The 115,343-nt window shown below is 35.8% G+C and carries 76 protein-coding genes and 2 tRNA genes (1 of these 78 running past the window's edge); 43 read left to right on the forward strand and 35 right to left on the reverse strand.

Annotation, left to right across the window (positions count from 1 at the left end):
* The coding region (locus BW936_RS13355; RefSeq protein WP_208611124.1) for an alpha-hydroxy-acid oxidizing protein at positions 1 to 390 on the forward strand (390 nt) is incomplete at its 5' end.
* 793 nt (positions 391 to 1,183) lie between these two features.
* On the opposite strand, the gene BW936_RS13360 is transcribed toward BW936_RS13355, so the two are convergent.
* Complete coding sequence (locus BW936_RS13360) at positions 1,184 to 2,194, reverse strand: LacI family DNA-binding transcriptional regulator (protein WP_076548911.1); 1,011 nt, start codon at positions 2,192 to 2,194, stop codon at positions 1,184 to 1,186.
* A gap of 220 nt (positions 2,195 to 2,414) precedes the next feature.
* Between BW936_RS13360 and BW936_RS13365 the strand changes: the two genes are divergently transcribed.
* The 12 genes from BW936_RS13365 (at position 2,415) to BW936_RS13420 (ending at position 27,837) form a co-directional block, all read left to right on the forward strand.
* On the forward strand, positions 2,415 to 5,477 hold the full coding sequence (locus tag BW936_RS13365) for a SusC/RagA family TonB-linked outer membrane protein (protein ID WP_084182084.1): 3,063 nt from the start codon (positions 2,415 to 2,417) through the stop codon (positions 5,475 to 5,477).
* A gap of 13 nt (positions 5,478 to 5,490) precedes the next feature.
* Positions 5,491 to 7,248: a RagB/SusD family nutrient uptake outer membrane protein gene (locus BW936_RS13370; RefSeq protein WP_076549336.1), complete on the forward strand. Its 1,758-nt coding sequence runs from the start codon at positions 5,491 to 5,493 to the stop codon at positions 7,246 to 7,248.
* 277 nt (positions 7,249 to 7,525) lie between these two features.
* Positions 7,526 to 10,357, forward strand: coding sequence for a glycoside hydrolase family 2 (locus BW936_RS13375; RefSeq protein WP_076548913.1), 2,832 nt, complete (start codon positions 7,526 to 7,528; stop codon positions 10,355 to 10,357).
* Positions 10,323 to 12,674, forward strand: coding sequence for a glycoside hydrolase family 95 protein (locus BW936_RS13380; RefSeq protein WP_143744155.1), 2,352 nt, complete (start codon positions 10,323 to 10,325; stop codon positions 12,672 to 12,674). The genes BW936_RS13375 and BW936_RS13380 overlap by 35 nt, the downstream gene beginning before the upstream one ends.
* A 12-nt stretch (positions 12,675 to 12,686) precedes the next feature.
* Positions 12,687 to 13,790, forward strand: a complete 1,104-nt coding sequence (locus BW936_RS13385; protein ID WP_076548914.1) for a glycoside hydrolase family protein — start codon at positions 12,687 to 12,689, stop codon at positions 13,788 to 13,790.
* A gap of 246 nt (positions 13,791 to 14,036) precedes the next feature.
* Entirely contained in the window at positions 14,037 to 15,407 is a 1,371-nt protein-coding gene (locus BW936_RS13390; protein ID WP_076548915.1) for a glycosyl hydrolase family 28 protein, read from the forward strand.
* Between the two features lie 9 nt (positions 15,408 to 15,416).
* Positions 15,417 to 17,657 carry a TIM-barrel domain-containing protein gene (locus tag BW936_RS13395; protein ID WP_076548916.1) on the forward strand — a complete coding sequence of 747 codons (2,241 nt, stop codon included), beginning with the start codon at positions 15,417 to 15,419 and terminating at the stop codon, positions 17,655 to 17,657.
* 158 nt (positions 17,658 to 17,815) lie between these two features.
* Positions 17,816 to 19,324, forward strand: coding sequence for a sulfatase family protein (locus BW936_RS13400; protein ID WP_084182087.1), 1,509 nt, complete (start codon positions 17,816 to 17,818; stop codon positions 19,322 to 19,324).
* Positions 19,325 to 19,365: 41 nt separating this feature from the next.
* Positions 19,366 to 20,838 carry a Gfo/Idh/MocA family oxidoreductase gene (locus BW936_RS13405; protein WP_076548918.1) on the forward strand — a complete coding sequence of 491 codons (1,473 nt, stop codon included), beginning with the start codon at positions 19,366 to 19,368 and terminating at the stop codon, positions 20,836 to 20,838.
* Between the two features lie 233 nt (positions 20,839 to 21,071).
* Positions 21,072 to 23,285: a discoidin domain-containing protein gene (locus BW936_RS13410; protein ID WP_159439026.1), complete on the forward strand. Its 2,214-nt coding sequence runs from the start codon at positions 21,072 to 21,074 to the stop codon at positions 23,283 to 23,285.
* 1,655 nt (positions 23,286 to 24,940) lie between these two features.
* Positions 24,941 to 26,719, forward strand: coding sequence for an FAD-dependent oxidoreductase (locus BW936_RS13415; RefSeq protein WP_084182095.1), 1,779 nt, complete (start codon positions 24,941 to 24,943; stop codon positions 26,717 to 26,719).
* Positions 26,719 to 27,837 carry a hypothetical protein gene (locus BW936_RS13420; RefSeq protein ID WP_143744157.1) on the forward strand — a complete coding sequence of 373 codons (1,119 nt, stop codon included), beginning with the start codon at positions 26,719 to 26,721 and terminating at the stop codon, positions 27,835 to 27,837. Before BW936_RS13415 ends, BW936_RS13420 begins: the two co-directional genes overlap by 1 nt.
* Before the next feature lie 122 nt (positions 27,838 to 27,959).
* On the opposite strand, the gene BW936_RS13425 is transcribed toward BW936_RS13420, so the two are convergent.
* From BW936_RS13425 to BW936_RS13460, 8 genes are all read right to left on the reverse strand, one after another.
* The gene (locus BW936_RS13425; RefSeq protein ID WP_076548921.1) at positions 27,960 to 28,187 is read right to left on the reverse strand and encodes a hypothetical protein; all 228 of its coding nucleotides are present in this window, start codon (positions 28,185 to 28,187) and stop codon (positions 27,960 to 27,962) included.
* A gap of 1,188 nt (positions 28,188 to 29,375) precedes the next feature.
* The gene (locus BW936_RS13430; RefSeq protein ID WP_076548922.1) at positions 29,376 to 29,867 is read right to left on the reverse strand and encodes a DUF2961 domain-containing protein; all 492 of its coding nucleotides are present in this window, start codon (positions 29,865 to 29,867) and stop codon (positions 29,376 to 29,378) included.
* Between the two features lie 332 nt (positions 29,868 to 30,199).
* Positions 30,200 to 32,698, reverse strand: coding sequence for a beta-galactosidase GalA (gene galA / locus BW936_RS13435; protein WP_076548923.1), 2,499 nt, complete (start codon positions 32,696 to 32,698; stop codon positions 30,200 to 30,202).
* A gap of 93 nt (positions 32,699 to 32,791) precedes the next feature.
* Positions 32,792 to 33,019, reverse strand: coding sequence for a hypothetical protein (locus BW936_RS13440; RefSeq protein ID WP_076548924.1), 228 nt, complete (start codon positions 33,017 to 33,019; stop codon positions 32,792 to 32,794).
* An 856-nt stretch (positions 33,020 to 33,875) separates the two neighbouring features.
* Positions 33,876 to 36,110, reverse strand: a complete 2,235-nt coding sequence (locus tag BW936_RS13445) for an alpha-L-fucosidase (protein WP_244156232.1) — start codon at positions 36,108 to 36,110, stop codon at positions 33,876 to 33,878.
* Between the two features lie 212 nt (positions 36,111 to 36,322).
* The gene (locus BW936_RS13450; protein WP_076548925.1) at positions 36,323 to 38,008 is read right to left on the reverse strand and encodes a RagB/SusD family nutrient uptake outer membrane protein; all 1,686 of its coding nucleotides are present in this window, start codon (positions 38,006 to 38,008) and stop codon (positions 36,323 to 36,325) included.
* A gap of 12 nt (positions 38,009 to 38,020) precedes the next feature.
* Positions 38,021 to 41,371 (reverse strand): SusC/RagA family TonB-linked outer membrane protein, encoded by a 3,351-nt coding sequence (locus BW936_RS13455; protein WP_076548926.1) that lies wholly within the window; start codon positions 41,369 to 41,371, stop codon positions 38,021 to 38,023.
* A 264-nt stretch (positions 41,372 to 41,635) separates the two neighbouring features.
* A complete protein-coding gene (locus tag BW936_RS13460; RefSeq protein ID WP_076548927.1) occupies positions 41,636 to 42,799 on the reverse strand; it encodes a FecR family protein in 1,164 nt (387 codons plus the stop codon).
* Between the two features lie 175 nt (positions 42,800 to 42,974).
* On the opposite strand from BW936_RS13460, the gene BW936_RS13465 reads away from it, so the two are divergent.
* Positions 42,975 to 43,559, forward strand: a complete 585-nt coding sequence (locus BW936_RS13465; RefSeq protein WP_159439027.1) for an RNA polymerase sigma factor — start codon at positions 42,975 to 42,977, stop codon at positions 43,557 to 43,559.
* 443 nt (positions 43,560 to 44,002) lie between these two features.
* On the opposite strand, the gene BW936_RS13470 is transcribed toward BW936_RS13465, so the two are convergent.
* The 10 genes from BW936_RS13470 to BW936_RS13530 form a co-directional block, all read right to left on the reverse strand.
* A complete protein-coding gene (locus tag BW936_RS13470) occupies positions 44,003 to 45,040 on the reverse strand; it encodes a hypothetical protein (RefSeq protein WP_076548929.1) in 1,038 nt (345 codons plus the stop codon).
* Complete coding sequence (locus tag BW936_RS13475; RefSeq protein ID WP_076548930.1) at positions 45,037 to 45,765, reverse strand: NRDE family protein; 729 nt, start codon at positions 45,763 to 45,765, stop codon at positions 45,037 to 45,039. Before BW936_RS13475 ends, BW936_RS13470 begins: the two co-directional genes overlap by 4 nt.
* Positions 45,753 to 46,244 carry a hypothetical protein gene (locus BW936_RS13480; protein ID WP_076548931.1) on the reverse strand — a complete coding sequence of 164 codons (492 nt, stop codon included), beginning with the start codon at positions 46,242 to 46,244 and terminating at the stop codon, positions 45,753 to 45,755. Before BW936_RS13480 ends, BW936_RS13475 begins: the two co-directional genes overlap by 13 nt.
* Positions 46,245 to 46,250: 6 nt before the next feature.
* Positions 46,251 to 46,673: a DoxX family protein gene (locus BW936_RS13485; protein WP_076548932.1), complete on the reverse strand. Its 423-nt coding sequence runs from the start codon at positions 46,671 to 46,673 to the stop codon at positions 46,251 to 46,253.
* Between the two features lie 326 nt (positions 46,674 to 46,999).
* Positions 47,000 to 47,479 carry a YHS domain-containing (seleno)protein gene (locus tag BW936_RS13490; RefSeq protein ID WP_076548935.1) on the reverse strand — a complete coding sequence of 160 codons (480 nt, stop codon included), beginning with the start codon at positions 47,477 to 47,479 and terminating at the stop codon, positions 47,000 to 47,002.
* A gap of 2,218 nt (positions 47,480 to 49,697) precedes the next feature.
* Positions 49,698 to 50,489 carry an alpha/beta hydrolase gene (locus tag BW936_RS13510; protein WP_076548945.1) on the reverse strand — a complete coding sequence of 264 codons (792 nt, stop codon included), beginning with the start codon at positions 50,487 to 50,489 and terminating at the stop codon, positions 49,698 to 49,700.
* 15 nt (positions 50,490 to 50,504) lie between these two features.
* Positions 50,505 to 51,620: an alcohol dehydrogenase catalytic domain-containing protein gene (locus tag BW936_RS13515; protein WP_244156233.1), complete on the reverse strand. Its 1,116-nt coding sequence runs from the start codon at positions 51,618 to 51,620 to the stop codon at positions 50,505 to 50,507.
* On the reverse strand, positions 51,601 to 52,773 hold the full coding sequence (locus BW936_RS13520; protein WP_076548952.1) for an AGE family epimerase/isomerase: 1,173 nt from the start codon (positions 52,771 to 52,773) through the stop codon (positions 51,601 to 51,603). The genes BW936_RS13515 and BW936_RS13520 overlap by 20 nt, the downstream gene beginning before the upstream one ends.
* A 10-nt stretch (positions 52,774 to 52,783) precedes the next feature.
* On the reverse strand, positions 52,784 to 53,839 hold the full coding sequence (locus tag BW936_RS13525; protein ID WP_076548955.1) for a 2Fe-2S iron-sulfur cluster-binding protein: 1,056 nt from the start codon (positions 53,837 to 53,839) through the stop codon (positions 52,784 to 52,786).
* Positions 53,840 to 53,844: 5 nt separating this feature from the next.
* Positions 53,845 to 55,290 carry a hypothetical protein gene (locus BW936_RS13530; protein WP_076548957.1) on the reverse strand — a complete coding sequence of 482 codons (1,446 nt, stop codon included), beginning with the start codon at positions 55,288 to 55,290 and terminating at the stop codon, positions 53,845 to 53,847.
* A 206-nt stretch (positions 55,291 to 55,496) separates the two neighbouring features.
* On the opposite strand from BW936_RS13530, the gene BW936_RS13535 reads away from it, so the two are divergent.
* The 8 genes from BW936_RS13535 to BW936_RS13570 all read left to right on the forward strand — a co-directional run bounded on the left by BW936_RS13535 (position 55,497) and on the right by BW936_RS13570 (position 65,534).
* Positions 55,497 to 56,387, forward strand: coding sequence for an AraC family transcriptional regulator (locus tag BW936_RS13535; RefSeq protein ID WP_076548959.1), 891 nt, complete (start codon positions 55,497 to 55,499; stop codon positions 56,385 to 56,387).
* A 292-nt stretch (positions 56,388 to 56,679) separates the two neighbouring features.
* A complete protein-coding gene (locus tag BW936_RS13540) occupies positions 56,680 to 57,582 on the forward strand; it encodes a dihydrodipicolinate synthase family protein (RefSeq protein WP_076548961.1) in 903 nt (300 codons plus the stop codon).
* Positions 57,583 to 57,694: 112 nt separating this feature from the next.
* Positions 57,695 to 59,728 carry a GDSL-type esterase/lipase family protein gene (locus BW936_RS13545; RefSeq protein WP_159439028.1) on the forward strand — a complete coding sequence of 678 codons (2,034 nt, stop codon included), beginning with the start codon at positions 57,695 to 57,697 and terminating at the stop codon, positions 59,726 to 59,728.
* An 89-nt stretch (positions 59,729 to 59,817) separates the two neighbouring features.
* Positions 59,818 to 60,474, forward strand: a complete 657-nt coding sequence (locus tag BW936_RS13550; RefSeq protein WP_084182090.1) for a GDSL-type esterase/lipase family protein — start codon at positions 59,818 to 59,820, stop codon at positions 60,472 to 60,474.
* A gap of 41 nt (positions 60,475 to 60,515) precedes the next feature.
* Positions 60,516 to 62,090, forward strand: coding sequence for a sialidase family protein (locus tag BW936_RS13555; RefSeq protein ID WP_076549351.1), 1,575 nt, complete (start codon positions 60,516 to 60,518; stop codon positions 62,088 to 62,090).
* Between the two features lies 1 nt (position 62,091).
* Positions 62,092 to 63,591, forward strand: coding sequence for a sulfatase-like hydrolase/transferase (locus BW936_RS13560; protein ID WP_076548965.1), 1,500 nt, complete (start codon positions 62,092 to 62,094; stop codon positions 63,589 to 63,591).
* On the forward strand, positions 63,581 to 64,354 hold the full coding sequence (locus BW936_RS13565) for a creatininase family protein (RefSeq protein WP_244156234.1): 774 nt from the start codon (positions 63,581 to 63,583) through the stop codon (positions 64,352 to 64,354). The genes BW936_RS13560 and BW936_RS13565 overlap by 11 nt, the downstream gene beginning before the upstream one ends.
* Positions 64,355 to 64,391: 37 nt before the next feature.
* A complete protein-coding gene (locus tag BW936_RS13570) occupies positions 64,392 to 65,534 on the forward strand; it encodes a sialidase family protein (RefSeq protein WP_076548967.1) in 1,143 nt (380 codons plus the stop codon).
* Positions 65,535 to 65,614: 80 nt separating this feature from the next.
* Here the strand turns inward: BW936_RS13570 and BW936_RS13575 are convergent, their stop codons facing one another.
* Positions 65,615 to 66,466 (reverse strand): AraC family transcriptional regulator, encoded by an 852-nt coding sequence (locus BW936_RS13575; RefSeq protein WP_076548969.1) that lies wholly within the window; start codon positions 66,464 to 66,466, stop codon positions 65,615 to 65,617.
* 136 nt (positions 66,467 to 66,602) lie between these two features.
* Here BW936_RS13575 and BW936_RS13580 point away from each other — a divergent pair, with 136 nt between their 5' ends.
* From BW936_RS13580 to BW936_RS13590, 3 genes are read left to right on the forward strand one after another with little or no spacing between them, the layout of a single operon-like run.
* On the forward strand, positions 66,603 to 67,385 hold the full coding sequence (locus BW936_RS13580) for a phytanoyl-CoA dioxygenase family protein (protein WP_208611125.1): 783 nt from the start codon (positions 66,603 to 66,605) through the stop codon (positions 67,383 to 67,385).
* 30 nt (positions 67,386 to 67,415) lie between these two features.
* Positions 67,416 to 68,399: an aldo/keto reductase gene (locus BW936_RS13585; protein WP_076548971.1), complete on the forward strand. Its 984-nt coding sequence runs from the start codon at positions 67,416 to 67,418 to the stop codon at positions 68,397 to 68,399.
* Between the two features lie 7 nt (positions 68,400 to 68,406).
* Positions 68,407 to 69,132: a creatininase family protein gene (locus BW936_RS13590; RefSeq protein WP_076548973.1), complete on the forward strand. Its 726-nt coding sequence runs from the start codon at positions 68,407 to 68,409 to the stop codon at positions 69,130 to 69,132.
* Positions 69,133 to 69,141: 9 nt separating this feature from the next.
* Here BW936_RS13590 and BW936_RS13595 read toward each other — a convergent pair whose 3' ends face one another.
* Positions 69,142 to 69,858, reverse strand: a complete 717-nt coding sequence (locus tag BW936_RS13595; protein WP_208611126.1) for a FadR/GntR family transcriptional regulator — start codon at positions 69,856 to 69,858, stop codon at positions 69,142 to 69,144.
* 174 nt (positions 69,859 to 70,032) lie between these two features.
* On the opposite strand from BW936_RS13595, the gene BW936_RS13600 reads away from it, so the two are divergent.
* The 3 genes from BW936_RS13600 to BW936_RS13610 all read left to right on the forward strand — a co-directional run bounded on the left by BW936_RS13600 (position 70,033) and on the right by BW936_RS13610 (position 75,170).
* On the forward strand, positions 70,033 to 71,202 hold the full coding sequence (locus tag BW936_RS13600) for a n-acyl-d-glucosamine 2-epimerase (RefSeq protein ID WP_076548975.1): 1,170 nt from the start codon (positions 70,033 to 70,035) through the stop codon (positions 71,200 to 71,202).
* Positions 71,203 to 71,321: 119 nt separating this feature from the next.
* The gene (locus BW936_RS13605; RefSeq protein WP_076548977.1) at positions 71,322 to 73,928 is read left to right on the forward strand and encodes a sodium:solute symporter family protein; all 2,607 of its coding nucleotides are present in this window, start codon (positions 71,322 to 71,324) and stop codon (positions 73,926 to 73,928) included.
* Between the two features lie 72 nt (positions 73,929 to 74,000).
* Positions 74,001 to 75,170 carry a hypothetical protein gene (locus tag BW936_RS13610; RefSeq protein WP_076548979.1) on the forward strand — a complete coding sequence of 390 codons (1,170 nt, stop codon included), beginning with the start codon at positions 74,001 to 74,003 and terminating at the stop codon, positions 75,168 to 75,170.
* 144 nt (positions 75,171 to 75,314) lie between these two features.
* Here the strand turns inward: BW936_RS13610 and BW936_RS13615 are convergent, their stop codons facing one another.
* From BW936_RS13615 to BW936_RS13630, 4 genes are all read right to left on the reverse strand, one after another.
* Positions 75,315 to 76,826, reverse strand: coding sequence for a sulfatase family protein (locus BW936_RS13615; RefSeq protein ID WP_076548981.1), 1,512 nt, complete (start codon positions 76,824 to 76,826; stop codon positions 75,315 to 75,317).
* Between the two features lie 10 nt (positions 76,827 to 76,836).
* Positions 76,837 to 78,237, reverse strand: a complete 1,401-nt coding sequence (locus tag BW936_RS13620; protein ID WP_076548983.1) for a sulfatase-like hydrolase/transferase — start codon at positions 78,235 to 78,237, stop codon at positions 76,837 to 76,839.
* Between the two features lie 95 nt (positions 78,238 to 78,332).
* A complete protein-coding gene (locus BW936_RS13625) occupies positions 78,333 to 79,814 on the reverse strand; it encodes a RagB/SusD family nutrient uptake outer membrane protein (protein WP_076549359.1) in 1,482 nt (493 codons plus the stop codon).
* A 32-nt stretch (positions 79,815 to 79,846) separates the two neighbouring features.
* The gene (locus BW936_RS13630) at positions 79,847 to 83,050 is read right to left on the reverse strand and encodes a SusC/RagA family TonB-linked outer membrane protein (RefSeq protein WP_076548985.1); all 3,204 of its coding nucleotides are present in this window, start codon (positions 83,048 to 83,050) and stop codon (positions 79,847 to 79,849) included.
* Positions 83,051 to 83,596: 546 nt separating this feature from the next.
* Here BW936_RS13630 and BW936_RS13635 point away from each other — a divergent pair.
* From BW936_RS13635 to BW936_RS13645, 3 genes are read left to right on the forward strand one after another with little or no spacing between them, the layout of a single operon-like run.
* Entirely contained in the window at positions 83,597 to 83,935 is a 339-nt protein-coding gene (locus BW936_RS13635) for a CidA/LrgA family protein (protein ID WP_076548987.1), read from the forward strand.
* Positions 83,928 to 84,620 carry an LrgB family protein gene (locus BW936_RS13640; protein WP_076548989.1) on the forward strand — a complete coding sequence of 231 codons (693 nt, stop codon included), beginning with the start codon at positions 83,928 to 83,930 and terminating at the stop codon, positions 84,618 to 84,620. Before BW936_RS13635 ends, BW936_RS13640 begins: the two co-directional genes overlap by 8 nt.
* A 25-nt stretch (positions 84,621 to 84,645) precedes the next feature.
* A complete protein-coding gene (locus BW936_RS13645; RefSeq protein WP_076548991.1) occupies positions 84,646 to 87,456 on the forward strand; it encodes a sialidase family protein in 2,811 nt (936 codons plus the stop codon).
* Positions 87,457 to 87,593: 137 nt separating this feature from the next.
* Here BW936_RS13645 and istB read toward each other — a convergent pair whose 3' ends face one another.
* The 6 genes from istB to BW936_RS13675 all read right to left on the reverse strand — a co-directional run bounded on the left by istB (position 87,594) and on the right by BW936_RS13675 (position 93,075).
* Entirely contained in the window at positions 87,594 to 88,325 is a 732-nt protein-coding gene (istB, locus tag BW936_RS13650; RefSeq protein ID WP_076548993.1) for an IS21-like element helper ATPase IstB, read from the reverse strand.
* Between the two features lie 25 nt (positions 88,326 to 88,350).
* On the reverse strand, positions 88,351 to 89,904 hold the full coding sequence (gene istA / locus BW936_RS13655; protein ID WP_076548995.1) for an IS21 family transposase: 1,554 nt from the start codon (positions 89,902 to 89,904) through the stop codon (positions 88,351 to 88,353).
* Between the two features lie 136 nt (positions 89,905 to 90,040).
* Positions 90,041 to 90,472, reverse strand: a complete 432-nt coding sequence (locus BW936_RS13660; RefSeq protein ID WP_076548997.1) for an Arm DNA-binding domain-containing protein — start codon at positions 90,470 to 90,472, stop codon at positions 90,041 to 90,043.
* Between the two features lie 251 nt (positions 90,473 to 90,723).
* Positions 90,724 to 90,798, reverse strand: a tRNA-Pro gene (locus BW936_RS13665).
* A gap of 39 nt (positions 90,799 to 90,837) precedes the next feature.
* Positions 90,838 to 90,926 (reverse strand) — tRNA-Ser (locus BW936_RS13670).
* A gap of 112 nt (positions 90,927 to 91,038) precedes the next feature.
* Positions 91,039 to 93,075, reverse strand: coding sequence for an HD family phosphohydrolase (locus BW936_RS13675; RefSeq protein ID WP_076548999.1), 2,037 nt, complete (start codon positions 93,073 to 93,075; stop codon positions 91,039 to 91,041).
* A gap of 121 nt (positions 93,076 to 93,196) precedes the next feature.
* On the opposite strand from BW936_RS13675, the gene BW936_RS13680 reads away from it, so the two are divergent.
* Both BW936_RS13680 and BW936_RS13685 read left to right on the forward strand, forming a co-directional pair.
* Positions 93,197 to 94,372: an acetyl-CoA C-acyltransferase gene (locus tag BW936_RS13680; RefSeq protein WP_076549002.1), complete on the forward strand. Its 1,176-nt coding sequence runs from the start codon at positions 93,197 to 93,199 to the stop codon at positions 94,370 to 94,372.
* Between the two features lie 17 nt (positions 94,373 to 94,389).
* Positions 94,390 to 95,142 carry a C40 family peptidase gene (locus tag BW936_RS13685; RefSeq protein WP_076549005.1) on the forward strand — a complete coding sequence of 251 codons (753 nt, stop codon included), beginning with the start codon at positions 94,390 to 94,392 and terminating at the stop codon, positions 95,140 to 95,142.
* A gap of 45 nt (positions 95,143 to 95,187) precedes the next feature.
* Here BW936_RS13685 and BW936_RS13690 read toward each other — a convergent pair whose 3' ends face one another.
* On the reverse strand, positions 95,188 to 96,450 hold the full coding sequence (locus BW936_RS13690; RefSeq protein ID WP_076549008.1) for a tetratricopeptide repeat protein: 1,263 nt from the start codon (positions 96,448 to 96,450) through the stop codon (positions 95,188 to 95,190).
* A gap of 40 nt (positions 96,451 to 96,490) precedes the next feature.
* The gene (gyrA, locus tag BW936_RS13695) at positions 96,491 to 99,049 is read right to left on the reverse strand and encodes a DNA gyrase subunit A (RefSeq protein WP_076549011.1); all 2,559 of its coding nucleotides are present in this window, start codon (positions 99,047 to 99,049) and stop codon (positions 96,491 to 96,493) included.
* A 260-nt stretch (positions 99,050 to 99,309) separates the two neighbouring features.
* Here gyrA and BW936_RS13700 point away from each other — a divergent pair, with 260 nt between their 5' ends.
* Both BW936_RS13700 and BW936_RS13705 read left to right on the forward strand, forming a co-directional pair.
* Positions 99,310 to 101,862, forward strand: a complete 2,553-nt coding sequence (locus tag BW936_RS13700; protein WP_076549014.1) for an ATP-dependent Clp protease ATP-binding subunit — start codon at positions 99,310 to 99,312, stop codon at positions 101,860 to 101,862.
* Between the two features lie 206 nt (positions 101,863 to 102,068).
* Positions 102,069 to 102,467 (forward strand): STAS/SEC14 domain-containing protein, encoded by a 399-nt coding sequence (locus tag BW936_RS13705; protein WP_076549017.1) that lies wholly within the window; start codon positions 102,069 to 102,071, stop codon positions 102,465 to 102,467.
* 6 nt (positions 102,468 to 102,473) lie between these two features.
* On the opposite strand, the gene BW936_RS13710 is transcribed toward BW936_RS13705, so the two are convergent.
* Positions 102,474 to 104,021, reverse strand: coding sequence for a bifunctional ADP-dependent NAD(P)H-hydrate dehydratase/NAD(P)H-hydrate epimerase (locus tag BW936_RS13710; RefSeq protein WP_076549019.1), 1,548 nt, complete (start codon positions 104,019 to 104,021; stop codon positions 102,474 to 102,476).
* Between the two features lie 268 nt (positions 104,022 to 104,289).
* On the opposite strand from BW936_RS13710, the gene thrA reads away from it, so the two are divergent.
* From thrA to BW936_RS13750, 8 genes are all read left to right on the forward strand, one after another.
* On the forward strand, positions 104,290 to 106,731 hold the full coding sequence (gene thrA, locus BW936_RS13715) for a bifunctional aspartate kinase/homoserine dehydrogenase I (protein ID WP_076549022.1): 2,442 nt from the start codon (positions 104,290 to 104,292) through the stop codon (positions 106,729 to 106,731).
* A gap of 23 nt (positions 106,732 to 106,754) precedes the next feature.
* On the forward strand, positions 106,755 to 107,681 hold the full coding sequence (locus BW936_RS13720; protein WP_076549025.1) for a homoserine kinase: 927 nt from the start codon (positions 106,755 to 106,757) through the stop codon (positions 107,679 to 107,681).
* A 39-nt stretch (positions 107,682 to 107,720) separates the two neighbouring features.
* Positions 107,721 to 109,016, forward strand: a complete 1,296-nt coding sequence (gene thrC, locus BW936_RS13725; protein WP_076549028.1) for a threonine synthase — start codon at positions 107,721 to 107,723, stop codon at positions 109,014 to 109,016.
* A gap of 99 nt (positions 109,017 to 109,115) precedes the next feature.
* Positions 109,116 to 110,201: a glycine cleavage system aminomethyltransferase GcvT gene (gene gcvT / locus BW936_RS13730; RefSeq protein WP_076549031.1), complete on the forward strand. Its 1,086-nt coding sequence runs from the start codon at positions 109,116 to 109,118 to the stop codon at positions 110,199 to 110,201.
* On the forward strand, positions 110,202 to 111,116 hold the full coding sequence (locus tag BW936_RS13735) for a glutaminase (RefSeq protein WP_076549033.1): 915 nt from the start codon (positions 110,202 to 110,204) through the stop codon (positions 111,114 to 111,116).
* Positions 111,113 to 111,940, forward strand: coding sequence for a sugar nucleotide-binding protein (locus BW936_RS13740; RefSeq protein WP_076549036.1), 828 nt, complete (start codon positions 111,113 to 111,115; stop codon positions 111,938 to 111,940). The genes BW936_RS13735 and BW936_RS13740 overlap by 4 nt, the downstream gene beginning before the upstream one ends.
* Before the next feature lie 17 nt (positions 111,941 to 111,957).
* Positions 111,958 to 112,248, forward strand: a complete 291-nt coding sequence (locus tag BW936_RS13745) for a 4a-hydroxytetrahydrobiopterin dehydratase (protein ID WP_076549362.1) — start codon at positions 111,958 to 111,960, stop codon at positions 112,246 to 112,248.
* 96 nt (positions 112,249 to 112,344) lie between these two features.
* A complete protein-coding gene (locus BW936_RS13750) occupies positions 112,345 to 113,055 on the forward strand; it encodes a YebC/PmpR family DNA-binding transcriptional regulator (protein ID WP_076549039.1) in 711 nt (236 codons plus the stop codon).
* 403 nt (positions 113,056 to 113,458) lie between these two features.
* Here BW936_RS13750 and BW936_RS13755 read toward each other — a convergent pair whose 3' ends face one another.
* On the reverse strand, positions 113,459 to 115,343 hold the end of the coding sequence (locus BW936_RS13755; RefSeq protein WP_076549042.1) for an Ig-like domain-containing protein. Its footprint extends 4,151 nt past the window's final position; the window shows 1,885 of its 6,036 coding nt (coding positions 4,152-6,036); its start codon lies beyond the right edge, outside the window — the gene reads right to left on this strand; its stop codon occupies positions 113,459 to 113,461.

Genomic DNA, 115,343 nt, shown 5'->3' on the forward strand with positions numbered 1-115,343 from the left:
AAGGGCGTAGCATCAGAAATGGACGCGGAGAAAGCCATCCGCTTAGGCTTGGACGGCATTATCGTATCCAACCATGGTGGCAGGCAGCTAGATGCGGGAGAATCTACCATTAGACCCTTGACCAGAATAGCAGAAAAGTATGGAGATCAAATTAAGGTTATGATGGACAGTGGCCTACGTTCCGGTCCGGATATTGCCAGAACAATGGCTTCTGGCGCAGAGTTCACCTTTTTAGGGCGTTCGTTTATGTACGGGGTGGCGGCATTGGGAAGTAAAGGAGGAAACCACACCATTTCACTCTTAAAGACAGAACTACAACAGGTAATGGAGCAAGTATGCTGTGAGCATACTATGGATTTCCCTAACCACTTAATCAAAAAAATCAAATAGAAAAAAACGGATGATTATTGAAATCTGAACATTTAGAAACAATTTATTCTATCAAATAATCATCCGTAAATAGCACTCTTTATAATATATTAGGTATACATAACTTTTCAATAAATTGCCTAAATCTTCTATATGGTTCGTATTTATCCTACTCCTGTAAAGCATTTAACACAGCTACGAAAACGGTAACTTATTCAGTACCAAAATAAGATTTCTAAAACTAGTGCCAAGCAACACCACTTTAATAGTTATATATTCGATAAAACTTCTATTAAATTGATTCAAAAATTCGCTTTAACCGCAATACCAACTACTTTTCTAAGTGTAGATCAAAAAACATCCTAAACCTGCACAATCACTTTTATAGTAAATAACCTATGTACTCAATTTAATAGGATATTTCTCTTCAAAAAACTGCCATATAAAAATATAATTACGCAATTTAAATCATAAACCTATTTGACCAGTAATCAGAAAAAATTGAAATAAAAAAGTTAAAACAACTCATACAATTCTAACTTCTTCTTAAAAGGTTAATGAACGATTAAAATTTAGGTGACCAGTTAGCTTTTGGTATATGAATAATAAAAATGAGGTGAATCCAAAAAGGACCGCAAAGAAATCTCTATTATATAGAAAATTTAACGCTTAACTACCGGATTTCCTGTTATTTTTAAATCATAGCTTTACCAAGATTTAATGACTGAATGTATGTAACCTTAAACCTAGAATTGTAAAGTACTTGATTATTAAATATCACGCTTAGGTTTTTTCATGTAACTATATGTTATTACTAACTTCGAGAAGAGGATTTCCTAATATTCAAATCGCCGTTCATAATTACGGTTTCGCGCTCTATTACTATATTATTTATTGATTTACAAAGCATTTCTGCAGCAGTTTTTCCCATTTCATAAGTAGGCTGCTTAACGCTACTTAGCTTGGGCGACATTAAGCTTGCCATTTTTGTTTCTGTAAATCCTATTACTCCTATATCCTCAGGTACAGCTATGGAATGTTCTGATAAAATACTTATGACCGATAAGGCTACCAAATCGTTAATACACATAAATGCATCGGGTAAATCATCATCCAATATTAATTCTTCAACAATCACAGTTGCATCCTCAGCTAATAGTCCGGTTTCTATAATTTTAAAACTTGAAGTTGGAAATTTATATTTTTCCATAGCTTTTTTAAATCCGGATATTCTATCATGCGAAATAGACAGATTTTTGTTTCCTGCTAGATGGTATATTTTTTTATATCCCTTTTGTATAAGATGCTCGGTTGCAAGGTAGCTCCATTTAATATTATTGAACAGCACTTTCTTGGCAGGAAATGACTCCTTTACTCTATTCACGAAAACAATATGTTGCCCTTTGCTTATCTTTTCTAGATAAAAATTCATATTCTCGCTATCACAACTAGGGCAAATAATCAAACCATCTACTCTATTGTTCAAAAGAGTTTCAACATTTTTAAATTCTAAAGAGGGACAGTTGTTCGATTGCATTGTTAATACTTGATAACCATTGACATTTAAAACCTCTTGAATGCCTGAAATTACCTCTGAATAATATTCATTGATAAATTCAGGTACAATGACACCAATATTGAAACTTTTATTCTGTTTTAGTTTTTGGGCTATTGGATTAGGGTGATAACCCATTTCTTTTGCCACTCTTAAAATTCGCTCCCTAGTTTCTTTTTTAATATCATATTTATCATTGAAAGCACGCGATACAGAAGATATCGATACGTTAAGTCTTTTTGCGACATCTTTGATGGTAGTTTTGTTCATAGCAATTATAAATTACGAAATATATATTTATTAATAGAAATTAAAAAATATATCCTATAAAAAACAGAAATAATATACGATATAATTAAAAAAGGGAAACGTTTCCGGAAAATAAAAACCTTTCCGGAAACGCTTTCAATCGATTATTTCTACCTGATTCTATTTTTAAAAAATCATTCATAGTAGTTTGGCGATATTAAATTAACCTAAACCAAACGAAATGAAAAAGAATTTTTTAATGCTAATGTGTTTTGTCCTTAGCTCCATGTTATGGTCTCAAGACAAAAAAATTAGTGGTACGGTAACTGATCAAGAAGGTGTACCATTACCCGGTGTCAACATTACTATTGAAGGAACTAATCAAGGTACTCAAACTGATTTTGATGGTGAATTCTCTATAAACGTAACTGAAGGCGATATGTTGAAATTATCTTACCTAGGTTTTAAAACGCAAACCCAAACCGTTACCCAACAGAACTATATTAATGTCATGCTCATGGAAGATAGTTCCCAACTAGATGAAGTTGTCGTTGTGGGGTATGGAACCACTGGAAAAAAAGATATAACAGGGTCTATTGTTACTATAGACAGTAAAGCTATTACAGAAAGAAGTGTAACAAATATATCTAACGCATTGCAAGGTGCAGCTGCAGGTGTAAGTGTTACTAGATCTTCTTCTGAACCAGGAGCAGGAAATACTATTAGAATTAGAGGAAACACCACGCTACAAGGTGACAATAGTCCTTTAATTCTTGTAGATGATATTCCTGTAGGTAGTCTTAACGACGTACCACCGGATCAAGTAGAAAGTATATCTATTCTTAAAGACGGAGCCGCATCAGCCATTTATGGTTCTAGAGCTGCCGCCGGAGTTATAATAATAACGACTAAAAGAGCTAAAACAGGCGTTACAAGAGTAACATATAATGCAGAGTATTTTATTAATAAACCTACCAAAGAACGAGAGTATGTTGATGCCCTTGGTTATATGCAATTAGATAATGAAAAGGTCTGGAATGATGCCGGTAATAATGAAAACTTATATCCACAATGGTCAGAAGAGACTATTAATGAATATACTTCTGGAACAGCCGAATTAAACCGTGATCTATACCCAGATACAGATTGGGCCGGGCTTATCCTTAAAAAACAGACTACCGGTACAAGACATAACATTAATGTTTCATCTGGTAGTGAAAAACTAAAAACCAATCTTTCGTTAGGGTATGAAAATCAAGATGCTTTTTATGCTAATAGAGATTGGACCCGCTTTACAACTAGAATAAATAACGATATAAAAGTTACTGATAAAATAGGCGTTATTGCTGACATCAACTTTAGATTAGTAGAAGATAGAAGACCAATTTTAGATCCAACTGGTGATGCCTTACAGGCCGCACCAATATATGCAGCATTATGGGAAGACGGTAGAATAGCTGAAGGTAAGTCTGGAAATAACGTATATGCCAGATTAAATGAAGGTGGTTCTTACAGTGGGGATTCTTATCAGTTTGGAGGTAAACTAGGTATCTTCTTCAAACCAATCGAAGCATTAAAGATTTCTTTAAACTTAGCACCAAGGTTTGACTTTTTTAAATCTAAATCTTTTTCTAAAACCGTTAGATATTGGGCATTTGACGATCCTGAAATGTTAGGATCAAGTGCTTTTATTCAGGATCATGGAAGCACAAACTTAAACGAAAAAAGAACCAATAATAATTCTATAACCACCCAAGCTATTGTTAATTACAATAAGAAATTTAACAAACATTCTGTTGAATTATTAGGCGGTTATGAAGAATACTCCAACGAATCTGAAGGTTTGGAAGTATTGGGCAGGGAATTTTTAAGTAATGACTTTCCTTATCTAAGTCAAGCACCAACAGATAAAGTTTTTGATGACGGATCATATATATCAGAAACAGCCTATGCATCTGTTTTTGGTAGATTCAATTATAATTTTGATAACAAATATTATTTAGGAGCCACCGTAAGACGTGATGGTTCATCTAGGTTTAGTAGTGATTACAGGTGGGGTAATTTTCCTTCCATTTCGGCGGCCTGGACAATTTCTAACGAAAACTTCATGGAATCTTTTGAGCCAATTTCATTCCTAAAGTTAAAAGCATCTAATGGTAGTTTGGGTAATGATAGGTTAGGTAATTACCTCTATTTATCCGTGTTGCAAATAAGTGATGTTTTAATTGCAAATGGAGCTAACGCAGAATTAGTTAGAGGATTGGCACAACGCTATTTAACCACACCAGATATTTCATGGGAAACAACCAACTCTACTAATTTTGGTGTTGAATTGGGCTTATTTGATGATAGACTTTCTTTAGAAGGTGAATACTTTATCAAAAAAACAGAGGATATGCTGTTAAGTTTAAGTGTGCCAGATTTGGTTGGATTTGACGACCCAACGGTAAATGTAGGAAGTATGGAAACCAAAGGATGGGAAGTTCAAGCGTCATGGAACGATAGAATAGGTGATGATTTTAATTTTTCTATATCTGCCAATGTTTCAGATTCTGAATCTATCATTGGAGACATCAATGATAAGCGTCTTTTTTCTGGCAATACTCTATCAGAAGAAGGTAGCCAATTTAGAGAACTATATGGTTTACAATCTGATGGGTTATTTCAGACTCAAGATGAAGTAGACAATTCACCTCTTACCAGTGATGCCGTAAAGCCCGGTGACGTAAAATATAAAGATCTTAGTGGACCTGATGGTACTCCAGATGGTGTAATCAACGATTTTGACAAAACATTCTTAGGCAGTTCAGGACCTAGGTATTATTATGGAGGTAGAATTAATTTAGATTACAAAGGCTTCGATTTTGGACTTGTTTTTCAAGGCGTAGGTAAGTACAATTTTAACTTAGGAGCAGATTATATACAACCTTTAGTAGGTGGTTGGTTGACTCCTTCAAAAGAATATGCAAGTAGCTATTGGAGTGTTAATAAAACTCCAGAAGAAAATCTATCTGTAAAATACCCAAGAATATCTTCTACATCTAATAGCAATAATTACCGCTTTTCAGATTATTGGTTAATGGATGGATCTTATTTAAAAATTAAAACCTTGTCCTTAGGGTATACCATACCTTCCAAAGCGCTAGAAAAAACAGGTGTATTCAACAGCATTAGATTGTTTGCTTCTGCCAATGACTTTTTTACGTTTGATAAGTTACCTGATGGGGTAGATCCAGAACAGGCATCAGGAAGAGGTTATTTTTTAACTAAATCTTTTGTTTTTGGAATTAAAGCTAATTTTTAAAAAAATGAAAAAAATGAAAAAAAATAAATATATAGTAGCAATATCAGTAGTTCTGTTTTCAATTGTATCATGTACAGAACTAGATCTAGTACCATTAGATACTCCCACAACATCTCCTTTTGTAAGTACACAGCAATTTCGAGAGGGTTTAAATGAAGGTTATAGACATGTATTTTGGATAGAAGATGATTCTGACAACGGAATAGATGATGACAAACAGGTCAGAACTTCCTTAGATAGAATAAAAGCCGGAACCTTAACCGCTGAAGACGGTACGGTTGCTAATAATTGGTCTGTAGCCTATAAAGCCATTTCAAGAATACTATCCGTAAAAAAACAAATAGAAAATCAAAATGGAGTTCTTTCTGATAACGAAATAAATACATTCCTAGGAGAAGCAAATTTCCTGATAGCTTCTAATTGGGCTTACCTAATTACACATTTTGGAGATGTTCCATTTTACGAAAGTCAACTTAGTGTTGAAGAGACGTTTGAAATGAGCAGAACAGATAAAGCTACTATCCTACAAAAGGTTTATGCATACTATGATATTGCCATATCAAATTTACCGGTTTCTTATAGTGGATATCAATATGCAACTAAAGGTGCTGCCTTGGCCATGAAAGCAAGGACTGCATTATATATGGGAGATTTTGAAACAGCGGCCCAAGCTGCTAAAGATTGTATGGATTTAGGAGTGTATGAGTTACACCCGGATTTTTCAGAGCTATTTTCAGCTACCACCCGGAATTCTAAAGAACATGTTTTTACTTTACCTAGAAATGAAGAATTAAATATTGTAAGAGGAGACCGTATTAGATGGTATATGCCCAGAAATCATGGAGGATGGGGAGGCCAAGGGCCTACTTGGGCCTTGTTGGCATCATTTGAATGTATAGATGGTTTACCCATTGACGAATCTCCACTGTTCGACCCTCAAAATCCTTTTAAAAATAGAGACCCTAGGTGTGCAAAAACTATTATTCCCTTTGGATCTTTGGAAGAAGGTGATGGATTACTTCCCAGAGATGGATCAAACTTCTTAGGAATAGAATTTAATCCGCATCCAGAGAAAAAAGAAGTAATGAATTTTAATACAGGTGAATTAACTAGAAATAATGATAGCCGTTCTATAGGTGCATTTGCTCCTTTTAATGGATTATTATGGAATAAAGGCGTTGAAGAAACTTGGAAAAATCCTTTTAGACCGGATCCAAATAGAATGATTATGAGATATGCAGATGTATTATTAATGTATGCTGAGGCTAAGATTGAACTAAATCAAATAGATGCCAGTGTGTTAAATGCCATGAATCAAGTAAGGGATAGGGCATATGCAAATTCAGGACATTCTAACCCAACCATTACGACCACTAACCAAGCTGAATTAAGATATAAAATAAGAAACGAAAGAAGAGCAGAATTTGCTTTTGAAAAATTACGATATATGGATTTAATTAGATGGCGTATTGCCGAAAAAGCCATTACAGGTTTTCATTACGGGCTAGCGGATGTAGCTGCAAATGCAGATGTAAATATAGCGCCAACCGGTCCATTAATGGACAATGTAGTAACACCAGGTTTATGGTTTTGGGGCTTAACGCCTGAATTGGATGAAGACGGCATTGCAGACTTTAATCCTCTAGTGGCAGCTGGAATGGCAAAAGTACTAGCGGAGACTAATTTCCCTGAAAGGCAATATTTATATCCTATACCAATTGAAGAAACCTTGTTGTCTCCTAACCTGCTACCAAACAACCCCGGATATTAATAAAATTCATATTCATAATTAGCGCAGTTTAGTTTTTTTTAGTTAATAATAGAAATCCCTTAAAAATACTTAAGGGATTTCTTATCTAACTCTCCCTTGTTTTCCAATCCAACAATTAAAATATAACCTTATAACTATCAGTTAAATAATTAAAAAAATAATACTATTTAAGTTGTTTTTCCAATCAGAATTCAAAAGATAAAAGGTAGAATGAAATAAGCATAATGGATAAGTAATGTTTGTCATACTAATGCCTAATAAATCTAGTATACTTAAAATGAAAATTCCAATATTTATATTAATTATATATCTAGTATTAACCACGCTTGTAACCGCTCAAGAAATAAATTCTATTTCTTTAAATGGCGATTGGCAATTTAAAACAGATATATACAACCAAGGAGTAGATGATCATTGGTACAAACAACTACATGACTCCAGTTCTTGGGAAAATATAAAAGTTCCAGGAAATTGGGATTTAAAAAATGAACATGCAGATTATGCCGGTAAAGCTTGGTATAAAAAACGTTTTAATATTCCAGCAAATGTAAATGGAAAGGTACTAAGACTACAGTTTGAAAGTGTTTATAACGATGCAATAGTATGGATAAATGGAAAATTAGTTGGGGAAAATCACTTAGGTTTTCTTTCATTTGAATTTGATGTAAGTCAACATGTGCGTTACGGAGAAGAAAATGAAATAACGGTATTGGTAGACAATACCTTTAAGCGTGGAGCTATTTGGAACTGGGGCGGTATTCGTAGACCTGTCTCAATAAAAGTTTCTAATAAAATTTATATAGACTACCAACATGTAACTGCTTTACCTGACCTTGAGAGAGGTGTTGCCGAAATTAAAATTAAAGTGGCTGTTGTAAATAAAGACGTTAAAAAGAGAGTTGCCGTTCTAAATTCTTCTATTTATTTTAATGATAAAATCATTGCAAAATCAGCCGTTAATCAACATAAACTCATAATCGAAGCAGGAAAAACCGTTTATAAAACGATATCCTATAAAATTCCTAAAAAGTTGGTTAAGCTATGGCATTTTAACCAACCTAATTTATATACGCATAAAAGTATAATTACGGACATTGAAACACCATCTAATTTGGATCAAAGGATAGACCAATTTGGTATACGGGATATTACTGTAGAGGGGTTGCAATTTAAACTTAATGGAGAGGCAATTCGTCCGGTTGGCTTTAATTTGGTAGCAGAAGATAGAACAACCGGTAATACACTTCCGCTTTGGCGTATTAAAGAAGATATTGATTTAATGAAATCTTTAGGTGCTAATATGGCAAGACTTAGCCATGCTCCTTTACCCAAACAACTGTTAGATTATTTGGACGAAAAAGGCATTATGACTTTTGAGGAAGTATCGCTTTGGGGTAAAGACCCTATGGTAGACCCAGATCACAGCGTTCCCAAAGAATGGTTGTCAAAAATGATTCAAGAAAAATTTAATCATCCTTCAATAATTGGATGGAGTGTTGGTAATGAAATAGGAGGTGGTAGAAACCCTAAAATTAGAGATTATGTAAAAACAGCCATTCTACAAGCTAAGAAAGCAGACCCCAATAGGTTGGCTTTGTATGTTTCAGATTCTGCCCCAGATGATGAAAATGATGCGGTTGAGTTTTCAGATATGATCATGCTTAACTCCTACTCTAACTGGGGAAACCGAGTAGACAAAACCAATAAATTACACCCTAACAAACCCATTTTCATGTCAGAATTGGGTAAAGAACTTACAAGTGAAGACTTAAATGAAGGTGTAATTGATATTACTACCATACTAGATGAATTAAGAAATAAACCACATACAATTGGTGTTTCATTATGGACGTTCAATGATTATAGAAGCTTTTGGCAAGCTAGCCCAACATGGTCTACACCACCAAGTCAAAATAGATCTTGGGGCATAGTAGATGTTTTTAGACAAAAGAAAAAAGCTTTTGGTTTATTTCAAAAAGAATACGCCCCGTTTACAATAGCTCCATTACAGCATTCTAAAAGTACACTCACTCCTGGAGAAGATATTGTAACAACATTTAAATTAAGACCCAGAGGTATAAATGATTTTCCATCGTACCAAATGCAAGGCTATAAATTAGTTTGGTATGTAATTGATAACAAAGGAAAAATAGTATCAGGTAATTTTCTTACACTACCTAAAATGAATCCGGGCGATACAGAATTTATAAAAGACCTAAAGTGGAAAATACCGAAAAATGATGGTCAGTATTTAAAAATAAAAGTAATTGACCCACAAAACTATACCCTTTTTAGTTCTACTGTTTTTACAGCAAAGCCGCCTATTCCAAATATCAAAGAAATTCATACAGGTGACGGAAAAACACGAATAATATTTGAAAAATCACCATTCATCACAAGCGTAAAAGCAAACTATGGTACCAAAACTTTAACTAAAGAAACAATACCTACTATAAATGATTATATTGATATTCCACGTGTAGGTTGGGGTGTTAGCTATAAAGTACAATTAACAGCTATAAATAATTTTGGCGAATCATCTACCGACATCATTACTTTACAACCAGATAAGGATGAACTACCGCCAATAATTCGAAATACCGCCCCCTCTAATAATAGTTTTTTCGTAGGGTATTCTGTAGATAAATCAGACTATTTGTTCGATGTAAAATACGGTACCAAACCCAACCAGTATGATAAGATGATTACCTTCAAAAATGTTGGGGTAAGTCAAATACCTCATTTAGAAAATGGTAAAATTTATTACTATAGAATGAGAAGAAGAGTACAATGGGGATTTACAAGTGAGTGGAGCCATGAGATAAAAGTAATTCCTGATGGTGGTTTACTTCCTAAACCGCCAATAGTAAAAGGAATATTACGAGAAGGGGACAAAGCCCTAATTACCATAGAGCCCGTTTATAAAGCTATAGGTTACCATCTAAGTGTTAGAGAAGTAAATAGTAATATAAATAGGGACATTTATTTTAGTTCAGCGCAAACAGAGACACTATTGGTAGAAAATTTAAATCGCAAAAAAAAGTATCATTATTCTATAACCTCAATAAATTCTAATGGAAACTCCCAAGCAGTACAAATCAATGAATAACCAGCCCAATATACTACTAGTCCTATTTTTAGTAATTTTTAATTTATTGGGTATCCAAGCCCAATCAGACGACAATCTTAAACTTTGGTTTCAGCGACCCGCAAATACTTGGAACGAAGCTTTACCGGTTGGAAATGGTCGTATTGGCACCATGGTATTCGGAGGCGTAAGCACAGAACGCTTACAATTAAATGAAGAAACTATTTTTAAAAAAGATGGTGAGCAGTTAGAAGATGTAAAAGACGGCCATAAATATATAGATCAAGTACGGAATTTACTTTTTAAAGGAAAATACAAGGAAGCGGAAAAATTGCATTTGTCCAAAATCATGGGCAAAAGGTTAGATGGAGGCACCAATACCTACCAGACCTTAGGAGATCTTGATATCATTTTTAATGGCATAAATACTTATTCTGATTATTATAGAGAACTAGATTTAAATAATGCTACGGTAAACACAAAATTTAAAACAGGTAGTGTTTGGCACAATAGAACGGTCTTCGCTTCTACTGTGGACCAAGCCATTGTTATGAAAGCCGATGCTAGTAAACCTGGTAATATTGATTGTACATTGAACCTGTCTAGACCCGGTGAAGGTGAATTGGTTAAGGTTACAAAAAATATGCTGGTTATGACCCAGCATTTGAGCAATGGCAACGGTACTAAGTATGAAGCTAGGGTTTTGGTAACAACTGATGGAGGTTCCATAACTTCAGAAAATAACCGTCTTGTTATTAAAAAGGCCAATAGTCTAGAAATTAGAATAGTTGTGGCTACCGATTACTTTGGTGACGAACCCTCTAAAATATGTGATAGCTATCAAAGCAATATAGAAGACAAAACTTATTCAGCCATATTTAAAGACCATGTGGAAGATTATCAAAGGTTATTTCATAGAATGACTTTTGAGGTACCCGCATCAGAAGCTGCAAAATTTCCTACAGATGAACGCGTTGATGCACAAAAACGGGGAGTTTATGATCCATCATTAGCTACTTTATATTTTCATTTTGGTCGCTACTTATTGATAAGCTCTTCAAGAGAAAATAGCTTACCTGCAAATCTTCAGGGCATTTGGGCCGATGGCTTAGCACCTGCCTGGAATGCAGATTACCATATGAATATCAATGCTCAAATGAATTATTGGCCATCAGAAATTACAAATTTGTCTGAATGCCATTTACCCTTTTTAAAATTTATTGCCAGCCTTAGGGAGAACGGAAGAAAAACCGCTAAAGAACTTTATGGAGCTCGTGGTTTTGCGGCGCATCATACAACAGACCTATCACGTTTTACAACGGCATATGGTAGTACCCAATATGGATCTTGGCCTATGGGTGCAGCTTGGGCTACTACACATTTTTGGGAACATTATTTATTTACGGAAGACAAAGAATTTTTAGCATCTTTAGGTTATCCTGTTATGAAGGAAGCTTCATTATTTTTATCAGATTTCTTGGTTAAAAACCCTAAAACCGGAATGCTAGTTACAGGTCCATCAATGTCACCAGAAAATGTATTTCTAGCTCCTAATGGAGATAAAGCATCACTTACCATGGGTCCTGCAATGGATTTACAAATAGTACGTCACTTATTTAACGGCACAATAATAGCTTCAGAAGAATTAGGAATAGATGTTACCTTCAGAAAAAAGTTGAAATCGCAATTAAGAAACCTTACCCCTTCTATAATTGGTGTAGACGGAAGAATCTTAGAGTGGTCAGATGAAAACTTAAAAGAAGCGTTGCCCGGACATAGACATATTTCACATTTGTACGGTTTATATCCCTCCAATGAGTTTAATTGGAAAGATACCCCAGAATTTATGAAATCTTCAGAAAAAGTAATTGAATCTAGATTGTCTAAAGGTGGTGGACATACCGGTTGGAGCCGCGGGTGGATTATGAATTTCTATGCACGTCTTTTAGACGGTGATAAAATCTGGGAAAATTTAGTTGAACTATGGGCACACAAAACGTTACCTAATTTGTTTGATGACCATCCACCATTTCAAATTGATGGTAATTTTGGAGCAACCGCTGCCTTGGCAGAAATGCTTTTACAATCACATAATGATGAAATAAATATATTACCGGCACTACCAAAAGCATTGCCAAAAGGGAAAATAACTGGGTTAATGGCCCGTGGTGGTTTTGAAGTTGATATTGAATGGGAAAACGGTGACTTACAGAAAGTAAAAATAACCTCTAGACTTGGCAACCCGGCAAAAATAAGATACGGCGCTAAAATAATAGCATATACTATGGATAAAGGTGATTCTATAATACTAGACCAAAACCTTAGCGTAATTGAATAAAGACGACTAAATATGAAAATACCTACAACGTTCATTCTATTAATTTCCATTTACACGGTCATTAATGCACAAGTAAAAGAGTTGAATATTGGTGCCATGGTACAACCCGTGCCAGAATCTTATGTGTTTCAAGACCCTTCGTATTTCATTTGGGGAGGGTCTGTTGTTGAGGGTAAAGATGGAAAATATCATATGTTATATGCGAGATGGCCTAAAACGCTGGGGTTCTCTGCTTGGGTCACCGATTCTGAAATTGCCCATGCAGTAGCAGATAAAGTAGAAGGACCTTATGAAACTTCAGGTACGGTGTTAAAAAGAAGAAACCATTTATTTTGGGATGGTATGGCAACCCATAACCCAACAGTAATTGAAAAGGACGGAAAGTATTACTTGTACTATATGGGGACAACAGGACCTGAAAATATAAAGCGACCTACATCTACCCAACATAAAAGTTGGTGGACCTATAGAAATAACCAACGTATAGGCGTGGCCGTTGCCGACAATCCTCAAGGGCCATGGGAACGTTTTAACAAACCGGTGCTTGATGTTAGTAATACGCCAGGTGCTTATGATGAATTAATGACTTCAAACCCTTCGGTTACGTATAACAATGAAGGTGAGTTTATTATGACGTATAAGGCCGTAGATAAAAACAAGGAAAAACCTAATGGTACTAGAGTCCGTTTTTTAGTTGCATTCGCAGAGCACCCTACAGGGCCTTTTGTTAAGGAAGAAAGACCAATTTTTGAAACTCCAGATAGTAAAGAGTTACACATGGTGGCAGAAGATCCATATATATGGTTTCATGATAGAAAATATAATGCAGTGGTACGAGATGTTGTTGGAAAATTTACCGGTGATACCGGCGCATTGGCACTTTTGGAATCTAAAGATGGTAAAGATTGGAAACCTTCTAAATATGCTAAAGTATTAGGGAGCAAATTTAAATGGGCAAATGGTGAATTAAGCGGAGCAAAATTAGAACGCCCACAATTATTCATAAAAGATGGTATTCCTAAGTTTCTTTTTGGAGCTACAAGTTTAGGGATTAATGGGGCTAGAACAGCTTCAGGCAATGTACGTTTACAATTATTAGATCCAAGCAAAAATTAAAATAATGAAAACTTATCATTTCATGTAAACAGCCAGATGAATAACCGTAATCAATAGAAATCTTACTAAAACAAATAGATATTAAACCATAAACCAAGTGTAAAAAAGTTCTATTTAAGCCCAACAACAACATAAAACAATTGGTTAAAATTAAACGCTAAACACCTGTATGGTTGCTATTTAAACACACATAATTCTTAGATGAACTCAAATAAAATGAAATTTTCAAATAATAAATAAAGTAAAATGAGGACAAAAAGTCATGTTTATTTAAAAGGTATTGTAGTAATGTTAGTATTTTCCATTGCTACGTGTTTAAATTATTCTTGTAAAAGTCAAGTAGAAAATAGGTATATCACATACGACGGACAGGCAAAAAGCGACACCTATCAAGTTACTGTAAATAATGATTCCGTTTTTGTAGCCAAAGAATCCTTTTATGGCAATAAAACTTTTCATACCACACAATTCGCTGCAGATACAGAGACGGTAGTCAGGATAACATCTAAAGACCCGATCAATTCATTTAAAATTAAACCAGCCTATTTAAACATTAAGGCTGTTGTAAAAGAAAATGAGTTGGTATTTACACTCAACAAACCTGAAAAATTATTCATAGAAATTAATGACTATAAACCATTGTGTCTTTTTAGTACACCAACAGAACAGGGTATTCCAGACCCTAATGATTTAGATGTTTTATACTTTAAAAAAGGAGTACATAACGTAGGTGTTCTTAGACCAAAGAACAATCAAACTATCTATTTAGAGCAAGGTGCTATTGTTAAAGGAAGGGTGTATGGCGAGAATGTTAAAAATATAACCATTAAAGGCCGGGGAATTATAGATGCACGAGGTTTTACAAGTAAGAAAGATAAAATCTGCGGATTGGAATTCAAAAATTCCGATCATATAAAAATTGAAGGTATAGGGTTACGAACAGGTATTTGGTGGCAGTCTTTGTTCCTGTTATGTAACGATGTCGATATTTCTCATATGAACCTTATGAGCTTTGGCGAAAACAATGATGGGATAGATATTGATGGTGTTACCAACTTTAAGGTCACCAATAGTTTCATTGGTTGTGGTGACGATGGCTTTGGCTGGCATGCACTAGATGCCGAGGCAAATGGCGAACCAGATACAGCGAACTGTATCGCAGAAAACTGTGTAATTTATAATGCTTATGCCGGAAATGGAATTAGGTTAGGCGCATCTATGGAAACAAAACTATTTAAAAATATCACTTTTAAGAACATTGCCGTTCTAGATCATGTTAATGCTGCAATTAGAAGTGATCATTCTGATTGGGCTGTATTTAAAAATGTAAAGTTCGAAAACTTTTATATCGAAAAACCCAGTCGTCCTATTGAGATTAGAATTGAAAAAACAGGATATAGTAACAATACAGGTTTTAAAAATGAACGTGGGCATTTTGATGGCCTACATTTTGAAAATATTCATGCAAATGGAGGCAAAATTATTTTAGAAGGGTACGATGAAACACATCTTATAGAAAATGTAAGTTTTACCAACTGCTATAATAAGGACGTGAAATTAAAATCAACAAATGATATAACCATAAATGATTTTGTAAGAAACATATCGTTTAAATAAAATATTTCAATGAAACTACACTTTTCTTACTTGATCCTACTACTACATTTAGTTCTTTTAAATGCATGCAAGTCATCAACTTCTACTACTAATGAATTATTAGATCATAAATCCTATACTATTCGTGTAAATACATCTACTAAACTCTTAATAGGCAGAGATAATTTTACTGTATCATTCATAGATAATAAAAATAACATCCTAGTCCCGGAGCATTCCAATACTGGGTTAACATTATCTGGAAAAAACGTTGTAGCAGTAAAAAGGCTTTCAATTAAAAAAGAAAGTCAAAAGGGAAAAACGTATCAATATGAAGTTACAAATAGTGATGCCCAAAAAGCTAACGTTGAAGTTTCTATTTTGAATGATATAGTGGCGTTTAAAGTGATGCCAACTCATGATACCAATACAGAAGTCAGCATTCAATTTGGAGGTATGGACCTTGCTCACGGTTTAGGTGATTCTGGAGCATATAGAGAATCGTTTAATTTGGTTGAAAATAAAAATACCGCATACAGTATATCTAATAATGGTGGCGGACAACGCTGGGCCAGCACCTTTACCATATTCCCAAAACATAATTTTGGAGCAGTTTATTTTAAAAAAGGTAAAAAGCAAGTCATTGTAAACAAGCAAGAATATGTAATGCATTTTAAAAATAAAGGGGATGTGACCTTTTATTGTTTTCTAGGTTCGCCAAAAACCATTTATAAAAACTATAAATCTATTAGAAACCAAGAAGGTTATACCGATGTAAAACCCAAATTTAGATTGTTTGAACTAGGTTGGGAATCGTGGGATGCCTTAGGTTGGAATACGAAGCAAGAAACGGTTAAAAATATTCTAGAAAAATTTCATATAAACAAGTATCCAATTCGTTGGGCCGTTACTGGATCAGGGTTTTGGGACGAAGGAGGAACAACTACAAGTTTTGGAAGATGGGGTGAAAAGTTTTCAGATGCGAAGTCAATGAAAGATTGGATGCACGGAAACGATATTAAATGGATGATTGGCTTACGAACAAATTTAATTCCTGAAGGTGGTCCTTATTATCCTAAAACTAAAAAAAGGGATAAAAATCTTAAAGTGAAATCTTTTTATGGTAATAAATTAACTTCTGAAGCTTATAACAAGGGGTATTTAGTCAAAGACAATAATAATGAGGTTTTATCTATTACGTCTGGCGTTTTTCCTATAGTGCCAAGTTACTTAGTAGATGGTAATATTCCAGGAGCTGCACAGTGGTATCAAAAACAATATGCAAAATGGGACGTAGATGGTATTAAAGAAGATACCATGATGAAATTAGATTCCCTTACAAGTATATATAATACACCTGTTGCTGAAATTTCTCATAAAGGAGGCCTAGTTATGGCCAGAAATGGTGAATTTACATCGCTAGGAACCCTTTTAAGAATCAATGACACCGGAGTAAGAGAACTGGACAGAAGGATTCCTATCAATTATTTCCAATATGCCGCAAGTGGGTTCCCTAACGTATATTCTGATGTTGCCGGAGTGCATAATATGCATAATATAAAAGATATGGATAGAAATATTAGGCATACTTGGTTGTTAGCTCTTACTTCTGGGCTTGCTGTTGGTGCTTATCCAGAAAAATGGAGTATTGATAAGCAAGCTATATTTAAAAAAGCCATTAATTTTCATTACACCATAGCACTGTATATGTTTAGTGAGGCAGTTAAAGGATTCCAATCCGGTTATCCTACCACTTTAACTCCGCTCTCAATTGCCTTTCCAAATGACGATTTAGCTACCAGCCATCAAAATTTTCAATGGATGATAGGTGAATCTGTATTGGCTACTCCATTATTAAAAAATCACACTTCGGGAAAAATGGATGTGTATCTGCCAAAAGGTATTTGGTTCGATTTTGAAACCGGTGAAAAATATTCAGGACCACAGTTATTAAAAGATTATGCTATTCCTCTTGAAAAAACGCCCGTTTTTATTGGTGGTAAGGGGGCTATTGTTATGAGAGACTTGGAAACAGATGCATTGAGCGCTACTATTTACCCGGTTGTTGAAAACAAGACGGTCTATACTTTTAACTATCCACATAGTGAAGACGAAAGTAAAATAACATATGGGGCCTGGGATACCACAGATGTCTTAAAAGTAGTTGACATGACCGTAAACAAGAATATTAATTTTCATTTAGATCAACATACGGGTAGTATTAATTTTCCAATTGAACCAAGTCATGATTATAAAGTCATAAGAAACTAATGCTTTTTGGTTCCTATACTTCAATACAAGAGCGGGTGAGCATTAAATTTCTCATCAGCACATAATATGATGAAAATTTAGTGTCCCTGATCTTAAATAAAAAATGCAAAACATAGAATGAAAACAGTGCTTAATGATCCATATCAACAAAAAAAAATATGAAATTTAAAAAACCAACAAGTCAATTCTCCATGTATTTTAAGTTTATTACATGTTTTCTAGCTTTGGTAATTATATTATCGGGTTGTAATGAAGTGAAGAATGCTGTACCTGAACCTAAACAACCTAATATAGTATGGATTATTGCGGAAGATATGTCACAAGACCTAGCCTGTTATGGTAATGATCTTGTTAAAACACCTATTTTAGATGAATTGGCAAGTAGAGGTGTTCGGTACCAGAATGCATTCGCAAACGGACCGGCCTGTTCTCCTAGTAGAACATCTTTAATTACGGGATATTACCAAAATAGTATAGGCGCGCATCATATGAGGTATCCAGATAGTTTGCGACCTGATCTTCCAAAAGGAGTTGAGCCTATACATATATTGCTTAAAAAGAAAGGATATCAAGTGGCGAATATTACTTCTGGAGCTGGGACAGGAAAAACAGATTGGTTGTTTGATTATGACCCAAAAACATACGATAAGTCTACCTGGAAAGAACTTAATAAAGACGCTCCATTTTTTGCCCGCATTAGCCTTGGACTTACCCATAGAAAGTTTGCAAGAGACAAGAAAAATCCTGTAGATCCAAATAAGATTACCATACCGCCATACTATCCAGACCATGCTGTAACTAGAAATGATTGGGCAGGTTATTATGAATCCATTCAATTACTGGATCGTCAAGTAGGTAGTATTATAGACGAATTAAAAACCAATGATTTGTTAGACAATACCCTTATCTTTTTTTTCTCGGATCACGGGCGACCAATGATTAGAGCTAAGAATTTTCTTTATGATTCTGGTTTAAAAATACCTTTAATAGTCGCTTCTTATGATCAGCAGATTAAAGAAGACCTACTACCCTCACAAAGTGTAGATGAAAGTATGTTGAGTTTAATAGATCTGTCAGCTACCACACTTAATTTAGCAGGAGAAACGGATTATAAAACCCAAGGAAAACCTTTTTTAGGACATCAAAACGTAGCTGATAAAAAATACGTTTACGGCGCAGTTGATAGAATAGGAAATATTTTTTTAAAATCTAGAACTGTAAGAAGTAAAAGATTCAGGTATATTAGAAATTATAATAATGACCTATCCATAAATGCTGCTACTACGGCTTATCGTAGAGCCAATCATCCTATTTATCATTTACTAAATATTCTAAACGATAGAGGAGAATTAGACGCCCATCAGTCCAAGTTGGTTCATAAAATGGAATACGAAGAATTATATGATGTTATTTACGACCCCTACGAACTTGATAATTTAGCTTTAAAACCTGAATGGCAAAATAAGCTAAAAGATTTAAGCAACAACCTTGATGATTGGCTAAAGAGAATTGACGACAAAGGACTGTATGAAGACTCAGAAGACATTAAACGGGCATTTGAATCTTACGGTAAAAAAACGATGGCTAAACAAGAAAAAAGTATAGAAAAATTACATTTAGAAGTTAAAAAACAATCAGATTTAATAGTAAAAACTAATAAGAACTAAGAATCTAATAATAGGTATATTTGAATTTAAACATACTATTCATGAAAGAAAAAAATCAATTAAACCAAAACAACAACCGTCGTAAATTTTTAAAAAAAGGAGCTCTAAGTGCGGGATCATTAATGATTATACCAAGTCATGTCCTTTTTGCCAAACCTGAAATAAGAAATAGTGAAGGCCAGCTTATAAGAAAAGCATCTGTAGCGGCCAGCGATAGAGTTAATTTGGCTTGTTGCGGTATTGGAAACAGAGGTGGAGATATTATGGGTGCGTTTGCAAACACAGGATTGGCAAACATTGTTGCCTTATGCGATGTAGATATGGGGGCTCCCCATACACAAAGAAGAATTGATAGTAATCCTAAAGCTCGTAAATTTCAGGATTTTCGAGAAATGTTAGACAAAATGGATACGGAAATAGACGCCGTAAGTGTAGGTACGCCAGATTTTTCCCATTTCCCTATTACTATGTTGGCCATGTCTAAAGGAAAACATGTATATGTAGAAAAACCTTTGGCTAGAACATTCAACGAAATTGAATTATTGATGGCTGCTGCCAAAAAATATGGCGTAGCAACACAAATGGGTAATCAAGGACATTCAGAAGCTAACTATTTTCAATTTAAAACTTGGGTAGATGCAGGGATTATAAAAGATGTTAAAAATATAACCGTTCACATGAACGGTCAAAGACGTTGGCATGGATGGGATACCAATATGAAAACCTTTCCCAAAGGGCAACCCAAACCGGGAACGCTGGATTGGGATACTTGGTTAATGACGGCTCAACACCATGATTATCATAAAGACTTTGTAAATGGTCAATGGAGATGCTGGTATGATTTTGGAATGGGCGCGCTAGGTGATTGGGGAGCACATACTATGGATACGTTTCATGAATTTCTACATCTAGGCCTCCCCTATGAAATAGACCCCGTGAAAATTGATGGTCATAATCCTTTGTTTTTTCCTCAAGCATCTACGCTTGCATTTAAATTCCCTAAAAGAGGTAAGAATATGCCTAAAGTTAAAGTTACCTGGTATGATGGTGTATACAATCAACCAGAATTACCTGAGGGATACGGAAAGTTAGAAGTAAACCCAGACATTCCCCCGGTTGCAGGTGGTAAATTAGTGACCAAATTAAGTCCAGGTAAAATCATCTATGGTAAAGATTTAACCTTTAAAGGCGGATCTCATGGTAGTACATTATCTATTATTCCAGAACAAAAAGCAAAAGACATGTTATCTAGCTTACCAGAGGTACCTAAAAGTCCATCTAATCATTTTGCAAACTTTTTAAAAGCTTGTAAGGGAGAAGAGCAATGTCGCTCGTCATTTGATGTTGCAGGTCCGTTAAGTCAGGTGTTTACTTTAGGTACTTTGGCGCAACGCCTAAATACCAAATTAAAATTTGACCGTACCACAAAACGCATTACCAACAATGATTTGGCAAATCAATTACTTGTAGGGGCACCTCCAAGAAAGGGTTGGGAAGAGTACTATACTCTATAAGGCCTAATGTATACAGTTGCCTAAAGAACAATTAATCTTTGAACGGTACATTCAATGTAACATTCTAAATCGACCAAGTTCAATTTTTGAACTTGGTCGATTATTAAAATAATACTGATAAAAAGGAATTAATGAATTATTGTAATAAAAAAGTGCATTTCATTTCTATAATATGGGTTGTCATAATAACTTTATTTAGTAACGAAACCAAAGGACAGAACAATTTGTCTTTAATGGCTAGCACTGAAACTAATAATGGAAAAAACGAACAGTTTTCAAAAAATGCCATTGATGGTAAACAAGAAACTTCATGGACCTCTTCAGTTTCAAATGAGGCAGCATGGTTGACTGTTATACTACCTGGAGCTACTGAGGTTACCCAAATAAAATTATTAATGGGAACAAGTTTAGACGAACCTATAAAGGAATTTGCTATCCAGACCTTTCTAAACGGAAATTGGCATAACAAAGAAAAATTTTCTGATAACGAAGAGACCAAAGTGACCATCAACTTCAAACAACCCATACTTACAGATAGATTGCGACTTGCGGTTTCTGGAAAGATCAAAGCTAATGTTCACGAGTTTGAAATATACGGTATAGAATATGTTTCTAAAGATGCCACGCCTGTCAATAAGATTGTTATTAACCAAAGTGGTTACAACTTAGGAAAACCTAAAAGATTTACTGCTCCTGAAGTTTTGGACAATACCGTATTCCATATTATAAATACAAGAACATTAAAAAAAGAATTTCAAGGTAAAGTAAATGATCATATCGGTGATTTTTCAGATTTTAACCCCTTAACCTCTGATAGCTACAAAATCGTTATAGATTCTTTTTCGTCATACCCTTTTAAATTTGGTCCCTATTGGTTAGAACGTGTAACCTACCAAAATATGGTTGATTTTATGCGTGGTGCAAGGCACTATACAGGTACTACCCATGAAATTAGACGTTTGTCTTGGGCATGGCGTGATGGCGATTTCTTTAATTGGTCCTTACAAAGCCTAGTTGCCCAATATCTTTCAAACCCAAAAGCTTATGAGCGCTTAAGAAAAGAAATAAACTATATACCCAACTCTGCGTATGCTAACGCATATGAAGGTAAATGGGGGGCGTTAGAACCGTATCATAAAGATGCGCCAGATATTGTAAAATTAATTCATTGGGATGCCGATGTAAAAATATCGCAACAATTAGATCATGAACATCAAAAGGCAGAATTGGCTCACTTTCTTTATGCCTACCCGTATTTAAAAGAATGGCTTCCCAAACAAAATTTTGATCTTGTCTATGCCTATCTTAAAAATGTTTGGACCAAGCCATCTGTCAAAGAAAACTCGACGACCCCATACGATAACAGCCCTGAACATAATTTATTGGCTTTAAAAACCAAGTTAGGTACCACCAAAGGGGAGTTGCCTCCTGGGCATTCTATAATTCCAAATTTAATGATGTATGAGGTAACAAAAAAACAAGGAGAAGTTGAAGCCGAAAAGTATTTCAAAGCAGCTTATAACCAAATAGAATGGCTCATACAACATATAGACTGGAAAGATCCAATGAGTACAAAAGGGCAACGTATGTCTGAACATATGACCATGAGAGCATTTGCGTATTTCTATAATCAATATCCTAATAGAGCTCCAAAAGGACTGGTACAAAAAGTGGAAGATTGGGCAAAACTTATGATAAACCGATCTAACAATATGTGGGATTTTAGAACCTATACCGATACTGGGGATTGGGTACCTGTAGGGTGGAATGAAACCGGTAATATCCTAGGGTTTCCAGCGTGTGCTTTAGCTGCAAAAAGTATTGTCAAAAATGTTTCACTTCAAAATGAATTAGATCGATTGGTGTGGTCACATTTTGATAATGCTTTTGGTAGAAACCCAACTGGCAGGCATTTTTCATATGATGCGCCTACGGAAATTGAAGGAGTTGATTTAGGATGGTACAATGCCCACCATGGTGGCGTTGGTCTATTAGAACCTGTACGTTTTGTTTTTGATGGATCTCCTAAAACAAACCACTACCCTAACCATCCAGAAATAGGTAATTACGGGTGGACAGAAGGTTGGGTACAGCACAATACCGCCTTTAATCTAAGTATGGCTTATTTAGCATATGATGATACGGATATACAACTTATAAAATCAAAGAAAAAGACAATTTCTATACGCCTTAAGGCTCCACTTAACTTTAATGAGCATATTATTGATAAGGTAGATGTAATTGTTAAATCTTCTAGTGGAGATTCTGTGATAGTTTCCCTAAAGGAAGAAAATCCTTATTCAAAATACTTGGTGGGAAGCGTTAAATACAATAAAGAAAAGATAGATGCTACAGATACAACGTTACAAATCAAAAGTAAAGATACCATCAGTGTCGGTTATGGTCTTGGATATTTTGAAAAACAATCTCATTTAACGTTAGATTAGTATGCTTTTCTCTTCTGTACTATTGGCAAAATTAAATCAGGTTAAAACATTAAATTTCTGACCTATTTAGACTAAAAATTAGTAATAGTTTTCTTTATTAATAGTTACTGCCGGGTTAGGATTCAAAAAATGAGAACAATTTTAAGTCACGTTTTCATCATGGGGTACTCTTCTCAGATCTTTGAGTAGGTGATCACTATTTTTGAGTTTCTTCTCGGCAGCTATCTTTGTAAAATAAGGTCCTAGATTGGTCTTATAAAAAAATAATAAACCCGTTACCCCTAAGATTATATGGTAATTGGTAGCACCAAATAGCAATAGAACCTACTAAAGAATAAATAAAATTCGTTTTGATCTCTTACCATCCTATTCTACGCAAATAAATATAAACTATATCAATTCTTTGTTATTAGGAGCTAGACATCCTCTAGATATTGATAAAGAATATGCTAATCTATCAGGTATTCTTGGAAATCTAGTAATCTTCTAAAGGAGGTGACACCACTTAACTTTAGCCTTGTATTTTATTAGAATTTAAAATAATAATGTATTGAATATAGTAAATGTATATGCAATGTAAAATAACGAGACTATTTCCATAACCCTTTTTTACGATCATATTAAACTCTTATTCTAATTGGCCAAAACCAATTAACGTACCAAATTCATTTAAGTATAAGGTACTACTACAAGATCATCACTTTATACTTATTTATAACTTATACCTTATAAATGGTACTAAGCAGATTAGTAAAAGTACTATGCCTTTCGGAATCGATTTCAGTAAAAAAAATCGATTCCGGTATCGATTCCGTAAAATAATATCCTTAATTGATTGTAAATGATACCAGAACATTGTTAATTCATTAAATAGTTAACGAATTAGTTATGGATTAGAACTCAGCATAAAGCAATAGTGCACCAGTAGTGTACTGTTTCTTCATATCTTTTATGTGTGTACAAGTATGTGATGAACACCCATTTAAAAACCCAATACAATGATCAAATAGTTTAAATAGCTTTTGTTTCATCTGTTGATACATATCCATAGCCCTGGGATAAACTAGCGAGTCTATGAGACAACAAAATTAATATTTCTGCGCTAGCGTAGTATTATATAAATCTCAATTATCAAGTAAAGCTAAAAAACTATTAATTATTATGTTACCAACATATTGATAAATGTCACCACTAAACCGTAGTAAGCGTTTGGTGAATTACAAGGTATAAAATAGACTACAACCAAAAATTATATGCAATTAACTATTCCAACAAAAAATCCGGCTATCGTTACTGTCAATAACAGTAATGTTTCCATTATACAGTTACTGAAAATAAGACAAGATCAAATGAAAAGATTATGGAAGTTTAGCTTGGCTAAACAACAGAAATAGCATTTACCTTATTAAGGTAGGTGGTTTTATCTTGTATGATGATGGTGAAATTTTTGATTTCCAGCCTGGGTTATATTTTTAAAGTAATTACTAAAGTATCAAATTTCAAAAATGGATAAGTTAGAGGATGTAACACAAAACTAGCCAAAGGCAAACCCTAAATTTATAATAAGACGGTAAGTTGAAAGTTTATGAAGACCTTTTAAAATTGAAAAAATCAAAATGGTAGTTGTATATAATAAATGTAAAAATAAAAGTATCATGAAAATGACATTAAGTAACCTTTTGTTAACGGTTTGTACATTAATGCTTTTTAACAAAAGTATAGCTCAAAAAGAAGTTTTAATAGAAGCAGAACGTTTTATAGATAAAGGAGGCTGGGTTATAGATCCTCAATTTGTAGAACAAATGGGTTCACCATACCTAATGGCCCATGGTATGGGTGTTCCTGTTGCCAATGCTTCAACTTCCATACAATTTAATGAAGAAGGCACTTACCATGTTTGGGCAAGAACTAAAAATTGGGCTCCTGGAAATTGGGATGCTCCCGGGCAATTTAAAATAATTGTAAATGGTAAAGCACTAAAGAACACCTTAGGATCTACCCCGGGCTGGTCCTGGGAGTATGCAGGTAAAACTAGGGTAACATCTACGGATGTTGAAATTCAATTATCAGATCTCACTGGTTTCAACGGCAGGTGTGACGCCATTTATTTTAGCCAGTCAAAAAAGATGCCCCAAGATTCAGATTCAAAATTGGATACTTGGAGAAAATCACTGCTTAGTGAAACGTCCATACCTGAAAAAGAACAAGCCTATGATCTAGTAGTAACGGGCGGCGGCATTGCCGGATGTGCCGCTGCAATCGCTGCGGCAGAACAAGGGCTACGTGTAGCTTTAATACATGATAGGCCGGTACTTGGTGGTAATGCTAGTGAAGAAATACGAGTGCATACCTTAGGTATCTACGGTAAATTTGAACGTATATTAAAAATGATCGATACCAAGCATTATCCCAATGGTTCGTTTGAAGCAAAATATGACCAGAAAAAACGAGATAAGAATGTTAAAAAATTCAAGAATATTGATCTATTTCTAAATTGGAGAGCATATGATGCAACCGCTAAAAATAATGTAATTACCCATGTAGATGCCAAACATACGGCCAGCGGAGAACGAATTCGTTTTACCGCACCGCGCTTTGTAGATTCTACAGGTGATGGTTGGATTGGATTTTGGGCCGGGGCCGATTTCTCTTATGGCAGAGAAAGTGCCACAACTTATGGCGAAGAATGGGATGAATGGGGAGAACTATGGAGTCCAGAAGAAGCCGATAACTTTGTAATGGGATCCTCATTAATTTTTCAAAGCACAGAAACGAATGAAACACAAACATTTCCTCATTTACTTTGGGCTGCAGATATAGCTGAAGATCACCAATCGGTTAATGGAGAGTGGTATTGGGAGTTTTCAAGAAACGACCTCCACCAAATTCATGATGCGGAAGAAATACGAGATCATATGTTAAGAGCCATTTATGGGTCGTTTTCCAATGCTAAAAAATTAGATAAGAATAAGAATTACAAATTAGAGTGGGTATCCTATCTGGTAGGGAAAAGAGAGTCTAGAAGGTTAATAGGAGATCATATATTTACTTTCAATGATGTAAAAAATTTGACGAAATTTAAAGATGCCGTCGTTGAAGAATCTAGAGAAGTAGATGTTCATTTTCAAAGCAATTTAAAAGATAGTAGCGTTCCTGACTTTCTTTCTACAGCTATTTTTTATGAAACCGAAAAATACTATATCCCCTATAGGAGTTTGTATTCAAAAAATATAGAGAACTTATTTATGGCCGGACGAAACTTTAGCTGTTCTCATATTGGTTTAGGAGGACCAAGAGTAATGCTTACCACCGGTCAAATGGGTGCAGCTGTAGGTATTGCATCTGCCATATGCAAAAAGTATAATGTAAATCCAAGAGAGGTTTATACACATCATCTTCAAGAATATTTAGATTTAATAGAAAAGCAACGGTAATGCTTAAATTCTTAACATTTATAAGCGTCATATTGAGTATCATGGAATTAAACGGTCAAATGAAATCTGACTATAATCCTATGTTTTTTAGCATGAACAATGAATGGAAAGAAATTACCAAAGATGAATCTATTTTTGAGTTTACAGTAAAGTCGCTAGACACAATTTATAATACTGAAATAGCACATACGGTTAAATTGTTATCTAACAATGCCGGCGAACCTAAATTGTTTTTTTCAGACATAGAAACTACCGTATGTGCAGATGGCGAATGTAAAATTGCCAACATTAAAGTGTATTGGAATTTACTTGGCAACTATGTAGGTTATGGTATATATCCAGAATATCCCCTGACTAAATTTGAACATGACGAGTTTGAAAAAGAAGACTATGCAAAGCTGCACAAATTACTCTCAGATGACAATTCTATCCTCAAGAGACGCAAAATGAGCGACCTAATTGATAAAGTTCCGGTCGCTCCTTCTAACACTAATCTCTCTAAAGATATGGATGGAGTTTCTGGAGCAACTAAGAGAGAAGTAAAAGAATCTGTAGTAAAAGGTGGTTTATACTCATGCTATACCCTTTGGCATATTGTACATGGTCCTGTTAAAGATAAAATGAAGGACTACATGTTATCGCTAAATACAAGTGAACTAAATCGGTATTTTTTATATACACCTTACAAAGATTACCAGTTATATGCCTTAAAACAATTAGACAAAACAAAGTTTAAAACTCATTCAGAACAAATTATAAAGATATTTAAAACAACAGATGCTTTAACCAAGTCTTATATTTTGAAAAAGATACCTAGTAATGTTTTATCTGAAGAAAAAATAACAGTTGAATATTATAGTACATTTCCTGATATTGATATTAACTCCAGAACATTGCTATTAAAAAAAATAAAGTTTGCCAACCCTATTTCGGTTAATATATTGTCGAGATATTTAGACTACCTGACAAAAAATCAAATGGAGCTTTATTTAAAATATTTAGAAAGTGTACCAAATCATTTGTATAAAAAAATTAAAGGAGAATTGGTTAAAATGAGTAAAAATAAGAATTATCCCTATTCTTATTTAGTAATAGAATTTTTAAAAAACAGAAAATAAACTCGTATTCCAAAAGCATTTTCAGATTATTAATATCTTACTGAACTTACTATATTTAATTTGTCGTGAAGATAAAAGTTGTTAGTTGTAAAATTAGTTTTTGACCTCCTCTATTGTCTTTATCAGAAGTTTGCATGAACTATCTTGATAAATGTATTGGCTTCAACGTATCGGTTTTTGAATAATGGAAGATCACAGTCATTAATTCTACCTGATACTAAGGCATTGAGTATGTTTTGAGAAAAAAGATGCTTTACAGAATCTTGCGAGTTCTCTCCCTCAACCGAAATTTTAAAATAAGGAAACACGTAGTTCAATAGCAAAGCGTACCACTTTGAATAACTTGCCATATTTATTTCCTTTTTAGAAATAAAGAAGATAACATTGCCTTTGATTATTCTATAGATTCTGTATGATAGAAAAGATGTCCTAACCGAAATAAGTTATGGGCTATTTTAGCATTCAGGGAAGTTAACACTCCGTCATCAATATTGATGATTTGAGAAATTAGCTCCTCACTATTGCTATACTAATATGGAATAGCATCCTTTTCTCTATATTTAGATTCAGCACTCGCATTTGTTCGAACGGCAAAATTGAGATATTCTTCTTTTAGGGGTTACTTCATATCGCTGAAGTCAGGCATCAATTAAAAAAGCATAATCCTCAATAAACCCAATACCAAGATTTCTGCCTTTTTTATATGAATGAATCAGCTGCTCCCCTTTGAAGTTATTCATTTTAAGGAACTCAAAAATATGTTCAGATTTGTTTAAATTTTATTTTTGATTGAAAGTTTTATAGGCATCTACAAATCCAATTATTATCAAAGCGTTCCAAGACGTAATAATTTTATCGTCGATTTTGGATTTGATTCTTTTTTTTCGTTTGTTCAACAATATTCCATTCCAATGCTATTTTTTCTCTTTGAAATCGGGTATTTTCATATGACTCTCTTCTATGAATAAATCATCACTATTAACATTATATAATATAGTTTCTAATTTCCCGTACCGATAGGAGGTTTACATTATAACACTGTGAAAATATATGGAAATCTTCATTTATGAAGGAGGTTAACTCATTTTTCGTCCAAACATAAATCCTTCCTCTTCTCCTTCACTATCCGCATCCATAACAGTCTAATATCCGTCTTCCCCATTATACATCTCTCTATTTAAAAAACTCCCCATACATGGTCACGTAAACTTGTGTTTGTAATTATATTTTATGTGTTTTTAATGTGCTCTTTTACCTTTTCGTTATTTGAAACATATACATAATCCAATAAGAATTTCAAATTAACAACCATAGTATTCTTTTACATTTGAGATCATTTTCTCTAGGAATAGAAGGAGAAGAGCTTTTTCTTTTATTTCTAATAACTTTTGTTTTGGTGCATTGCCTATTTGTTGCAAGATTACCTTACAATTCTCATTGAAGTAAACAGGATTCAAAGCATGATAACGATAAAAGGAATAAATATCCTTTTCTCTATCTGAAACGAGAGAGTCTTGTATTTGGTTTGTGAATTCTTCTTACTCCCATCCTGAACCAATGTAGTCTTCTGTTCCGGTACTAACCAAGGTTGGGAATTCATCATCTCCATTAATATTCACTTTAATTTCACCTTCTCCAAACCAAATTTTTTCATACAACTTATTACCTATAACACCAATATGTGTTCCTATATAACGACTACTTCCTTCCACATAAGGTAATATTTCAAAATCTTTTTCCAGCTCGGTATTCAATTCCCTACGCCAGTGACTATGAAAATAAAGCATATCGTCATCTTGTTTTGGCACTTTCAGAAAGTTAACTTTATAGTGGAACATCAATATTTCACTTGATTGGTTTACAATCTCAATACGCCCAGACGATTTATATGGCATGGGAATAAATCTATTATAAGAGCGAGCTTTAGCAAACAATTGGGTTTCGAAAAGCTTAAAAATCCCTAAAGAATTCCCGAAAAATTCTGCAAATGGTCCTGACACTGCTAGCTTTTTGGCATTATCCCAGTACATCTTTTTTCATATCATTACTTCACATTATATTGTTGGCCCCTCATATTTTAGTAATAATTCCAGAACCCTTTAGATCAAATATTATTTGGCGAGAGTAAGGAGGGATAAGAATGTAAGCATCTTTACCTGCCTTGTTGCTTATACCTCCTTTGCCTTTCTCCGCATTAAGGTTTTGGCACTTACCCATCGCGTTTCAACGCCTTTAGAAGCTTTTTTGTACAGTTCACTTATATTGTTAAGATTGTAACTTTTGTTTTCTTCTTGTTTAGCACACGAAATCATTAACAAAGTTAAATATGCATTTTTTCTTCTAAAATAAATTCATTCTAACGCTATTCTAAACTAAGAACCAGAGTTTCTCTCTGCATGTTGGTGGCAATAGCTTTTATTTTAATATTTCCTTTACTGTTTCCGGCCTTTAGTACTACCAAACATTTGCCATTGAACGCTTTTCGACTGGAGCTATTACCTAGTTCATAAGAAGACGGGTTGCCATTATGAGCCCCTAATATTTTGGCATCTCCCTCCACTTCAAAACTGATCTCATTATCCGCCAAAGACACCGGGATCCCTTTCTTGTCAACTATTTCAGCACGGACGAATACCATATCTTTGCCATTAGCCTTGAGAGTTGTCTTATTTGGCATAAGGCGGATAGCATGTGGGGCAGAGGAAGTTCTTATTTTATCTTCAGATACTTTTTTTCCGTTTTTATAACCTACCGCTTTAAGGGTACCTTTCTTGAATTTTACTTTGAACAATAGGTAGTCGTAGGGCTTCATTTCTTTCGTTTCCAATTTTTTGCCATTCAAAAAAAGTGTGACTTTATCGGCATTGCTGTGAATGAGTATAGGGACTTCTACACCTTCGCGGCCTTCCCAGTTCCAGTGATTAGCAATATGCATTACTTCTTTATCCGTCCACCATGACTGATAATAGTAATAGATATCTTTTGGAAATCCAGCTATATCCATTGCACCAAACTGAGAGCTGTTGTTTGGATAGCTACTGGGCCACGTTTCACCATGGTAATCAAAACCTGTCCACAAAAAACTGCCCGCCAAATACTCCCTGGACGCATAAAACTTAACAGCATTATAAGCACTGGAATTGGTTTTTACATTATTGGCAGCAATATGTTGGTCAAACTTTTTGTTTTCCTCGAAATCACCCTCGGGTGTGTAGTAACCGCCAATACCGTCTTCAACTTTTATTCCTTCACTATTTAGGGCATAGACCCCTCTAGTCACGGTAGCGTTGCCCACCTCTGTACCAATAATAGGCTGATTGGGGTGGTCTTTGTGGTATTGGTCAATAAACTCAAGACTATAGTTGAAGCCCATCACATCTATTTCCTCAGCAAAGCCATAATCAGCTTTGCTTCCCCATGCATTCACTCCAGCTGTCACTCGCCTCGATGGATCAAGTTTATGGGTATGGGCAACCATTGTACGCATGTACCGTTTTCCTATGCTATTGCGTTGTGTACCACCTTCCTCATTGGCCATTGACCACATGAATATCGAGGGATGGTTTCTGTCTCTTAAAATCATAGATTCAAGTTGTTCTAAACTTTCTTTGGTACTTCCAGTAGCCCTGGTTTCATCCATCACCAAAATGCCCAAGCTATCGCAAGCCTCCAACATTTTGGGAGAAAATGGATAATGGGAACGAACGGCATTGACTCCCATTTCCTTAAGCAAGTTTAATCGATAGTAGTGCATGGCCTCTGGAATACCTGAACCGACCCCAGCAAAGTTTTGGTGAACGCATGCACCATTTATCTGGACGCGTTTTCCATTGAGATGAAAGCCTTTGTCGGCATCAAAGTGGATGGAACGAATTCCGAACTTAGTCCTTATTTGATCAACTATATACTCTCCCCTTTTGAGTGTACTGACCAAAGTATAGCGATTGGTCTCTGAGAGCGTCCACAGTTTTGGATTTTGAACAATTACTTTTTGATTGACCTTCAAAGTTTCTTTCAAAGGTATTTGAACCAACTTGGAAACATCGGACACTACTTCCTTGCCCCACGGGTCTAACACCTGTATCATAAGTGAAACTTTACAATCCTCAAAATCTTCATTGATCACATTGGTCTCAATAGCCACTTTTACATCTCCGTTGGGTAAAGTTGTAGTTGTGATGTACGGTTCATAATTATCTATATGTACCTTATTGGATTTAATAAGGTACACTTCTTTTTGAATCCCCGCTCCTTCATAAAACCAACCTTCATGCAAGGTGGCATCTACACGTAAACTGACGATATTTTCCTTACCAAACAACAGATAATCAGAAATATCCATTTCGAACCCGTTATAGCCACCCCAATTTCTTCCAATGAAAAAACCATTGACCCAGACCATGCTATTTCTAAAAACACCATCAAATCTAAGATTTATTATCTTTTTTTTGTCCTGTTCGCTAACATTGAACTTTTTACGATACCATCCGATTGAGGTTTCCGGATATTCTCTACCTACAGGTTTGTAACCGTATCGGTTTCCCATTTCAGGGTTTTGCAAACTATCATAAGGCAAGCCAATGGACCAGTCGTGAGGAACTTCAACAGTTTCCCATTTAGAATCATCAAAAGTTAAAGAAGTGGAAGGAATGCCATGGGAACCATGGCCAAAGGGTTCCAACTTTGCAAATTGTAATTTCGTACCTGTACCAAATCCAAAATCCTTTTGAATGTCATTGCTATGGCCCAAATGAAATTTCCATCCATCTAATAAAGGAATGGTTTCTCTCTGCGCATGTCCACCTAGAGAGGTCAATAGTAGTATAAATGTAAAAAATCCTTTGACGTAACTTTTCTGCATAATTAATCTTTTTTTAAATATATTATTTAATGGTTATATGTTGTTAACTATATTTTTTTTGATTTTTGGTGTAACAAATGATTTTGAAATACGCTATCTAATACCTCTTACTTCCACCTTATCAAATTTCTGTATGCGTTTATGTTCTACACTTTCTCCTTCGGTCAATATTCTCCATTCTCCGTTTACTTTTCCTTCTACCTTATATTTACGTATGAGCTCCCCATATTGAATGTCTTCCATAATCATGATATGGTTGATTGTAGTTGGCATATCAAACTTCCATATCAACTCGTATCCTAGCCCTTTCGTTTCAGCCAAACTCGTTTTAAATCTCTTATTTATATTGTCGCCAAATGTCTTTAAAGCTTTTACATATGCCTAAGGCACAATCGCTCTTGTGTCAACGACCATTCCTATCAAAAGATTTGTGTTCTGTCCAATGCTGTGATAATATTTGTGAATCATTTCTGAAATGTATATTTGTTTGGGATGAATTTGTTAAAGTAAACAAGGGGTTCTAAAAATTCTCATTTGCTATTTAGGGTACGAGTGCAAACTGACCATCGAACTAAGTACAAGAGCACACCATCTGATAACATTTTTCATTGCTATACTTTTTCCGTTCCAGAATAAATATCCGGAACAACATATTTTTTAAAAAAAATCCACCTATACCCTGTAAAATAACATCGATTGACCAGTTTTTATCTTTGGCTCCCATACTTGTTGATTCAGGTTTTATAATCTGCTATTTTTGTTGTTAAATTTCTTAAAAGTGAGCCCCTCTTCTGTATTTCTAAACATGAAAATTTATTTTTTACAAACTTTAATTTATAATGATAAACTTCTGCAAACAACCTCAGCAAAATACTGTGAAAAATTAAATTTAGATTTTCACGAAAGCCTACCTGACCAGCAGGTAGGTGTAAGAGCGTTTAATTCTCGTTTATCATAAATTATAGATAACACTATTTTTAAAATAATTCTCCCTAATATCTGAATATTATTCGTATAGATAATAGCTTAAAATCATTGGTTATTCCTTACTTCCGTTACCCTTCAATCTTCTCTATTAGAATATGATATCAATTGGAACAAAAAACAGACCAATAATTTTATACCTATGAACATAAACTATACTAAAGTTTAACTTGTATACATCCAAGATAGATTTTTATTGTTCTAAAATATCAATCTCTGCAATTGAGGCAGATGTACTGCCACCTGCACCATTAATCAACATTATTTTTATATAGCGTGCTTTTACAAACTTGTTAAACTTTACGGTCCTTGGCATTGGATCATTGATTAAGTTCCCTAAGTTAAACTCCTGAACATTTTTCCAATGCTTACCATTAAGACTTACTTGTACCAACCCTTTTTCTATTAATCCTTCTTTGTAGTTTATAGGTGGTGTATAAATAAATCCTGTAATGCTTTTCTTAGTTTTTAGATCAATTGTCAGGTTAGGCTTTCCAGTACCAGAATTCCAAAACGTATTTGAATCAGCATCCACAGCTTTTATTGCATTCTTTTTCTTATCGGTTGCATCACCTTTGACGATCCAATCTTTCTTTACTATACCAAATTCCTTTTCTGTAATAGGTCCTTCTTGATTGTTATTAAAGGCCCGTGCTTTAACCACACCCGATTTTAAATAAAAAGGAGTAGAGAAAATTTTTGAACTTGAGTTTGGTTCGCTTAGATCAAGGGTATAACGGATAATAGTATTTTCTACTTTTACTTGTTCTACGTCTTTTTCAACTTTCCAATCAAAATCAGTTTTGAGCGGAGCTATATTTACCTCTCCCTGCAAATTACGGCTCAATTTCAATTGTGGAGGTCTTGGAGCATAATAATGAGCTGATACCGCTGATACGGATGGCGTTGAACGACCTTTTAAAATCCGTAATCGCATTTTATCAGTAAGCACCTTAGAAAAACGAAGAATTCTTTTATAGCCAACAGTAGTACCTTTAGCTATTTCTTGCCATTTACCATCTAACCAAGCATCAACTGCATGTTCTTCTATACGTTGACCTTTTAATTGTATAGCTTCTTGAATAACAAACCTGTTGATCAGTTTTGTCGCCGGAAGTTTAAATTCATAGGTTCCTTTTCCATTCTCAGCTAGTACATAGGTGTTTTCATTTCCATCAAGCAGTGCTTTTTCACCTTTAGCGTTAGCTATCTCATTTATATCGTAAGTCTCTTGTATACGCCTACCCGCTTCCAATATGGATCTTACATCTCGCTCCGGAAACAATCCGTCTCTGTTAGGAGGAATATTTAGAAGTAAATTGGTGTTGCTACCAATACATCTTTCATACATATCAAACACATCATCTGCACTTCTAACCCCTTGCTCTCCATCATTTCTATAAAACCAACCTTCACGAATAGAGGTATCTGCTTCGCCCGGCAAGAAGTGAAGATACTTACCTTTATAAAGCTGCTCTCTGCTACCTAGATCACCATGCATATCTGGAAACATATTCATTTGAGAGGGATTTTGTTCAAAAGTGACGACATCCCACTCTGTACCTCTACTTGTACCGGATTCATTTCCTATCCAACGTACATCTTCTTTTCCAAAAACTACAGCTTCAGGGGCCAATGTTTTTATCAACTCTTTCCACGCCAAATAATTATATTTCTGACCACCTTTGCGCTTAGGGTGAGCACCATCGAACCATACCTCGTGGACTGGTCCGTATTCGGTCAAAAGTTCAAAAAGCTGATTCAAGAAATATTCGTTGTAATCGTCTACAACAAATTTGAACGTACGCTTATCTTTGAATGGGCGTCCTTTTACAGGTCTAGGAATAATACGCTCAGAGTACTCGCTTAGGTTACCGTACAGCCCTGCTTTATTTTCAATTTGATACAGATCGGCGGGCGATAGGTATACCCCCATTTTTAGTCCGTATTTTTTACATGATTTTGAAAGTTCGCGCAACACATCTCCCTTACCATCCTGAAAAGGTGAAGACATAATACCATGTTGTGTATAACGTGATTGCCATAATACGAAACCATCATGATGTTTTACGGTAATCATAACCATCTTCATACCTGCTTCTTTTGCAACGCGGCACCATTGATCCGTATCTAAGCCAGAAGGATTGAATATTTTGGGATCCTCAAAACCATCTCCCCATTCTTTAGCAGTAAAGGTATTGAGACCAAAGTGAACAAAGCAGCTGTATTCTAGCTTTTTGTAATTATACTGGTTAAGTGTAGGAACTAAATTTGACGCCTTTTCAATTATAGCCTGCTTAGAGTCACCTGATGCTATCTTCACCGTATGTAATTGTTGCCCAAAAGTGACAGCCCCTACAAAAAGGCTTATTACCAATAGGGTTTTTACTTTATTCTCCATTATGGTTTTATATTTTTTCTTTTCCATTATAACCCTCTTTGAAGGCATTATTATGGTATGCTCTTATTGTTTTTATCCTGGCTTTTTCATAAGCCATTACGGTATTACTTTAATAATCGTATTTATTCTATTATTCATAAGAATAAAAAATAGCGTTAATTAAAAAGTTGAGTCTTTCATAAACATATGAAAGACTCAACAGAATAAAATATACTATTTAACTAAGACGTGTGAGTTTATTACCAACCTGGGTTTTGCTCAAGAGTTCCATTGCTCAATTGAATTTGTTGGGTTGGAATTGGAAAAAGGTAATTTTTTTCACCAAATTGTCTAGTAGCTGCATCTTCTACTATTCTAAATCCATTAACATCAGTTGGAAACATAGTGCTTACACCTGGATATTCCACATCCCATGATCCGTTTCCAATATTCACTCCTTTAATATCTTTATTCAATTCAATCTCAGCCGTTCCCCATCTTCTAAGATCTAAAAGTCTATAACCGTCTGAAGCGAGTTCTATGGTTCTTTCATTTCTTAATTGCTCTAACATATTTAAATCATTGGTTGTAACCAATTCATTCGTTAATGCCGCTACGCCACCACGAGCTCTTAGCAAGTTCACAGTAGCATTTAAATCTGTATCAGAAATAGCCCCATCTCTCTCGTATAGTGCTTCTGCAAGAATTAACAATACCTCAGAGTATTTTATGACATGTTTAAACTCCCAAGCTCTATTTGAAATTCCATCTTCATCAATGGCTACAAGCTTTCGTGATTTATAGCCAGTTTCTTCATCTGTAGTAAGGCTTGGATAAACAGCATCCAAGCCTTCCCTGTTTTCTCTAGATATGTGAAATCCTCCTGGTATTGCTATAGTATTGGTCATTCTTAGATCACGGTTCTCATATTCGGACAATATGGTTCCGTAACCTTTAAATAAAGGAGAAATACTTATGGGCAAACCATCTGTAGCCGTATACATATCAACCAATTTTTTAGTGTAATCATTTGTACCATTACAGCATACCCAGTTTCCTAATGTATGTGTTCTTACATCTGGAAAATATCTTCTGGCCAATATCTGTTCCTTAGAGTCGTTCCCTGTAATTAAATAAGAATTCAAATAACTATCTTCTGGCGCAGGTGCGTAGGTAAACAATTCATATTCCCCGCTTTCTATAACTGCTTGTGCAGCCGTTATAGATTGATTTAAAAGATCATTTACATTACTTTCTGTTTCATGATATTTAGACCACGTAGCTTCAAATAAAGTGACTCTGGCTTTCAATGCCCATGCGGCACCTTTGGTAATACGACCAACATCCGTTCCCTCCAACTCACTTTGTAAAGGCAAATCTTTAACTGCTTCATCTAAATCTGTGATTATATTATTTATTACCGTTTCTCTAGAGGTTCTTGGGGTAAACAAATTTTCATCTTTTTCACCCTTTAGGGGTTTGTCAAAATATGGAACATCTCCAAAACGTGTAACTAAATTATAATAAGTATACGCTCTAAAAAACTTACCCTCTGCTACCGAAACTGCAATTTCAGTATGATCTCCTGAATATTCCGTAGCCTTTTGCAACATGGTGTTGATTTGCCTTAACTCTTGATAGCTGTTATCCCAATTACCATCATTTGCAGATGTCAACAGATTACCAGCGCTAACATCATTTTGTCCATTTCCGTATGTGATATCAGAATTATTATCTTCACCTCCTGATCCATGTTGTGGTAATAGGGTGTTATAATAACGGTTTGTAGCTAATTTAAAATCATTTGGAGTATTCCAAAAACTAACCTCTGATAAACTTGTTCTTGGTGCCAGGTCTAATTCTTGAGTACAAGAAGAAAAAACTAAGGTTACTATAAAGATTACAGCCCAATAAAAATTCTTTGAGTATTTTATATTTCTTTTCATTATATATTTTATTTAAAAAGTTATACTTACCCCGAATGAATAAAGTCTTGAAAATGGATAAGCTTGCGGAACGGTTTGGGTTGCTGTAAGTGATTCTGGGTCAAACCCACCTCCCAAATTATGTTTTTCCCATAAATCTAAACCGGTAGCATAAAGTTTTAGTTTAGCTAAACCTAACTTGTCGATAACGGATTTTGGAAGATTGTATCCTACGGTTAAATTTTTTAAACGGATATAACTAGCATCAAGCAAAGTGTTGGTGCTTTTATTATAGTTCCACCCGCGAATACTTGAATGGCTTAAACGTGGGTATTTTGCATTAGTTCTATCAGGACTCCAAGTGGTGTTCCAAAATCTTGAATCTGGTTTATGCCAAGGGTGAAACCATGGTGCAGACCAATCTCCATCTAAAAAAATATCTTTTTTTCCAACACCTTGTAAAAAAGCTGAAAATTCAACATTCTTATAATTAAAACCTAGGTTTATTCCATAATTGTATCTAGGTGTAGGATTTCCTAGCGGTACCACATCACCATTTTCTCCATCTTCACCAAAAACACTAATTACACCATCATTGTTTACATCTTTGTACCGAGCATCACCTATTCCTATATTTGAAGGAACACCCTCCAAACCACTATAAGCATCTAGTTCTTCTTGATTTTGTATAATACCATCAAACACCCAGCCATGATAAGTATCTATAGCATAACCTTCACGAACACCAACTCTTCCAACGTTATAAGTATCTTGTCCTCCAAAATTCGTTACAACATTTTTAGCGTCTCCTACATTTACGTTTACAAAATAAGAAAAATGTTCCCCTATATCTTCTTGCCAATTAAGACTAAGTTCCCACCCTTTGGTCTCTAAAGAACCGTTGTTACCGCTGGGAGCAGGAGAACCCAATAACGATGGTACGTTAACCGGCACCAACATATCTTCGTTCTTTTTAATAAAATAATCGAAACTAGCGGACAGATTATTGTTTAAAATACTAAAATCAAGCCCTACGTTTTCAGTCTTAAGAGTTTCCCATGTTCTTGTAGGATCAACCAGGTTACCCACATTGGCACCGGCTATTCTTGCACCATTACCAAACGGATATTCTCCATTAATAGTAACTGTGCCTATATAATCATATAAACCAATACCATCTTGGTTTCCAGTTTCAGCATATGAAAATCTTAATTTAAGAGCATCGAAAATATTTAAATCTTCAATAAACTTCTCTCTACCTAATTGCCAAGCTCCAGATACTCCCCAGAAAAGTCCCCATCTCGTATCCTTAGAAAAACGAGAACTACCATCATATCGCATATTAAAATCGAATATATACTTATCGTTTAGCACATAAGAAGACCTACCAAACAAGGAACGAATGGTCCAAGTAGCATCATTTAGAACACCATTTGTTTGCGCTTCACTATCACCTAAGTTTAGCGAGAAAAAATCGTTGCTGGGAAAGCCCCTACGTTGAGCCCAAAACCCACTTTCTTCAAATTGCTCATGAGATGCACCTGCAGTTACACTTAAATTATGAGCCCCCGCGAATGTATTATTGTAATTTAAATATCCTATTAGTGTTGCATAAACCTCTTTGCCAAAACCTTCAAAACCAGTGTTTGGGTCATTAGAGGTTCCTGCAGATTCCCCGGTTAATTCATCCCAAGTAGTAATTGTCCTTGTAAAATTATTAAATTCTCTAAATCTAAGATTAGAACCTACTTGGCCCGTAGCAGTAAAATTATCCAATAATTCATAATCTACCTTTGCATTAGCCTCAATACGGGTATCTAACGAAGTGTTTGTTCCTCCTTGCTCATGTCTTTGCATAGGACTTCTAAATCCTTGCGTAATAGCATATTTAGTAGGGTCTGCCGCAGTATAAGGAGTCATGAATGGAAATATTCTCAAAATTTGCCCTAATCCACTTTGATTAGGACTTCTGGTACGCTGCCTAGAAATAGCCAATCTAGTATCTATATTTAATCTGTCTAACGGTTTATAACTAATGTTGACCCGTGAGTTTAATCTTTGATTATCATCTGAACCTTGCTTTAGTAAACCGTCCTCTTTTATGAAGCCAAAAGATGTTCTATACGATAGTTTATCTGTAGAACCTGAAATATTAGCATCTATGTTTTGCTGTGAACCATCTTGAAATGCCAGATCACTATAATCCCAAGTTTTGGCATAAACGGTTCCATAACCAATCTCAATTGGTTCACCGGTCTCATTGCGCATAGCCTCAATTTGAGCATCCGTTAAAGAAAACTCACCACCGCCACCTGCATTATCACGAGCTTCCCTATTCATGGTCGCTATTTGATAAGAGCTTAATTGCTCAAAAAAATCTGCTCGTCTCTTTACAGAATAAGAAGAATTGATATTAATTTTTGGTTTTCCCGATTTACCCTTTTTAGTTGTAACCAAAATAACACCATTAGAAGCTCGCGCACCATAAATTGCCGCTGATGCATCTTTAAGCACTGTTGTTGTTTCAATATCGTTGGGGTTTAGATCAGATAATGACCCAGGTATACCATCTACGATAATCAAGGGAGCGTTATTCCCATTAACTGTAGATGCGCCTCTAACTCTAATATTAAGTCCTTCTTCTCCTGGTCGTCCATTAGTTCTGGTTATTACGGTTCCAGCCAATCTACCTTGTAGGCCCGAAATAGAATTTGTTAGAGGCAAGTCTTCAAGAACTTCATTGTTCAAAACCCCTACTGCACCTGAGAGAGCTTCTCTTCTAACTTTTCCGTAACCTATTACAACTACCTCATCAAGCCCAGCAGCATCTTCCTTTAAGACCACTGTTATTTCAATTTGATTTTTAACAGATACTTCTTGCGCGGCAAAACCTATATAAGAAATAACCAATACAGCGTTATCATCTGCTGTGTTCAATGTGAAATTTCCGTCAAAATCTGTTTGTGTCCCATTTGTGGTACCCTTCTCTACAACACTACTCCCCGGTAGTGGTTGACCTTCTACATCTGTTACTTTTCCACTAACAATATATTGCACCCGCTTTATTGGATTTTTGGGTTTTTCCTTGATCAAAACAACATTACCTTCTGCTATAGTGATGTCTAGATTGCCAGTAGATATGCTTCTACTTAATAGTTTATTTGCTTTAACAACTCCTTTTTTCAACTGTACTTTTGGAAAGTCCTTAAACATACCCTCTTCATAAAAGAACTTGTAGTCTGTCTGGTTCATAATAAGGTCAAACACCTCATCGACGGTTATTGACTTATTCTCTTCTATATGTATTTTAGCGTTTTGGGATAATAAACTGTTTGGAACAGAAGCGAATATTACTGTACAAAACAAGAAGGTAAATACTCTCATAATGTTTTTTAAAAACCTATCTCTAAACAGCGAGCAGGGCTTAGTTTGTTTAATTTTCATAAATTTGATTAGTTATTGGTTGTTTATACTTTATTCATAAATCAATAATAGAATTTAGGGGATAAGGTTTATTACTTTGACCGGTAAAACCTTGTCCTTCTTTTTTTTTATAGTCTATATTTTTATTTCATTGGCAATTCTTATTTTAAGTGATTACTATTTTATAAAGTTTTAAAGATAATTAGCTATAGGACCATTTATAATTCATCTTAAAATGATGGTTTTTCCTTTTATCTCATAATCCTTAATAACCGTTGATTTTATAATTGACATAATCTGCTCAATCTCCTGATCTTTACTTACAACACCCCTAAACTTTAAGGTTTCTAATTTTTTATCCTCAAAAACAACATCCACATCATACCATCTAGATAAAACCCTCATTATATCTTTTAAAGGTTTTTCCTTAAAAACAAAAAGCCCTTGCCGCCAGGAAGTCACACTTTCTACATCAACGTTTGCTATGGAAATGGAATTATTCTCTATATTGAAATTAGATTGTTGTCCAGGAATTAAGCTCTTCTTTGATGAATGGTTCATAACATCTATTTTACCTTCAACCAAGGTAGAATAGATACTTTTCTCATCTCTATATGCTTTAATATTAAATTCAGTTCCAATAACTTCAACTTTATGGGTGTGATTGATCACTTGAAATTTTGCTCCATTATTCTCTGAACTTGGCGTAACTTCAAAATATGCTTCGCCATATATTAATTCTACCGTCCTTGGTCTTCCTTGAACAAAACTCACCGGATATTTCAGTTGAGTTTCTGAGTTTAGCCACACCTTAGTACCATCTGTCAGTTTTAACAAAAATTGACCTCCCCTAGGTATAGTCAGATAGTTATATTTAATTTCTTTTGTACTAACATCTTTGGTATATACTAATTCCTTACCGCTACTCTTTATCTTTTTCGTTTGATACGTTTGCCCTTTTTCCAGTTCAACCTTTGAACCATCTTCAAGAAGCAAAGTAGCTTTATCTGTTCCTGGTCTAATTTCAATTTCTGTTTTGGTTACCGTGCCATCTACAGATTCATTAACTATATTATCTGAACCTTGATAGAAATAGTTAAATGCAACAATTCCAAATAAAATAGCCGCAGCATATTTGACAACGCGTATATTACCGCTACCGTACCAAGTGAATTTTTCTTTTCTAATTTGTTTTAAAATAGTTGCTTTCGCTTTTTTCTTATCATACCTACCAACGCTTATATTTAAAGTTGCATTAGTCTTAATATACTCGTTAAACAAAGCCTCATTTTCAGAATTACTTAGCCATAGCTCTAACTTTTGAAGTTCGTCTATATTTGCTTCCTTGGTTAAAAATTTTATAATTATATCTTCAATTCCCTCATTCATACTATTAATTGCGCTTTATGTTTATTGAATTTGACAAAGATACTTTCTGTTTAAAAGGCTTTTGGTTCATAATGTCTTATCGCTTGCGCTTGATACCGTTACTATAACGAAGTGAAACTGCAACACCACCCCTCATTGTGAAAAAAAAAAATTACATTTGAAAAGATTAAAAATTTTGAAAAAAAAAATTAATAAGAAAAAGCTGATCAGTAATCTCATTAAGGGAGACGAAAAAGCTTATGCATATATAGTTGAGATACATTACAATGACCTTTGTTGTTATGCTAGTAATCTTGCCAGAGATAATTTTAAATCTGAAGATATTGTGCAAAATGTTATTATCAATTTGTGGCAAAAACGCAAAAAACTTAACACGGAAATTTCGATCAAAAACTATTTGTACCGATCTGTTTACAATGAATTTATTGATCAGTATAGAAAACAGATGTCCATATCTGCTTTAGAAAAAAAATATATTGAAGGTTTGGATTCGTTTTATGAAACCCATGATGACAATCAAATAGACCTTCTTATAAATGTGGTAAAAAATGGAATAGAACAACTGCCCCCTAAATGTAAAGAGACCTTTTTATTAAGCAAAAATGAAGGGTTAACCTATGTTGAAATTGCAGAACATTTAAATGTTTCTGTAAATACAGTAGAGAAGCATATGGTAAGGGCATTTTCAATTTTAAGAAAAAAAATGAAGAAAAAAATATGTCATATTCTTTTCTTACTTTCAGGTTATAGCCCTGTTTAAGATGTCTAAACAACCCTATACTGCCAGGTCATATAACGCTTTCTTTAAAAACAACTACCCTACTAGTACTTTTTATAATATGGGGTATTAATTAAAGAAACGTCTCTTTATACATCTTTTTTTAAACTTTTAAAGAGGTTACCTACATTTTAGTTGAGACCATTTACTATAACATATAATCACGGTCATAACTTATACTACAATTAAGATTTTTATCTCTTTAAGATTCCTAAACTTATAACAAAAATACATGGCAACATCCTAACCTTATGAAAACCGCTATATTCATCTAACACCAGAAATATAAGTTAAGATGATTTCGCTTTATTAAATTTCCACAATAAGATTTAAAGTTATAAACTTAGACACTACTCTATTTACCTACCAATTACCCTAAATAATCCAACTATTTATGAAACATTAGATTGCCACACATTTTACAATTAAGAAATTGATTTAATATAACTAAAATGGTTTCGTATCATTTCAAATCCTTGTTTAGATGATAAATGTGACATTTGCTCTCGCTGGGCATTAAGGACACTTATTTGGTATAAAATACGCCAATGGCGAATTATTTCGCTCCAAGCATATAGAATAGAATGTTTAGGGTCATAAATGTGTGTAGGCTCGCTTTTAGCCCCATTCAATTCAATAATAGAGAAATTTTGCCCGCGGCAAAGATCACTCCACGAGTGATATTTAATATCCAATCTACCAAAATAAAACCCTGGTATTTGTTTACAAACAAAGTCGATGGATCTTTCGATCTCAGGATCAATTAAATGACTAAGATCTACAAACTTTGAGCCTAAACTATGATTACCAAAAGGAACTACGGTATACCTTTCTCCTTTTTTCAAAATCTTATCTAATTGCATAGGTTGATCCCTTTGCAAAACTTTTAACTGCAAACAATAACGTGGTTCTTTTTCTATTAATTCTTGAATGGTAGAAACCCCATCTCCTATGACTTCTAGAAAATGCTTTCCCACTATACCCGATACATACCCTTTAGACTGGTTTGGTTGCCGACAGTAGAAAACACCTACTTCATTAGGGTAATCGATAAATTCTTGTAATAAAAAATTCACCTTAAATTTTCTCTTGTATGCAATAACCTCTTCTAAATTATTAAGAAGTTTTACTAATACCCCCCTTTGCCCAATATCTGGTTTTGCTATAATTGGAAATGTAATTTTTTTGTTCTCTATTAATGTTTTTATTAGAGCGCCTGTGGTTGTACTAGTGACCAATATAGTTTTTGGATAGTAATTTGCAGGAATTAGATCATAAATACCCTTTTTTGATTCCATCGCAAATCCCCCATTATAAATGGAAGGGTTTGCTGTATTAAAAAAGAAAAAAGATTTAGCTTTAAATGCCAGGTAAAACCAATAAAACATCATGGGCGCATAAATGATCTGTATTGGCCAAAATTCCCAGTTGCGCAGTTTATAAAACAAATTCCTGAAATTCATAATAATTGGGTTTTAGTATCAAAAGAAATAGAACTTGTTTTTCGTTTTTTGACATCCGGCAACATATCCTTATATGTCATTTCTGCCCCCCGTGTACCAATAGTTATGCTAGTAACACTTACAGTTTTTAGCAAACCTTGATCAAGACAAATATCATCAATATTGCTATTATCATCTCTAAATTCATGAAAAGCCAAAATACTCTCTATATCTATAGTTGTATGACTCCTCCAGTTTTTAAAACGGTCTGAACGTTTGCCACTGATCTCTTTACTATATAATGTGGCCGATGACCAAATATATTCTTTGTTTTGATTTAATCTTAGCACATGTCTATTAGTACCATCCCATCTACATTCAAACAAATTTTTGTTTTCAAAAAGTATTAAAGTAAAAGGCTCAATATCAATTAAATCTATATTTTTAAATTTTTCTATAGGACTATATTCATGTAAAATCGATAAAAAAATAAGCCCCCTGCTTTTTCTATATGGAGGTGTTGGTGTATGACTTACATACCCACCGTTTAACAATACTCCTGTATCCCCATTGTTTTTCAAAGCAATCCAACTTCCACCTGCTTGCCCATCTTGAGGAAAAAGCAAAACCGATTCTCCTAATTTTTCTGTTACAGGAAAGCTTGCCGGTTTTCTATTTATTTTTTCATCTCTATTAGATGTAATAAAAATTCCATTTTCAGTAGGAATATATGTTACCGTGCACATTTTCGTCTGAATTTTTGTGTAGAGTAAGCTACTCCAAAAGTTTCTGGAATATTCACATGTTTAAAATTAGACAAGCCAATTCTAATTAAAGCTTCATGGTGTACCATATGCTCTACATTGTATATGAACTCCCTTTTATAATTTGTCTTCATTATAATCAATCCGCTTCCACAATCATAAACCAAACTCAAATCTTTGTCGCATTTTCCTAAGCCAACCTTAACTTCTTGTATCTTGTTTAAGCAATAATCAATGTTTGATTCAAGTTCTAAATCACGTTGCCTTAAATCATAATTTACTTGGCCCTTTAAATATCCTTTTTCCAACTCCAAAAATAATTCAATGATGTGCCTTGTATGCTGACCAATACTGGCATTGGATAAAATGTTCAACGGATGCTGATACTCATGCTTCTTTAATTGTAACAAGACCTCTTCTAAACTATTGAAGATTGTTTTTAAACCTGTTTGTAACTCCATAAATAATTAAGCCTTAAAAAATTTAAATCTTTCCAAGTACGGTATATATTCAGGTAAAACCTTTCGTTCCAAAAGAACTAATATTATACAACTTAGAAAAACAGCCAAAGCCAATGTAAATAAGACTCCCCCGTCATTATTTACGTTAATCCCTAGAATAAATAAGTGAGAAAATATGGCACCGACCATAACTCCTACTCCAGTAATTGCACCCCAAAAAGCATATCTTGGCCAAAGTAATAATATGGCGGCTACAAGTTCTAAAATGCCTGTGCCTACCCTACCCCATGGTTCTATATTTAATGTACTAAATATATAGACCGAATCTGGATGCGCCGTAAACTTAAAAAACAATGTCTGTAAAAGTATAATAGCTGCTGTAATTCTAAGCACCCAAACTACTATACGTGTAATTTTATTTCTTGTCATAATTTATAATTTAATTGGTTTATTTATTCACTAACTTTATTCTTTTCAACTTTAAATTGTAGTGACACTTTTTGTCCGCGGATTTTATCGATTTCTATATTATTCTAAAATTCTAGGCGAACAAGATTCTCTTCAAATTAAATACTTCTAGAATACCCTTGTAAATCTTAAGCGTATTTTAGATTGTTAACTTATATACAGACAATAATTTCATAAATTCAACGTCTCTCATTTAATTAAAATACGATTGATGCTACCAAAAAGTAATACGGCTTAACCGTAGCATTAAACTGAGTTCATACAACCACTATATTTTTTGTTTGAACCTATAATTTTAGAGTGTTCATCCAATTAACATCTGCCTGTTTTTTTAAAGTTGCTTCATTCTTATTCCAACTTTTTAGCGTATTGGTCAAAAACTGGTTATAAAACAGATATAATTTACCGTCTATAATTTTAAAGGTTTTGGGGTTAACAGTAACCTTATCTCCACTTTCACCCATGGCATACGCACACCATCCCCCATATTGCGGTTCATATTTTTCTGGATTATTTAAAAATATTTTTTTATTGGTCTCTGAGGAAAAACGGTAGAATACACCATTCTCTTCTAATTGATAATCCAAAGAACCTTCTATAGCCCGGTTTTCCGTAAAATAAGCTACAGGATCGTAACCTTCTATCGCTAAACTATTGTTTTTCAGATTATAATGCAATTCTTTATTATAAATCTCATTGGCTTCCTGTGCAATTAAACCATTAGACAATAACATTCCCATTAGCACAAGCATTGTTTGTATTTTCATATTTCTTTAGTTTAGTTATTTAAAATAAGACACTATTTAATCGCTATCATTAGTACGGCTTTTGATAAAAAATTTAAACTTGTGGCATCCATTTTCGTACAAACTCTCAATTACCACGTAATTTGCAAATCCACAATTTTCATCAGTACTTACCTCCTATGATTTAAAGAGTCAACGATAAATTATAACTAAAATCTGCTTTACGTATCTGTCTATACAATTATAAGAACCTTACATTTAGAGAATTACTGTATAGATATTTTATAACCATAAACCACCAAATGGTTAGATTAAACTTTACATGTGAGCATGTAAAAATTTTTTCAGTGTAGCGCATTACCTAGAGTTAGGTATGGTTAAGACCTAGGCTCACATTTAGATACCGATGGTAAAAGAGAATCCGTACTATTTTCATTCACTTCTATATCCCCGTTAAGAAACAAATTCGATAATTTACTTTGTTGACTAGAGTTTATATTTTCTACACCCTACACATCTAATTTTACTTGTTCTTATTCCTAAGAAAAGAACCAATTGATATGCAAACGTTTTTCTCTGAACAAATAATTGAAACTTTTGATCAACGTGTTATTGGTAAGTTTTCTAGAACTCTAGAAGTCAAGCTTGACAGTGTTCTCATAGATACATTTATAATATTTAACTGGATGCGAAGCTAATAGTGTGATTCAGGTTAAATTAAACTTTGAAAATGTCAAGAAAAAAATTACACTGTAGAGTTTAAAGAAAAGGTTGTAGATATTAATTATGCATGTAGAAGCGCTATGTTAATATGCAGAGGATTGGATAAACTTACATCCGTATTGCACTATTAGCTGAGAGTATTGAACGCTAAGGGAAAGAACAGTTACCGCTTAAGAAAAACGCGAAACTGACAGACGAGCAACGTTAGATCGCCAAGTTGAAGAAAAGATTAATAATACTCTAAAATATAAACAGAAAAGGTAATTATTGAGATAGTGTGGTGGCAGAATCCTTTAATGCCAAAGTAAAGGCTTTTAGATTACAATTCAGAGGCGTTAGAATCGTAGAATTCTTCCTTTATAGATTAACCACAATAGTTGCATAAACACAATAGTTGGTCAAAATTCCACCACATTTAGAAATGATTCGAATGATTCTTTTATAATTGACATCAAACAAAACCCATAAAAACAAAAAAAACACTGATAATCATACGATTAACAGTGTTTTAGTTTAACCTACTGCTAGGTTTGTCGGGGTGGCAGGATTACAACCTACCCCTATAATTATTTATATATCAATCAGTTACATCTTTTAAAAATAAACTGTTGACCGATTTGTTGACGGTGTTTTAAATGAACTTAAAGTAAATTGACTTACTTTCTGATGATGTAAAGGTAAAATTTACAGCATTTCACAACAAATAAATACCTGCTAACTTTATGTTATTTTATTTACCATGAATAATTTTGATAGGCTTCGCCATCGAGTTTTATAAATTTCATTTTTTTAACGCAAGAATTACTTCAGTAGGTGTTTGAATTTTATATTCTATTGTATCAATAGTGTGCGACCCCGTTCCTTTGGTAAGGAAAATAATTTCGAAATAACCATTGTGTTTGTGGGGAGATGTTTTCTTGATGTGTTGTTTAAACCTAGATATTTTTAACCCTTTGCTCTGTTTAACCTTATCTTTTATGGTAAGTTCAGCTTTCATTTTCCTTATTAAGTTATTGATTCAACCCTTACTTTATTTTTTAAAATTTAAATCCAAAACTAATTTGCATTATGTTATCGGCAATGATTAAAGATTAAATATTTTGTCCGCCATAGTAATTAGCTATACTTTAATCCTAGGTAAACCCATAACTAAACTACTGAATTTTTTTCACGATAGTTTCTGTCAGCAAACTTGACTTCCAAGTATACATGTACTTTAATAATACAATAAACTTCAAATAACTTTTAAATAATTAACATTCAGATCTCCTGTCCTCTTGCATTCGCACTTAACTTTAAAGAGCCCATAAGACTTTTTAGCATTTTTGTTGAGACTCCTCTGCTTTTGCCTAAATACCAATTATACCAAATCAGCAAATGCAAATATTGTACATCAAGAAGTACTATGATTTTGATATTTATAATGAATGTGATATCTTCAATTGGAAAGTGGTAAAAACCCATTAACTAGCAAACATCCCTATCTATTCCACTTCCAATCTATAAACTATAATTCTCATAACCAAGAATTGAAATATTGTAAAGACCTAACAATATGTTCTTTCCAATAGTTCACTGTGTGCCCTCCATTAAACTCTTCATAAATATGAGCTATTCCGTACTTTTCCAAATTAATATGCAATTTTCTATTATGTTCTATTAACGGATCATCAACCCCACAGTCAAAACGAAAAGAAGGCAGTTTATCCTTATTTTTTAATAGGCAGGCTAATACAGACCCATCCCCATTATTCTTACGATAAGGATTCACATCGTCTACAAACAATTCAAATCCTTCAATATTTGTAATTGAAGAATGGCCAGAAAAGGCAGTAAAAACATTAGGATACTTTGCTCCAATACACAAGGCTCCATAGCCTCCCATCGACAGTCCAGAGATAAACCATTTAGATTTATCGCCCACCTGCCGTATTACTCGTCTTACAGCTTCTTTGACGTCCTTGCCTATCCATTTTTCAAAATCAAAACCAGAATGAGCAAGATAAGCGCTCCCTTCCCCCCATAATCCATCAGAGGGCATTACAAGCACCATAGGTGGCAATACTTCTTTCTCGATAAGATCAAGGGCGACATTATGGACATTCATATATCTAGTCCATGCCCAATGGCTAGCATATACACCATGTAGTAATATTGCTACAGGCAAATCCGAAATCTGCTCATTTCCTGGAGGAACAAAGACAGTGATATCTGCTCTCCCTTTAAGATAAGAACTTTGAACTGTTAAATACCTTAGGTTCTCAACCTCGTGTTTAGGATCGGAAACACTAATTTCCCTAATAATCATATGGTATATTTTTCACTAAAATAAAATTACTCCTTTGGCATTTTTACCTGAAAGCATATCGCCAAAAGCATTTTCTAAATTATTAGGAGTATAAGTTTGTGTTATCATTTTATCCAACAACAAGGATCCCTTTTCATAATACTCCAAAAGCATAGGGAAATCTCTATTGGGCCTACATTTACCATAAAGTGGATTAATATAGATTTTATCCCACTCAAATAAATTCATATCAAATTTAATTTCCTCTTCGATCCCACTTACTTGTACAGCCATACCTCCATTTCGAATCATAGCTAATGGCGCAGCACCCAAAGACGGCACACCTGTACATTCAAAGGAATAGTCCGCTCCCCTATTATCAGTTAGCTTCTTCACTTTAATGGCCGAATTCAACAAACCAACATCCATTTTTTCGGCTATAATAGTATGAGTGGAGCCGTAAGCTTTACTCATTTTCAACCGCTCCTCATTTATATCAATTGCAATAATCTTCGTCGCTCCAGATATTCGTGCACCTTGTATTACATTTAAGCCTACACCTCCAGTTCCCAAGACCACAACAGTTGAACCCTTTGTGACCTTGGCAACATTTATGACAGAACCAACCCCGGTCATCACCCCACAGCCCATTATACAAGCGACCTCAAAAGGAATTAAATTAGGTGTTGGAAACACAGCTGTCTCTTTAACAATAGTATGGGTGGACATGGTACCTAAGTTGAATGACCGTTGAACTCCTTTGCTCTTAAAAAGGGTTCTTTTTAAAGGCACGTGCCCCAAATTAGGTTTACCTTGCCCTGTAACTGGAGACTGTACCTCGCAAATACTTTCACCTCCATTCTGACATTGAAAACAACTTCCACAAGGAATCGCCCAGTTTAAAATAACTTGATCTCCAGGTTTGGTGGTTTTTACTTTATTTCCAACAGCCAAAACAACTCCAGCACCTTCGTGTCCCATGATCATTTGTTGTCTCCATTTGGTATAAGAATCATAATCAGTATGGCACACCCCTGCAGCTTTAATCTCCACAAGGACTTCATCATTTTGTGGTTGTCCAATTTCGATATCCTCCAAGGAAAATGTTCCTTGGCCGTTAGCAATTATGGCTTTAGCTTTTATCATTGTCATGTGCTATTTTTTCTAAGGTTTTCCAGCATTCATATAGAGATCTGGGCAAGTGGTAGCAACCTTTAAAACTCCCTTTTAAATCCAATAACACCTCACCTCTCCTATTTAAATAGCCATACCACTCCCCAAATTCCGGATCCGGAAAATATTTCCAGGTGTAAGTATGTACTTTTTTAAACCAGGACCACACATCGGCTCTTCTTGTGTGGTGAAAGGCTTTCAATAAAGCAATAAGGGCTTCGTTATGTACCCACCACAATTTTTGGTCCCAATCCAATTTCCATTGCATAGGCTTATTTTTCCAGTCCATAAAATAGTAAATACCTCCAAACTGATCATCCCAGCTGTAGGATAGCATTTTAATGGTAATATCTGTAGCTTTTTGAATAGTTTTAATATCATTTGTCTGAGCTGCCAAATCCATGATCATCCACATGGATTCGACAGCATGACCTGGTACTATCAACCTTCCATCTACGGTATCTGGATGACTACCATCTGGAGCCACATTTTCAAAAAATAATTCCACTTTTTCATCATAATGATGTGTTAGCAACTTACGGATACTGTTACTTTTTAAACTGATGATTGTATCATTATCCAAAACACCTTCCATTTCCAAAGCCATATTAGCATCAAGCATAAGTTTACCCATACCCATCATTGGACGGATACCTGTTTCTTTATTAAAAATATGTTTAGGGTTACTCCATCTTTTTTCAATTCGGTCATATACCTCTCTGGCCAAAGTCCTATACTTGGCATTTCTAGATGCTTTGTAATATTGAGAAAAACCCAAAGCAGCAAAGCAATCCGAATATATATTAGATGGTTTTTTCAAGGAATTCCCCTGTTGATCAAAGGAAAAATAAAATTTCCCATCCTCGTCCATGCCATTTTCTACTAAAAACTCAGCTCCTGACTGGGCAATTGCCAACCATTCAGGTTTTTTTTCAACTTCGTTGTAGAGTTTGCTGTAAGTCCAGATTTGCCTTCCAATGGGCCAGGCATATTTATCAGTATCAAATACATTTCCTTTACGATCCAATGATGTTAAATAGCCTCCATGAACTTTGTCTAACGAATATCTGGACCAGAACGGAATAACATCCTCGAGCAATCCATTTTTATACTGGTTTATTAACTCTTTCATATGCGGTTATTTAAATTTTCAATTCCAAAGCCCCTTTGGGTTTACAACTACAGGGCAAGCATGTTCCAGGGTCTGGCTGAATCATGGTTGCATGATTATAACTTACCTCCCCTGCAACAATTTCGGTTAAACATGTACCACAATCCCCGAAGAGACAACCAACATCGATATCAATATTATGGGCCTCGGCCAACTCTACAAGCGAATTATATTCAGGGCTCCAATCAACAGTTCTCCCAGAGACTTTAAATGTTACGACTATTGACTTCTCTTTAAAGCCCTCATCCGATAAAGCCGAATAGGAAACACTGGCGGGACCAAATGATTCTGTTTTAATACTTTCATCGGATATTCCTTCTGATCGCAATGATGCGGTAATATAATCCATCATCATAGCCGGCCCACATACGTAAAAATCAAAGAAAGTATGACTAAGTTTGCTTTTTATAAAATCTATATCGACAAAACCAAAATAATCATAATCCAGACCCAATTGATCCGAGGGCAAGGGATTGGAATAACAAATAAAAATCTGAATATTACTGTTTTCTTTATTTAGGCTTTCTAAGTGGGACTTAAAGATATGATCACTACTATTAGTGACGCCCAAAAAAAATATGACATTCTGATTACTTTTAGATCCCACTATGGCATTGACCATACTGAGCAATGGGGTAATCCCAATACCACCTGCAATAAGCACAATTGGCTTTTGCTCCTTGGAGTTTAAGAAAAAATCGCCCATAGGACCTTTTGCTTCCAAAACATCCCCTACCCGAATGACCTCATGAAGCAAGGTTGAAGCCTTACCTGAAGGTATCTTTTCCGTATTATCGAGAGCCAATTCCTTTTTAACGGATATTCTATAGTAATCCTTTCCAGGCCCTTCAGAAAAGCTATAAAACCGTTGAATATAGTGTCCTTGTCCCTCTGGTTTAATTTTAAACAAGAGATGTTGCCCAGGCTTAAAAGGGGCAAGAGCTTCATTATTTTCCAAACGTAAGTACAACGAGGAGACAAGTTCGCTCTCACGCACCTTTTTAAATACTTTATATCTTTTTTGCATTGAACCTAATTGTTTTTAACCTTTTTTTGATCTGCACGGGCATCTTTATAACTTACATTGTATGCTAAAACTTTTGGGTCGGGTACAACCCCCATTCTCTCACAGGTATCCGAGTATACTTTTGGCCACCAATTTTGGTGATTCGTCAGTCCCTCCTCTTTCCATTTCCCCCAATCTTCATAAGCCTTGTCCCAAGCTTGACTTCCAAATTCCATAGTCTGATTTTGCCCCCCTATTTCGGGAACTATCCAATCACGGCCTATTTTAGCGTGCAGCACTTCATCAGCCCAGTCATAATCCTGAATCAATTTTGCTAGATTACTTTCCGTTGACAAAGCCACTTCCCACTCATACTGTTTACCGGTCTTGGCAGGCATTAATCCCTGTTCTATAAAGAATAATATAGCATGTCGTTCTATGGGGCTGCACTTTGTATTTAGTTGATATGACCAATTCCAAGTGATAGGAATTTTAGTCCAATCGATTCCCATGGATATAAAACCAAGTTCTCCCATCATGGCATGTCTAGTCTCATCCCACAATTGACGAATCATATCTTTGTAATAATCCCATGGTTTATCCTTTGTTTCTTCTATAATACTCGCCATCATTTCCGGAACGTCTATTTCCCTCAATCTCTTGAAATATAACATTATCAGTTTAGGAAAGGGTGGCTGTTCCTTATCCAACAAGAACGCTTCTGCATTGACCCCCATATTGTATCTGTCCAAAAACCGCTCATCACGTTGAGGAATTGGGTCGTATTTATATGGTATTTTCGAATAATGAGGTATTAATTCTTGATTCGATCGAGTTTTTGTCCCATCTAGGTCGCCACAGTTTTCCAAACATCGGTCTAAGAGTTTCACCCATGTTGATAATTCATTTCGGTGAATTTCGTTGACCAAACAGCCTATTGCTTTTCTTCCGTATTGTTGAATATCCTTCATTTCTAAAAGAGCAAACCTTAGAACCCGGTAAGTTGGATGTTCAAAAAGAGTGTTGATTTGCTCAAGACTGTTTTCGAGGCCTCTAACCAAGGCTGGTATTGCCTTCTCATATAATCCTAAAATTAAAGCTTCGGTTGATGGGGCGCATTGTATTTCATCCAGAAATAAATCAAGATTTTCATCTGGAGCTGTATCCAGTCCAAAAGGTGGCTCTCTCATTTCACGAACCCTCTCATGAATTGAATTCACATGTTCAGCACATAAATGAGCGTGAAGACCAAAAGCCATTTTTAGCTCATAAATCGGCATTGCCGTAATTCTTTTGGTAAAAATTAGAGACAATCTTTTGAAGGCCCAGTGGTATCTTTTTAATTGATTTACACTTTTTTCAGCGGTTTGCCCTTTCTCCAAAGCCTCGTTAACACTTAGCAAATTAACAAAAGGGGGCAGACCCAGATATCCCATATAGGAACTATCGTCAGAATTATTATTTACTTTCATTTATCATGATTTTACCTGCAAAGTTTATTAAAAGGTCTCTATTTATAGACTCCTATATTGATCAACTGTTCCACTATATTACTATTATATCCATTAAAAGAGTTTTTTTATCGTAAATTTGAAGAATGTTATACTGAAGAGTGACTAAAAAAATTATTTATTCGAAGGATTTACAGTTAATCCAACATTAATTTCCTTTACATGCCATGAAACCAATATTTCAGAAATTGGTGCCATCGAACGAGATTCCATTTTTGTTGAATAAAATAGAGTTGAACCGTTTTGAAGTGCCCTATCATTTTCATCCCGAGATAGAGCTTACCTATATTTTGGAAAGCGATGGAAGACGGGTTATTGGTAATAATATTAGCACCTATAAGGCTGGGGATCTAGTCTTGTTAGGAAAAAATATACCTCATTCTTGGTATAATGTCGCAAACAATAATGGGAGAAGTCGCGCCATAGTCGTTCAATTTGATGAAGGATTCCTTGGTCAAACCTTTTTTAGGAAAACGGGATTGAATCACCTGGGCGAATTATTGTACGAAGCCCAACGAGGAATATTTATAGGGGGAAGGTCAAAAAAACTAATAGCCCAAAAGTTAGAAGGGCTTTTTTCATTGAATACTTTTGATAGGGTTTTAACACTATTGGCAGTTTTAGATATCATAGAGAAATCCGATGATAGACAATTCCTGAATATTGAAGGATATGCCGCCAACTTTAGCAAAAAAGACTGCGATAGAATAAATGCTATCTGTTTATATGTAACCGAGCATTTTGCTGAGGATATTAGATTAGACTATGTTGCTAGGGAAATTGGCAAATTAACGGTTTCGGCATTTTGCAATTATTTTAGGAATAAAATGGATCGAACTTTTACCCAGTTTGTAAATGAGATTAGAATAGAAGAAGCTAAGAAAATAATTCTTACCACTAATAAAGATATTTCAGAAATAGCTTATGAATGTGGTTTTCAAAGTAAGTCCAATTTTTACAAGCAATTTCAGAGAATCAATGGTAAATCCCCAACTCAATACCGAAAAACTTTCAAGCAAGATTACTCTACCTGTTCAGTTCATTCCATGCAAAATTAATTCTAATTTAGGAATACCAACATTGGGAGTTAACAACCAGGATTTTTTTTTGGCTGCATGTTTAATATAAAACTCACCCTCGAACATCTTATCTATTAGTAAATAATCTAACTCAAATCTCTACACCACAAATCACCTTGGAAAAACGTTAAGACCTGTAGTTATATTAACAAGTTTTAATCTCAATTTCCGTCATATCCCACTCTGCTAAAATAGTTTTTTACAAAAAAAAAATTGTTCATTGAAAATTAATATATATATTCGCTTTATGTAATACATAATGCTAATAAATATGAAAGGACTTATAGCAGCTACTTATGCACCCATGCATCAGGACACTTCGCTAAATTTAGGGGTAATTCCAAAGTATGCGGAATTCTTAAAAGGAAATGGGGTTAAAGGCGCATTTATAAACGGATCCACAGGTGATTTTGCTTCTTTGTCAATAGCCGAAAGGAAACAGATTACAAGTGCTTGGGGTGAGAATAAAACTTCCGATCTATTTGTAATCGACCATGTAGGTCATACGAGCCTAAACGAGGCCAAGGATTTGGCCAGGCATGCTGCAGATAAGGTAGACGGTATTGCCGCTCTAGCTCCTTATTACTTTAGACTGTCCAATATCCATAAATTGGTGGAGTATTGTAAGGAAATTGCCGCATGTGCCCCTAATATCCCATTTTACTATTATCATATTCCTGTACTGACAGGGGCAAATTTCAATATGGTCGAATTTTTAGAACTGGCCACCCCTCAGATTCCAAATTTGGCAGGTATTAAGTTTACAAATAATAATCTCATAGACTATAAGTACTCCAAGGAATTTAACAATGGTTCCGCCAATATCCTATTTGGATTTGATGAAGTTTTTCTTTCCAGCCTCCCTTTTGGTGCAGATGGTTGGGTAGGGAGTACCTATAATCATTTAGCCCCGTTGTACTTAGCGATAGTAGAGGCTTTTAATAACAATGATCATAAGTTAGCAGCGGACCTTCAGCAGAAATCCATGAAATTTGTGGATGTGTTAAATGCCAAAGGCGGATTCAACGGTGCGGCAAAATCGTTTATGAAAGCATTGGGCGTAGATCTTGGGCCAAGTAGGTTTCCACATACTACACTTACGGATGCTCAAATAGAGGAGGGCAAAACTGAATTGGACGCGTTAGGGGTTACGCGTTACTTAGGAAAAGTATAACAACTTTAAATTTCCTGATTGGTTTAGAGTTCGCCCCCTATTGAAGATGAATTATTTTAACGGTATTATGTTGAGAATTGTTTATTTGCTTATTCTTCTAGTTACTTTTTCTATGCAGAGTCAGAAGTTAAAGGTCGCCTGCGTGGGAAATAGTGTTACCTATGGTACACGGGTAGAGGAAAGGGAGCGAAATGCTTATCCTGAGCAATTACAGGAATTATTGGGCAATGATTATGAAGTTGCCAATTTTGGTTATCCAGGGGCAACGGCACTAAAACAGGGTCATAAGCCCTATTGGGATAATCCTATATTTGAGGAGTCCAAGTCTTTTCAACCCAATCTAGTAGTTATTCATCTTGGTCTTAATGATCAAGGGAATAATAATTGGCCAGCGCATAAGGAAGAGTTTATCTCTGATTATTTAGACTTAATTCAAGAGTATAGAAATCTTCCTTCTTCACCTGAAGTTATAATCTGTAAAATGTCTCCTTCTTTTTCTGGTCATCACTGGTTTGAAGAAGGGATGCGGGAAAATTATCAGGAAATTCAAGCGAAAATCGACACTATAGGGAAGCAGGCGGGAGCAGCAGTCATCGACCTACAAGATCCTTTATACCGCTTCCCGGAATACTATGCAGACGACCTTCATCCTGCAAAGGAAGGCGCTACCATTATCGCCAATAAAATATATCATTTTATTAGCGAAAATTACGATGGATTGAAACTACCCTTGTTGTATGGGGAGAATATGGTATTCCAAAGAAATGTTCCCTTGGTAATTAATGGTACAGCTAATGCTCTAGACGATATAACGGTACGATTTAATGGAGAAGCAAAACGAACAAAAGTATCGCAGCACGGTCAATGGAAGGTAACATATCCTGCAAAAGAGGCTGGCGGACCTTATAAACTGAACATAAAGTCAAAGGAATCGGGAGATGCCAGTATCTCTAAAGTCTATATTGGGGAAGTCTGGCTGGCATCCGGACAGTCTAACATGGATTTTATGCTAAGTAAGGAGCTACACGGATCTACCATTTTAAAGGACTCTACAAATTCCAATATCTTTCTATTTTCAATGGATGGGAAAGCTCACCCATCAAACCATACTTTTTCAAAAGAAGAGTTGTTAAATTGTAATGCCAAAGATTATTTTAGGTCATCCGGTTGGAGTAATAACCCTGATTCAATAATGGAAAATTTTTCCGCTATTGCATATTCCTTTGCCTATAACCTTCAAAAAGAATTGAAAGTGCCAATAGGAATTGTGTGCAATGCGGTGGGTGGGGCTACGACCCAAAGCTGGATAAGTAGGGAAGCTATGGAGACAACCCATGAAACCATTAGTTTATTAAATGATACCAACCTAAATCCGTTGGTACAACCATGGGTATCCGAGCGAAAAGTAAAAAACTTAAGCAACATGAAGGACTTTGGAGTTAAAGCCAGACATCCCTTTGATCCAACTATGTTGTTTGACGCGGGTATTTATCCTATAAAAGATTTTCCAATAAAGGGAGTGCTTTGGTATCAAGGAGAATCAAACGCGGAGCGGGAGGAATTACATTCCAAATTGTTCAAAATGCTAGTAGCCGATTGGCGCAATCATTGGAACAACCCCGATCTGGCTTTTAACTTTGTTCAATTGAGTAGCATTGAAAGACCTAATTGGGGCGTCTTTAGAGATTCTCAACGGAGATTGTTGTCCATTCCCAATACAGGGATGGCGGTGTCCTCGGATGTGGGCCATCCTACAAATGTACATCCCAAAGCGAAGTGGATCTTAGGCAAGCGTTTGTCCAACATCGCCTTGGCAAAAAACTATGGAATTAACGTCCCGTACTCAGGACCTTTATTGGATTTCGTCAATGTTAAGAGTAAGGTTCTTGAAGTACATTTTTCACATGCGGAGGGCTTACGGACCAGTGACGGGAAGGCTGTCCTGGATATTGAAATTGCCGGTACGGATAAAGTGTTTGTAAAAGCCGAAGCCCAAATTGATAACAATGTATTAAGGATTTGGAGCGAACAGATTAAGAATCCCAGATATGTTAGGTACGGATATAGCTCCTATACAAATGGAAACTTAATTAATAAGCATGGGTTCCCTGCATCAACATTTTCAAACTTAGGGATGGTAGATTAATTCTGCTGGCAATTAATGGCGATATCTTCACTCTCCTTGATCTAGAACAAGATAACCCAATAATTATATAAAGGATAAAAAAAATAAAATTGACACATAAACTAATAATATTTTTTGGATTTTTCGCAATCGCATTTTCGGCTAATTGTCAAAAGTATTCTGATCATTACTATCAACGTAAGAAGCAATTTGAAGCGACACCCGACACCGAAGATGAAATAATCTTTTTAGGGAACAGTATTACCGAAGGTGGGGATTGGGGAGCGATGTTTCCTAATAAAAATGTACTGAATAGAGGTATAAGTGGAGATGTAACGGCGGGAATCCTTAATCGATTATCGGAAATTACCTCCTCCCAACCGACAAAAATATTCCTGCTTATCGGGACCAACGATCTTGCTAGGGGGAAGACCGAAACGTATGTGATCGACCATGTGACATCAATTTTGCTTGAAATAAAAAATGAATCGGAGACCACGAAAGTATTTTTGCAAAGTATCCTTCCGGTAAATCCGGCAGTAGGCGATAAATTTTCAGGACATAAGAAAAATCAAGAATTGATCGTCTCTGTGAATTGGGAATTAAAAGCGCTTTCTAAAAAAATGAACGTAGCTTTTATAGATCTTCATAAAAAATTCAGGAATTCCAAGGGAGCATTAAAACCAAAATATACAGCCGACGGATTGCACTTGAACATTAAGGGATACCAGAAATGGAAAAAAATAGTAGCCCCTTACATCAAATAGGAGTAATTATCAAATCATTGAACAGTAGTAAATTTATAATCATGAAAAACAAAGTTAATTTATTTGCGGTATATTCCATTATGGCAATAGTTCTTTTGTCTTGTGGAGAAAAAAAGATTTTGGAGGTTTCGGATTTTTCCTATGAAGCTAGTCAACCGGTACTTCCTGTACTTACCTTAAAAGATAAGAATAAGGTTGTCCAAATGAAATTGACCATCCCAAAAGATACGTCCGACATTATTGTTTCTTCTATGGATTTTAATTTGGAAGGAACAACTGATCTGAAAAATATCACCAATATAGACATATATTCATCATTTAAAGAACCTCGATTTGAAACGGGAACCAAGTTTGGAAGTAGCGACGAAATCAATTTCAAAGTTCAAATTGATGGCCATCAACCTTTGCAAGCAGGGGACAATTATTTTTGGTTGTCAATGGCATTAAAGGATAGTGTTAATTTGACCAATAAAATTAGCGCAAACAGTGTTTCTATCACCTTGTCCAATGGGCAAGTCCTTAAACCATCTGTTACAGACATCCAAACCGCACAAAGAATAGGTGTTGCTTTAAGACAGCACAATCAGGACAATGTTGATACGTATCGAATTCCGGGCATGGTAACTACCAATAACGGAACTTTAATTGCAGTTTACGATAATCGTTACGAAGGCAGTGTCGATCTTCAGGCGGACGCAGATGTTGGTATGAGCCGCAGTACGGACGGCGGGACTACTTGGGAACCAATGAAAGTAATCATGGATATGGGTGAATATGGAGGTAAACCACAAAACGAAAATGGTATTGGCGACCCTTCAATTCTTGTAGATAGAAATACTGGAACAATATGGGTTGCAGCCGTATGGGCTCACGGACATCCAGGAGAGCGTAATTGGCACGCCTCCAAACCAGGGATTTCCCCTGAAGAAACAAGTCAGTTCGTTTTAGTAAAAAGCGAAGACGACGGGCTTACATGGTCCGACCCTATAAATATCACCTCACAAATAAAAAAGCCAGAATGGCAATTATTATTGCAAGGACCTGGAAAAGGAATTACCCTTAAAGACGGAACATTAGTATTTCCCGCCCAATTTAAAGATAAGGATAGGATGCCACACTCCACCATTATCTATAGTAAAGATTCAGGACTTACGTGGAAAATTGGTACAGGCGCGAGATCAAATACTACGGAAGCACAGGTGGTGCAATTGGACGATGAAAGCTTAATGCTAAATATGCGTGATAATCGTGGAGGCTCCAGGGCAGTTGCCATTACAAAGGATTTAGGACAAACTTGGGAGGATCATGATTCTTCACGAAAGGCTCTTATAGAACCAGTGTGTATGGCCAGTTTGATCAGTTTTGATCATTCAAAAAAGGGGAAGCTACTTTTCTTTTTCAACCCTAATAATGACAAACGTAGGGCAAACATGACCATAAAAACAAGTTTTGATCAAGGACTTACGTGGCCAACAGAAAATCAATTGGAACTTTACGAAGATTCCTGCTACGGCTATTCCTGTATGACCGTAATAGATGAAAATCATATCGGAATTCTGTACGAAGGGAATAAAGAACTATACTTTGAAAAGGTAAACATAAACGAGTTGTTTTAAGATGAAAAGTTTACGAATCGCATCCGTCATGTTTATATTGGTTTTTGGGTTCAATTCCTGTAAAACTATTACTGAAAATGAACCTAAACAACCAGAGGAGTTACCAAATATTATATTGGTAATGGCCGATGATTTGGGTTGGGGCGATGTCGCTTACAACGGTAATAAAACGGTAAAAACACCTCATTTAGATCAAATGGCTGCTGAGGGTCTAAAATTGAACAGGTTTTATGCTGCTGCTCCAGTATGTTCCCCTACAAGGGCCAGTGCTCTTACGGGTAGACATCCTTATAGGGTAAAGATACCTTGGGCCGGAGACGGCTTTATTCATCCAAATGAAGTGACCATCGCTGAAATGCTAAAAATTAAGGGATATGCTACTGGCCATTTTGGCAAATGGCATGTGGGCGGATTGAGCAAGAGTTTTAAACAGAGTTATTTTCCTGGCCCCATAACTACATACTCTCCACCTTGGGAAAACGGTTTTGATGTCTCATTTTCTACAGAATCCATGATGCCCACTTACAATCCATATTATCATGTTGGAGGAAACTATGGCGAAGAAGATTATAAAATGATTCAAACTGAGGCTGTAGGCCAAGGACAAGAAACTGGAGGACATAAGTGGAGGGACGTCTATTGGACCGGTCCTGGTCAATTTTTGGACAATAATCCAGGGGGTGACGATGCCGAACTTGTAATGGACAAGGCATTGGAATTCATAAAAGAAAAAGTAGAAACACAAGAAAATTTCCTATCCCTAATTTGGTTTCATAATGTTCATACCCCGGTGGTAGCAGGTAATAAGCATCGAGAACTATACAAGGACCTAACCACCGAAGAACAGCATTGGTATGGCGGAATATCCGCTATGGACGATCAAATAGGTCGTTTAAGGGCAGAATTGAAAATAATGGGTATCAGCGAAAATACCATCATTTGGTTCTGTAGTGACAATGGTCCTTCCTACGTACACGATCTAAACTCTGCGGGGCCTTATAGAGGAAAAAAGTCGGAATTATTGGAAGGAGGAATAATAGTACCCTCCATTGTAGAATGGCCTGCGAAATTTAAATCTCCTGCTTCAATAAACACACCAATGGTAACGAGCGATTTCTTTCCTACTTTATTGGAAATAAGCGGTGTAGATTGGAAAGGGCAGGCACATATAGACGGAGAAGATGTCTTATCAATTTTAATGGGCGATAAAACACAAAGAGAACGCCCCATTGGATTTAGGTCCCCCCTTCCCTCTAGATTGAACCAGGAAAAAACGCTGAATGCCGAACAATGGGCCTATTTAGACCAAAATTATAAACTTATATCTATGGATAATGGCAAGTCTTATCAATTGTACGACCTATCCACGGATGTTCAGGAAAGCAAGGATCTCTCTGAACAACTACCAGATTATAAACAAAAGTTGTTAGAAGGGTTATTAACTTGGTCCCGTTCGATTGACACGGAATTGGAAATGCAAAATAGTACCTATGAAGAATAAGATAAGACCGTACGTTTTAGCAGAAAATAATTGGAAATCGGTAAAGGAAATAGAATACACCGTAGCGGTATTACCCTGGGGGGCTACTGAAGCACACAACTACCATTTACCTTACGCCACAGACAACATCTTGTCTGAGAATGCAGCAATAGAAAGTGCGAAATTGGCTTGGAAAAATGGAGCAAAGGTGGTGGTCCTACCAACTATTCCATTTGGCGTAAATACAGGGCAAATGGATGTAAAACTATGCATAAACATGAATCCGAGTACCCAGTACGCTATTTTAAAGGATACGGTACAGGTATTGGACACGCACGGGATAAACAAATTAGTTATTGTAAATGGCCACGGGGGAAACGATTTTAAACAGATTATCAGAGAGTTAAGCTTACAGTTCCCTAAAGTGTTTGTGTGTGCATTAAATTGGTGGGGCAGTCTGGATTCCAAAGCTTATTTTAAGGAACCTGGGGATCATGCTGGCGAATTAGAAACCGCAGCAATGATGCACTTGAACCCTGAATTGGTCTTACCACTTTCTGAAGCGGGACCAGGATCAGCCAAATCCTTTAAATTAAAAGGACTTAAACAAGGATGGGTCAAGGCACAACGCAAATGGACCAAAGTAACCGAGGATACGGGTGTTGGCAACCCTAAACATGCCAACAAAGAAAAGGGAAAGATATTTTTTGAACATTCCGTTAAGAACATAGGTGTGTTTTTGGAAGAACTTCATGAAACAGATTTAGAGGATATTTATGAATAACAAAAAATATGAATATTAAGCAATTAAATTATAAAACATGAAAAAAGCTATTATTGGACTATTTTTAATTACCGGGTCATTCGCATTGGCCCAAAACAAGGCACATCAAATTGCCGAAGGCGTTAAGGTGCATCAAGACTTATTCAATTCATCCATGGCGGAAGGGGTAGCCTGTTACAGAATACCAGCAATTGTAACCGCCCCTAATGGAGATGTCATTGCGGCCATAGATGAAAGAGTGCCTTCCTGTGGCGATCTTAAATGGAGCAAGGATATCAATATCGTAATAAGAAGAAGTAGTGATAATGGTAACACATGGACACCAATAGAAACAGTAGTGGATTTACCATTTGGGAAATCGGTATCCGATCCCTCAATGATTGTTGATGAGACGACCAAAGAGATATTTATGTTTTACAATTATATGGATTTGGATAAAGAGCGTGATATCTATTACTTTCATGTCGTAAAAAGCTCGGACAATGGAAAAACCTGGAGTAAACCGCAAGACATTACAGATCAGATAGCTAAAGTGGATTGGCGAACTGATTTTAAATTCATAACGTCTGGGCGTGGAATTCAAACCAAGTCTGGGAAATTATTGCATACTATGGTAAATCTCAATAGTGGCCTACACCTCTTTGCAAGTGATGACCATGGAAAATCTTGGTATTTAATTGACACCCCTATACAACCTGCCAATGAATCTAAAGTAGTAGAATTAGTCGATGGACGCTGGATGATCAATTCTAGAGTTAATAAAAGTGGTATGCGTTATACTCATATTTCTAGCGACGAAGGAAAAACATGGACTTCTTCCCCAGAACCAGGACTAATAGATCCTGGTTGTAATGGCAGTATAATAAGGTACACTTCCATTGAGCAAGGGTTTAAAAAAAATAGATTACTCTTTTCGAATGCAAAGATGGTAAAAGGAAGAGAAAATATGACAGTTCGTATAAGCTATGATGAAGGTAAAACCTGGTCTGAAGGTAAAACTATCTACACTGGTGGTTCAGCCTATTCCTCTTTGACCGTTTTAGAGAATGGGGACATCGGATTGTTTTTTGAAAAAGATGGTTATAAGGAGAATCCTTTTATAAGTTTCTCTTTAAAATGGCTAACTGAAGGTGAGGATAAATGGAAAAAACCTTCTTCAAAACGGAAAGCAAAATCTTAAATACCATATTTGAATAGAATTAAATAATTACAAACTGGACTTGTAAGATGGCTATCAACCACTACAAGACCAGTTTTTTTTTATCCTAGTTGTTTTATATACTCTCGAGGACTGCAGCCGACCACCACTTTAAATTGTTTATTAAAGTTGGAAATACTCTGAAAACCACTTCTAAAACCTACTTCGGTGATATTAAACTGGCCTTCATTCAAAAGCTTACAAGCACAGCCCGTACGGTACTCGTTTAAATATACAAAAAACGTCCGTCTTGTAATTTTCTTGAAATACCTACAAAATCCCTGATTAGTCATATTTACAAGGCTAGCTACCTCAGTCAATGAAATCTCTCTATTAAAATTTAAATGAACGAAGTTATAGATCAAATTGATTTTCACGTAATCATTTTCCCTGTAGCCCGGCAAATAAGCAGGGCTAGCAATATATTCATAAGATTGACTTCTCCCCAATGACTCAAAAATGGATAAGATATCTATGACGTTTTGCATGGGTTTAGAACCCTTTGAAATTTGAAACATCTTCTCAGCAATAGCAAAATTGTTATTGCCTATAAATTTAAGACCTCGCAAGGATTTTTTAAAAAGCAGCTTCAACTCGCTAAGCTCTTCTCCTTCCAACCATTCTCCTTTCCACAAAGCACTGTTCAATTGTATCACCAAAGATTGGGAAGGTTGGCGAACTGAATATGTACTTTCCCATGAATGAGGAAGGTTAGGTCCTAAAAAGAAGAGATCTCCACGACTAAATGTAACCATCCGATCACCAACAAAGCTTCGCCCACTTCCTTGATGAATGTAGGTAAGCTCGAATTCGGGATGGAAATGAAAGAGGCCATCAAATTTTGGAACCTTATTATTTTTAATAACAAAAAGGCGTTCCTTATGAATTTCTATCTTTTGATATAATGGCTTCATAGTACCACAAAAATAACACAAAAAAACTAATACTCACGCCAATTAAGTTAATATAGTAGCAGTATCCTATCATATTGTTGTAGTATAATGCTCTTAATCTGCCCAATTTTGTACGTATAATTTTAATCACAACTTTATGAAACGCATGGATGATTTAAATGATAAAGTCTTTAGTAACAAGCTAAGACAAGATTTTTTAAGTGACGGATATATTCTATTCCCAAAATTCCTTCAGCAAGATGAAATTGACATGGTCAATAAAAAAATCCAAGAATTTATTGCTACCAAGGTCCAAGATATGCCCACCAAGCAAGTGTATTATGAGGATATTACTAATAAAGATACCCTTAAGCAATTACAGCAACTGTTTGCATATGACCCTTTCTTTTTTGATATGATGTTTGGCAGTCGCTTTCAAAAATTGGCATCCATCCTTTTGGACGACAATGTTGTGGGCAAAAATATACAGTATTTCAATAAGCCAGCAAAGATTGGACAACCTACCCCTCCTCATCAAGACGGCTATTATTTTATGCTCTCCCCAAATGAAGCTGTTACAATGTGGATGGCATTGGAACCGGTAGACCAGGAAAACGGCTGTGTTAGATATGTAAAAGGGTCTCATAGATATGGCATCCGTAGTCATGGCAGAACGGGCACCTTAGGATTTTCACAGGGAATAACGGATTTTGGTTGCCCAAATGACCTAGAAAATGAAGTTTTTTTCCCAACACAGGCTGGCGATTTACTTGTCCATCATTCATTGACTATCCATAGGGCCGACGGCAACCAAAGCGAACGTTCCAGAAAGGCCATGGGATTCATTTACTACGCTGAGAAAGCACAAGAGGATAAAGCAGCTCATGTAGAGTATGCCAAGAATTTAGCAATAGAATTAGCCAAGGATAAAAAAATTTAAAAGTCAATTTGTTTAATTTTTAATGAGCGTATGGAGTATAGAACATTTGGAAGGTCGGGTTGGAAGGTAAGTGAAATAGGCTTCGGTGGTTGGCAATTGGGAGGCACCTGGGGAAAGGTGGACGACAAAAATTCCATAGAGACTCTTTTGTATGCCTTTGAAAATGGGGTGAATTTTGTAGACACGGCCTTTGCCTACGGAAATGGCCATAGTGAAAAAGTTATAGGAAAAGCACTCGATCAATGGAGTTCAGGGAAGATATATGTGGCTACCAAGATCACCCCAATAATGAATAAAAGTAAATCCTTAAACCTAGATAATAATCCTTCTATTAAAGATTGCTATCCAAGTTGGTATATCCGAGAAATTATAGAAGGAAGCTTAAAAAGGTTAGGAACAGAGCGGCTAGATTTGATACAACTTCACCTATGGTTTGAAGATGGAATTACAAATCTTGAATGGCTCAATACGCTAACTATCCTTAAAAAAGAAGGCAAAATAGATAAGATTGGGGTATCACTAGCCGATATTAGGCCTGAGCAGGGTTTGGAATTGGCGAAAAAAGGATTAGTAGACAGCATACAAGTCTTGTTCAATATGTTTGAACAAGAACCCGCTGACTTATTATTTCCTGAAAGTTCAAAAACAGGAACAGCCATCATCACAAGAGTACCATTGGATTCCGGTGCATTGACAGGTACTTGGACTGATAATACAATTATGGAATGGGACAAAAACGACAAGCGACGTTTAATGTATAGAGACAATAGATTTAAGGAAACTTTACAAAGGGTAGAAGACTTAAAGAAACTATGCAATCCATATTACCCCACACTGGCCGAAGCGGCCTTAAGGTATTCCTTATATCGAAAAGAAGTGGCAGTGGTTATTCCAGGTATGCGCAACAAACGCGAGGTAGACCTTAATCTGGCCATTTCTGACGGAAAAAAATTTGATAGTGAACTTGTTGAAATGTTAAGACCTTATAGGTGGAAACACGAATTTTATAATTAAAAAATATATGGCAACCAATTCTCTAAAACATTTACAAATTGAAAGGTTGAATCCCTTGGAAATTGACAAGGCTATACACCAAAAATCATTGGTATTCATTCCATTGGGAGCTATTGAATGGCATGGATTACATTTACCTATTGGACTAGATAGCTTAACTTCTCATGGGATATGCTTACAAGTGGCACATAAAAGCGGGGGACTTGTCATGCCTCCTTTCTATTACGGCATGTCCGGGAGTATATGGCATCACCCATATACAATACTTATAGAAGAAGAACTCGTATTCTTAAAAATAATAAAAACTACCTTGGTCCGTTTGGAAGCGAGCGGCGTACAAAAGGTTGTCATTTTTACAGGCCATTTTTCTTTAAAACAATTACAAGCATTAGACACCTTAAAACAAGACTGGCTAATTATTCGGAATTCTTTAGATTTGTCCATATTCTCCATTAGCGATTGTCCAACCGTAGAGATGGAAGCCGACCATGGTGCAATTTTTGAGACTTCAGTTTTAGCAGAAATACATCCAGAGTTAGTGAAATTGCAAAATTTACCTTCGAAAGAAATTTTCCCTTCAAATGATCCTAACGGAAATAGTAAAGGGGACCATAGATGTGACCCAGATAATGTGCTTTTTGGAATTTTTGGTGATGACCCTAGAAATTACAATAAGCAGAGAGCAGAAATTATTATTCGCAAAATTATTGATTGGTTAGTTCAATCGGTATAAAGAATTAAATTATTTTCTAAATATTCTATCAAAATGTGGTTCAAGGTGTCTTCTCATAGCTGTCCTGAAAGTCTCTGGCGTACCCACCTTTAAATTATCCAACAACATTCGATGTGTAACAAACTGTCCACTGGAATATTCATATTCCTTTGACAATAAGTCCGAACTATTCATATAAACAAATTCAAAAACAGGAAGAAGAAGATCCTGAAATTTCTTTAAAGTATCATTGTTTGACATTTCATAGAGTTTTCCATGGAATGCAATTTCCTTGTCCAACGAGAAGACCGCTTTATTGAAATAGGTCTCTTCTTCCAATACCACAATTTCTTCCAATTCCAACATATCTTTAACCGTTTTGTGTTCAAAAAGAAAGTCGGCCATTCCCATTTCCATAATTAGGCGAAATTCAAATAAATTCTTAAGCGTATCCGACGCCAGAAGGGTAGGATCTAACATACGCTGAAAATTGTTCATAATATCAGGGTTTGTAAGAATCATTCCCCTATGCTTTTTAGATTCAATAATACCAAAAGTTCTTAATCTCAATATTGCTTCCCTAATCACAGTCCTACTTACCCCTAAGGAATTTGCAAAATCAAGCTCTTTCGGTATTGGATCTCCAGCTTTAAGCTTGTTTTGTTTAATATACTCCAGCAATCGGACCTCTACCTTATCTACCAATGAAGATGTTTCAATGGGCTCAATTTTTGTGCGTTTTTTCATAAGCTTAATGCAAATATTCAATTATGGACTAAATTAACCAAACAACAAAAGTAATATTGTTATCCGTTATTTAACAATGAATTTTAAAGTATATCATTTTTACGTAAAAATGTTCACTAATATAATAAAAAACCTCTAAATTAGCATTATGTATAACATATATTTTTTTTTATTATGAAATATTCGGAAATCTATAAAAATACGCTTTTCAATGATATACTCCCTTTTTGGGAAAAGCATTCCCTAGACAATGAAAATGGCGGTTATTTTACTTGCTTGAACCTTAAAGGTAGCGTTTATGATACGGATAAATTTATTTGGTTACAAGGCAGACAAGCTTGGACGTACTCCATGCTCTATAACAAGGTGGAAAAAAACAGTAAATGGTTAGAAATCTCAAAATTGGGAATAGATTTTATTAGAAATCATGGGATGGACAAGGACGGGAATTTCTATTTTGCCGTTACCAAGTCAGGTAAGCCTCTAGTACAACCCTATAATATTTTTTCCGACTGTTTTGCTGCAATGGCTTTCAGTCAATATGCAACGGCCATGGAAGATGAAGAAATAAAATCCCTGGCAAAAAAAACGTATTACAATATTCTAAGAAAAAAGGATAACCCAAAGGGCGGTTATGAGAAAAATACAGATACCCGCCCACTAAAAGGCTTTGCCCTTCCCATGATACTATCTAATTTAGTTTTGGAACTTGAAGATGTCTTGGATGCAGAGGAAGTGGAAAAAACCATCAATAATAGTGTAAATGAGGTGATGGAGGTGTTTTGCCAAAAAGATTCTGGTATTATATATGAATTTGTAACACCGGACGGTAAGCTTGAAGATAGCTTTAATGGAAGACTATTAAATCCCGGCCATGGAATTGAAGCCATGTGGTTTATGATCGATATAGGTGTCAGAAATAATGATAACGGCCTCATAAAAAAAGCAACGCAGATTATCATTAATATTTTAGAATACAGCTGGGATAAAGAATATGGAGGCATTTTTTATTTTATGGATGCCCTGAACAAACCCATGCAACAACTGGAATGGGACCAAAAGTTATGGTGGGTACATTTAGAAACCTTAGTTGCATTGGCAAAAGCCTACGAACATACCCAGAATGAAGAAACGTGGCAATGGTTCCAAAAAGTACACGAATATGCTTGGAGCAATTTCTCCGACCCTGAGAATGGAGAGTGGTTTGGATATCTAAATAGACAAGGGAAACCATTGAATAACCTTAAAGGCGGAAAATGGAAGGGATGTTTTCACGTACCTAGGGCGATGTATCAATGTTGGAAAAGTTTGGAGCAAATTGAGCGTATTCATAATATAAAATAGTACTTATGAATTTTCCAATGGTTACAATAAAGCTTCAAACCCATACTAACTTTACTGGGTTGGCTATGAACAGTTCAAAATAAAAATACATATGTCTTACATAACATTAAACACTATATATGAAAATTTATAAATTCATACTCTCCTTAGTAGCCTTTCTGCTCTTTTACCCTTTCATGTTCTCACAGAACTCCAACAACATCAAAGTTTCCTATGAGTCTGACCTACCCCCTTTGGGTAATTCAGAAATTTCCTTGGGATACGCTGGTATGATGGGAGGTGTACAGAATAATATTGTGATAGCAGCAGGCGGGGCTAACTTTCCTAACGGAATGCCATGGAAAGGCGGGCAAAAAGAATGGTACGATTCTATATATTGGTTAGAGAACGGAAAATGGACCCTCTCCCAGCAAACTCTGCCCAGACCCCTGGCATATGGCGCCTCAGTTTCCACCACAAAAGGTGTATTGCTCATTGGAGGTAATAATAAGGAGCTAGTTAGTGACCAAGTTATACTTGTTTCTTTTAATCCATCCAAGAAAGAAATTGAATTGGAACACTTTCCAAATTTGCCCGAACCTTTGGCCTACACTAATGCAGTATTGGTCGAAGGATTTGTTTATGTTGCTGGGGGAATGAACGAAAAGTCTAGCTCTAATTCCTTTTATCGAATACACTTAGAGAATAAAGATCATTGGGAAAAACTAAACGACTTCCCAGGAGAACCACGCGCCGTACATTCCATGGCGGTCCAAGAAACATCTAAATCCAAAAGTATTTTCGTCATTGGGGGAAGAAATCAGAAAAAAGATCAGGTTTCAACCCATTTTACCAATTTTCTTTCCTACGACCTAGCAAAGCAAGAATGGAAAAATGAAGGCGAAATAATGCTCAATGGCTCCAAGAAAGTAATCATGGGTGCCTCGGCAGAGCCATCTGGATCAATGCATATTCTAGTATACGGCGGATCAGATGAGGTATTGTTCAAGCAATTGGAATCGCTGGCTATAGAAATTAAGATGGCGAAAAATGATAGTATCGCACAACATTTAACCGAAATAAAAAATGAAATCCTCTTAAATCACCCAGGTTTCAGTAGTGAGGTCCTTGCTTATAACGCGATGACTAGTAAATGGTTTGTATTTGATTCCTTGGACATTAAATTACCTGTCACCACATTAGGCATTAAGCTTGAGGACAGTTTTTTACTCGTTTCAGGTGAAGTTTCCCCCGGAATCAGAACTCCAAACGTATTTAAATTTCAAGACGCAGAGGCGACCCATGTTTTTGGTTTCCTTAATTATGTTGTGTTAATTCTATACCTGTTGATTTCCCTATTCATAGGCGTATTTTTCGCGCGAAAACAGAAGTCAACGGATGATTATTTTTCAGGTGGCGGTAGAATTCCATGGTGGGCGTCTGGATTAAGTGTCTTTGGCACCCTATTGAGTGCAATAACTTTTATGGCCATACCAGCGAAATCTTTCACAACGGACTGGTCCTTCTTTATGCTGAATATAGCCGCTATTGCAATTACCCCACTTATAGCATTTATTTTTATACCATTTTTTAATCAATTACATATTTCAACTGCATACGAATATTTAGAGAAAAGATTCAATTATTTGGCCCGGGCATTTGGCAGTATTTCTTTTATCATTTTTCAATTAGGAAGAATAGGAATTGTACTTTTATTGCCTTCATTGGCAATTTCGATAGTTACAGGCATCTCCGTTGAAACGTGTATCTTATTAATGGGACTATTATGTGTTCTATATACTACTTTTGGTGGTATCGAAGCAGTAATATGGACGGATGTACTGCAAGTTATTGTACTAATGGGCGGAAGTATAGTCGCAATAGTCTGGATTCTTATGCATACGGATTCTTCTATCAACGAAATAATAACCTATGCTTCTGAAAAGGAAAAGTTCAATATAATAAATTTCGACTTTAATTTTACGGAATCCACGTTTTGGGTAGTCTTTTTAGGAGGTTTGGCCTCTGCAATGGTCACCCAAGGAACCGATCAAACAGTGGTGCAACGATTTTTGACCAGCAGTAATGTAAAGGACTCCCAAAAGACACTTTACACCAATGCCATTCTTACACTACCGGCCACAATCATTTTTTTCGGGATAGGAACATTATTGTTTATTTTTTACTCCGAAATGCCTGAAAAACTCTCTCCTGCCATTTCCAATAATGATTCTCTATTTCCATGGTACATTGTAAAAGAACTTCCAATGGGCGTATCGGGATTATTGATTGCAGGGATCTTTTCTGCAGCAATGTCCAGTATCAGCAGCAGTCTAAATTCAGTTTCCACAGCCTTTTGCAACGATTTGTACGAACGCTATAACCCTAATATACCGGATATAAAACTTCTTAGGGTCGCTAGAATAACAACAGTTTTTATCGGGATATTCGGAGTCTTGTTGGCTTTATGGATGGCAAACTCCAATATTAAATCCCTGTGGGACCAATTTTATAGGTTTTTAGGATTGTTTACTGGAGGATTGGGAGGGATGTTCTTATTGGGGATGCTTACCAAGCGTGCCAATTCTACAGGAACTATGATAGGTTTAGTGCTAAGTGCTATTTTATTATGGTATGTTAGTGTTTATACACCTATAAATTTTCTGATGTACTCACTGATAGGAGTCGGTTCCTGTTTTATTTTCGGTTATATATTCAGTTTAATCTTTAAAGACAAAAAGCAATAATCTACCAGTTATATCAGGACATAAGATAATAAATCAAACTACAAATAAATCCCACCGGAAAAAAAATTGCCAATGATAGCCGATATAGTAGCAAATATTCCCGTTAAAAAAGGCCTTAACGGCTGCTATACTGGAATCCACAATGGTGTCATGCTAGTGGCAGGAGGAGCAAATTTCCCTAATAAAGAGCTTTGGGAGGGCGGAAAAAAAAAATGGTACAACTCCATATTTGTTCTCAAGAAGCCGAAAGGGGATGTGACCTACAAATGGGCTGCTGATTTAATCCTACAATTGCCTGAACCACTTGCCTACGGAGCATCTGTTACAACAAAATTAGGTGTCCTATGCATAGGTGGGGAAAACGGGAAGAATGTAGTCAATAACGTGTTTCTTTTGCAATGGGATAAGTCTACAAAGCAGGTATGTTTAAAGAAAATGCCCTTTCTCCCTATCCCCTTGTGTAATATGTCCGCTTGCGTAATAAATGATGTAGTTTATGTAGTTGGGGGGCAAACCTCTTTAGGAGGAGAAGCTACTAGTCATATTTTTACTTTAGATCTCAACTTAACACCGGAAAATCAAAAATGGGAATCCTTGGTAGGATTTCCTGGTCCAGGTAGAAACCAAGCTATTGTAACAGGCCAATACAAAGGTGCCAATATTCATTTGTATGTCATGAGCGGCGTCTATTTTAACCGTGAGCAATATCCAAACACAAAAATGTTGTCCGATGTATATGAGTTTGACATAATAAACCGAAAGTGGACACAAATGAAAGACGTTCCCAATAATAACACACCTTTATTTCCAGATGGGTTTATCGCTGCAGCCCCTGTATTACCCATAGAGAAGACCAACATAATAATTTTTGGAGGTGCAGGTGGTGAACATCAACCTCTGGCCCAGAAACAAGAATTGGAACAGGAAATTGAAGTGATAAAAAGTAACAATTATGGTAACAAAGTAATTCTGCTAGAAAAAATAAAAACCTTAGAAAATGAGAGTATCTCACTTTTAAGGAGCACTACCTTCTCAAGAATTTTGTGGTCTTATAATACAGAAAAAGATAGTTGGATTAAATTGGGAACATTGCCTAAAAACCCACAAATTGTAACCAATGCATTGTATTGGGATAATGCCATTTTTATCCCAGGTGGAGAAATAAGCCCTGGTGTAAGAACTGCCGGGATTTTAAAAATATCGATCAATAATATAGCCTTAAATCATAGTCTTCAAATATAATTATTGGACTGTCACTTATAATCTTTCTCCTTCATTAAAAATAACAGCCTCCAGACCTTCACCTTCGTCAGCCAAAAATGCTAAAGAAGATGTGATAAGCTTAAAAGGTCTAGCAACACTGATTAAGGAGCAGGTACTTTAATCTCAATTTGGAATGAAATATTCTGGATAACTCCATTTAAAATCCTTATTCTTGGAATAAGAATGGTTTGGAAAATGTTTATTTATGGAATCTATTTCCTTATTAAATCTTGCGAATTTTATGGGATCGGCCAAGGGATCATTAGTTTCGGCCTGCCAAGTTTCCAAGGCAGCAATCATTCGGCCCAAAATACCTTGATACACCATATCTTCTGATAGGTTATTAAATTCGTAGGGGTCGTTTTGCAAATCGTACAACTCATATTTTGGTGGATTTTTCCATATTTTATAGGCATTAATTACCTCTGTTGATGCATTATTAATTTCCGCCTCTTCTGTCCCAGCATCAAAATGACCATTTACATGTGTTTCATAAAAGGCATAATGTGGATTTTCCTTTCCATGCAGCATGTTTAATATTAATTTATATCTATCACCCCTTACGCTTCTTCGCGGATAATACAATAGACTTGTGGAGCCGTTACCCCCAGCGAATACATATTCTCTAAAGTTTTTCATATGAGCTCCTTCTAATAAAGGCAATAATGACTTTCCTGGAAGAGTTTTTGGGGAATGGACTTGGGCTATATCCAAGAAGGTAGGAAGCAGATCGATCGAATTTACCAATTCGTTTTGTCGAACACCCTTTCCCTTTACGGTAGGATCTTTAATGATCAGGGGTATACGTAACCCCGCCTCATAGTTACTACATTTCCCTCGTGAGAATTGAGCTCCATGATCACCCAAATAGATGATTATGGTGTTATCTGCTTTCCCTGAACCCTGAAGCTCATTCAGCAGCATCCCTACAGATTCATCCAGTCTATTCATACTGTTATAATAATTAGCAGTATACTCCCTTATCCGTTCACTATCAGCCCCTACAAATGGCAATGAACCCTCTAAATCGGCACCATCCATAGGATTTTTGGGCATCCCTTCAACTTGTTTTTGCAAAGGGAAATGGGCATCGGGATAATTCACCATTAGAAAGAAGGGCTTATCCGAACCTTTAATGAAATTAGATGCTTCCTCTGCATATTTCTTAAGATTCTTCTTCCCGAAATTACTCCCTGGAATTGCGTTAAAATCAAAAGGAAATTCCTTTTCGGGGTTTACATGAAGCTTACCGATGATACCCGTGGAATACCCCGCTTCATTCAAATATTTCGGTAAGGTTTTAATGTTATTGTACATTGTGAACTTGTGTGTCGCCAAGCCTATATGTCCGTTTTGATGCGGATATAATCCAGTAAAAATGACCGCTCTGGAAGGACTACATACACTATAAGGAACAAAAGCTCGCTCAAATAGTACCCCTTCCTGCGCCAAATTATCCAGGTTTGGCGTGCTTACCTCTTTAACACCGTAGCAACCGAGATCTGGACCATTATCCTCTGACACGATCAACAAAATATTCGGGCTATTCGTTTCTAATTTTTTGGATGAATTACACCCTAATAAAAACAAAGAAAATACAAAAAAGGTTATTAATTTAATTATTGGGATTTTCATAGACTTATCACTATTGGTTATGAATGTAAGGGGCTTCAAGCATCACGTCCTTGTGCGAAGCAATCAACGCTTTTTTTAATTTTTTAAAAACTCTAGGTTCCATTTCTGAAATATCTTTCTCCTGATGAAGGTCATTTTTTATATTATATAATTTGAAATCTGTGAGTTTTCCACTTTTTATGATAGCTACCTCCTTTGGGTGGAACCTACCATTTTTATGAAAATCACCCACATTCCACTGGGCGCCTAAAATAAAATCACCTTCTCTTAGTAAAGATTGTGGTCCTCCCCAGGGGTCGTAAAAGTGCCAATTCAAAGCTTTCTTTCTATTAATCTTTTCATTATAAAAAATTGGACCTATGTCCGTTCCGTCAAGTATTAAACCCTTGGGTATTTTAATTTCTGCTAAATTGGAGAGCGTAGGAAAAAGATCGGTGTTTGAAATAGGCGTTTCATTGATTTGTCCGGGAGCAATGGTCCCCTTCCACCTAAATATACCTGGGACCCTTATGCCTCCCTCAAACATATGGCGTTTGTAACCCTTAAAAGGTCCCGCTGAACCATGGGACTTATTAAAATAGCCGTTTGGAGTGTATTGGGCCGGGCCATGGTCTGACGTAAAAAATATCAATGTATTTTCTGACAAATTTAATTCATCCAGTTTTTTAATTATTCGTCCAACGGCCTGATCTAAGTTGGCAACATTGGCATAATATTCAGCCTTCTTCCCGTGCTCTTTATACTCTTCTGTTAAACTGGGTGGAGAAAATATAGGTTCATGAGGCTCTAGAAATCCAATATACTGAAAAAATGGTAGGCCTGGAGCCCTATGTTGTTCCAACCAATCTATTGCTTCATCCGCAACAATATCAGCTGCATAGCCGTTTGTTGTTACAGCTTCTCCATTTCTAAAGAATCCTTCAGGATCAACATGTTTTAGGCTATATTGACAACCAAACCAATAATCAAATCCATGATCGTTTGGTTGTGGTTGATCTGGAATATTAAATTTTCCATTCAAATGCCACTTGCCAATACTTGCTGTTTGATATCCTTTTGTTTTTAAAAGGGATGCTATGGTGACTTCTTCTTTTGGGAGATACATTGTTGAATCAGGAGCAATCCAATCATAAACACCTGTTCTGTAAGGTGTTCTTCCTGTTAACAACCCCGCTCTAGATGGGGAACACATCGGGGATGAGGCATAACAGTCAGTCATTTTTATGCCCTCTTCGGCCAACTTGTCGATATTAGGTGTTTTTATGAACTTGTGGCCATAACTTCCCACATCCCCATACCCTAAATCATCAGCAACAATAATTACTATGTTTGGTGGATTTATCGATTGTGCACCGAGCATTGGTGCTAACAAATAACTAATAATACACAATATTTTTAAATGGAATTGCATTAAGTGCTTTATAAGGATTATTAAACTAAAAAAAAGGGAAGACAACTACACCTTCCCTTTCCAAACTAACTAACACAACTATTCAAACAGACCTCTTAGTAGCCTGGATTTTGGTCGATCAACCCATTTAAACTTATGGTTTCTTGCGATATTGGGAATAGCTTTTTATGTTCCGGCTCTCCTACCAAAGTCGGCACCAATTCAAAGGCCTTACCAAATCTTAATAAATCATACCATCTTTTACCCTCGAATGACAATTCGAACAAACGCTCTTGTAAAATAGCAGCATCATTAGCTTCTAGTGTTCCACTGACAAATTCATGACCCGGATAGTTTGCACCATATGCCCTTTGTCTTATCAGGGTCATTTCTGCTGTTGGATCTTGGCTCAAGGCATTTTTGGCTTCAGCAATCATTAAAAGTACATCTGCATATCGGTATAGGACAATATCATCCATATATTTCCTGGTCCCTGCATCCACAAATCCTCTATACTTTATCACTGCAGAGGCATAAAACTGATCATAAACACCTGGGTTATTAGGGTTTTCTGTGTTCATTAAAACATAAGTTGCATTTTTACGGGTATCATCATCGGTCCATTGATTCCTGAACACTTCTGACGGAGCCCACCTATTCAATCCACCACCTTCTCCCAATAAAGCTTTAGCAATTGGGTCACCATTGGATGGAATTTGGTCTCCACGGATATAGATGCCACTATTAAAATTATTACCAGATTCTAAATCCTCATAATGGATAGCCATAATAATTTCTTTGTTCTCTTTATTGTTATATCTAAAGATATCATCGTAATTAACAAGTAAATCCACATCAGCAGTTCGAACACTTTCCAATGACGTCAAAGCGGTTGTGATATCAGAAGCACCACCTCCCATTAGCTTTCCAGTCCATAAATAGACATCTCCCTTAAGTGCATTTACTGCAGGTTTAGACCACTGAGATCTTCCGTTAGAAAATGTGTTGTCTGAGAACAACCCTAGCGCTGCTTCTATATCAGATTTAACTAAGCTTATTACCTCAGTAACATTATTACGTGCCTTAAAACTGTTCACTGGATCAAAGCCCTCGGTAGGCTCTGTATTCACTGGAGCATCTCCCCATACCTTGGCTATAATAAAATAACAATACGCTCTCATGGCATGTGCTTGAGCTAAGGCAATATTTTTCTTGGTTTCAGAATCAAAATCAATAGCTGGCGTATATTTCAATATTAAATTTGCATCATGAATTACTGTATACAGATTCTTCCAATCCGGTCCGGCAGCATCTTGATCTAAAGTATTCTCAAAATATCTTTCCCTGCCCTCTGATGCTTGTAAACCATAGCTCATAACTTCTGACCGGGCTTCTCCCCATGAAAATAAATTATCATTGGCATCTGATCGGAATCTTACATACATTCCATTGACGTAAGACTCCACATCGCCTTGATTCTTCCAATAAGAATTGGCGCCAATAACACTTTCAGGAGTGAGGTTCAGATCCTTTTCGCAAGATGTAGCCACCAACATAAATGGAAGCACTATCATTGCTATTATTCTATATGTTTTCATAATGTTTAAGTTTTTATTTTTTCTGTTCATCATTATAATGATACATTTAATCCTAATAAAAAGGTTTGTGGATTTGGATATCTACCATTATCAATTCCTCCGTCCTCAGGTAATAATCCCCTATAATTGGTGATGTAACCCAAATTACTTCCCGTAGCATATAATCTAAGATTGGATATACCCAGTTTTGCAACTCCAGGTGTTAATGGAAGATTGTAGCTCAATGTAATTTCTCTTAATGCCAAATAATCACCTTTTTCATAGAAATCTGAATTCATTGCTATGTTTTGACCTCCTCCAGTCCTAAAGTTATTATTTTGTGCCAGTTGATCCGCCCAGTAGTATCGTGGAATATCGGTAACATCTCCTTCATTTTCCCAAGACCTTAATACTTCCTTGGTTATACCTATATCACCTTGCCATTGCCCTAAATACACTCCGTGCATTTGATTGACAATAGTATGGCCTATGGAGAAATCAGTACGCACTGTCAAACTAAGATTCTTGTAATTGAACGTATTGGTAAACCCACCGGTCCAGTCCGGAAATTCATTACCAACATATACCCTATCCAAGGTATTGATAACTCCATCATTGTTCACATCCCTAAAGATAATGTCACCACCTTGCTTACGTTTATCCGATCCAGCTACCAACTCATCTATGGGTCCGGCCTCAGCTTCCGCCGTGGTTGCATATACGCCCAAAACTTCATAGGTATAAAGATCCCCCATTGTCTGACCTTCTTGTAATCCAGCAACCCATCTTGTACCCCCATTTACTGGGTCAGCCACCTCATAACCACCTATCCTATTATTGTCATTGCCGTTTTCAGGTAATTTGGATATAGTATTTTTATTATGTGATAGATTAAGCGCGGAGACCCACCCAAAATTATCATTTTCAATTATACGGGCATTTAGCTCCAATTCCACTCCTTCATTGTTTAAGTCGCCCAAATTGGTCAGGATACTTGAAAATCCTGTCACTTTAGGCAAGGTAAAACTGGTAATCAAATTATGAGTGTCCCGATTGTAATAATCAAACAACAAGGTCACTCTATTATTAAAAAGACCTAAGTCGAAACCTGCACCAATAGCTTCAGTTTGTTCCCACTGAAGTGCATCATTTGAAAGAGAGCTATTAAGTACCGCTGCTTTTCTATTATACTTGTTTCCGACCCCATAAACTCCTTGGTATTTATAATCTTCAAGTTCCCCTATATTACCTGTCACCCCGTAACTAGCTCTAAATTTCAGCGAACTAAAGGTGGAGGTGCTTTCGCCCCAGAAACCTTCCTTATGAACGTTCCATCCAGCAGAAACACCTGGGAAGGTTCCCCATTTAAAATCGGCTCCTAAATTAGATGCTCCATCATGTCTGATACTTGCCGTTAGGAGGTATTTCCTCTTATAGTCATAATTAACCCGCCCGAAAAAACCAATTATATTCCTAGAGGAAAAAGAACTAGTAACGTTTGTAGGTTCCGCAGATGCGTTCAATGTGGGAATCAAATCTGAAGATGCCCCCCTACCATCGGCGCCTAAAATGTATGCCTCCCTGCTTACCCTAGAAAAACCTGCTTTAGCATTTAAGGCATGTTCGTCTTTCATAATTTTAGCATAGGTAAAAACACCTTCTATCTGCGTGGTTATATCCTGCTCAAAATCGGCACTTGCATTTCTTGAGTCATTAAATGACGTTGCCGTATTAAAATATGATTTCTGGAATGCATTATCCAAATCTTGCTCCTGAGAATAGGAAAAGAACGGGGAGAATGTCAAATCCGAAAAAATTTGATAATCCAAACCGATAGAAAGTGACAATCTATAGTCTCGGCGCTCCTTATCAAATCTACCTAAGTGATATACCGGATTACCTATACCCCTATTTTGACCTGGAGCTAACGTACCATCCTCAAAAGCAAATTTTGCAGTTGGAGGCAAACCTAACGAACGTTGAAAAATCTGATTAGAACTAAAGACTTGATTATTGTTTGCGGTACTGTAGTTAACACGACCCCATACCTTAAAGTTATCCCTTATATTGAATCCTCCATACATTTTTGCAGTATATCGCTCATAATCAGTCTTTAGTGCCACTCCTTCACTTTTAAGATACCCTACACTTACATCATATTCGGCATCCTCGGTGCTCCCAGAAAACGAAAGGTGATGGTTGGTGGTCAATCCAGTTTTGAATAATTTATCCTGCCAATCTGTTCCTTTAAATATAATAGTTTTATTAGAATCTAGAGGATCTGGCATACTTTCCCATCCTTCATTTAATTTATGGTCATTAACCCCAGGCTGTAGATATTGTGTTGTAAAACTAGTATTGTTCGTTAAATCGTTTCCAATCCCTGCACCTACAGGCAAGTCTAACCTGGAAAGACGTTCAGGATGTTTTTCCCCCGTGGCCGCAATACCCAATCTACCATAATAAATATAGTCTCGAGCTGAAACCAAATCGTATGTCTTACCAATTTGCGACATGCCCGTTGTCACATTATAACTTATTTTAGGCTTTCCCTTCCCTGTTTTGGTAGTTACGATGATAACCCCGTTAGAAGCCCGTGAGCCATAAATAGATGCTGCAGCTGCATCTTTCAACACCTGTACCGACGCTATATCAGCCGAGTTAAGGTCGTCCATATTATCCCTAATTATACCATCGATAATGTACAAAGGCCCTGCACCATCAGGGTTATTGATAGAGGTACCACCACGAATAATTATTCGTGTTCCCGCACCTGGTTGCCCAGAGGTTTGTTGAGCCCTAATTCCCGCAATGGACCCTTGCAAAGCTTGTGTTGCATTAGCAAACGGTACGTTCTCCAAGACTTTCGTGTCTAATTTCGATATAGACGAAGTTAGTGTTTCCCTTGATTGAGATCCATAGCCCACTACCACTACCTCATCCAATTGGGACGCATCTTCCTTAAGGATAATGTTGATAACGGATTGGCTCCCTACCGTAATTTCTTTTTTGGAAAAACCGATATAACTGAAGACCAAAACATCTGCCGATGTTGCACTGATGGAAAAATTACCATCAAAATCACTTTGCACACCATTGGCAGTATTCTTCACCAAAACGTTGGCTCCTGGAAGAGGTTGATTAGAATCATCCGTGATAGTCCCCGTAATTATCTTTTCTTGCCCATGAACCCCCGAGAACAGCAAAATAGCCGCTAAAGTGAGTACCCCATTTAAAAATTTGTTTTTTCGTTTCATTTTAGTTTGATGTTATGTATTACATAATCCAATATTAAACATAAAATACTTTTTAACCAAATTTTAAGAACTTTTTTAGTGTTAAATCTACTGAAGCCTCAACACTTATATAAAACAACACCATAAATGGGATATTCCGATTATTTATATGCTAAACCATATACATACTCATAAAAAGACCTATAAAGTTTATAATTTCAATAGCTGTACTAAAAAGAATCTGTACAGGTGTTTTATATTAATGTTACTAAGACCAAAAATGAAACTCATTAATATCATGACCTTGTTAATTGCATTTATTTTAAATTTTAGCAACCTGCCTCTTAAATTTTTAGGAAAATCCATAAAATTAATGTAAAATTGCCTTATGTATAACATTAAAAACATATAGGTTGACATCATTATACTATATTAAAGATATAGAAACTATGATCGGCATTGTTGGAAATTTAAAACAATTATGATAATCATCCACTAGATTAATATACAGCTCTATACTATAACCATAAGGTCGAACTCCAACTATGATGCACAAAAAAAATAAAAATGTTTAAGGGAATTTTATATATATTTTCATTCCTAGCACTCGGGGAAATTCTAGTGTACCTATGTAATCTTCCTATTGCAGGCAACATTGTGGGAATGGTAGCAATATTCATAGCCTTAAAATTAAAGTTGATAAAATTGAATGATGTAAAACCCGCCTCTGATCAGTTTATAAAGTATATGGTTTTATTTTTCGTGCCTTATGGGGTAGGCCTAATGACCTTTTATGACATTCTAAAGATTCATTGGCTTGCAATTGTTGTCAGCACAGTTGCAAGCACTATTCTGACACTATACATAACTGGTATCATATTACAAAAATTTGGAAAGGGTGAGTGAGATCTATCAACAACCCCTTTTTGGAATTTTTATTACACTATCGGCATTTCAATTGTCACAGATAATCGGTCGTAAATGGAAGTTTGTACTCTTTAATCCGGTCTTGCTTTCTGTGGTATCCATAATTTGCTTTTTAGTCATTTTTGAAATTGATTTTGAAGCCTATAACATTGGTGGGCAATATCTAGGATTTTTATTAGGACCTACGGTCGTAGCCCTAGGGGTTCTCTTTTATGAAAAATTTGAGCAAATAAGAGAAAATATAATGCCTTTTTTATCCGCCGTTGTTATTGGAGGGGTAATGAGTATTATTTCTGTTAGTACCATAGCTATCACTTTAGGTGCTTCTGAACCAATTATAAGATCTATCGCTCCAAAATCTGTCACCACCCCAATTGCATTGGAAATCGCAAAAATGATTGGCGGTGTACCCTACATAACTGCCGGTATAGTGATAGCAGTAGGAATCTTTGGAAATGCATTTGGCCCTGTAATTTTACGCTGTTTAGGAATAAAGAACAAAAACGCAATAGGCGCCGCCTTAGGAACCGCCGCCCATGGTATCGGTACCGCAAGAGCATTGGAAGAAGGAAAACTACCGGGGGCCTATGGTGGATTGGCCATGTGTATAAACGGGTTATTGACAGCCATCATCACGCCATATATCGTAAACGTAGTAATATGACTTAATAACTAAAACAATTGATATAATGAAGAAAGATATTTTATGCGGACTAATTCTCTTACTCTGTATAGGTTATGGTTCACTTTGGGGACAACAAGGCTTAGCATCTAAACAATCCCTACTTTTCAAAGTCAGCACTTTGTTTGACCCACAGACCGATAAAATGGGATATCACAATTATCGCATCCCGTCTCTCCTGGTTACCAAAAAGGGGACTACTCTTGCAATTATGGAAGGTCGTGAAGACATGAACCACGATCATGCAAAAAACGACATTGTTCTCAAACGAAGTACGGATAGTGGAAATTCATGGTCTACACCCAAAGTTATCGTTTCGGAAGGTGACAATGTGGTGATGAATCCTGTGTTGGTACAATCGCAAAATGGAACAATTATTTTAACCTATATTTATTTTCCCGAGAAAAGACATAGCAGTGATAGATCCCATGGAGTTAAGCAAGTGGAACCGGGATTGGAAGGGAATGATATAGAAAAGATTTTTATGGTCAAAAGCCAAGATGAAGGGTTAAACTGGTCCGATCCAGAGGAAATAACCCATATTGCAAAATCCAACAAGCATAGCCTGCACGCTATAAGTGGCCCTGGTGTGGGTATTAGACTAGAGCATGGGAAGTTCAAAGACCGAATTATCATCCCGATGTCCGAGACATGTTTAAGAAATGGAAAGAAAACTTCCAACAACTACGCTCTGTATTCCGATGATAATGGAAATAGCTGGAAACACGGGAAATCCATGCCAGCCTCCGTTAATGGAAAATCTGGGGGGAATGAAATTCAAATGGTAGAGCTGGAAGATGGAGTGGTCATGGCTTCCATTAGAGATAAAGGTCATCGGCTGATATCCAAGAGTTATAATGGAGGAAAAACATGGAGTAGATTATTAGCACATCCAGAATTAATCGATACTGGCAGTATGTCACCCTTATTGCGATATCGATTTAAAAATGGCAACATTCCCGGAGTATTGATCTATGTAGGCGTTACAGGCAGGTTGGATGGCAATAAAAGAGGAAAAGCCGAAATTGCTTTGAGTTATGATGATGGAGACACATGGCCTGTTCAAAAGGCATTGTACAAAGGAAAATTTGACTATTCTTCCTTAGCCATTTTACCTGATGGTACAATTGGTATGTTGGCGGAATACGATTTTAATGGAGATCGAGCTAAAATACAATTAGTAAAATTCAATTTGGAATGGATTGAAGATCCGAATGCAATTTCCTTATCATTGGATAAAAAAATAATAAAACCTGATAAGTATTTTAAAACGCATCCCGATCATATTGTTCCGGACGATATGGTTATTCAAAAATTCCAAGTAAAAATGAAAATTCAGACTCATGGGTCTCAAGCTGACCTTGATTATAAATTCGAACTGATTGAAGCCCAAGGTGAGTCACACTTGCTGGGCTTGGATAATTTAAATAAATTCTCCACTTCCAACAAAAATATTTTTGTCGCTGATTGGTATGGTCCAAATATAATAAAGGTGACAGCAAAGAATAAAAATGATAAAACTGTAGCTGTAATCTTGGATACAGTCTTTGTGCATTTTTCTCATAGCCAGGTGGCAGGAGGTGATATTAACAAACTAGATAAAAAGTACACTGGAAAAGAACATATAACTGGAAAAATCATTAATGACACCCTGGTTTATACTGGAATGCGCTTTTTACCTAATGACATTTCTAAAGGAGACCCTCGTTACGAGGGTACTAAATTTGGCGCCTACGAGACCAAAGAACCACGAATGCTCGCTCTAGACAATGGGATTTTAATAGCATCATATCATTTTCAAATTAAAGGTGTTAATGATGCCCCTCCTGGCCTTACCCTTGTAATGACAAGAAGTATTGACGGTGGCAAAACATGGATAGACGAACAAATCCTAATGCAAGATATTAATGGAGTGGCTGCTTATACCTCTATGGTTCAATGGGGAGATGAGATTCATTGCTATTTTTCAGGTGGCCATAGTTCTCACCCCCAAGCAAATAAATATATGGGCGTTTACAAAACTACCAGTACTGATCAGGGTAAAACGTGGTCCCATCCAGTATCTATTAATGAAATAACCAAACTTCTTACTTCAAAGATAGATACTATTGCCCCCAACCAATCCCCATCCACAAATGCGCTTTTTATTCCTGATATGGAATGGAAAGGTAAAAAAGAAGATGCTTACATTGTTCCTTTTTATGTTGACCCGGTTAAATTTCTGATTACTTTGGACGGTGGAAAATCATGGGATATATTCTACGATGTTCTAAACTACCCTGAGTTTATGGGAGAACTGAACGAAATTTCTTGGGCTCTACTTGAGGATCGAACTATTTATGTTGTCTCAAGGCGACAAAGCAAGATCGGCTATAAGAACGAAATGCTATTTGACCTCAAAGGAAACCCAACTTTTATAGGTCAAACTCGAAAAAATCATAAAGCTAGAAGATGTCACCAAGGGGCCGTTGCTGTCCCTGAAGGACCTTTTAAAGGGAGGATTGCGGTAGCCAGTAATTTTAGTGATGATCGGGAAGAAGCTACAATCGCCATTTCAAATACAGTATTGGGACAAAAATTCACAACTAAGTTCTTAACTACCAATGCTGGTTGGGGGTATTGTCATATTGATTGGAATCCCAAATTAAATGGTTTTGTACTAATAGGAGAATCGGAGCCTTTTGACGAAAATGAACAAGTAGTTAATATGGATGATGGCCCTGATAGAAATGAACGATATTCATTAGAGGTTTTTGCTTTTAGCCCTGAGTTTTATGATACTTTGATAGAAGCGAATATTAATTTGATATCAAATTAATATTTTAATACTAAAAGTATATGATAAAAGGTTTTTTAATGTTTTTTGGATAGGGCGGTCAAAGTGAGCCACCTCGGGCGGATGAAAGTGAGCATAGCAAATCAGTTGCTCAAAATCGATTCTATAGAAGTTTAAAATTAGTGTTTATTTCTTAGTTTTTTACGCATTGATTCTCCTTTGATGTTAATTCGATGAGCAGAATGCACCAATCTATCTAAAATGGCATCTGCTATAGTTTGTTCTCCTATAATTTCATGCCAGGCCTCTACGGGTAATTGAGATGCAATGATAGTTGACCTTTTACCATGTCTATCTTCAATAATTTCCATAAAAGAATGTCTGTTTAGTGTGTCTAAAGCTTTTAGCCCAAAGTCATCTAGTATTAATAAGTCTTGTCTTTCTAACCTGTTTATTTGCTTTACATAAGAGCCATCTGCCTTTGATGTTTTGAGCATGGTAAAGAGTTTACTAGCATTAAAGTACATTACTTTAAAACCTTGCGAACAGGCCTGATGTCCTATTGCGGATGCAATATAGCTTTTACCTGCACCTGTACTTCCTGTAATCAAGATGTTTTCTTTACCCTTAATAAAATCACAACTTGCAAAACGTTGCACTTGATTTTTGTCAAGGTTTCTAGTATTATCATAATCAATATTTTCCATCACGGCGCTGTACCTAAATCTAGCGGCTTTGGTTAATCGTTCTATCTTTCGGTTCTGCCTATCATCCCACTCAGATTGCATTAGGTAAGCTATCAGCTCATCATTTGTGTAGCCAATGCTATCTGAGGATAAGCTGGTGTTAAAGGCTCTAATCATACCGTGAAGCCTTAATTGTTTCATCTGTTCCAATGTTTGCGTATTCATATATTTAGTTTTTATTTATTGATTCCTATTTATAATAATGACCTCCCCTGATATTGTCGTGGTTAGGTATTTCAATATTTTCTTCAGGGTTTTCATCTAGTTTGTCCCAACCTTTTTGTAAGATTCTATTGACCATATTATAATTGTAAGCTTGATAGCCCAAAGCCCTTTTACAGGCATTGTTCAATCGTTCATTTCCTGCTTTCTTAGCTAGGTGTAGTATACCAAGGCAAGATTTATAAGACTGCTCGGGGTGTTGTTTTTTATCCAAGATTACCATTATATATGCTCTACAATGAGAGCCAATAATACTTGCCCATGCTATGAACTTCTCAGAATTCCATTCACTTACAAACTGATGATGTGAAGGCATGTGCTCTTTTAAAGTAGTGTAACCGTATTTCTTTCTCTGGCGAGTATGCACGGTAAGTCGTTCTTCTTTATGAAATACCTCTACCAAACTATTGGAGAATATGACCTTAACGTGTTTGCCTATGTGCTGATAGGGTACGCTGTAATAATGCTTGTCTTTGCTTAAATAGATATGACTGTTCTTGTGGACGGTAGCTTTTGCATATGACTTGATTTCATAACGCTTTACGGGTAATGGTTTGAGTTCAATACTTTCTATTTCCTTGAACAGGGAATATCTTGAATACTCTCTACCTCTAAAAGACATTTTGTTATGTACATCTAAAAGTTCTAGAATAGCTTTGTTGATGTCTTTCTGAGTATGAAAGGTTTGATTTCTAAGCGGAGCAAATACCCTTGTATAAATAATTCGCACCGCATTCTCAACAATAGCCTTATCTCTTGGTTTGTAAGCTCTTGTTGGTAGTACGGCCGTTTCATAATGTTCTGCGAAGTCTGCAAAGGTCTCGTTTACCTTAGGCTCATAGCGACTACTTTTAGTAACTGCAGCTCTAAGATTATCCGGCACTAAGGCCTCGGGAACACCGCCATAATACCATAGGGCATTTTCTACACAGGAAATAAAATCTTCTTTCTTTTGGCTCTCACGAGCCTCCACATAGGTATACTGACTGCTGCCCAGTACGCATACAAACACTTCTAAGTTTTGTATTTCTCCGGTATGTTTATCTACAATATGAAGCTTCTTTCCTGTATAATCAATGAAGAGTTTATCGCCAGCTTTATGTGTAAAGTGCATTACTGGTGATACGTCTTTGCACCACTCGCGATACCAATATCTGAACTGAGATAGTTTAAAGCCTTCAGGGTGCTTGGTGTAGTATTCTTGCCATAACAACTGCTTGGTTACACCTGTCTTGCGAAGCTCTTTATCAAAGTATGGAAAGTACTTTTCTAAAGTCAACAACTGATGACTCTTTGGCTTTTGGTCTGATTTGAACAGCTTATGAAGCTCTTCTAAAGTCATTTCTGACACTTCATAAACGGTATAAACGGTAAGCTCGTAACGCTTAAAGAAGGCGATATACTTGGTTACCGTATTTCTGGAGAGTCCAAGCTGTTTACTTATCTGGCGCTTACTTACACCAGCACTATATAACTTGAATATTCGTTTTACTTTACGCATTTCTATTTGTGTGTTGGCCATTATCTTTTTAACAAAAAAAGACTATTGACTTAACCTTCAAATAGAATCGATTTTTAGTGGTTCACTTTCATCCGCCGTGCTATGCTCACTTTCACCCGCTCTGGGTGGTTCACTTTAATCCGCCGCAGGTGGTATACTATATCCGTTTTTTGCAGCTTTGGGTAGTATAATAGTTCTTTTGGGTACCCCTTTTCAATTTACCCTTCATATCCTCATTATGATAGGCGATAATGTCCAAAATAGAATGATTGTTTTCATCCTTTCCTAAGTATCGAGCTTTTATAGCCTGCGCGGTAATTAACTTGTTACCGGCCATCAAATCCCGATAAGAATTAAAAAGATGGTTATAGGTTTCGTCCAAATAGCTGTTAAGTATTCTCGATTTTTGGCTAGTCCCTTTAGCTCGGTTTTTATGGACGTCCCAATCCGAGATTAAAACTTTTCGTTTTAAACTGATGACCGCCCGTTTGCCATTTACCGTGATTCTAGCATAAAGTGATGCCTGATTGTCCTTAACTCTGGAAAAATCTGCCCATAAGAGAATACTGAATGTTGAAGATGTCTTCATGATTTCGTCTTTTAGTTAACATTTATTTTGTTATCAGACGAAAGTCAAATCACTTATAAAGATACATTTATTTAGTCAACGCATTTGGCGTTTTAACAAATAGGTCAACACTTTTACAGTTTTAAATTTGTTGACCGATTTGTTGACATTTTTATTGGGATTAAATGATTTGTTTTGATATCCCTAAAAACGAAAAAACCTGATAATCATACGATTAACAGGTTTTTGTTATAGATTGATACTATAATTTGTCGGGGTGGCAGGATTCGAACCTGCGACCTCCGCGTCCCAAACGCGGCGCGATAACCGGGCTACGCTACACCCCGAATTGGTTATCAAAATATATGTCTCTCAACATATTGTTGCGGAGAGACAGGGATTCGAACCCTGGGTAAATGTTTCCACCTACGACGATTTAGCAAACCGCTCCTTTCGGCCACTCAGGCACCTCTCCAGTAATTCTTCAAAGAACCGTTGTTCTCAATAACGGATGCAAATGTAGTAAGTATTACCGATTCTACACAACTATTTTTAATGTTTTTTTTGATAAAAAAAGTACACCACTGTTACTCAGGATATTCCACCCGTAAATGATAAATATTTATGAGCTTTTGTTTGAATATTTTCTTGATTGTTTCAATTTCTTTAAACGTAATGTCTGCATTCAAAAATTGATTTGCCTTCATTTGACCTGATATTATTTTATCAACAAACTCATCAATTATCAAAAAAGTAGGATTTTTTAAACTCTTTGATGCCGCCTCTACGGAATCTGCCATCATTAATATGGCTGTTTCCCTAGAAAATGGCAACGGACCAGGATACCTAAAATCTTCTACGTTTACATTTTCTTCCATTTCTTTCTGTTTTTTATAGAAATAAAATACCAAAGTAGTACCATGATGAGAACGTATAAAATCTATAACGCGATCAGGTATGTTGTTCTTTCTAGCTATTTCTATCCCTTTTATTACATGATCAATAATAATACGCGCACTGTCTTTTGGACTAAGCTCATCATGCGGATTTACATTGGTTACCTGATTTTCCGTAAAGTAGGTGGGATCGTTCATCTTACCTATATCATGATACAATGCCCCTACCCTAACCAACATGGCATTTGCTCCAATTTCATTTGCGGCCGCTTCAGCCAAATTAGCGACTTGTAATGAATGATGAAAAGTTCCCGGAGCCTTATTAGACAATTCCTTTAAAAGCTTAGAATTGGTATCTGACAACTCTAATAACGACACATCTGACACCAGCCCGAAAACTTTTTCGTAGATATATATTAATGGCTGCACAAAAAGGGTTATCATACCATTTAATAGAAAAAGTCCCAATGTATACCACTCAATATCACTTAAATCTCCTTCATGTATGGTATGAAAAGCTAAATACCCTATTATATAAATAAGCGTTATTTGACCAACACTGACAAAAAGGTTTGCCCTTTTGTATAGTTCAGATACAGTCAAAATTGTAACAATACCCGTAATGATCTGTAGAAATATATACTCAAAACTATTAGGGACTACAAAACCTAAAATCAGTATGGTCAGTACATGCACAAACAACCCTAATCTTGCATCAAAAAATGTTTTTAAAATCAACGGAAGTATACATAAAGGCACAACAAATACCAACTGGTCATTGTATTTTATTACCATAGTAGTAATAAATACCATTAATAAAATATTGAAAAATATAAAGGTGACCTTTACATTATTGTCATAAACCGTTCTTCTATATTTTTTCAAAAACAAGAACAGCATAATAAGCACTAATGCAACTAGTACGGTATAACCGATCAGTATATAATAATAGTTGTTTGCAGTCCATAATTCTGATTCGTATTCAGATTTTAGCGACTCTAAAATCTTAAGGTTTTCAGCCTCCACGACTTCTCCTTTAGCAATGATCAATCTTCCTTGATCTACTGTTCCTCTTGTATACGATAATTTCGATAATGCTTCTGCCCTGGCTTTTTGGGTTAGACTATTATCAAAACTTACATTAGGAGCAATAATATCAAAAAACAAAGCTTGGGTTTCTTTCTCAAAGGCAGATAAGTTATTTTCCGAAAGAATTTTACTCACCAGGCTGTTGACCTCATTTACTCTATAAAAACCTGAAACCCTAACCTTTCTTGCTTCATGGTCCTTAACCAAAAAAATAAAATTACGCTGAAATTGTTTGCCATTGTTTTGTAAAATCCCCTCAGTATATACCGAGTCTAAGACTACTTTTGAAATTTGTTTTAATCGTGTTTTTAAATTTTCCCCAAGTGCCGTTCCACTCCACTTATCTTCAAATTTCTGCTCAAATTCTTCTGTAACCCTTGCCACTACAGCCTGATCATACCTGTAATACGGCAATTGATTGCTTTCTATAACTTGTTTTTCCTTGGCTATTTCCACATCGGTTTTTTTAATGGAAAAATCAAAAGGAGCATATAGGTTCTCAAATTGCCAAGGTTTCCCTTTTTGAAACTCATACTTAAACTTCCCTCCCTTAGGTAAGAAAAACACGATGAAAGCAACCGCTATAAAATAGAGTATATATTTAAAAATGAGCGATTGCTGTTTGTAAAGATTATCCAAAAGAAAATTGTATTAGGTACTTCAAAAATAGAAAATAATAAACTGATAACTAGTAATTGAAACGATATCCCTTAGGTTGCCCTAGAATTTAGTAATTTCGTATGATCAAATAATTCATAACATGAAAGAAGTCGTTATCGTATCAGCTGTTAGAACTCCAATAGGAAGTTTTATGGGTGGATTGTCAACAGTTCCAGCTCCAAAATTAGGCGCAATTGCTATTGAAGGCGCATTAAAGAAAATCAATCTTTCACCTACATTGGTAGATGAGGTTATCATGGGAAATGTGGTACAGGCAGGTACAGGCCAAGCACCTGCTAGACAAGCAGCTATATATGCCGGCATACCAAATACTGTCCCCTGTACTACGGTCAATAAAGTTTGTGCCTCAGGTATGAAATCAGTAATGCAAGCCGCACAAGCAATTACCTTAGGCAATGCCGATGTTGTCGTTGCAGGAGGAATGGAAAATATGAGCCTTATCCCTCATTATGTACACATGAGAAATGGTACAAAATTTGGTCCTTCTACCCTAGTTGACGGTATGCAAAAAGACGGGTTGGTAGATGCTTACGACCAAAATGCGATGGGTGTTTGTGCCGATGCATGTGCTACTAAATACGAATACAGCAGAGAAGACCAAGATGCTTACGCTATTCAGTCGTACAAAAGATCTTCTGATGCATGGGAAAACGGAAAATTTGATAATGAAGTAATACCAGTTGCAGTACCACAAAGACGTGGAGAACCTAAAATGGTTATTAAAGATGAAGAATACAGCAATGTTTTTATTGATAAGATTCCTAATTTAAGACCTGCCTTTTCAAAAGAAGGAACCGTTACCGCTGCCAATGCATCTACCATTAATGATGGTGCCGCGGCATTGGTTTTAATGAGTAGGGAAAAGGCAGAAGAGCTAAACTTAAAACCATTGGCCGTTATAAAGAGTTATGCCGATGCTGCTCAAGAACCTGAATGGTTTACTACTGCACCAGCCAAAGCACTACCAAAAGCTTTAGCTAAAGCTAATTTAAAATTAGAAGAGATCGACTTCTTTGAATTTAACGAAGCTTTTTCTGTAGTAGGTCTTGCCAATATGAAAATCTTGGGCTTAGATGACAAGAATGTCAATGTTAACGGAGGCGCAGTTTCCTTAGGACACCCCTTAGGATGTTCTGGCGCTCGTATTCTAATAACTTTACTGAACATACTAGACCAAAATAACGCTAAATTAGGGGCAGCAGCTATTTGTAATGGCGGTGGCGGCGCTTCTGCTATAATTATTGAAAGGGCATAAACGCTTAAAATAATTATATGCAATACGGTATTTGTCAATTAAGTATTATCCCCGTCAGAAGTACACCCGCCGAGGCATCTGAAATGATTACCCAACTGCTGTTCGGTGAACATTATAAGATTTTGGAAAGTCGAAAAAAATGGTCTCGCATAAAAACCATTTTCGACAAGTGCGAAGGCTGGATTATGAACAGTCAATTGATTTTTATACCTGAGGATGAGTTTGTTATTTTAGAAGCTAATTCCAACCCTAAATATGTTTCAGAATTAATATCTTTTGCCCAAGATTTAAATAAAATAGTAATTCCAATATTGATTGGCTCATGTATACCTGACACACCATCATTGTCAGTTAATTTTGAAGGAACTGTTCTTAATGCCGGTCAACCAAAGGAGAACCTAATTAAAACTTCATTGCTTTATTTAAATTCACCAGAATTAAAAGGAGGTAAATCCCCTTTTGGTATTGACAGCGCAGGATTTACCCAAATGGTTTATAAAATAAATGGATATCAACTTTTAAGAACGGCAGCGGGACAATCTACCCAAGGCGAAGCATTAAGTTTTGTAGAAGAAAGTGAAGCTGGAGATTTAGCTTTTTTTGATGATACCAACGGAGAAATTGATCATGTTGGCATCATTATGGAAAACAACTATGTTATTCATGTTCATGGAAAAGTCAGAATTGACCGATTAGACCATACAGGCATTTTCAATAATGACCTCAGAACATACACCCATCAATTAAGGGTCATTAAAAAGATTGTATAAAAAAAGGCCCTGATCAGGGCCTTTAATTTTATCTAGAGTGTTTAATTACTCCCCCAATAACTTCTTCATTTTCGTGAAGTTTTCAGTATCACCCATTGCTCCGTAAATATTTTTAAGCTGGGTCATAATATTTTCGTTTTCCGGATTATTTTTCAACGCATCTTCCAATACATCTGCACCTTGCTTGAACAAAGCATCTTTCTCCTCTTTAAGCTCATCATATTTTGCTATATCAGCTCTAGAATTACCCAAAGAATTCATTTCATCAATTAATGCATTACCCTCATTAACATATGTTGTTGAAAGATTTAAATATGCATTAGTATACTCAGGATTAAGTTCTATAGCCTTTTTATAAGAGGCACGTGCATCTTCATAATTATTTTGCTCCATACTAATTACACCAACATTATAATGAAGATCAGGATTATCTGGGGCCAAAGCAATTGCTTCTGCCATCAATTCCTTAAACTTATCCTTATTACCTTGATTAAAGTACAAATTGGCTTCGTTCAAAATTAGATTTACATCTTCTGGATCGTTCTTTCTTGCCGCTTGATAAGCTTCTAACGCTTTTTCATCTAAACCTAATTGCGTATATATTAACGCTGTATTTTTAACGATCTCAGCTTTTTTAGATGGTGTTTTTTCATCCACTGGGTTTGAATATGTACCAGATTTTACCATAAGATCACGTTGCACCTTATCCATCTCCTCTACTTCGCCAGAAGCAGCATTAGTAGCTTTATAAACAACCCCGCTACCATCATAACCTACCTCTTGCAGCTTATTGTAATATTCTAAAGCCATTTCATAATGCCCTCCATTTACAGCACTACCGGCAGCATAATACAAATAAGATGTATCTTTAGGACTAAGCGTATAACTCATATACAACTTTTCAGCAGCCTCCTTAAATTTACTGTTACTATTGTCACTAACTGCAGAGTTTACAAGATCAGCTGTTAATGCCGTCATATACTGGTTTGTTTCAGAAGTAAACTTTTTCTTACCAGAAGCTTCTTCCAACTCAATAACCTTCTTAAAAGAAGTTACAGATTTTTCAAATGCATCATTATTTCCTTTTTTGGCCAAATCACTATAAATTTTACCTCTAGTAAAATAATATTGCGCCTGGAGCTTCTCATCTGCAGCACCTATAGTACCAGATGCAGCTTCAAGAGCTGTTTGTGCAGCAGCTGAATCACCTGATTTCAATGCTTTTTCTGCAGCTTTTATTTCATTTTTTTGAGCAAAACCGACCATCGTAAACGCCAGTGCCGCCACAAGTAACAATCTATTTTTCATTTTTAATATATTAATTATTAGTGTTTATTATTTAACGATATTAACTATCAGCCTCAGAGTCGTCAGTCTCTGTGTTTTCTTCAGAGTCAGAATTATCAATCTTCGTGCCATCTTCAACATCCACCTCAATATCAAGTATCTCCGCTTCTTCCAGATCATCTTCATCTTTCATTACTTTAGCAACGGCAGCAATAGAGTCATTACCTTTTATATTGATCAGTCGTACACCTTGTGTTGCTCTACCCATAACACGTAAATCCTCTACGCTCATACGAATTGCTATTCCAGACTTATTGATAATCATTAAATCATCAGAATCAGTAACGTTTTTAATAGCTACAAGACCGCCCGTTTTATCGGTTACACTTATAGTCTTTACTCCTTTACCTCCTCTATTGGTAACTCTATAATCCTCTATACTGGAACGCTTTCCATACCCCTTTTCAGAAACAACTAATATTTCATCTTCAAAATTATGTACCGAAACCATTCCTATTACCTCATCATCGTCATTCGCCAAAGTAATACCACGCACACCAGAAGCATTTCTACCCATTGGCCGTGTTTTACTTTCTTCAAAACGTATTGCCTTACCAGATTTAAGACCCAAGAAAATTTCACTTGAACCTGTAGTCAACTTAGCTTCTAAAAGCTCATCTCCATCACGAACGGTAATGGCATTTATTCCATTTTGACGCGGTCTTGAATACTGCTCTAAAGATGTTTTCTTAACAACACCCTTTTTAGTAGCCATAATTACAAAGTGTGCATTAATATACTCTTCATCTTTTAAATCTTGCGTACAAATGAATGCTTTTACACTATCATCTTGCTCTATATTAATAAGATTCTGTATTGCTCTACCTTTAGATGTTCTACTTCCTTCCGGAATTTCGAATACGCGCATCCAGAAACATTTTCCTTTTTGAGTGAAGAACAACATATATTGATGATTGGTACCTACGAACAAATGTTCTAAGAAATCTTCATTTCTTGTAGAAGAAGCTTTTTGACCCACCCCTCCTCTATGTTGCGTTTTATATTCTGAAAGCGGAGTCCTTTTAATATAACCTGCATGAGAAATGGTAATGACCACTTGCTCATCTGGTATCATATCTTCCATGCTCAAATCACCACCCGCAACATTAATTACAGATCTTCTCTCATCACCATACTTATCTTTAATCTCAAGAAGTTCATCTTTGATGATGTCCATTCTACGCTCTTTCTTATCAAGAATATCTTTCAAGTCAGCAATTAGAAGCATTATTTCATCATACTCGGTTCTAAGCTTGTCTTGCTCCAGACCCGTAAGTTGACGCAGCCTCATTTCTACAATTGCCTTAGCCTGAATCTCACTTAGCTTAAAGCGCTCGATCAAATTTGCCCTTGCCTCGTCAGCATTGTTAGAAGCCCTAATTATTGCAATTACCTCATCTATATTATCAGAAGCTATGATCAACCCTTCTAATATGTGAGCGCGATCTTCAGCCTTCCTTAATTCAAACTGCGTACGCCTAACTACAACTTCATGCCTATGCTCAACAAAATAATGAATCATTTCCTTCACATTCAATAACTGCGGCCTACCATTCACCAAGGCGATGTTATTTACACTGAAAGAAGTTTGTAGTGCCGTATACTTAAACAGCATATTCAAAACAATATTAGGAATTGCATCTCTCTTTAAGATGTAAACGATACGCATACCGTTACGGTCAGATTCGTCTCTAATATTAGAGATACCTTCTATTTTCTTATCATTTACAAGATCAGCAGTCTTCTTGATCATATCTGCCTTATTGACCTGATACGGAATCTCGGTAACTATAATACATTCTCTACCTTGAACTTCTTCAAAAGTAGCTTTGGCACGCATTTTCACACGGCCCCTACCAGTATGAAAAGCTTCCTTTACGCCATCATAACCATATATAACACCTCCTGTTGGAAAATCTGGTGCCTTAATATGTGTTATAAGCTCATCAATTTCAATATCATTATTGTCTATATAAGCAACCGTCCCATCAATAACCTCAGATAAGTTGTGTGGCGGCATATTGGTCGCCATACCTACAGCAATACCAGATGCACCATTTACCAACAAACTAGGAACCCGTGTAGGGAGCACTGTTGGTTCTTTCAAAGAATCGTCAAAGTTCAATTGATAATCAACAGTTTCTTTTTCAATATCAATAAGCATATCATCCGCAATCTTTCGCATACGGGCCTCCGTATAACGCATTGCCGCAGGGCTATCGCCATCTATAGATCCAAAGTTACCTTGACCATCTACAAGCATATAACGTAAGCTCCATTCCTGAGCCATACGAACCATGGCATCATAAACAGAAGTATCACCATGCGGGTGGTACTTACCTAAAACTTCACCAACAATACGCGCAGATTTTTTATGTGAGCTATTACTTCTAACTCCTAATTCATGCATTCCAAAAAGAACTCTTCTGTGTACAGGTTTTAACCCATCCCTGACATCTGGCAGGGCTCGTGACACAATGACCGACATTGAGTAATCAATGTAGGCAGATTTCATTTCCTCTTCAATATTAATGGGAATCAATTTTTCACCGTCAGCCATTTTAAAATCTTCAGTTTTTTTAATTAGTAAAAAAGCATGCCAATATACTTAAATCCTAGGCGTTTCAAGAATAAGTAGATTTAATAATATTATTTTTTATTAACACTTGGCATAGTTATGTTAATTTTTACAATAAATGATTAAATCACTCCTTTAAAAGCCACATTTAATAGGTTTTACAATAACTTTAACGATTATAGGTATGGTATTTGCCATTGATTGAATCATATTTAGTAATTTTATAGTAGATAATAAAGTATATGGATGATAATTTTTCCCCAAGAGTAAAGGATGTAATTGCTTATAGCAAGGAGGAAGCATTGCGGCTTGGTCACGATTTTATCGGTACCGAGCACCTCATGCTTGGGCTTCTTAGAGATGGAAACGGGAAGGCCATTAGCATTTTAGATGCTTTGGAGGTTGATTTAGAACATCTACGTAGAAAAGTAGAAATTTTAAGCCCTTCTAACCCTAACGCTACTGGTATACAAAAAGATAAAAAGAACTTACATTTAACAAGGCAGGCAGAGCGTGCATTAAAAACTACATTTTTAGAAGCTAAACTTTTTCAAAGTTCTTCTATAAATACTGCCCACCTTTTACTTTGTATTCTTAGAAATGAAAACGACCCCACCACTAAGCTTTTACATAAGCTAAAGGTTGATTATGATGGAGTTAAGGAACAGTTTAAATTTATGATCACAAGTGACGACGATATAGTAGATGGCCCAACGGCCGAATCTTTCCCTAGTGATTCTGAAGAAACAAATGAAGGTAAGGAAAGCACATTTGGTGCCGCTTCTAGTCCAAAAGGTGCAAAAAAATCCAAGACCCCGGTATTGGATAATTTTGGTAGAGACCTTACCCAAATGGCAGAGGAGAATAAATTAGACCCTGTTGTTGGTAGAGAGAAAGAAATAGAAAGAGTTTCTCAGATTCTTAGTAGAAGAAAAAAGAACAACCCATTACTTATAGGTGAGCCCGGTGTTGGTAAAAGTGCCATAGCAGAAGGTCTTGCCCTAAGAATCATTGATAAAAAAGTTTCTAGAATTCTTTACAACAAAAGAGTTGTGACTCTTGATCTTGCTTCTTTAGTTGCCGGCACAAAATACCGCGGGCAGTTTGAAGAGCGAATGAAAGCTGTTATGAACGAGCTAGAAAAAAATGATGATGTCATTTTATTTATTGACGAAATTCATACTATTGTCGGTGCAGGTGGAGCTACAGGAAGCTTAGATGCCTCAAACATGTTTAAACCCGCATTGGCTAGAGGCGAAATTCAATGTATTGGTGCAACTACCTTAGATGAATACAGACAGTATATTGAAAAAGATGGTGCTTTAGAAAGGCGTTTTCAAAAGGTTATTGTTGAACCAACTTCTGTTGATGAGACTATAGAAATTCTTCATAATATAAAAGGAAAGTATGAAGACCACCACAATGTAACCTACACTGATGAAGCTATTGAAGCTTGCGTTAAATTGACAAATAGGTACATGACTGACCGTTTTTTACCGGACAAGGCCATTGATGCCCTTGATGAGGCTGGCTCACGTGTACACATTGTAAATATGGATGTTCCAAAACAAATCCTTGAATTGGAAAAAAAATTGGAAGACGTTCGCGAACTTAAGAACAATGTAGTTAAGAAACAGAAGTATGAAGAAGCCGCAAAGCTGCGTGATGACGAAAAAAGTCTAGAAAAAGATCTTGCCATTGCCCAAGAACGATGGGAAGATGATAGCAAGCTTAACAAAGAGACAGTTAGCGAAGATAATGTTGCCGATGTTGTCTCTATGATGAGCGGCATTCCAGTCAATAGAATTGCCCAAACAGAAAGCAACAAATTAGCAGGCTTACCAGAACTAATCAAATCTAACGTCATTGGTCAAGACGATGCAGTTGCGAAGGTATCTAAAGCAATACAAAGAAATAGAGCCGGACTAAAAGATCCCAATAAGCCAATTGGCTCCTTTATATTCTTAGGCCAGACAGGTGTTGGTAAAACACAGTTGGCAAAAGTACTGGCAAAAGAACTTTTTGATTCTGAAGACGCACTTATTAGAATAGATATGAGTGAGTATATGGAGAAGTTCGCCATCTCTAGATTAGTAGGCGCACCTCCAGGATACGTTGGTTACGAAGAGGGCGGTCAACTAACTGAAAAAGTTAGAAGAAAACCTTACTCCGTAATTCTTTTAGATGAAGTTGAAAAAGCGCACCCAGATGTATTCAATATGCTATTACAAGTATTGGATGATGGCTTCTTAACGGATAGTCTTGGTCGTAAAATTGACTTTAGAAATACTATTATTATAATGACTTCTAATATTGGCGCAAGACAATTGAAAGACTTTGGCCAAGGTGTAGGTTTTGGCACTGCAGCAAAAAAATCACAAGAAGATTCTCATCAAAAAGGAGTAATAGAAAATGCGCTGAAGAAAGCTTTTGCCCCTGAATTCTTAAATAGAATTGATGATGTGATCGTTTTCAATGCGCTAGAAAGAGAAGACATTCATAAGATCATTGATATTGAATTAGCAAAATTGTTCAAAAGAATCAAGGACATTGGTTACCACTTGAACCTTACTGATGAAGCTAAGGACTATATTGCAGAGAAAGGCTTTGACAAACAGTATGGTGCCAGACCGCTAAAAAGAGCAATACAGAAGTACATTGAAGATGCACTTGCTGAAGAAATCGTAAATTCTAAACTTAAAGAGGGCGATAGTATTTATATTGATCTTGACAAGAAAACTGAAGAATTGACTATAAAAATTGAAAAAACAGAGGAAGAATCACCTAAAACCTAGGCATTCATACTTTACCGTTTTATAAGAAAAGAGCCCTTTAAGGGCTCTTTTTTCGTACAATTTATTTTCTAGGTTGTAAGAATTAAAATACACTCTACCATTGCCATTAGCAGTACGAACGATATTTTCGCGTTTAAACTAAAAATTTATCGCATAAAAGTAGTTCCATATACTTTCGCTTCAGACACTATATTAATACGAATAGAATGAAAGTTGGATCTACCAAGAAAAAGGTAATTGTGCGGGAGTACGAATTAGAAACAGGAAAAATTCAAGTATATGAAAACTACATGGTATCTATCTTTGACGAAGGAACCACGTTAACACTAGAAAGAGCATATCAAATTATTGGGATAGCTGAGATTCATTTTAGAGACAGAAACTTTGGCTTTATTAGTCTACGGAAAAATTCATTTGCTATTGATCCAACCATTTATAATTACCTTAAACAACTAGACAACCTTAAAGCTTTTGCAATTGTCTCTATAAAAGAGATAGACATGCATAACTTTAAGATTGAAAAACTGTTTTACAAAAAACCCATGAAGTTTTTTATTGAATTTGATAATGCCTTAAAATGGGTTAAAAGAAGAGTCAATTCTTAAAGAAAATCAATTTTGTTGATTTTCTTTCTCCACTTCGGGTGGTTCGGGCATCTTAAACAAGTCTATAAACGCACCAGCTAAATTAGCTATAAGATGAGATGCCGTTAATGACTGAAAACCTGTAGATTCTACCGCAATATCACCTGATCTACCATGCAAATAGACTCCAAATATTGCTGCATCTAAGGCAGGATAACCCTGAGCTCTTAAACCTGTAATTATACCCGTTAACACATCACCACTTCCCGCAGTAGCCATACCAGGATTACCGGTTGTATTTACGTATCCTTTTTCACCGTGAACTATAATTGTATGGGCACCCTTAATAACCACTATACATTTATACTTTTTTGAAAATTCCTTAACCTTCGCAAGTTTTTCAAAATCATCTTTCCAATTACCAATTAATCGTTCTAACTCTTTTGGATGTGGAGTTAAAATGGAATCTTCGGACAAGTCTTTTAATAACGCTTTATTCTTAGATAAAATATTAAGAGCATCTGCATCTATTACTAAAGGTAGCTTATTACTTTTTAAGAAACTAGATAGCGCTTTTATGGTAACTTCACTAGTTCCGATACCAACCCCTACCCCAATAACCGAAGGCTCTAAATTAAACTTTATGTCCGTAAGTTCATTTTCATCGGTATCGGTCAAAACCATAACTTCAGGTAATGATGTTTGCAAAATTGAATAGCCAATTTTTGGAACAAAGGAGGTTACTAATCCGCTACCGGCATGCAGAGCCGCTCTAGAAGACAAACATACAGAGCCTATTTTTCCATAACTACCGCCAATTATCAATGAATGGCCATAGGTGCCTTTATGTCCATATTTCTCCCGAGGTTTATACATTGTAAGAACTTCATTCTTTCCAATTAATTCATAATCGGTTTCCGTGACCCGTAGGTATTCTGGATCCAAGCCTATATCCAATACTTCCCATTGCTCAATAAACGTACCTGTTTCTGGTAAAAAGAAGACTAATTTTGGAGTTTGAAAACTTAAAACATAATTTGATTTAATTATTGCTTGAAAATTATCCGGACCTTGATCTGTAAATAATCCCGAAGGGATATCGATAGAAAGAATAAAAGCCTTAGAATTATTTAAATGTTGAATTATCTTAACAACCCATTCATCTGGTGTTCTGTTTAACCCTATTCCAAAAATACCGTCTACAATAATATCTTCCCCGCCAATTTGTGGTAGCTCATCATCAGAATTCATAAAGTGAGGCCAAACCTTACGGTCTTTTAATCGATCTAGATTTATTAAAAAGTCTTTTGATCGTTTCTCACTATAGTTCACTACATATACTTCTACGTTATAACCGTGATCTACTAGATGTCTAGCTAGAGCTATACCATCTCCGCCATTATTACCAATACCACAGAATAAATGTATTTTCACCGGGGCTCCCTGCATTCGTAAATGCATCCAATTAAAAAGCTGCAAAGCAGCACGCTCCATTAACTCATTACTACCTATCTCCTCTTTTTTAATTGAAATCTGATCTGCCTTATAAATCTGTTTTGCACTATATAATTTCATTCTTTATTTTTTTTACAGCTAAAAAGTAACGATTCCGTAAAAAATTGTGGAATCGTTTGATTAAGATATCAAATGTACTACATTTGATTTTCAACCATTAGTATTTATGGACTGCTATAACACAGACATAACATTAGATTTCACTTCAGCTACTATTTCTTATAGTACAACTACGGCATGTTTCACCCCTTGGGGTTAAATACTATATAACTCCGTACCTGTGTTTAATTACACCATATCTTAATTTACAAAGTCAATATTTCATCACATGAAAGTTCTAAAATTTGGTGGTTCATCTGTAGCCAAGCCTGAAAATATAGTTAAAATTAAAAATATTATCTCTAAGTATAACGACCCCATTATCTTGGTTGTTTCTGCTTTAGGGGGTGTAACCGATTTATTATTAGAAGCTGGTTCAATGGCTTCTAAACAAGATCAATCTTACAAAGAAATTCTAAGCACATTAGAAGAGAGACATTTATCTACTATAAAAGAACTAATACCTGTTACGGCACAGAGCCAAGTACTAAGCAAGGTTAAAAGTGAGTTCAACGTATTGGAAACCCTTTTAGAAGGTGCCTTTTTTATAGGAGAAATCACTCCAAAATTATCTGATAAAATTGTAAGCTACGGCGAACTTCTTTCTTCCTACATTATTAGCGAATACCTAATCAGTGAAAAACTAGACGCTGAATTTAAAGATAGTAGAGAACTTATAATAACAAATAAGGTTAATGCCAAGAGTGTAGTTAATTTTGTAAAAACCAATGCTAATTGTGTGGATTTTTTCAAAGACTCCAATAAAAAAGTAACTGTTTGTCCAGGATTTATAGCTACTTCTGAAAAAGGTGCTTCCACCACTCTAGGTAGAGGTGGTTCTGACTTTACAGCTGCAATTTATGCTGCTGCTATTGATGCTGATATTTTAGAAATATGGACAGATGTTAGCGGGATGTATACTGCAAACCCTAAAATGGTAAAACAAGCCAAAGCAATTGCACACATTTCATATGAAGAAGCTATGGAATTGTCTCATTTTGGAGCAAAGGTACTTTATCCACCAACGATACAACCCGTATTATCTAAAGGGATATCCATTGTAATAAAAAACACTTTCCGCCCTAATGAAGCTGGAACCTTAATTACAAAATCTAAAAACGAAAAAGGAAAGACCGTTCGTGGAATAAGCCATATTGGAAATATTGCACTTCTTTCTTTAGAAGGTCCAGGAATGGTTGGTATACCTGGAATTTCGAAACGTTTTTTTGAAGTACTCTCGCAAGCGGATATTAGTGTCGTATTAATTACACAAGCCTCTTCCGAACATTCCATTTGTGTAGCCATATCTGCTGATGATGTTGAAAAGGCGGTAACTATTGTTAATGAAGCTTTTGAATATGAAATTGAAAGAGGTCGTATAAAAGAAGTAATTCCTGAAAAAGATTTAGCTATTGTTGCCCTTGTTGGAGATAACATGAAAAGCCACCAAGGTTTAAGTGGTAAAATGTTTAGCACGCTTGGCAAAAACAATGTAAACATTAGAGTTATTGCACAGGGTGCATCTGAAAGAAACATTTCGTGTATCATAGATGAAAAGGATGTGAAAAAAGCGCTGAATGCATTGCACGAAGAGTTTTTTGAAGAAAACATTAAGCAACTAAACCTATTTGTAATGGGTGTTGGTAATGTAGGCGCAAAGTTTCTTGAACAGATTAAAGAGCAGCGTAAATTCTTAAAAGAGAATTTAAAATTGAATATTAGAGTAATAGGAATGTCCAACTCCAGAACTATGCTATTTGATGAAAAAGGAATAGACTTGAAGAACTGGTCTTCTAAACTCGCAGCAGGTGAAAAAGCTGATAAGGTTAAGTTCTTAGAGATAGTACATAGCTTAAATTATAGAAATAGCATTTTTGTTGATAACACAGCAAGTGAAGAAGTATCTAAAACGTATAGCGAATATTTAGGCAATAGTATTTCCGTGGTTACTTGTAACAAAATTGCATGTTCTTCTACATTTGAGAATTATGCTCATTTAAAATCTTTGGCTAGGACCTATAATGCTCCTTTCTTATTTGAAACTAATGTTGGTGCAGGTTTACCTATTATAGATACTTTAAAACACTTAATTGCATCCGGAGATAAAATCTTGAAAATTCAAGCAGTATTATCAGGTAGTTTAAACTTTGTATTCAATAATTTCGATGACAAAACTACTTTCCGTAATGTGGTAAAACAAGCTCAAGAAGAGGGATATACAGAACCTGACCCAAAAATAGATTTAAGTGGGGTTGATGTAATGCGTAAAATATTGATTTTAGCTCGTGAAAGTGGAAATCAATTGGAAATTAGTGATATTGTCAATAATCCGTTTTTACCAGAAGAGAGTTTAAATACAGCAAACAACGATGAATTCTTTGCCTCCTTAGTACAAAATGAAGCTCATTTTCAATCTTTATTTACTAGTGCAAAAAACGCAGATAGTAAACTAAAGTATGTTGCTCAATTTGATAACGGTAAAGCAAGCGTTGGCTTACAGGAAATACCAAAAGGTCACGATTTCTATAATCTGGAAGGCAGTGACAATATTGTTCTTTTCTATACAGAAAGATATCCCAATCAGCCAATGATAATAAAAGGTGCAGGTGCAGGTGCCGCAGTAACTGCTTCTGGTATTTTTGCAGATATTATCCGTATTGGTAATTTCTAAACTTCATAACAATAGTACTCATTATGAACAAAAACGAAATTAAAGTATTTTGTCCTGCAACAGTTGCAAACGTTTCATGCGGGTTTGATGTTCTAGGCGTAGCCTTAGATTCTGTAGGTGATGAAATGATAGTTAGAAAAGTACCTCAAAAGGGTATTAAAATCACCAAACTTACTGGACAGGATTTACCTAAAGAGACCTTAAATAATGTTGCTGGTGTTGCCGGTAACGCATTTTTATTAGCTTCTGACTACGATGGTGGGTTTGAGATTGAAATCGATAAAAAAATTAAGCCAGGTAGTGGTATAGGTAGTAGCGCGGCTAGTTCTGCGGGTGCCGTTTGGGCCATGAATCACTTATTAGGAAACCCTTTCAGTAAAACTGAATTGGTAAAATTTGCCATGGAAGGTGAACGTTTGGCAAGTGATGTAGCCCACGCAGACAATGTGGCTCCTGCCCTATTTGGTGGTTTTACACTTGTGCGTAGCTATAGCCCGTTAGACATTATTGATATTCCTGCACCGTCAGAATTATATATAACCATAATCCATCCGCAGATAGAAATAAAAACTTCAGATTCTAGAAAGATTTTGAAAACGACTATTTCTATGGAAACCGGCATTAAACAATGGGGAAATGTTGGCGGCTTAGTAGCAGGACTTTTCAAAAAAGATTATGATTTAATAGGTCGTTCTCTTGAAGATCATATTGTTGAACCAATACGTTCTATCTTAATTCCTGGTTTTGATGAAGTTAAAAAAGTGTCTTTAGAAGCTGGTGCACTAGGTTCTGGAATTTCAGGGTCTGGACCATCAATTTTTGCATTTAGCAAAGGGGAAGTAACGGCTACAAAAGTTGGCGATGCCATGAAAACCGTTTACAACAAAATTGGCATTGATTACGAAATTCATGTCTCTAAAATAAATAGGGAAGGTGTTAAACTTTTATAAGTTTAAATGTCCTTACATTAACCGTTAAAAAATTACATCTTGAAATTCTATAGTTTAAATAACAAAGCACCTAAAGTTTCTTTTGACACTGCGGTTATTAATGGCATTGCCCCAGACAAAGGCTTATATTTTCCTGAAGAAATTACTCCGTTACCTAAATCTTTTTTCGAAGAAATTGAAAACCTTTCTAACGAAAACATTGCGTTTACCGCAATTCGTCAATTCGTAACAGAAGTGGTGCCAGATGATGTATTGAAAGACATTTTAAAGGAAGTATTAGATTTTAATTTTCCCGTTGTTGATATTACAGATAACGTAGGAACTTTAGAACTCTTTCATGGACCAACCATGGCTTTTAAAGATGTTGGCGCTCGTTTTATGGCACAATGTTTAGGCTATTTCTCTAGAGCTACAAAAAGCGAAGTTACCGTTCTAGTAGCTACCTCTGGCGATACCGGTGGCGCTGTAGCAAACGGATTTTTAGGTGTTGACGGTGTTAATGTTGTTATTCTTTATCCAAGTGGTAAAGTGAGTGACATCCAAGAACGACAACTAACTACCTTAGGGCAAAATATTACAGCGCTTGAAGTTGATGGTATGTTCGATGATTGCCAAGCAATGGTAAAAAATGCTTTTTTGGACAAGGAGCTGCTTGACCATATGAAATTAACTTCTGCCAACTCCATTAATGTGGCTCGTTGGTTACCGCAACTATTCTACTTCCTTTTTGCATACAAGCAAGCGAAATCAAAAGGTAAGGAAATTGTATTCGCTGTACCTTCAGGTAATTTTGGTAATATTTGTGCGGGCTTAATGGCACAACGGTTAGGTATGCCGGTAAAATACTTTGTAGCTGCAACCAATGTTAATGACACTGTACCACAGTTTATGCTAACTAAACAATACACGCCTAAACCATCTACCGCAACAATTTCTAATGCAATGGATGTTGGTGACCCTAGTAATTTCATTAGAATTAGGCATTTGTTTAAAGATGATTTTGATGCCTTAAAAGAAAACCTTTCTTCTTATGCTTTTACAGATGAGCAGACCAAGGAAGCCTTAAAGGAAATTTACAATATTAATGGATACATTCCTGATCCGCATGGCGCTGTTGGATATTTAGGCCTTAAAAAATACCAAGAACAACATCCTGATACGTATGGTATATTCTTGGAAACTGCTCACCCGGTTAAATTTTTAGATATTGTTGAGGAAACCCTAAATGAGAAATTAGAAATTCCGTCGCAAATAGAAAAAGTAATGGGTAAAACTAAAAAATCGACTAAGATTTCAACCTATGAAGGACTTAAGGATTTTCTTTTAAAATCTTAGTCCTCAATTAAAGATTACAATATTTTCCCAAATGAAGGTCTAGCCACATTTGCTTCTATTTATTTTCAATAAATTTGTATTGTCAATAAACAGAAGAAGATGAAAAATACTGCGCTTACTACAGCACACGAATCCCTTGGTGCCAAAATGGTTCCATTTGCCGGTTATAACATGCCCGTTTCTTACGAAGGTGTAAATGCCGAACATGAAACAGTACGTAACGCTGTTGGAGTTTTTGATGTATCGCACATGGGCGAATTTTTAATTTCCGGACCCAATGCGTTAAATCTAATTCAAAAAGTATCCTCAAACGACGCCTCTAAATTGACCATTGGAAAAGCACAATATAGCTGCTTACCTAATGAAACTGGTGGCATAGTAGATGACTTAATCATTTACAAAATAAAAGAAGAACAATACTTATTGGTCGTAAATGCCTCTAATATTGAAAAAGACTGGAATCATATTTCATCTTACAACACAGATTTAAATGCAGATATGCAAAATATCTCTGAGGGATATTCGCTTTTGGCCATTCAAGGTCCTAAAGCAGTTGAAGCTATGCAATCCTTGACCTCTGTTGATTTAGCTACTATTAAATTCTACCATTTTGAAGTTGCTGATTTTGCAGGTATAGACCATGTAATAATTTCTGCCACTGGATATACAGGTTCTGGCGGATTTGAAATTTATTGTAAAAATGAGGAGGTAAAACAAATATGGGACAAGGTATTTGAAGCGGGAGCAGATTTTGGAATAAAACCAATAGGACTAGCGGCAAGAGATACCTTACGCCTAGAAATGGGATATTGTCTTTACGGAAATGATATTGACGATAACACCTCCCCTTTTGAAGCTGGTTTAGGATGGGTAACAAAATTCTCCAAAGAATTTGTAAACTCTCAAGCTTTGGAAAAAGAAAAACAACAAGGACCGGCACGAAAATTGATAGCGTTTGAATTGGATGATCGCGGAATTCCAAGACATGGTTACGATATTGTTGATGAAAATGGAAAAACTATAGGTTTAGTAACCTCGGGGACCATGTCACCTTCAATGGGAACCGGAATAGGATTAGGTTATGTTCCTCCAATTTTTACAGCAGTAGGCAGTAAAATAAATATCCAAATTCGGAAGAAAGCAGTATCGGCAACTGTAGTAAAATTACCATTTTACAAAAAGTAAATGATAGATTTTCAAAGTATTCTTACCTCTATTAATGAAGCCGTAATTCATGAAAAAGATAAAGGTAAGATTGCAGACTATATACCAGAATTAGCCAAAATTGATATCAATAATTTTGGCATTCATCTTATAGATAGCCAACAAGAAAACTATGCTGCCGGTAATTCAGATGAACAATTTTCCATACAAAGTATTTCTAAAGTTCTAAGCCTGTCCATGGTATTGGGACTTATTGGTGAAAAAGTTTGGAAACGTGTAGATGTTGAACCTTCTGGAGACCCGTTTAACCATCTATCGTTGTTAGAATTGGAAAATGGAATTCCTAGAAATCCGTTGATCAATCCCGGAGCTATTGTCATTGCGGATATTTTGGTCTCTCAATTAGAAAATCCTAAAGAAGAATTTTTAGCGTTCGTTCAAAATATAGCCAACGACTATACTATTGATTATGATAAAGAGGTAGCGAAGTCCGAAAAACGTACAGGGTTCATGAATTTTGCAGCAGCCAACCTTTTAAAATCGTATGATAATTTAAATAATGATGTAGATGTAGTCTTAGACTTTTATTTTCACCAATGTTCACTTTCAATGAGCTGTGCACAATTAACACATATCTTTTATATGTTTATGAACCATGGTAAATGTAGAAGAAACAAAGCATACCTGACATTATCTCAAGTAAAACGGATTAATGCTATTATGCTTACATGCGGATTCTATGATGAAGCCGGTGAATTTGCTTTTGAAGTTGGTCTACCTGGTAAGAGTGGCGTTGGTGGCGGTATTGTTGCATTACTACCAAATAAATTCTGCGTTGCTACATGGTCTCCAGGACTCAACCCTAAAGGGAATTCTAAATTAGGAATGTTAGCCCTAGAAAAATTAACTACACAAACAGAACTTTCTATTTTTTGAAATTAGACTCTAAAAAAATATTGATTCTTGGCGGAAGCGGATTCATAGGTAATGCTATTTACAAAGAGCTTTGTAATTATTTTGATACCTATGGCACCTATTGCCATGCTGCAAATTCATTTTCATCTAACAAACAGTTTGTACATTACAATCTGGAGGAAGATGATATTGTTGAAGTTTTAGAAGAAGTTAAGCCACAAATCATTGTTTCTGCTCTACGGGGAAATTTTGCAGCCTTGGTTATTGCCCATAATCATATTGCCGAGTACATTTTAAAAGAAGATTGTAAAGTTTACTTTATTTCATCTGCCAATGTTTTTGATGCCTATAGCAAATATCCATCATACGAAATGGATAAAACTTTATCTGAAAGTGTATATGGAAGGCTAAAAATCAAAATCGAAAATATGCTGCTCAGATTACCAAAAGATAAAATGGCTATCTTAAGAGTACCTATGGTCTTTGGTAACAGCTCTCCAAGAGTGAAGGTTATGAAAAAAGCCATTATAGCCAATGAACCTGTAGAGGTTTTTCCTAATTTGATATTAAATGTTACCAATGATGATAAGCTAACCCAGCAAATTCATTATCTTATAAATAGAAATAAAACAGGTATCTATCATTTAGGAAGTAATGACTTAACACATCACGAAGATTTTATAAAGGAAATATTGGAACGTGTTGGCAATTTTAACCCTATTATAAAAAGAGTGTATACGACCAATGAAGATAGATATTTGGCCGTTTTACCAAAAACTAATACATTACCTAAAAATTTACAGTTTACTTTTCAAGATATTATTGACCATCATGTTTTAAATTAGTAGCAATTATGAAAGAAATGGAAAAATTTACAGACGAGCAAATAGCGGATTATTTGGGTCAACTTGACGGATGGGAATTTGTGGATGGTGCCATAGAAACCACATTTGAATTTAAAAATTTTAAAGAGGCCTTTTCCGTAATGACAAGAATTGCATTTGAGTGTGAAGCCCAAGGTCATCACCCAGATTGGAGCAACGTTTATAACACCTTAAATATTCGTTTAAACACTCACGATGCTAATGGTGTAACCGAAAAAGATTTTGTTCTGGCTAGAACTATAGAAGATATTATAGAAAGTGAATTTTAATAACCAATACTAATAGTTGAAAATGGTATTCACGGAATTCATTTAATGATTTCTGAACATTGACCGTTTTTGTACATTTGTTTAAAATAATTTACCATGGGAAGAGCTTTTGAGTTTAGAAAAGCACGTAAAATGAAAAGATGGTCAGCAATGTCCAAAGCCTTTACTCGTATAGGCAAAGATATAGTAATGGCCGTAAAAGAAGGCGGACCAGATCCTGATTCAAATTCAAGACTAAGAGCAGTTATACAAAACGCCAAGTCTGTTAACATGCCAAAAGACAATGTGGAACGCGCTATTAAAAGGGCGAGTGACAAAAGTCTTGGTGACTATAAAGAAGTTCTTTTTGAAGGATACGCTCCTCATGGTATTGCTGTATTGGTAGAAACAGCCACTGACAACAACACAAGAACTGTTGCCAATGTTAGAAGTTATTTCAATAAATGTAATGGTAACTTAGGTACTTCGGGCTCTGTTGAATTTATGTTTGATCATACTTGTAACTTCCGTATTCCAGCAGAAGGCTTAGACCCAGAAGAAATAGAGTTAGAATTAATTGATTTTGGAGCAGAAGAAGTTTTCGTAGACGATGATGGTATTCTGATTTACGGCCCTTTTGAAAGTTTTGGTGCCCTACAAAAAGAATTGGAGAACCGTGAAATTGAAATCTTATCATCAGGTTTTGAACGTATACCGCAAGTGACAAAAGCACTTAATGAGGAGGAAGCAGCAGATGTAGAAAAGCTTCTAGAAAAATTAGAAGAGGATGATGATGTGCAGAATGTATATCATTCTATGGAAGAATAACAAAATTATCTAGTTCTAAGTAAAGCTACCTATATTGGTAGCTTTTTTTTATATGAACAAGTTAATTAATCTACTTACTTGTTCAATGCTAATTTTATGTATAATCATTTTAACAATTTTCTGTATTTATAAATACTTACTCAAAATCTTATAGATTTCGTTTCTATAATCCAAGTACCTATAAATAAAACACATGCCCCCTGGTATAACCCATTAACAGGAAGCTTTATTTCATTTTCACATAACCGTAGTAATTGCTACAGTTAAAAACTATTTTAATTACAAAAGCCACTCAAATGAGTGGCTTTTTCTATGCTATCAATCTACATTTTTAAATTATACTATTCTCTATGCTAATGAGGTTACAACGTATTTTAAATAATAATCACCAATTCTAAACCTATTATTTCCTTATAATTTTTAAAGTTTCGGTTCCAAACACAGAAGTCATACGGACAAAGTAAAATCCTTTAGGTATTTCTCCTGTATTCAAATTAATATCATTATCGCCTTTCTTAAAAGCGTATATCCCAAAATCCTGAAGTTTTTGTCCAATACCATTGTACAATGATAGTGTTCCATTCATATTTAATGGAGACTCTATGTTAAGATTTAAATGATCCCTGAACGGTATAGGATAAGCTGTTAATTGTAACTGCGTTATAGATTTAAAACTATCTGTGCCGTTTGGACAAACATTGGCATGAAGCACTACATAGAATTTATCCGAATTCCCAACATTTACACTTTCAAATGTAAAGGTATTAAAGTCTCCCTCAATGGTATCGCTAAAAGGATACTGACCTGGAGCAGTAGTGAATCTACCGTTATTATCCGTTGGCAAAATATCTGCACCTACATATAATTGGGCTACCGTTATTTTATAACCAGGTAAGGTAGAAACCATTACTTCTACAGCACTATTAGCATAAGTAACCTCAACATTTCCTACCAGAGTGCCGTTAGATATAGTACACTGACCTGCTGCCGCATATAAATCCATTTCATAAGTACCATTGGTAGCTGGGAATTCATTCATCCACCCCCAACGATTTCCAGAGACATTAGGTATATCTACAAAACATGTTCTTACATTTTCATCTTTAGATCTAGCAAAAGCTGTTTCACATTGGTCAATAGCTCCTAAGTCGCAATCATTATTATTTTGATAAACATCCCAGTTACATGTTTGTGCGTTCCACTCAGCAGTTTCGTTACATGCTGTATTCGGTATTTCTGGCTGTTCACCCATAACATCCCAACGACATGTTTGCTCGTTCCATTCTGCTATTTGATAGCATTCTATCATAGGCTCCATGGCCTTCTCACCATTGATCTCCCAGTCGCAGATTTGATCGCTCCAGACCGCAGTTTGGTAACATAATGTACTAGGCATCTCTGGTTGTCCGTCCAAAATATCCCAAATACATGTAGCTTCATTCCATACAGCAGTTTCATAACATTCCGTTACTGGTTCCAAAGGTTTCTCTCCATAGATCTCCCAATCGCAGATCTGATCGCTCCAGACCACAGTCTGGTAGCAGAGTGTCATAGGCATCTCTGGCCGTTGTCCATCTATTATATTCCATGTACACGTAGTACCATTCCATTCTGCTGTTTGGTTGCATTCTGTTATTGGTTGCAAGGGTTGCTCACCAGAGATAATCCAACTACAGGTTTGCTCGTCCCAAACTGCAGATTGATAACATGCTGTCATTGGCTTATCAACTTTTATGCAGATAGTATCATCACATGCATCTGGAATTCCATCATTATCCATATCCACATGGTCATCACCTTTATCACAGGTATCAAAACAATCTGCAACACCATCACTGTCCATATCAAAACCTTCGTCTATCTGACCATCGCCATCGTTATCTATACCGTCACAAACCTCTTGGTTCGGTTCGGTAATTGATATACTACATTGAGATGTTGCCCCGGTAGCATCTGTAATGGTTACGTAATGGGTGCCAGAACCTAAATTATTATTTAATTGCTCTGTTGAACCATCGTCCCATACATAGGTGTGTGGTCTATAGCCACCGTTACCGTGAACCATGGCAGATCCATCCTTTGCGTCGTGCACACTAACATGGTTATAAAGGTTTATCCAACAGTACAGTTCTTTCGCTATATCTATTTGAGCAATGCTGACACATCCTGCAGCATCGGTTACCGTAACGCTATGTATGCCATAAGTTATTTTAGTAGCGGTCTGGGTGGTCTCTCCATTGTCCCATAGATACGTATAGTGGCCAGTACCTCCTTTCGGATATACTGTT

It is taken from the genome of Maribacter ulvicola (assembly GCF_900155985.1).
In the GTDB taxonomy this organism is placed as follows: Bacteria; Bacteroidota; Bacteroidia; order Flavobacteriales; family Flavobacteriaceae; genus Maribacter; species Maribacter ulvicola.

What these genes read in the sequence shown, in the direction of transcription:
- BW936_RS13585 (WP_076548971.1), top strand. Translation starts at nt 67,416, where the DNA reads ATGGAGTATAGAACATTTGGAAGGTCGGGTTGGAAGGTAAGTGAAATA.
- thrA (WP_076549022.1), top strand. Translation starts at nt 104,290, where the DNA reads ATGAAAGTTCTAAAATTTGGTGGTTCATCTGTAGCCAAGCCTGAAAAT.
- BW936_RS13455 (WP_076548926.1), bottom strand. Translation starts at nt 41,371, where the DNA reads ATGAGAGTATTTACCTTCTTGTTTTGTACAGTAATATTCGCTTCTGTT.
- BW936_RS13615 (WP_076548981.1), bottom strand. Translation starts at nt 76,826, where the DNA reads ATGAAAATCCCAATAATTAAATTAATAACCTTTTTTGTATTTTCTTTG.
- galA (WP_076548923.1), bottom strand. Translation starts at nt 32,698, where the DNA reads ATGCAGAAAAGTTACGTCAAAGGATTTTTTACATTTATACTACTATTG.
- BW936_RS13520 (WP_076548952.1), bottom strand. Translation starts at nt 52,773, where the DNA reads ATGAAAGAGTTAATAAACCAGTATAAAAATGGATTGCTCGAGGATGTT.
- BW936_RS13420 (WP_143744157.1), top strand. Translation starts at nt 26,719, where the DNA reads ATGCTTAAATTCTTAACATTTATAAGCGTCATATTGAGTATCATGGAA.
- BW936_RS13635 (WP_076548987.1), top strand. Translation starts at nt 83,597, where the DNA reads ATGTTTAAGGGAATTTTATATATATTTTCATTCCTAGCACTCGGGGAA.
- gcvT (WP_076549031.1), top strand. Translation starts at nt 109,116, where the DNA reads ATGAAAAATACTGCGCTTACTACAGCACACGAATCCCTTGGTGCCAAA.
- BW936_RS13625 (WP_076549359.1), bottom strand. Translation starts at nt 79,814, where the DNA reads ATGAAAACATATAGAATAATAGCAATGATAGTGCTTCCATTTATGTTG.
- BW936_RS13710 (WP_076549019.1), bottom strand. Translation starts at nt 104,021, where the DNA reads ATGAAATTATATAGTGCAAAACAGATTTATAAGGCAGATCAGATTTCA.
- BW936_RS13630 (WP_076548985.1), bottom strand. Translation starts at nt 83,050, where the DNA reads ATGAAACGAAAAAACAAATTTTTAAATGGGGTACTCACTTTAGCGGCT.
- BW936_RS13580 (WP_208611125.1), top strand. Translation starts at nt 66,603, where the DNA reads ATGAAACGCATGGATGATTTAAATGATAAAGTCTTTAGTAACAAGCTA.
- BW936_RS13705 (WP_076549017.1), top strand. Translation starts at nt 102,069, where the DNA reads ATGAAAGTTGGATCTACCAAGAAAAAGGTAATTGTGCGGGAGTACGAA.
- BW936_RS13395 (WP_076548916.1), top strand. Translation starts at nt 15,417, where the DNA reads ATGAAACTACACTTTTCTTACTTGATCCTACTACTACATTTAGTTCTT.
- BW936_RS13365 (WP_084182084.1), top strand. Translation starts at nt 2,415, where the DNA reads ATGAAAAAGAATTTTTTAATGCTAATGTGTTTTGTCCTTAGCTCCATG.
- BW936_RS13375 (WP_076548913.1), top strand. Translation starts at nt 7,526, where the DNA reads ATGAAAATTCCAATATTTATATTAATTATATATCTAGTATTAACCACG.
- BW936_RS13460 (WP_076548927.1), bottom strand. Translation starts at nt 42,799, where the DNA reads ATGAATGAGGGAATTGAAGATATAATTATAAAATTTTTAACCAAGGAA.
- BW936_RS13360 (WP_076548911.1), bottom strand. Translation starts at nt 2,194, where the DNA reads ATGAACAAAACTACCATCAAAGATGTCGCAAAAAGACTTAACGTATCG.
- BW936_RS13525 (WP_076548955.1), bottom strand. Translation starts at nt 53,839, where the DNA reads ATGCAAAAAAGATATAAAGTATTTAAAAAGGTGCGTGAGAGCGAACTT.
- gyrA (WP_076549011.1), bottom strand. Translation starts at nt 99,049, where the DNA reads ATGGCTGACGGTGAAAAATTGATTCCCATTAATATTGAAGAGGAAATG.
- BW936_RS13595 (WP_208611126.1), bottom strand. Translation starts at nt 69,858, where the DNA reads ATGAAAAAACGCACAAAAATTGAGCCCATTGAAACATCTTCATTGGTA.
- BW936_RS13690 (WP_076549008.1), bottom strand. Translation starts at nt 96,450, where the DNA reads ATGAAAAATAGATTGTTACTTGTGGCGGCACTGGCGTTTACGATGGTC.
- BW936_RS13470 (WP_076548929.1), bottom strand. Translation starts at nt 45,040, where the DNA reads ATGAATTTCAGGAATTTGTTTTATAAACTGCGCAACTGGGAATTTTGG.
- BW936_RS13415 (WP_084182095.1), top strand. Translation starts at nt 24,941, where the DNA reads ATGAAAATGACATTAAGTAACCTTTTGTTAACGGTTTGTACATTAATG.
- BW936_RS13405 (WP_076548918.1), top strand. Translation starts at nt 19,366, where the DNA reads ATGAAAGAAAAAAATCAATTAAACCAAAACAACAACCGTCGTAAATTT.
- BW936_RS13660 (WP_076548997.1), bottom strand. Translation starts at nt 90,472, where the DNA reads ATGAAGACATCTTCAACATTCAGTATTCTCTTATGGGCAGATTTTTCC.
- BW936_RS13515 (WP_244156233.1), bottom strand. Translation starts at nt 51,620, where the DNA reads ATGACAATGATAAAAGCTAAAGCCATAATTGCTAACGGCCAAGGAACA.
- BW936_RS13475 (WP_076548930.1), bottom strand. Translation starts at nt 45,765, where the DNA reads ATGTGCACGGTAACATATATTCCTACTGAAAATGGAATTTTTATTACA.
- BW936_RS13735 (WP_076549033.1), top strand. Translation starts at nt 110,202, where the DNA reads ATGATAGATTTTCAAAGTATTCTTACCTCTATTAATGAAGCCGTAATT.
- BW936_RS13685 (WP_076549005.1), top strand. Translation starts at nt 94,390, where the DNA reads ATGCAATACGGTATTTGTCAATTAAGTATTATCCCCGTCAGAAGTACA.
- BW936_RS13645 (WP_076548991.1), top strand. Translation starts at nt 84,646, where the DNA reads ATGAAGAAAGATATTTTATGCGGACTAATTCTCTTACTCTGTATAGGT.
- BW936_RS13560 (WP_076548965.1), top strand. Translation starts at nt 62,092, where the DNA reads ATGAAAAGTTTACGAATCGCATCCGTCATGTTTATATTGGTTTTTGGG.
- BW936_RS13450 (WP_076548925.1), bottom strand. Translation starts at nt 38,008, where the DNA reads ATGAAAAGAAATATAAAATACTCAAAGAATTTTTATTGGGCTGTAATC.
- BW936_RS13720 (WP_076549025.1), top strand. Translation starts at nt 106,755, where the DNA reads ATGAACAAAAACGAAATTAAAGTATTTTGTCCTGCAACAGTTGCAAAC.
- BW936_RS13565 (WP_244156234.1), top strand. Translation starts at nt 63,581, where the DNA reads ATGAAGAATAAGATAAGACCGTACGTTTTAGCAGAAAATAATTGGAAA.
- BW936_RS13430 (WP_076548922.1), bottom strand. Translation starts at nt 29,867, where the DNA reads ATGTACTGGGATAATGCCAAAAAGCTAGCAGTGTCAGGACCATTTGCA.
- BW936_RS13485 (WP_076548932.1), bottom strand. Translation starts at nt 46,673, where the DNA reads ATGACAAGAAATAAAATTACACGTATAGTAGTTTGGGTGCTTAGAATT.
- BW936_RS13680 (WP_076549002.1), top strand. Translation starts at nt 93,197, where the DNA reads ATGAAAGAAGTCGTTATCGTATCAGCTGTTAGAACTCCAATAGGAAGT.
- BW936_RS13540 (WP_076548961.1), top strand. Translation starts at nt 56,680, where the DNA reads ATGAAAGGACTTATAGCAGCTACTTATGCACCCATGCATCAGGACACT.
- BW936_RS13425 (WP_076548921.1), bottom strand. Translation starts at nt 28,187, where the DNA reads ATGGCAAGTTATTCAAAGTGGTACGCTTTGCTATTGAACTACGTGTTT.
- istB (WP_076548993.1), bottom strand. Translation starts at nt 88,325, where the DNA reads ATGAATACGCAAACATTGGAACAGATGAAACAATTAAGGCTTCACGGT.
- BW936_RS13610 (WP_076548979.1), top strand. Translation starts at nt 74,001, where the DNA reads ATGATAGCCGATATAGTAGCAAATATTCCCGTTAAAAAAGGCCTTAAC.
- BW936_RS13750 (WP_076549039.1), top strand. Translation starts at nt 112,345, where the DNA reads ATGGGAAGAGCTTTTGAGTTTAGAAAAGCACGTAAAATGAAAAGATGG.
- BW936_RS13605 (WP_076548977.1), top strand. Translation starts at nt 71,322, where the DNA reads ATGAAAATTTATAAATTCATACTCTCCTTAGTAGCCTTTCTGCTCTTT.
- BW936_RS13510 (WP_076548945.1), bottom strand. Translation starts at nt 50,489, where the DNA reads ATGATTATTAGGGAAATTAGTGTTTCCGATCCTAAACACGAGGTTGAG.
- BW936_RS13745 (WP_076549362.1), top strand. Translation starts at nt 111,958, where the DNA reads ATGGAAAAATTTACAGACGAGCAAATAGCGGATTATTTGGGTCAACTT.
- BW936_RS13370 (WP_076549336.1), top strand. Translation starts at nt 5,491, where the DNA reads ATGAAAAAAAATAAATATATAGTAGCAATATCAGTAGTTCTGTTTTCA.
- istA (WP_076548995.1), bottom strand. Translation starts at nt 89,904, where the DNA reads ATGGCCAACACACAAATAGAAATGCGTAAAGTAAAACGAATATTCAAG.
- BW936_RS13400 (WP_084182087.1), top strand. Translation starts at nt 17,816, where the DNA reads ATGAAATTTAAAAAACCAACAAGTCAATTCTCCATGTATTTTAAGTTT.
- BW936_RS13545 (WP_159439028.1), top strand. Translation starts at nt 57,695, where the DNA reads ATGCAGAGTCAGAAGTTAAAGGTCGCCTGCGTGGGAAATAGTGTTACC.
- BW936_RS13575 (WP_076548969.1), bottom strand. Translation starts at nt 66,466, where the DNA reads ATGAAGCCATTATATCAAAAGATAGAAATTCATAAGGAACGCCTTTTT.
- BW936_RS13385 (WP_076548914.1), top strand. Translation starts at nt 12,687, where the DNA reads ATGAAAATACCTACAACGTTCATTCTATTAATTTCCATTTACACGGTC.
- BW936_RS13570 (WP_076548967.1), top strand. Translation starts at nt 64,392, where the DNA reads ATGAAAAAAGCTATTATTGGACTATTTTTAATTACCGGGTCATTCGCA.
- BW936_RS13490 (WP_076548935.1), bottom strand. Translation starts at nt 47,479, where the DNA reads ATGAAAATACAAACAATGCTTGTGCTAATGGGAATGTTATTGTCTAAT.
- BW936_RS13410 (WP_159439026.1), top strand. Translation starts at nt 21,072, where the DNA reads ATGGCTAGCACTGAAACTAATAATGGAAAAAACGAACAGTTTTCAAAA.
- BW936_RS13535 (WP_076548959.1), top strand. Translation starts at nt 55,497, where the DNA reads ATGAAACCAATATTTCAGAAATTGGTGCCATCGAACGAGATTCCATTT.
- BW936_RS13380 (WP_143744155.1), top strand. Translation starts at nt 10,323, where the DNA reads ATGGAAACTCCCAAGCAGTACAAATCAATGAATAACCAGCCCAATATA.
- BW936_RS13445 (WP_244156232.1), bottom strand. Translation starts at nt 36,110, where the DNA reads ATGGAAAAGAAAAAATATAAAACCATAATGGAGAATAAAGTAAAAACC.
- BW936_RS13480 (WP_076548931.1), bottom strand. Translation starts at nt 46,244, where the DNA reads ATGGAGTTACAAACAGGTTTAAAAACAATCTTCAATAGTTTAGAAGAG.
- BW936_RS13390 (WP_076548915.1), top strand. Translation starts at nt 14,037, where the DNA reads ATGAGGACAAAAAGTCATGTTTATTTAAAAGGTATTGTAGTAATGTTA.
- BW936_RS13530 (WP_076548957.1), bottom strand. Translation starts at nt 55,290, where the DNA reads ATGAAAGTAAATAATAATTCTGACGATAGTTCCTATATGGGATATCTG.
- BW936_RS13700 (WP_076549014.1), top strand. Translation starts at nt 99,310, where the DNA reads ATGGATGATAATTTTTCCCCAAGAGTAAAGGATGTAATTGCTTATAGC.
- BW936_RS13620 (WP_076548983.1), bottom strand. Translation starts at nt 78,237, where the DNA reads ATGCAATTCCATTTAAAAATATTGTGTATTATTAGTTATTTGTTAGCA.
- BW936_RS13600 (WP_076548975.1), top strand. Translation starts at nt 70,033, where the DNA reads ATGAAATATTCGGAAATCTATAAAAATACGCTTTTCAATGATATACTC.
- BW936_RS13590 (WP_076548973.1), top strand. Translation starts at nt 68,407, where the DNA reads ATGGCAACCAATTCTCTAAAACATTTACAAATTGAAAGGTTGAATCCC.
- BW936_RS13555 (WP_076549351.1), top strand. Translation starts at nt 60,516, where the DNA reads ATGAAAAACAAAGTTAATTTATTTGCGGTATATTCCATTATGGCAATA.